The sequence below is a fragment of the Rhodococcus baikonurensis genome (assembly GCF_040489275.1).
In the GTDB taxonomy this organism is placed as follows: Bacteria; Actinomycetota; Actinomycetes; order Mycobacteriales; family Mycobacteriaceae; genus Rhodococcus_F; species Rhodococcus_F baikonurensis.
This window is the reverse complement of sequence record NZ_JBEUOQ010000002.1, coordinates 1-115,343: the sequence shown is the minus strand read 5'-3', so window position 1 is coordinate 115,343 and position 115,343 is coordinate 1. Positions and strand designations below refer to the sequence as shown.

Below are 115,343 nucleotides of genomic sequence, written 5' to 3'. Positions count from 1 at the left end.
CGCGCGTCCATTGCGCGTAGCCGGCAGCACAGCCAGAAGAACCCGACCACGGCAGGCGCGGTGGTCGGGTTCTCTCGTATCAGGTCGGATCAGCGGCCGAGGCTACCGAGTCCGGGGAGATTGCCGAGCGAACCGGTACCCGTTCCCGGGTTGCCCGGATCTACGGGGCCGACCGGACCCTCGGAGACCACGATGGTCACGCTCGACGCGCGCGAGAGCACGCTCTTCGCAGTGATCTCGACGGTGACGCTGCCGACAGCGGTGGGGGTTCCCGAGATGGTGCCGTCCTGTGCAAGTGACAGTCCACCGGGCAGAGTGCCGTTGGTGAGTGCAAAGGTTGCGCGGGAGACAGCGGAAGCAAGCTTCTGCGAATACGCCTTGCCGACCTGACCAGCAGGCAGTTCGACGGTCGCGGGCAGCGGGTACGCAGCAACTACCGTCACCTTGCCCCCGTTGGTCGTCGACGCGATGGCGCCGGTCGAGGTATCGAGTGCGAGGTTTTTGACCTTCTCCAGTGCGGGAACCTTGGTATCGGTCAGAGCGGTGGTGGCGCGGGTCGTCAGGTCGACCGACCACAAGTGTCCGTTCATGATGTCCGCGACATATGCAATGCCTGCAGCCGAGTCGACGCTCACGCCGTTGGGAATCGCAGTCGGAGACAGCGTGGTCTTCGACAGGACTGCGCCGGCTGGCGTGATCGTCCACAGGTTGGTCGCCCTGGTGTCGGTCATGTAGACGTTTCCGGTGTTCGTGTCGACATCGACGTCGACCGGGTAGAGGTTGTCGGCACGCACGATCGACTTGAGCGCTCCACCCTTGCGTACGTCCGCCTGCCACAGCGTGCGTCCGTAGTTCTCGTCGAAGAAGTTGGTGTCTGCGATGTAGAGGAAGCCGCGGTCGCCGTCGAAGGCGAGCTTGGTCGGCGTTGCCGACTTGTCGACGAGAATGCTCGACACGGCGTCGGCGGCGTTGGGGTCGACGACTCGGATGTTGCCGGACTTGTAGTCAGAGAAGTACGCGCGGTGCGTTGTGGGGTCGACGACGACATCGTTGATCTGCGGCCGCGAGCCGTCAGGGTTCTTCTCGCTCAGCGTGACCGTCTTTTCGACCTTGCCGGTCTTGGTGTCGACAATCGAGATCGCGCCGCCGTAGGAGGAGGACACGTATGCGCGTCCGAGGCCCGAGTCCACGGCAAGTGCCGACGGGTAACCGACGACACCGTCGATGTTGCCGACGGACTCGCCGGTGTTCGTGTCGACGACGGACAACGAGCTGGTCGGTCCGCCGTACTGCGTGATGTATCCGCGGTGGGTTGCCGAGTCGACGACGATGTCGCCAGGCTGCGTTGCGGAATAGCTTCCGACAACGCCGTGTGTCGGATCCTCGGGTGAGGCGTGTGCAGCGGGAGCAGTGACGGACAGGCCGACAGCAGCAGCGGCGACGGCGAGGGACGCGGTGACCGCGCGCCGACGGTAGTGCAGATTCATGAGGGGTGCCTTAATGCTTTGGAAGACTCTGAGGATTCTGCCCTTCGGGCAGATGAGGCAAACCTAACCTAAGTTTCAATTTCGATGTTGAGACGCAGGCCACATCTTCGGCCGGAATCGACGCGCCTCTCAATCACCCGCCATTCCATTTCCATATAACGTGTGACCTTGCTCACATTACGGATGGATAACGGAACGGACACAACCGGACATTCACTCAGGCACCCCCACCTACCTGGGAAGAGTCTCCTGCGCTTTGTGTGACGCGTTGTACGTCCTTCGCCACGCCGCGTTATCAAATGGTGACACGAGAGACTCGAGCCGTTACCGTCGTTTTCGGCCGGGAAACTCGGCCACCTCCGGCCCGCCGCGCCAAGCCTTGTCCCGCGGGTACCGGACTTCCGACAGAGCATTCCAGGGACGAGGACGGGGGACCCAAAGTCCTCTGTGAGAACAGAAAAGTTCTCCAGTGGACACCGGTTCGATCGCAAGACCGAATCTTGGGGTGAAGCCAGACCCTTTCCAGCCAGGAAAGGCGAGGCCGGGCGACCTCTCAGCCCGAACCCGACAGCTGACCTCGCAGGCGCGTGTGGAGAGGATTTCGACCATCATGAGCGGACGCCATCGCAAGCCCACCACCACCGGCCGCACTGTCGCCAAGGTCGCCGTCACCGGCGCCATCATGGGCGTAGCAGGAATTGCAGCCACCGGAACCGCAAACGCTGCCCCCGACTCCGACTGGGATCGTCTCGCCCAGTGTGAGGCCGGCGGAAACTGGGCCATCAACACCGGCAACGGTTACCAGGGCGGACTGCAGTTCTCCCCCAGCACGTGGAACGCACACGGCGGCGGACAGTATGCAGCCACCGCAAACCAGGCCACTCGCGAGCAGCAGATCGTTGTTGCCGAGCGTGTTCTCGCAAACCAGGGTTGGGGCGCATGGCCGTCCTGCTCCTCCAGCCTCGGACTGAGCAGCGGCGCCACCGAGCGTTCCGCTCCGGCCACCACGGCTCCTCAGGCAGCTCCGGCTCCGGCTCAGCAGGTCGCTCAGACCGTTGCACACCCGGTCGCTGACGCCATCGATCAGGCAATCGCGTTCGCCAAGGCCAACGGCATTCCGGTCGACCCGCAGATCCTCGCAGTCGCCGACACCGCGAAGACGTTCCTCAAGTAACACCGGTAAGACTGTCCGCTCGGACGCTCGAACATCAAGAAGGCCCGCACCGATTCGGTGCGGGCCTTCTTCGTGTCGAGTTGTTATCGGTTGATGACGGTGTGCGGGTGTACGTAGGGAAGTGACTCCACCGGAACCGGAAAGGTGGTGTCCTCGCCGAAGGGTGAAAGTCCACCTGCGCGGGTCGATGACAATTCGGTCACTGCGTGATCTCCGTCTGCAGTTTCCGGCCATCCTGGATCTACATAGTGTTGCTTCGAATTGTTGGCCACGAAGTCATTTTGACAGGACGCCGTTACGCCGTACAGACCAGGTCTCTAATCTGATACCTGATGACCGAAACACGTGGCACCCCGGCGGGCAGTTCCGCAGCCGAAAGTCTGACCGATTGGCTCTCGGCGCGCAGTGACGCCGAGTTGACGGAGTTGCTGCGTCTGCGCCCCGATCTGGCCGTACCGCCGCCGAGCACGATGGTGGTTCTCAGCGGTCGGGCACAGCAACGCGCGTCGGTCAGCCGAGCTGCGGACGAACTCGACACCCTCGATTTCGGTCTTCTCGAATTGTTGGCACTGGCTGGCGCCGAGGAAACCCCGATGACGCGGGCGGAGCTCAACAGTGCGATCGCCGAACGCGCCCTGACCGGCAAGGGCAAGGTCACCAAGAAGGCCGTCGACAAGTCACTGTCGAAGATGCGCGAGTCCGCCCTCATCTGGGGTGTCGATCCCATCAGCGTCGTCCCGGCGGTCATCGGGATGATTCCGTGGCGTGTGGGGCGAGCCCTCGAGCCTGCCGAGGCGATGACCGAGACCGAGATCTCGGCAGCCCTCGACGCTCTGGACACCCGCGAGCGGGATCTCCTCGAGACTCTCGCCAACTCGAGCCCGATCGGCCGCACCCGCGACGCCGCCCCCGGAACGCCGCCGGAGCGCCCGGTTCAACGACTGCTGGCGGCCGGCCTGCTGCGGTGGCTCGACGAGCAGACCGTCGAACTCCCGGCGACGGTTCGTCAGGTCATCCGCGGCGAGCCGGTTTTCGATCCGACGACGCTGACCGCACCCGTCATCGGGGGCGACAAACTCAAGCCTGCGGACGTGAACGCCGCAGCAGCGGGCGAAGCGCTCGAGTTGGTACGCCAATGCGAGAACGTGATCGCCGTTCTGGGCGCAGCACCGGCCCCCGCACTGCGAGCCGGTGGTCTCGGTGTTCGAGAACTACGACGCGTGGCCAAGACGGCCGATCTCGACGAAGCGCGCGTGAGCCTGCTCGTCGAATTGCTCTCGGCAGCCGGCCTCATCGCCAGTGGAACGCCCGACCCGGCGCCGGTCTCGGACAACGCGGACGAATACTGGACGCCCACACTCGCCGTCGACGGCTGGCTCAACGCGTCCACAGCGCGTCGGTGGGAGGTCCTGGCATCCGCCTGGGTTGACGTACCGCGAGTTCCGTGGATGATTGGGCTGCGCGATTCCACCGACAAGCCGATCGCCGCATTGTCCGAGGAGGGCCGAGCCCCGGCGGCGCCTCGCGATCGCCAGGCCATTCTGGGGCTGCTCGCCGAACTCGACAGTGGCCAGACTGCTTCGGCCGTCGAGGTGAGTCGGCTGCTCGCGTGGCGACGCCCGCGATGGAGCGGGCGCCTGCGGACGTTCGCGATCGAGCGGACTCTGGACGAGGCCGCCGCGCTCGGACTGGTGGCCCGCGGTGCTTTGTCGTCGCCTGGACGAGCATTGCTGCACGGTGGGGACGCCGAAGCCGAAATGCAGTCCGCGCTACCCGAGCCCATCGACTACATCCTGGTCCAGGCAGATCTGACGTTGGTTGCTCCCGGCCCGCTGGTACCGGACCTGCTCGAGCAGGTGAGCCTGGTCGCGGACATCGAGTCGGCAGGATCGGCGTCGATGTACCGCATCAGTGAGGACAGCGTGCGTCGTGCGCTCGACGCCGGTCTGACGGCCACCGAACTGCATGCGATGTTCGCTTCGAAATCGAAGACGCCTGTTCCCCAATCACTTTCGTATCTGATCGACGATGTCGCCCGTCGACACGGGCGACTGCGTGCCGGGGTTGCGGCGTCGTTCATTCGGTGCGAGGACGCATCGCTTTTGGCGGAGGTACTTGCATCCGCGGTGGCCGAGCCGTTGGCTCTGCGCGCATTGGCTCCTACGGTCGCGATTTCGCAGGCCCCGCTCCGCGAAGTCCTGGCCGAGCTGCGAGCCGCCGGATTCGCACCGGCAGGTGAGGACTCCTCGGGCACGTTGGTCGATCTCCGCCCACGTGGGGCACGTGTACCTAACCGTCGCAGCCGACCGGCGTCGAGAATGCCGGCGAGCCCCTCGGCGGATCAGCTGGCGTCGTTGGTACGCACGATGCGGGCAGGTGACCGCGCTTCCGCCCCGGGCCGTGGTGGTGTCCGGACGGACGGTTCGAGGGAGAACAACGCCGCCACCATCGCCTTGCTGGCCACGGCGGCCCGAGACAATTCCAGCGTCAACATCGGCTACGTCGACGCTCAGGGGGTGGCGACGCATCGCATCGTCGACCCCGTCAGCGTGGGCGGCGGACAGTTGGACGCCTTCGACCCGGCTAGTGGTGCCGTACGCCGTTTCACGTTGCACCGCATTACTTCCGTCAGCCCCGTCGACTCCGGAAAAAAGTAGCAGAAAACAAGCAACTGGCTTTTTTCTGTAAATGAAGTATGGTCGAGGTCAGTTTGTGATTGCCACTTCGAAAAATGAGGAGCGACAATGGCTGACAAGGCGCCGGGTAAGAACATGAAGAAACCCGCCCAGTCGATCAAGGAACGCCGCGCGGAAAAGCGGGCGAAAACTGCGGAGTCTTCCGAGTTCATTCGTAAGCGGAAGCGGAGCTGACAGCACAGTCCAGAGGAAGACGAGCTGACTGCGAAGCTGACCCATGCCTGCCTCCACCGACACCCTCGTGCACCTGCACGAGACATTCAACCTGTTCAAGTCACGTAGTCGAGGAACTGACGCGCGCTCGCGCGGCTACGCAGCGGGCATGACCCTCGCTTCACTCTGCGTCCTCGACGAACACGCTCGGCAATCCGGAATACTACTTTCGGATTTACCGCAGAAAGAGAATCAACCATCGTGAAAAGAACAATCCACACCCTGGACCGTATTCAAACCAGACTTGAATCGGAGCTTGATTCCACTCCGGGTGATTCCGAAAAGAATATCGGTTATCGATCCGGGATTTCCGAAGCTATTACTCATGTAATGGAAATGCGGAAGTCAGTGGTCGCGCAGAAATAGGAGGCGTATCGATTAGGTACTCACCCCAATAACTGCCGCACTCCACCGATAAGAAAGACGACCTGGTCCTCGTAGAAGTCGGCGAGCCGCTCCGGCGCGAGCGGCTTGCCACTTCCGCTCCAATCGTCCGCCCGGCTCAACGCGTGGAGGAAGCCCATCAAGGCGATAGCCCAGCGAGTCTCCATTCTGTCCGGATCGGTAGCGGGAAAGGTACGACGGACCTGGTCGAGCAGGTGATCGCGGAGGTGCAGCTCTGTCGCCTCGAGGGCTGGATGGCCGGCTCGCGACATCCGCGGCTGCGAGATCTGCGTGACGATTCTGATCCAACGCATCCCCCGCGTGCGATGGCGAACGAGCAATGCCTTGTAGGGCGCGGTGACGGCCCGTACCAGCGCCTCGACCGTCGGCGGTGTCTTGTCGGCGGCGAGGGCGTCCACGTTCGCGCTGATCTGATCTCGCACCGACGTCCCCATGTCCAGCAGCACCGCGGCGACCAGATCGTCCTTGGTGCCGAAGTGGTAGTGGACGGACGACGGCCCGAGGCCGGCTGCGGCGTTCACCGCGCGCAGGGACACGGCGTCCAATCCCTCTGTCGCAAAAAGGCGCTCGGCAGTTTTGAGCAAGCGTATGCGCGTCGCGTCGCCCTGACGGTTCTGCCTGGAGTCGGTCATACGAACGAGCTTCGCACGGGCTCGACAAACGTCTCCACAGTGGCGAACGCGGAGTCAGAGTGATTCACAGCCTGCTCTTTCCTGATTCACATGATCGACTTGAAGAAACACTATCCTGCAACATCGACGCATAAGTTGTTGTATTGCAGATGATTACAAACCTCCCACTGTGCGGGAGATTCAACTTATTGGATCACTTGATCCATGTTAGACATCTCGATCAGAGCGAGTGAGCCAAATCACTTCCCTGTCGACAGGAGATGTCATCGTGTGGTCCGCATCGTCCATCCGCTTCGGAGCATTCCTCGCCCCGTACCATCCGCTCGACGCCGATCCCGCCCTGCAACTCAGACGCGATATCGACCTCATGACGCACTTGGACCACCTCGGATTCGAGGAAGCCTGGATGGGTGAGCATCATTCGACCGGCGCCGAGATCGTGCCTGCCCCGGACATCTTCATCGCCGCAGCCGCCGAGCGGACCGAGCGCATCCAGTTCGGCACGGGTGTGACGTCCCTGCCCTATCACCACCCGCTGATCACCGCCGACCGCATCACTCAGCTCGATCTCCAGACCCGCGGACGACTCATCTTCGGCACCGGTCCGGGCAAGATCCCCCTCGATGCACACATGATGGGCATCAACCCGTCGGACCAGCGTCGGCGCCAGGGTGAAGCACTCGAAGCCATTCTCGCGTTGCTCCGCGGCGAGGTCGTCACTATGGAAACCGACTGGTTCACGTTGCGTGACGCGCGTGCACAGCTGCCCACCTACCGAGCGGACGGCATCGAAACCGTGACAGCGTCGACCATTTCCCCCAACGGTTCGGTACTCGCAGGCAAGAACGGCCTCTCCCTGCTCTCGTTGGCGGCGAGTTCACCCAGCGGCTTCGACGCACTGGATCGCAACTGGGATGTGTACGAGAAGGTCTCGACCGAACACGGCCACCGCGCCGACCGAGCGACGTGGCGTGTGGTCAATCCGATGTTCCTCGCCGAGACCCGAGCCGAGGCTGAGCGCGCCGTGAGCCGACGGATCGGATCGATGGCCACCTACGTGAATCGACAGACTGGCCAGAACCCGGCCTGGGCAGATACCCCTGCCGGAATCATCGATCAGTGGCGCAACGACACGCTCGGCGAGTTCGGTCAGGCGATCATCGGTACTCCCGAAGATGCGATCGCGCAGATCGAGCGTCTGATCGAGAAGACGGGAGGGTTCGGCACGTTCCTGATCCTTCACGTCGACATGGCGAGCTGGGAGGACACCAAACACAGCTACGAATTGTTCGCCTCCGAGGTGGTCCCGCACTTCCGGAAGCGCAATGTCGGGCGTCAGGCGAGCATGCAGTTCGCCGAGGACAACCGCGAATACCTGATCGGCGGGCTGGTCGGAGCGATCACCAAAGCCCATACCGACTACTACGGCCGGCCGGCCGAGACGGGAGCCGTGCGCGCATGAGGGCCGTCCGATTCCAGCAGGGAGAATTCGCTGTTGCCGAGGTGGCCGACGCGCCGCCGTTGGCGCCCCATCAGATCCGCATCGACGTCGTCGCCTGCGGGATCTGCGGCAGTGACCTGAGCATGTCGAAGGACCCGTGCCGGTTCGTTCAGGTCGCGCACGACGGGGGCTACCCGCTCGCCACCTTCGATCCAGACGCGCCAGTGGTCCTGGGGCACGAATACGCGGGTATCGTCTCCGAGACCGGTTCTGCAGTAGAAGATTTCACGATCGGCGATCGGGTGGCCGGCATCGGGTTGGCCACCGACACGGCTACCGGGATCCCGACGATCATCGGCTACTCGAACGACTATCACGGCGCGTTCGGCGATCACATCGTCGTCGATGCGTTCTGGGTCCGCAAAGTTCCCGATCACCTGTCACTCGAGCACGCCACACTTGCCGAACCGCTCCACGTGGGCGAGATGCACCTGCAACAGTCCGGCCTCACCTCGGCCGATTCGGCGCTCGTCATCGGCTGCGGAACGATCGGACTGGGCGCCATCGTCGCCGCCAAAGCGCGCGGAGCGCAGATCGTCATCGCTTCGGAGCCCTCCCCGAAAAGACGTGAGCTCGCCGAGAAGATGGGTGCGGACATCGTCGTCGATCCGGCCGAGCAGGATCCGATCGAACTGTGGAATCGGATGATCGCCGAAGGCAACCAGCTTGTCGGTCAGGCCGCGAACGGAGTTCTGATCGCCTACGAATGCAGCGGCCGGGCGGGAGTCATCGGAGAACTGATGCACACGCTGCCGTTCAACTCGCGGATTCAGGTTCTGGCTGCGCCGTTCGGCGACGAGACGATCATTCCCGTCGTCGGGCAGTTCCGGAGGATCTCGATCAACTTCGGTCACGGTCCTTACGAGAATGCCTACGACATCACCCTGCAGAGGCTCGCCGACGGCGAGATCGACGCCGAAGCGATCATCACCGGCCGGGTCGGTCTGGATGGAGTCTCGGACGCTTTCGCAGCTCTGCGCGCACCCGACGAACACGTGAAGATCCTCGTTCTACCCGCCGGCCTCCCGGAATAGCGGTCGATCCTGCCCTGTTGACGTAGGGGTGCCCGCACTCGGGCACCTCTACTTCGGGGTGTGCAAGCGTCGCCTGTTGGCGTATGCGCTCCGATACCAGGACAATGGCAGGGTTGGCGTCAGCCGACAGCGCGGTGCAACGCTTTGTGGCTGCCGCGTTTGTTTCACTAGGAGGCTTCCGTGACCGACGGACCGTTGATCGTCCAATCCGACAAGACGCTGCTGTTGGAGGTCGACCACGAGCGCGCCGGCGATGCCAGACAGGCAATCGCCCCTTTCGCGGAACTCGAACGGGCCCCGGAACACGTCCACACGTATCGCATCACTCCCCTGGCCTTGTGGAATGCCCGCGCCGCCGGACACGACGCCGAGCAGGTTGTCGACGCGCTCGTGTCGTACTCGCGGTTCGCGGTCCCCCAGCCACTGCTGGTCGACATCGTCGACACGATGGCCAGGTACGGACGTTTGCAGTTGGTCAAGAGCCCGGTGCACGGCCTCATCCTGGTCAGCCTCGACCGCGCAGTCCTCACCGAGGTGATGCGACACAAGAAGATCTCGCCGATGCTCGGTGAGAAGGTCGACGACGACACCGTGATCGTCCACCCGAGCGAACGCGGCCGCCTCAAGCAGATGCTGCTCAAGGTCGGCTGGCCCGCCGAGGACCTCGCCGGCTACGTCGACGGCGAAGCGCATCCCATCGACCTCGCATTCGAAGAGGGCCACTGGGAACTGCGTGACTACCAGCAGATGGCAGCGGATTCGTTCTGGGCCGGTGGCTCGGGCGTCGTCGTGCTGCCGTGTGGCGCCGGGAAGACGATGGTGGGCGCAGCCGCCATGGCGAAGGCAAAGGCCACCACCCTCATTCTGGTGACCAACACCGTCGCCGGTCGTCAGTGGAAGCGTGAGCTCATCGCCCGCACGTCGTTGACCGAGGAAGAGATCGGCGAATACTCCGGCGAGCGCAAGGAGATTCGGCCGGTCACGATCGCCACGTACCAGGTCATCACGCGTCGTACGAAGGGCGAATACAAGCATCTCGAGCTGTTCGATTCCCGCGACTGGGGACTGGTGATCTACGACGAGGTGCACCTGCTGCCCGCGCCCGTCTTCCGGATGACGGCAGACCTGCAGTCTCGCCGCCGTCTCGGCCTCACTGCGACACTGGTGCGCGAAGACGGCCGCGAAGGCGACGTCTTCTCGCTCATCGGCCCCAAGCGCTACGACGCTCCGTGGAAGGACATCGAAGCGCAGGGCTGGATCGCGCCGGCCGACTGCGTCGAGGTGCGAGTGACGATGACGGACGCCGAACGCATGTCCTATGCCGTCGCCGAACCCGAGGAGCGCTACAAGCTGTGTTCGACGGCGCACACCAAAATTGCTGTCGTGAAATCGATTCTGGCCAAGCATCCCGATTCCCCGACCTTGGTGATCGGTGCGTATCTCGATCAACTCGACGAACTCGGCGAGGCTCTGAACGCTCCGGTGATCAAGGGATCCACCAAGAACAAGGAACGCGAGATCCTGTTCGATCAGTTCCGTAACGGCGAGATCCAGACGCTTGTGGTGAGCAAGGTCGCGAACTTCTCGATCGACCTTCCGGAGGCGTCTGTCGCCGTGCAGGTTTCGGGAACGTTCGGGTCGAGGCAGGAAGAGGCTCAGCGACTCGGGCGCCTCCTGCGGCCCAAGCACGACGGCGGTCAGGCTCACTTCTATTCGGTGGTTTCCCGCGACACTCTCGATGCGGAGTACGCGGCCCATCGTCAGCGATTCCTCGCCGAACAGGGCTACGCCTACCGGATCACCGACGCCGACGACCTGCTCGGACCTGCAATCGGCTGACCATTTCTGCAACACGTTGCAGAAACAAATGGACATACGTCCAGTTATCTGTAGAGTGTCCCCTGTCACAGTCGTGTCCATCGGCCGGGGGTCACCAGCACCATGCGCTCAGTTCCACGTCTACGGGGTCGGCTCGCCGGAACCATCTCGCTGCTGACTGCCGCCGTCGTCGTCGCCACGACCGGCGTCAGTGCTGCGGCACCGAGTCCAGCTCCTGGCGCGCAGAACTCGGTGTACGCACTTGCGAACGGCTGCTACGCACTTCGCACGGAGTCCGGTGATTTCGTGCGCCGTGACGGAACCGCGTACCTCACCGATTCCACGAAAGCCGCCGACGCCGAACCGTTCCGCCTACACGCGGCCCAGTTGGGCCGTTTCATGCTGTACGGCCCGGACGGATCGATGCTCTCGCACGACGGCGCAGACTCCGTTCTCGCCACCTCCGAAGCAGCTCCGTCCACCGACTGGACCGTGATGTCCACCGGCGAGTCCTTCGTTCTGACCGCGACCTCGAACGGTCGCCAACTGATCTCGCGAGACTTGATGCTCACGATGTCCGATCCCGGTGACGTTCCCGAATCGGCGTTCACTCTGATCCCCCGCGACGGCTGCGCCGATTTCCCCGAAGCAGAAGTGGGTGCAAGCGGTGTTCCGGGAGAAATCGGGCCGAACGGTGAAGTCACCGGATTCATCGACACACACGTGCACATGAATGCTTCCGAGTTCATGGGCGGAAACCTGCACTGCGGCCGACCTTTCGATCCACAGGGCGTCACCGCAGCGCTCGTCGACTGCCCGGACCATCAACCCGACGGGATACCGGCCCTCCTCGAAAACGTTCTGTCGTACGGAAATCCCTTCGAAACTCACGACACCACCGGCTGGCCCAGCTTCGCCGACTGGCCGGCGCACGATTCCCTGACACACGAGCAGACGTACTACAAATGGGTCGAACGGGCCTGGCGCGGCGGACTACGCATCTTCACCAATCTCTTTGTCGCCAATCGGGTCCTGTGCGAGCTGTATCCGAGCAAGCGGAATCCCTGCGACGAGATGGAGACCGTCCGAATCCAGGCCCAGCAGACACGCGAACTCCAGGACTACATCGACGCCCAGTACGGCGGACCCGGCCGCGGATGGTTCCGCATCGTGAGCTCCCCCGAACAAGCCAGGCAGGTGGCCGCCGACGGAAAGCTCGCCGTCACCCTCGGAGTGGAGGTATCCGAACCCTTCGGTTGCTCTGTGCGTAACGGGATTCCGCAGTGCACCGAGGACGACATCGACCGCGGCCTGGACGAGTTGTACGACCTGGGTGTCCGGCAGATGATCGTCACGCACAAGTTCGACAACGCTCTGGGCGGTGCCCGTTTCGACGGCGGCGTCACCGGCGTCGCCGTCAACATCGGCAACTACCTGGGTACCGGCGAGTTCTGGCAATCGGAATCATGCACCGGCGTCGCCGAGGACAACGTGCTGCCCACCAAGGTCGACGGCGCACAGAACCTTCTCGCAGTACTCCCACCCGGGGTGACGCTTCCGGTGTACCCCGCTGGTCCGCAATGTAATTCGCACGGCCTGACCGACCTCGGCGCGTACATGATCCGAGGTTTGATGGACCTAGGGATGATCGTGGACATCGACCACATGAGCGTCAAGACCGCCGAAGCAGCCCTCGATATTCTCGAAGCCGCGAATTACTCCGGTGTCGTCTCGAGTCACAGCTGGAGCGACCCGAGCCTGTACAAGCGGATCTACGCGCTCGGCGGTTTCGTCGCCCTGTACGCCGGGCAACTGGACGCGTCGGACGAGAAGCCCGAAGAGCGTGGATTCATCGACCAATGGCGCGATGCGCGGGCGATGCGAAGCGAGAACTACTACTTCGGTTTCGGCTACGGCGCCGACACCAACGGCTTCGGGCCGCAGGCCGCACCGCGCGGTGACGCCGCCGAAAATCCGCTGCAGTATCCGTACACCGCCTTCGACGGCACGGTCATGGACCAGCAGCGCGCCGGCACCCGGATTTTCGACGTGAACACCGACGGTGTGGCGCAGTACGGGATGATTCCCGACTGGATCGCGGACATGCGCATCGCTGCGGGAGCCGACGGCGACACCATCATCGAGGACATGAGCCGAGGCGCCGAGGCTTACCTGCAGATGTGGGAGCGCGCGCGAAACTAGCTACGCTGGTGGACGGTCCCCGTGCGATCGGGGGCCGGTCCTAGATCGTCCGGCACCACCCGAAGGAACTTTTCGTGGCTGACTTCCAGTTCACCGTCGACAAGGCTCACGCCAAGTCGGTCAACGACACACTGGCCGACGTACGCCGCCTGCAGATTTCTGCGGTGATCTTCGCGATCGTCCTCGCCGCCGTCGGGGCCTGGCTGATCAGCATGGGCGAGGTGTGGTCCATCATCATCGGCGCGGTCCTCGCCATCGGTGCGGCCAGTTCACTGTGGGTGGCGGTGTGGGCGCCCCGCAAGGTGGGAAGCGTCGAATCTCTGTATGCGAACAACCCACTGGTCCCTGCGATCGTCACCGAGGTCCACCCGCGTGCGGCGACGCTGACCGCGCTGATCGACATCGCGAAGCCGGCCGCCGGGGCGCCGAAGTACGCGCTCGTCAGCCGCAACGTTCGACTCAATCCGAAGTGGCGAGTCGGCGACCGCATTCCGTCGGTGGCGCTGCGTTCGGATCGTTCCACCCGAAGCAAGGCAGACACCTGGCAGATGGTCAGTCCCATGCCGATCGAATGGGGAACCAAGGACTCGGCCGTCCTGGCACGAGCGATCGCCGCTGTCAGCGCGAGCGAGTGGAACTTCCTGCAGAGCCGGATTCCCGACTCCGAAGAAGTTCGCACTCACCCCGATCGCCGGGTTCTGATCAAACCGGCCGATCTTCCCGACTCCCTGCGCTAGCCCCAACGGTTACGCGAGCGCGGGAAGCACTTCCTTCTCGAACATCTCGATTCCCGACGTGTCGTACGCGGCCTCGGGGAAGTAGAAGATTCCGTACTCGAGTCCCTGCGCCTTGAGCGCCGACAGGTTCTCGATGATCTGCTCGGGTGTACCCACGGCAGGCATTCCGCGGAAGGCGTCGAGCGACGCATCGGCGGCAGCTTCGCCGACCAGCGGCGTCAGTCTGGCTTTCAGTGTCTCCAACCGCTGAGCCACCTCGGCTTCCGTCGCGCCGATGGCCACGTTGTAGTTGGCCGAACGCACGATGGCGTCGAAGTCGGTACCGACGGTGTCGCAGTGCTTCTTCAGGATCTCCGACTTGTGCACGAAGCCCTCCGGGGTGCCGTCGAAGTTGGTGTACTGCGCGTACTTGGCCGCGATCTTGAGTGTGACCTTCTCGCCGCCGCCGGCAACCCAGATGGGAATTCCGCCCTCTTGCAACGGAAGTGGGCGGCACAGCGCTCCGTCGACCTGGTAGTACTTGCCGTCGAGCGTGGCGCTGCCGGTCGACCACGCCTGCTGCATGATCTGGATTCCTTCGTCGAGTCGGCCCAGACGCTCACCGGCAGAGGGGAAGCCGTAGCCGTATGCGCGCCACTCCTGCTCGTACCATCCACCGCCGATTCCCATCTCGACGCGTCCACCCGTGATGAGGTCGGTGGTTGCAGCGACCTTGGCGAGGTACGCCGGGTTGCGGTAGCTCATGGCGGTACACATCTGGCCGAGTCGGATACGCGACGTCGACGCACCGAGTGCGGCCATCAATGTCCACGCCTCGTGAGTCGCTTCTTCCGTCGGCTGGGGAACGGTGTGGAAGTGGTCGTAGACCCACACCGATTCCCACGGCCCTGCCTCCGCGCGCAGCGTGAAGTCTCGCATCACCTCCCACTGCTTCGCGGGGTCGATGCCGACCAGGTCCAGACGCCAGCCTTGAGGTACGAACAGTCCGAATCGCATGTAGCGAGCGTACCTACCGTTTCCCGACGCGCGAGCGGGGTGACACCCGCGGCGAGTAGATCGGAATGAAGCGGAACATCATTGCTGCGCCGGCGAACGAAGTCGCGCCCAGTGCGGCGAACGCCCACCCGAGCGGGAACACCGCGGCGAGAAGACCGATCGCGAGCGGCCCACCGAACATGCCCGTGTCGTGGGTCAATCGCCATGCAGCGAGGAACTCGGCGCGCTCTTCGGGCGGAGCGATATCGGCACCGAGAGTCATGATCACGCCGTTGCCCAATCCGTTGCCGATCCCCATCACGACGGCGACCACGGTCAGTCCCAGCGCACCCGTCGAGAACGGCAGCATCAGGTACGACACACCGATCACCGTCAGAGAAGGCACCGCGACCAGCCTGCGGCCGTACCGGTCCATGATGTGTCCGGCCGGGTACGAGCACAGCAGGTCCACGGCCGCACCGATACCGAAGATCACACTCACCTGGGCTGCATCCAACCCGAGGTGCAGTGCCCACAGCGGCAGAACCGCCTCCCGCGAAGCACGGGCCGCGCCCATCAGAAGGGAGCCTGTCCCGAGCGTCGACAGGGCGGCACGATGACGGCGAAGGATGTCCGGGAGGGTGACGTGCCCGTGATCGCCGATGCTCGCCTGCGCCTTTCGCGGCGGGTCGGGAACGCGAGCCATCAGTGCCCCGGCGAGTACGACGCCCACCAACTGGACCAGGAATCCTCCGCGCGCTCCCACCAGGAGAATCACGCCGGCACCGATGAGCGGTCCCAGGAAGAAACCCAACCGCCACATCGCCGCGAACGACGACATCGCTCGGGCCCGTAGCCCGAGTGGCACGGTCTCGGCGAGGTAGCTCTGCCTCGCGAGGCCCCACACCGCATTCGCCAGTCCGGTCAGCAGTGCTCCGACTCCCAGCATCCACGGAGTCTGCGCAAGCAGGCAGATCACCACTCCTGTTGCACCCAAGGAACTTCCGCCGATGATCGATCTTCGCTCACCGAAACGCGACACTATCCGTCCGGCCGGGAGGTCACCGAGTACGGCGCCCAAACCACCGAGGGCAACGATCAGGCCGGCGACGGCGACCGACGCACCCAGATCCCGGGCTGTCACGGCCATGATGGGGGCAGCCGCACCCTGACCGATCCCGAAGATGGCCGCCGGCACGAAAACCGTTGTCACCAGCGGCTTGAGCCCGGCAATCGCCGGCTGTTCCTTGGGTACAGTTTCCGTCACGCGCTCACTTCTGCCGCGTCAGCGGCCCGCGAAAACCGGTTCGCCGGACGATCGAGGCCGTAGTGGCCCCGCAGGGTGGATTCGGTGTACTCGGTTCGGAAGAGCCCACGCGCCTGCAGAATCGGCACGACCCGATCGACAAAGACCTCGAGCCCACCCGGCAGGTACGGCGGCATGATGTTGAAGCCGTCCGCGGCGCCCTTGTCGAACCATTCGGTCAACTCGTCGGCCACCTGCTCCGGTGTCCCGGCGAACGTCCGATGTCCTCGGCCACCACCGAGTTTGCCGATCAACTCTCGAACGGTCAGCTTTTCGCTCTCTGCAAGGTCTTTGACGAGTTGGTATCGACTCTTGTTTCCCTGAATCCGATCGATGTCCGGCAGTGGCGGCAGCGGGGCGTCCAGGGAATGTTCGGTGAGATCGACGCCCACCATGTTCGAGAGTTGGCGCAGTGAATACTCCGGAGAGATCAGGTCCGTGAACGACTGCTCCAGGGCCTTGGCTTCTTCTTCCGTATCCGCGATGAAGGGAACGATGCCCGGCAGCACCTTGATCTCGTCGGGACTACGCCCGTACTTGATCAGCCGAGCTTTGAGATCGTTGTAGAAATCCTGCCCCTGCTCGAGAGTCCGTTGAGCGGTGAACACGGCTTCGGCATATCTCGCCGCGAAATCCTTACCGCTTTCGGAGGAACCGGCCTGCACCAGCAGCGGACGTCCCTGCGGAGACCTCGGCGAATTAAGCGGACCGGCGACCGTGAATCGTTCACCGTCGTGGTCGATCCGATGGACACGATCAGGATCGGCGAAAATTCCGGTCTCTTCGTCCAGGACAACGGCTCCCTCTTCCCAACTGTCCCAGAGTCCGAGCGTCACGTCCAGAAACTCCTCGGCACGCTCGTAACGACCGCTGTGCGCCGGTACTGCATCGAGGCCGAAGTTGGCCGCCTCGTCGGCGCCGGCCGACGTGACGATATTCCATCCGCCGCGTCCCCCGCTGATGTGGTCGAGGGAAGCGAACTTTCTTGCGAGAGTGTACGGATCGCTGTAACTGGTCGACGCCGTCGCAATCAGACCCACCTTGTCGGTGGCTGCAGCGATCGCCGAGAGCAGGGTCACGGGTTCGAAGATCGCCTGCGTGTTGTGCTTGACCCGCGGGCCGACTGCCAGTCCGTCGGCGAAGAACACCGAGTCCAGCTTTCCTCGTTCGGCGATCCTTCCCAACTCCTGGAAGTGCTTGACGTCCAGAAGGTTGGCCGCATTTGTGTGTGGGTGGCGCCACGCCGCCTCGTGATGGCCGACGCCCATCAGGAAGGCGTTCAGATGAAATTGTCGTTCGGACATGAGTTCGCAGAATCTTTCCGTGAAAGTGGGGTCAGGTCGTGACGCGCCAGCGCGAGAGCCGACGTTCGATCAGGACCAGAATCGCGTTGATCGTCAGACCCAGCAACGAGATCGCGACGATACCCGCGTACATGTTCGGGATCTGGAAGTTGAGTTGTGAGGCGGTGATCAAATACCCGAGACCGGCTTTGGCCCCGACCATTTCGGCGGCGATCAGTACGAGAATCGACGATGCGGCGGCCATGCGAATTCCGGTGAAGATCGTGGGCACCGCAGCGGGTAGAACCACCTTCTGGAACAGCCGAATCGAGGAGAACCCCAGCGAGGCAGCGGACTTGATCAGCAGCGGATCGACCGTGCGGACACCGGAAATGGTGTTGAGCAGAATCGGGAAGGTGCAGGCGTAGATCACCAGGGCGATCTTCGATTCCTCACCGATTCCCAGAATCAGCACGAAAACGGGAAGCAGCGCCAAGGCTGCAGTGTTACGGAACAATTCGAGAATCGGGTTGAGGAAGTCGGAGACCGGGCGGTACCAGGCGATCGCAATTCCCAACGGAATCGCGATCGCGATGGCCACGAAGAATCCGGTCAGCGCACGCGTCAGGCTGGCTGAGACATGTTCTTGCAGTTGTCCGTTCTCGGCGAGGGTGAAGAATGCGGACACGACTTCGGTGAAGGGTGGGAGGAAAACCTTGTCCACCAGCCCGAGCCGAGGTGCCGCTTCCCAGATCCCGAGGAAAATCGCGATCGCAATCGACGGCTTGGCGATCCGCCACGCGGCGGAACCGACGTAACGCGCCGCCTTACCGCCGGCCTGGCTCCGCTGCGCAATGTCAGGTGTTTTGTCGGGCAACGGTTTCGGGTCGACGACCACGTCCGGCGTTGCCAATGCGCTAGACATGTGCAACCTCCTTGGCGGGATCGAGTTCGCCGGCGCGGGCGCGCTCGACTTCACCGTGCAGCAGTGTCCAGATCCGGTGCCGGAACACTCGGAACTCCTCACCGGATCGCACGTCGTCGCCGGACCTGTCGATGTCGATGTCGACGATCGTCTTGACGCGCCCCGGCCTCGAGGTCAGCACGGCAACACGTTGTCCGAGGTAGATGGCCTCGTCGATTCCGTGGGTGATGAACAGGATCGTTTTGCCGGTGGCCTTCCAGATGCGCAGAAGCTCATCCTGCAGCGACTCCCGTGTCTGTGCGTCCAGGGCTGCAAACGGTTCGTCCATCAGCAACACCTCGGGATCGAAGGCCAAGCTGCGAGCAATCGCAACTCGCTGCTTCATTCCGCCGGACAACTCGTGCGGATAGCGATCCGCGAAGCCTTGCAGACCGACCAGTTCGAGGTAGTGCTCGGCGAGTTCGCGTCGCTCGCTCTTCTTGACGCCCTTCGCCTCGAGTCCGAACTCGATGTTGTGACGTGCAGTGCGCCACGGAAGCAGTGCGTACTGCTGGAAGACGATCCCCCTGTCCAAGCCGGGGCCGGTGATCTGCTTGCCGTCCAGAAGGATTCGACCGGAAGTGGGCGAACTGAGTCCACCGAGAAGGTCAAGGAGAGTCGACTTGCCGCAACCACTCGGCCCTACGAGTACCAGGAACTCCCCCGGCGCCACGTCGATGTTGATGTCCTCGACTGCGGTGAAAACCTCGTCGGTCCCACGAATGTCGAACTGTTTGGTGACGTGCTCGAGCCGTAGTTTCGGTTCTGTGCTCATTTTGCTGCCTCCAGTGCCTGTCCGTCAGCGCCGCTGTCGGGTGAATACGTTCCGTTGGCGTATGGATTGAACTCGTTGGTGTAGATGTCCGACGGCTTCAACTTCCCCTCTTCGAGTTCGCCGTTTCGGGTGAGCCAGTCGATCCACGTGCTGATCTCGGTATCGGTGATCGTTCCGCCGGGGCCGGCGACTCCCGGACTCTTCCAGTAGCTGATGAGCTTGGTGTCCTCGTTGCGTCCTCGGTTGTTGATGATCGAGGTCAGCTTCGCGATCACTTCCTCACGTGGGTGCGTCTGAGTCCAGCGGATGGCTCGCGCTGTTCCCTGAACGAAATCGGCGACCGCCTCCTTGTTCTGCGCGATGTAGTCGTCACGGAACACCAACGTGCCGTAGGTGAACGAGCCGAACAGCGATTCGTCCGTGAACAGCTCACGAAGACCACCACGTTCGAGCGCGGAGTCACGGAAGACCGAGCCGAGAGTGGCGACGTCGATCTGTCCCTGCCGCAGCGCTTGTTCCGTGTTGACCGGCGGCACCACGATCAATTCCACCTGCTTGATCTCGTCCGGCGTAAGCCCCTGTCGCGCAAGCCATTCACGCACGACGAACTCGTGATGCGCGCCGAGGGTATTCATCCCGACCTTCTTGCCGATCAAGTCCTTCGCAGACTTGATCGGACTGTCGTCGAGCACGTAGTACCCGTTGAAGCTCTCCTTGTCCGAGCCGTAGTACCCGATGACCGAGGTGATCGGCGAACCTGCGGAAGCCAACTTCACCACGGCACCGTTGAACGCTCCACCGAACTCGGTTTGACCGGTCGCCGCGTTCTGAATGCTCTGAGGGCCGCTGGTCGTGTCACCGATCCAGTTGAGCTCCACGTCGTTGAAGTAGCCGAGGTCGGCGGCCAACTCGGGGTAGATGACCTGTCCGGTGCTGCCTTCGTACCGCAGGACGGTCTTGCCGTCGGCGGTCTTGACCACTTCGTCGGAGGAGCCCGAGCAGGCAACGGCGAGGCTGGACAGAGTGACAAGAGCGACGACCGCGGCTACCGAGCGCGCGAAACGAGGGCGAATCATGAAGTGGCTTCCTGTAGAAGATGATTGGTTCAGTTCTCGGCTACACCTGTCCGGAGCGCCGTGTGCGGCGCTCGGCACAGGCAGGTGTGGGGAATGTCAGTTCAACGACAACAGTTGAGCGACATGAGCGGGAAAGACCGAAACACGTGAGACTCCAATGAATGTGACGACGGAATCGAGCCGTAAGCAGTGCCGAAACCATACGTCGGCACCCACTACCTGGGTCAACGGTTACATTCATGCCGGATTTAAAGTGTCAGGTCCGTATCATGATGGCATGCTTTCGCCGACGACTGCGCAAGACTTCGAGCAACACCGTGGCCATCTGACGTCGGTGGCCTACCGGCTCACCGGCAGTTTCAGTGACGCCCAGGACGCGGTGCAGGAAACTTGGATACGCTTGCAAGTCGCGCAATCACGCGAAGGTGCCGACCTCGAGATCCGCGAACTGCGCGGATGGCTCACCACCGTTGTCGGGCGGATCTGTCTCGATCATCTCAAGTCGGCCGCGGTGCGCAGAGAAAGCTATGTAGGACAGTGGCTTCCGGAGCCGATCGTCACGGCCGTCGCCACCACCGCGAGCACACCCTCAGCGACACCCGATCCGCTCGCGTACGTGGTGGCTCAGGAACAGAATCGCTTTGCTGCCCTCGTCGTCCTGGACACCCTCACGCCCGCTCAACGAGTCGCCTTCGTCCTGCACGACGGCTTCGACGTACCGTTCGCCGAGGTGGCCCGTATCCTCGACATCGAAGTCGCCGCCGCCCGACAGTTGGCTTCACGGGCTCGGAAAGCCGCAGCATCGGCGCCGGTACCGGTCAGCAGCGAGGAGCATTCCGCCGCAGTCGAACGATTGGTGACGGCTATCGCGAGTGGAGATCTGAACGCCGTGATCGATGCACTCGATCCCGATGCCGTACTGATCGGTGACGCAGGCGGAACGACCCGCACGGCGGTCAACATCGTCCGTGGCAGTGATCGCGTGGCGCGGTTCTACCTGGGGTTGGCGCGCAAGTACGGACCCGCTGCGGTGTTCTCGATGTCACCGGTTCTCGTCAATGGACAGCTCGGCGGTGTATTCGCCGGCTCACCCGGGGACGACCAGTACCCACAGTTCGCCGCGCGAGTCGCCGGCTTCACCGTTCGCGACGGAGTTGTGTGCGCGGCCTACGACATCGCGAATCCAGCCAAGTTCAGCGCTGTGCCGATGCTCGATCACACCGAACCCGAGCGCAAGTAGCGAGACTCCCATTCTTCGAGGTGCGACCTGGACACCTGCGTTCCGAACCACAGCCGGTGCAGCACATCCGATCCCAGGTGATGTAGTGCGGTGTGCGTTCCCCACCGCTGCGACGCCCATTCGGGTTCGTTGTGGGCGGCGTCGATCCCGGCCATCGTGCTGCCTCGCAGTTCGAAGTCCAGGTCGCGACGAAGCTCGGAAAGCTCGGACCAATTCGCCTGTGGTGCATAGTGCCTTGCGCGGATTTCGGTCAGCAGCTTGAACAGGACACTGCCGGCGCGTTCGTCCACCCAGACCAAAGTCCGTCGATGTGCCCCGCGTCCGACCGTCCACAGGACGATCAACGCCACCACGACTCCGATTGCCGTCTCGAGCATGCGGCTGAGAATCAGATGCTGGACGGTCCCGTGCGCACCACCGGCAGCGCCGAGGAGAATGGCCAGGGCGGTGATGAAGATGACGGCGATCCCGTAGTTCCGCACCAGGAACAGCTCGATCCCCGCCATCAGGACGGCAAGCACCGCCACCATCCACAGACCGGTCGGACCCCATACATAGATGACGCCCAACAGAATCAACCCGAGAACGGTTCCGCCGATGCGATGGATTCCGCGATAGGTGCCCAGTATCCGATCCGGCCCCTGGTGAAGGACCATCGCAGCGGCGATCACCGCCCAGTCCGGGCGATCGATGCCGAGCAGAACAGTGAGGGTTCCCGCCGCCATACAGGCCACTGACAGCCGAAGGGCCGTGATCGACGCTCGGCTGGACGGATTGCAGGCGCGGAGGAACCGATACCGGATCGTCGGATCCGGCAGAGGTGGATGAGCACCGACCTCGTCGACGTCGAATGCGGGGTCCGCCATGAGTTCGGGATCGTGGTCGTCGGAGATCGCCCTTGCCATCGAGATCTGCGCTCGTTGGAGTTCGCGGGTCAACGGGTGGTCCTTCCCGACGATTGCGCCGCGGTACAGGCACTGCCACGCGTCGTGCAGGCGAAGCGCGGCAGCGTGGCGCTTGTCTCGCGCCAACTCCGGCGGGGCGTACGTCGCCTGTGCTTCCGTGTACTCCGCAACGGCCGAAACGGCTGCCTGTACCGCGCTGCGCTCTATCGCTCTCGGTGCCCACAGGATGCCCGTCATCGAGACGACCACCGCGCTGATCCCGCCGACAGCCGTCCACGTCGCGACCTCGACCGGCGGCTGGCCGGGAGTGGCGATCACGGAGCTGATCTCGGTGGTGAGCAGTAGGAAGAACGCGCCCGGTGGGCCCAATCGAAGTGCGTCGACGGTAAAGGCGCACGTCGAGACCACGACCGCCATGATCAGTACGACGAAGACCAGGAGAAACGTCGGCGCGCCCGCGGCGATGGCTCGGTGGACCGGCTCCCCGACCGACGCCCCGATGAAGGACAGGATCGTCAGCACCGTCGCGGCGATACCGACTGCCTTCCATCTGCTCCGGTACGGGCGCCCCTCACCGTAGATCGACGCGAATGCGCCGAGGCCGACCAGGAGTGAAGTAGGTCCGAATCCGAGCAGCGTGGCGATGGACGCCGGAATCGCCAGGGCGAGTGCGACTCGAACAGCTCCTGGATACCGGTTTCCCACCGGCGGCAATCCGAACAGGACGCTGCGCGCCGGCCGCGGTGCCGGGAGGCTGGACTCGTGACCCGCTGATGTTTCTTCGGGGTCCACTGCCCATCCTTCGCGCCGGCCTGTTCGTGTCTGTGTCGTCCTATTCTTGCGGGCGGGCGACGTGGCATTCGAGGCGGGTCTGGAGGTCGATTCGACCAGCCCCTTATTGACACACCGTCAACAGTGTGGATGATAGGTGAGGTCAGATCCGCTCGCGGGTCGCACTTCATCGATCGGGAGAAATCACGATGACGCAAGGATCAACCGCAGTCGCTGCAACCCGGACCACAGAACGACGGTCCCCGTGGATGGACGACGAATTGGAGTCCGTTGGCGACCTGGCGAGGAACTTCTTCGCCAAACACGTGACACCGCACCAGAAACGCTTCGCGGACCAGGGTTTTCCCGACAAGTCTGCATATCGGGAACTCGGGACACTCGGGCTCGCCGGCATGTCGATCCCCACCGAGTACGGCGGCGGAGGAGGAACTTTCGCACACGACGCCGTCCTGTTTCACGAGCAGGTGATGGCAGGTGATCATTCACTCCAACTCGGTGTGCACTCGGGAATCGTGCCGCACTACCTCAATGCCTACGCCGATCACGAGCACAAACTGCGCTGGTTACCGAAGTTGGTGAGCGGCGAATGGGTGGGCGCAATCGCCATGACCGAGCCCGGCACCGGGTCCGACCTACAGAACATCACCACCCGCGCCGTCCGTGACGGTGACGACTATCTGATCAGCGGCGCAAAGACATTCATCTCCAACGGCCGCAATTGTGATCTGGTGATCATTGCCGCCAAAACCGATCCCAGCCTCGGAGCGCGAGGAGTGTCGCTCATCGTGGCCGAGGTCGACGACAACACACCGGGTTTCGAGCGCGGGCGAATACTCGAGAAGGTCGGACAGAAGGGCCAGGACACCACCGAGTTGTTCTTCGACGGCTTGCGCGTGCCGGTGACAAACCTGCTCGGGGACCGCGAAGGCACAGGATTTGCCCAGCTGATGCAACAGCTACTGCCCGAACGATTGATCTGTGGGGTTGCTGCCACTGCGGCAATGGAGCGTGCAGTCGCCATCACCGTCGAGTACAGCAAATCGCGAAACATGTTCGGGCAAACGCTCTTCGATCTGCAGAACACCCGCTTCGAACTTGCCGAGTGCGCGTCCATCGCTCGTATCTCACGAACGTTCATCGACGACTGCATCGTCAAATACCTTGCCGGGCAGCTCGATGCGACTACCGCCGCGATGGCCAAGTACTGGCTCACCGATCAGCAGTGCGCCGTGATCGACCGGTGCGTACAACTGCACGGCGGGTACGGCTACGTCCTCGAATATCCCATCGCCCAGATGTACGCCGACGCTCGCATTCAGCGCATCTACGCCGGATCGAACGAGGTCATGAAAGACCTCGTCGCGAGATCTCTCTGAGCCATCAGGAGTCCGCCTCGCAGGCCGGCAGCACTTCACGCACGATTGCCAGCAAGCTGCGTACCAGCAGAAGGTGCACCTGTTCGCGGTCCAGCGACCCGGTCACCAACCACTGCTTACTGGCGGCCTTCGCCAATCCTCCGTACGCCACGATCACCGAATGAACAGCGGCCTTGCTGCCTTCAGTCGGTTGAATCTCGAGCGCATCCATCATGCGTCGCGCGGCAACGTCGTCCGCGTCCTGCAGGATCCGATCCATCTCGGGATCACGGCGAAGGTCGTCGGACATGACTGTCGAGATCCACATGTCTCGATGACGCCAGGCGACGTCGAGCCACCGATCGATCACGGCGGCGATCCGCTTCTCCTGGCTCGCCGATCGCGGAATGCGGTCCACCGCCACTTCGGGGATGAAGACGAATCGCCGTACGACGTCGAGATACAACTCGCGCTTGGAGCCGAAGTAATGATTGAGCAGCGGACGACCGACCCCAGCGGCCTTGGCCAACTCGGTCATCGAGACGTCGGCATAGGGCTTCTCCTCGAAAACCTTTGCCGCGCTGACAATGATCTGTTCACGGCGGTCTTCGGGTCCGAGACGCTTTCCACTGGCGACCGGCACCGAGTTCATTCTTTTCTCGCCGGCGTGCTGTTGACGGTCGCCTGGGCCTCGACCATGAGCGAAATGTGTTCCACCAACCGCTTTCGAGAGATCTTGGAGGACGGGGTGTGCGCCTGATAGATGAACGCGAGGGCGCCGAACAGCCCCACCGAGTTGAGTTCGGAGTTGGCGGAGTCGGCCGTCTCGCCGCCGTACATCAGCTCCAGCGACGCGGAAATCGGATTGGTGAACTCCGCCATCAGTTCTCGCCCCCGGTCCCACAGGGCAGGTTCCGCCTGGGATTCGACGAACATGATGCGTCCACGGCGCGGATCTTTGAATACGTAGTTGGTGAAGGCCTTCACCACGTGACGGATCAGGGCCGACGGTTCGGAAGGCGCGGCTCCGAGAGCGTCCAGAATGGTGTCACGAGCGCCGAGGACGACTTCGTCGAGCACGGCGACCAACAGTTCGTCACGGTTGGTGAAGCTCTCGTAGAAGTACCGTTCGGTCAGCGCGGCCTCGCGGCAGGTCGCACGCATGGTCGCGGCAGCCGCGCCCTCGGTGCCCATGATCTGCAATCCGGCTTCGATCAGCTGCGCCCGGCGCGCGGCGCGGCGGTCTTCCGGTTCCTGCCCACGCCACCTGCGCGGGCCGGTGCGCCGAGCCTCGATATCCGTCATGCCCCCATGTTCTCACTGACCGGCAGTGCTCTCGACCTCAGGTGATCGTGGTGACGCTCGAGAGCGAATTGACAGCGATTGATGTCAGTCGAACAAATTCTGACATCAACCGCTGTTGACATCACATGATGTCAGACTTACTCTTCGTTCAGTTGTTCACGCACCAATCAGGAGGCGTCACACATGGTCGACATCGACCCACCCTCGGGGCCATCGGCCAGTGAAGAGGAAACTCCAACTCGCCGAACACGAGTCGTCGTCATCGGAGCCGGTTTCGGCGGCATCGGATCTGCCGTCCGCTTGAAGCAATCCGGAATCGACGACTTCGTCGTTCTCGAACGCGCTGCGGAACCCGGGGGGACCTGGCAGGTCAATACCTACCCCGGCGCACAGTGCGACATCCCCTCGATCCTGTATTCGTTCTCGTTCGCGCCCAATCCGAACTGGACGCGGCTGTATCCGCTGCAGCCGGAGATCTACGACTATCTCCGCGACTGTGTCCACCGCTTCGGACTCACCGGTCATTTCCACTGCAACCAGGACGTGACAGAGGCATCGTGGGACGAGCATGCCCAGATCTGGCGGGTACACACCTCGGAAACCGTGTGGGAAGCACAGTTCCTCGTTGCGGCCACCGGCCCGTTCAGCGCCCCGGCCACTCCTGACCTCCCCGGACTCGAATCGTTCCGTGGTCAGATGTTCCACACCGCCGCCTGGAACCACGATCACGACCTTCGCGGCGAACGGATCGCAGTCGTCGGCACCGGCGCCTCAGCGGTGCAGATCATCCCCAGACTGCAACCACTCGCAGACACGTTGACCGTGTTCCAGCGGACACCGACGTGGATTCTGCCGCACCCGGATCAGCCGATGACCGGCTGGCCGAGCACCCTCTTCGAGCGGGTACCGCTCGTCCAACGACTCGCACGCAAGGGGCTCGACCTCCTTCAAGAAGCCCTGGTACCCGGATTCGTGTACAAGCCGTCACTGCTCGAAGGCTTGGCCGCGCTCGGCCGAGCTCACCTTCGCCGGCAGGTACGCGACCGCGAACTTCGCGCAAAGCTGCTCCCCCACTACGCATTCGGATGCAAGCGTCCGACGTTCTCGAACACCTACTATCCTGCGCTGGCGTCATCCAATGTGGAGGTCGTGACGGACGGAATCGTCGAGGTACAGGAGCGGGGAGTACTCACCGCGGACGGCACTTTCCGCGAAGTCGACACCATAGTCATGGGTACCGGCTTTCGCATGGGAGACAACCCGTCGTTCGACATCATCCGAGGCAAGGACGGCCGCAGCCTCGCGCAAACGTGGAACGGCAGCGCCGAGGCCTTCCTCGGTACCACCATCAGCGGGTTTCCGAACTTCTTCATGATTCTCGGCCCCAATTCGGTGGTCTACACCTCACAGGTCGTCACGATCGAAGCGCAGGTCGAGTACATCGTGAGTTGCATTCTCCAAATGGACCAACGCGGTATCGGCAGCATCGACGTCCGCGCCGAGGTGCAGCGCGAGTTCGTGCGCGCGACCGATCGCCGACTCACCACCAGTGTGTGGAACGCAGGCGGGTGCAGTAGTTACTACCTCGTCGACGGTGGCCGCAACTACACCTTCTATCCCGGATTCAACCGATCCTTCCGTGCCAGGACCAAGCGGGCCGACCTCGCTCACTATTCGCACGTAGAACCCGTCTCGCCCACAGCACTCGCCACTGCTCGAGAAACCGTGAGGAGCCGATAATGCTCGGCATCAACGCCTTCCGAGGCACACCCGTCGTCGCACCGTCCGGCGCCCGCCGCTACACCGACGAGGCACACGCGATCGCTGCCCGCGACGTCGAATTCGACTGGGACGGTGTACCACTGCACTACGTGCCGAACGAACCGATGGTCACCCACGTCATCAACTTCATGCATCTCGTGTTACCGGAGGGAGAGCGGGCCATGTCCGCGACACTCGCCGAAGCACTCCCTCTCATCGAGGACACCCGCCTGCACGAGGAGGTGGTGGGGTTCGTCGGCCAAGAAGCAACACATGCGTCGTCTCACAAGGGTGCACGCGAACATCTTGCGGACCTCGGCATGGACATGAAACCGATGTCACGCCGGATGGACTGGCTCGTGGACAAGATACTAGGCGACAAAGGATTGACCGGAAAAGCCAAGCACGCCTGGCTCTGTGAACGTCTCGGCCTGTTTGCTGCCATGGAGCACTACACAGCAGTGGTCGGGGAATGGCTGCTCACCGATCCCGCGCTCGAAGATGCCGGTATGCACCCGATGATGCTCGACATGGTCAAGTGGCACGGCGCCGAGGAAGTCGAACACCGCAACGTGGCTTTCGACGCCTACATGTACGTGGACGGTAGCTATGCCAGACGCGTTCGCACGGCGCTGCTGGCCAGCTTCACGCTCTTCGTGTTGTTCATCGCCTCGATGAATTACCTTTTCCGACAGGACCCGTCGAAGGCGAAGGGACGCCTGTGGCCTCTGCAGCTGATCAGCGCCACTCGTCGCGGCCTGGTTCCGAACATGAAATTCCTGGTCACCGAGATCCCCCCGTATCTGCGGCCGAGCTTCCATCCGTCCCAGATCGGGGACATGGACGTCGCCATGCGTTACCTCGCTCGCTCACCTGCCGCCAATCGTTCTTCCGGAGAGGGTGAAGGATGAACAAGACGACTGCCGACCGTCCTCACGACGCACCCGACTTCACACCGACTCGGTCGTTGAGGTTTGCCGCGCAGGCTACGGGCGCATACCGTCGGATCTTTGCGTCGAGCCTTGCAGCGCAAATACTTTCGCGCCCCAGACCGGTCCGCTACAGCGGGTTCGACATGACTCTGGACGTGAAGTCCGTCCGGTTCGAATGCGACGACGTCCTGAGTGTCACCTTGACCCCGAGGGAAGGCATCACCCTGCCGTCGTGGATTCCCGGCGCTCACCTCGACGTCTTTCTCCCCTCGGGAAGGCAACGACAGTATTCGCTGTGCGGCGACCCCGACGACTTGACCTCGTATCGGATCGCCGTCCGCAGGATCGACGAGGGTGGGGGCGGCTCGCGCGAGATACACGAGTCGCTGAAACCCGGCATGGTGGTGGACGTCCGAGGGCCACGCAATGCATTTCCGTTTGTCGCTGCTCCGTCGTACCTCTTCGTTGCGGGCGGAATCGGGATCACTCCGCTACTTCCCATGGTGCAATGTTGTCACCGCCGCGGAATCCCCTGGCGTTTGGATTATCTCGGACGAACTCGCACAGCGATGCCCTTTCTGCACGAGATCGAAGAGTATTCCAGTGGTCGGGTAACCATCCGACCGGACGACGAATCCGGCCCGCCGGATGTCGAAACACTGGTCTCCGCTGCAAAGCCCGGCGCAGCGGTCTACACCTGCGGACCTGCCCCGCTGATGAACATGGTGCGTGCTGCAGCTTTCGCGGGCAACCCGACCGGATCGGTGCACAGTGAGCGTTTCTCGCCGCTTCCGGTGATCGACGGCAACCAGTTCACGGTGCATCTGGCGCGCACCGGTCTCACCGTCGATGTAGGCGAATCCGAAAGCACTTTGGCTGCAATACGGCGCGCACTGCCTGGAGTCGCGTATTCCTGCCAACAGGGCTTCTGCGGTACGTGCAGGGTCCGGGTGCTCTCCGGGTCCGTCGATCATCGCGACACCCTCCTCACCGAATCCGAACGTGCCGATTCGATGTTGACCTGTCGATCACGTTCCACCGGTGGATCCCTGGTGGTGGACCTGTGATGGGAAGATTCTCCCTCGTTGCGGCCGACGAAGACTTCATCCGATCCGCGCCGGTGCGGATCACTCACCGGATCGAATCCGAAGCGACGTGCGAAAGCGTGTGGCAGACGTTGACCTCGGATGGAGCGCTCGCGTCCTGGGCGCGCGGGATCACCGGCGCCGACTGGACCTCGGCCAGACCATTCGGCATCGGGACTACCCGAACCGTGCGCGCCGGCGCTTTTGCTTCACTGAACGAGAGATTCTTCCGCTGGGACGAGGGGCACCGAATGACGTTCTACGTGGAGTCGGCGTCACTGCCGGGGTTCAAACGCTTCGCCGAAGATCTGGTGCTGGAACCGACTTCGGCTGGAAGCCGCCTCACCTGGACGTTCGCGGTGCAAGCGCAGCCGTGGTTCGCCCCGATTCTGGCTCTGTCCCGACCGATCCTCGAACGCGTCACTCGCAGCTGGGCCGACGGCGCCGTCCACCACACACTTCAAGGAACTCCACAATGACGGCGACCGAGATCGACACGACCACACAGGCGAACGACGACACCGTGACGCAGGCAGTGCGCGACGCGCGTGCTGCTTCCGCGTGGTGGGCAGAACTGACATTCGAGCAACGCGCTCGTCGCCTGGATCGGTGGCGAGGAATCATCGCGCGTCGAGCATCCGAACTCGCCGACGTCGTGCATCGGGACATGGGCAAGCCGCACCCCGACGCGATGCTCGAAATAGCCATGGCACTCGAACATCTCGCGTGGGCGTCGAAGAATGCCCGAAAGGTACTGGGCAGGCGCAGCGTCGGTTCCAGTCTGTTGACGATCAATCAGGCCGCCTCGGTGGAGTATCGGCCTCTCGGGGTGATCGGTGTGATCGGTCCGTGGAACTATCCGGTCTTCACTCCGCTCGGTTCGCTCTCGTTCGCCCTCGCTGCCGGCAACGCCGTGGTCTACAAGCCGAGTGAGTTCGCGCCGGCAGTCGGGCAATGGTTGGTCCGAGCGTTTGCCGAGGTCGTCCCTGAACATCCTGTGCTGCAAGTCGTCACGGGTGACGGTTCCGTCGGCGCGGCACTGTGCCTGGCCGGCGTCGACAAGATCGGGTTCACCGGATCCACCGCCACCGGCAAGAAAGTCATGGCGGCCTGCGCCGAGACCCTCACCCCGGTGTTGATGGAATGCGGCGGCAAGGACGCGCTCATCCTTGATGCCGACGGAAATGTTGGTGCCGCCGCGGACGCTGCAGTGTGGGGTGCGTTGTCCAACTCCGGTCAGACCTGTCTGGGCGTCGAGCGTGTATACGTGCACGAACACGTCTTCGACGAGTTTCTGCACAAGACAACCACTTTGGCTGCCCGAGTTCATGCGGGGCCCGACATCGAGGACAAGATCGGCCCGATCACCATGCCCTCGCAGGTCGACGTCATCCGGCGCCACATCGAAGACGCGGTATCGCGGGGTGGGCATGTCCTTCTCGGAGGGCTCGGCTCGATCTCCGGTCAGTACGTGCAACCGACCATCATGGTCGACGTACCCGAAGACAGCCTCGCCGTCACGGAGGAAACTTTCGGCCCGACCATGACGATCACCAAGGTCGCCTCGATGGACGAGGCGGTGAAATTGGTCAATGCGTCACCATACGCGTTGGGAGCAAGCGTGTTCGGCAAGGACGGAGCGGCTGTTGCCGATCGGCTCCGATCCGGAGGAGCGTCGGTGAACTCTTACGTGATGTATGCCGCGGTTCCCAACCTGCCACTGGGTGGGGTCGGAGCATCCGGTTTCGGGCGCGTTCACGGCCCAGATGGCCTGAAGGAGTTCACCTACGCTCGTTCGACGACTCGGCAACGATTCCGTTCGCCACTACCACTGACGACGTTTCGACGGACCGCCCGAATCGACTGGCTGGTCAAAGTTCTCATCCGCGCTCTACACGGAAGGCACTGAAGCAATGACGGGACGCTTGTCCGCAATTGCGGGAACAGTCCGCGATCTGGGCATTCCACTGCCCGGACGCCGAATCGACTACGACGTCGCCGGCAAGGTCGTTCTGATCACCGGTGGAGGGGACGGTATCGGTGCGGCGCTGGCGCGCACTCTTCACCGACGTGGGGCGACGGTGGCGCTGGTCGACGTCAACCGGAATTCGCTGGCAGCAGCGGAGCGCGCATTCGAGTCACGGCGAGTCGTGACGGTGACGGCCGATGTCCGCGATCGGGACGGCATGACCGCAGCCGTGCAAACGATCATCGAGCAGCTGGGCAGAATCGACGTCGTGGTGGCCAACGCCGGAATCACCCCTCCCCCGGCAACATTGCGCCAGATCGATCCCGACGCCTTCGATCGTGTGCTCGACGTCAATCTCACCGGCGTCTTCAACACCGTGCATCCGACCATCGACGAGGTGATCCGCAACAGTGGGCACATCGTCGTCGTGTCATCGGCGGCGTCGTTCGCCCCCGGTTTGGGCGGCGCTTCGTACATGATCAGCAAGGCGGGGGTCGAAGCGCTCGGCCGGGCGCTGCGTCTCGAGGTTGCCGGCTACGGCGCCACTGCCGGCATCGCGTACTTCGGGATGGTGGATACACAACTTGCGCGGGCAACACTCGACGACGACGAGATCGGGCGCAAACTCGACGCTCGACTACCCGGTCCCCTCCGTCATCGAATCTCCCCGGACCGTGCCGCCACGGTGATCGCCGACGCGATCGCGCGCCGCGCCGGCCGGACCCTTGCACCGGCAGCCTGGGAACCCTGGGCGTGGGGACGCGGATTCGTCAACGTCCTGGCCGACGGCTACCTGGCCGGGGACAAGCAAGCACATGAACTGATCCGCGAACTCGAAGCCAGAACCACCGCAGCAGTACCGACAAACACAGCGGCCCCGATGAATGCAGCCAGGAGAACATCATGACCACGTTGTGTGCAGCCTTCCAACGAGTGTCGGCTGTAGCGCCCGACGCGGTGGCCTTACGTGACATCGGCGACGCGCGAACACTGACGTGGCGCGAGTACGCCGAACAGGTACGCGAGGTTGCCGCGGGATTGGCCGGAATCGGCGTGGGACATGGCGATACGGTTGCCTTGATGATGAGCAACCGGATCGAGTTCTACCCGATCGACGTCGGCGCCCAACACCTCGGCGCGACGTCCTTCTCCGTCTACAACACGTCGGCACCCGAAGCCATCCACTACATCCTTGCCAATTCCGGTGCGCGAGTTCTCGTCTGCGAGGCCCAGTACGTGGATACCGTTCGCCGATCCGGAGCCACACTCGACACGATCGTGGTAGTCGACGCGCAATCGCATGTCCACCAGCCCGGCACCGTGACCTTGGAGCAGATGAAGGATTCTGCCGCATCAGATTTCGATTTCGACGGCACCTGGCGTGCGGTGAAACCGAACGACGTCGCCACGTTGATCTACACCTCCGGCACGACGGGCAACCCCAAGGGCGTCGAGACGACTCATGCGTGTCTGTTGTTCGAAACCAACGCCGTCAGCGCAGTCCTCCCCGTCGAATTCGGTGACCGCATCACCTCGTACATGCCGTCGGCGCACATCGCGGATCGACTCACCTGCCTGTACATGCAGATGGTGTTCGGCACCCAGATCACCGTCGTACCGGATCCCGGCCAGGTGGCTGCCGCGCTCCCCGATTGTCGCCCCACGATCTGGGGCAGCGTCCCCCGCGTGTGGGAAAAGCTGAAAGTTGCCGTCGAATCGGCCGTCGCCAACGAACCGGACGACGCGCGTCGGGCCGCGTTGAAGTGGGCACTCGACGTCGGCCGCACTCGTCTCGCACACCTGCGGGCCGGTGAATCCGTCCCCGCCGAACTGGAAGCGGAGTACTCCCGAGCCGATGCGATGGTTCTCTCCGCGCTGCGTGCGAAACTCGGCTTTGCCGACCTGAAGTGGGCCATTTCCGGTGCAGCGCCGATTCCGCCGGAGACCTTGGCATTCTTTTCAGCCTTGGGAGTTCCGATCTCGGAGATCTGGGGAATGTCCGAGCTGACATGCATCGCGAGCACCGCGCCGGCCGAGCCGACCAAACTCGGAACGGTCGGAAAGCTGCTCCCAGGCATGGAAATGCGCATCGAGGCGGACGGCGAGCTGCTGGTTCGAGGCCCGCTGGTCATGAAGGGGTACCGCGGCGAACCGACGAAGACGGCCGAAGCGATAAGCGCAGACGGTTGGCTCTCGACCGGAGACATCGTCACGGCCGACGCGGGCGGCTACCTCACCGTGATCGATCGGAAGAAGGAGCTGATCATCAATGCGTCGGGAAAGAACATGTCACCCGCCGCCATCGAGACAGCGGTGAAGACGTCGTCGTCGTTGATCGGTGAGGTCGTGACGATCGGCGACGGACGGAAGTTCAACACCGCATTGATCACGCTCAGCGCCGATGCCGCGGTCGAGGCGGCGCGCGCACTGGGACTTGCGGTCGACGCCGCAGTACTCGCCGAGGACGCTCGGGTCGTCGACATCGTCGCAACTGCTGTCGCCGAGGGAAACTCGCGTCTGTCGAGGGCCGAGCAGATCAAGCGATTTCGCGTACTCACCACGTTCTGGGTACCTGGTGGCGACGAGCTGACACCGACGATGAAGCTCAGGCGCAAGCCGATAGCCGAGAAGTACGCGCCCGAAATCGCGTCACTCTATGCGGATTCGATTGCAGAGGACGTTTACGAGCCGGCGCCCTGCGCATAGATCAGTGTCTCGGTGGCCTTGACCACAAAAGTAGCGGCCGATCCCGGAACCAGATCGAGCTCGGCCGCTGCGCTCGCCGTGATGTCGGCAGACAAGCCCGGCTGGCCCGCGTCGTCCTCGGCTCGGACTCTGACGACATCGCCTCGGTTTTCGATCTCCGCGATCGTTACTGCAAATGCGTTTCGGGGACTGCCGTGCGGCGGATCCAGGTAGACCGAAACTGCTCGCGGTTCGAAGACCGCCACGGCGGCACTGCCCGCCGGTAGGTCGGTCTCCGTCCGGCCCACAATATCCACCCCGGTCGGACTTCTGAGCACTCCGTCTCCGGTCATCGTGCCGCTACGCAAATTGATCCCCGCGATGCGTGCGGCGAAGGCACTACGCGGGCGGGTCAGAACCGTTCGTACGTCACCACGTTCGACGACCCGGCCACCGTCCACGACGACGACCGTGTCGGCCAGCGCCAGTGCGTCCAGAGCGTCGTGCGTGACGAGCACGGCCGTACGATCCCCGGTCCGGAGCACTCGGCGCAGCAACGACCGCAGCGCGGGAGCAGAGGCGACATCGAGCGCGGACATCGGTTCGTCGAGTAGAAGCAGTTCGGGTTCAGCAGCCAATGCCCTCGCCACTGCGACCCGTTGCGCTTGGCCGCCGGACAGCTGTGAAGGCCTGCGGTCAGCCAAATCGCCGGCGTCGACTGCGTCCAGCCAATGGCGGGCAGACTCGGCGGAATCGCGACGCGACCGCCCTGCACTGCGCGGCGCGAACGCCACGTTCGCAGCCGCACTGAGATGGGGAAAAAGAAGTGCCTCTTGCGCGAGTAGAGCAGTGCCGCGCCGATGCGGCGCCAACGCGACTCCCCTACCGGTATCGGTGAGAACACGGGAATTGAGTTCGATCAACCCACGCCGCGGATGATGTAGTCCGGCAACCGCCGCCAGTACCGTCGACTTGCCTGCGCCGTTCGGTCCGAGGATGGCGGTCACCTCACCGGCCGCGACGTCGAACGCCGCGACGACATCGCGCTCCGGAATCTCGATGTCGACGTGGAGGCCACTCATAACGAACCCGCCGATCCGCGTCCACGCACCGCAACCACGATCACCACCGCGACCACGACCAGCACCAGCGAAAGCGCCACCGCTGCATCAGGATCGGTCTCACGCTGGAGATAGATTTCCAGGGGCAGAGTACGCGTGACCCCTTGCAGACTTCCCGCGAACGTCAGCGTTGCACCGAACTCCCCCAAAGCACGCGCGAAAGCCAGCACTGCCCCTGACACCAGACCGGGAAGCACCAGCGGCAGAGTCACCCGACGAAGCACCGTGGTGGGGCGGGCTCCGAGCGTCGACGCTACGGCCTCGTATCGCGTGCCCGCAGTACGTAACGCACCTTCGAGGCTGACGACGAGGAACGGCAGCGCCACAAACGTCTGCGCCAGAACCACCGCGGTTGTCGAGAATGCTATCTGGATGCCGAGCACTTCCAACTGCTCACCGATCAACCCTTTGCGGCCGAACGTGTACAGCAAAGCGATACCGCCCACCACGGGCGGCAGAACCAGCGGGAGCAGAATCAACGATCGAAGAACTGACAGTCCCCGAAAGCGGCTGCGTGCCAACACCGCCGCCATCGGTACCCCGAACAGAATGCACAACAGCGTGCTCATCGCCGCTGTCTTCAAACTCAGTTTCAGCGCGGCAACCGACGATTCGGAAGTCACGAGTTCCCAGAACTGCGACCACTGCACGGTGGCAAGCATCGCGGCCAAGGGAGCGATGACAAACGCCCCGCCGATCAGCGCGGGGAGGTAAATCCATACCGGCAGCCCGAGCGGGGCGCGGACTGCCGGTCGTAGGCGTGTCACGGAGCAGCGAATCCCGCGTCACTCAGAACTGCCAGGCCCTTGGGCCCCTTCACAAGGTCGACGAACTTCGTTGCCGTTTCCGAATTCTTCGAATCCTTCAGCACCGCGATCTGGTACAGGTTGACCACCGTGGTGGCTTCCGGGAACGCTACGGTCTGCACCTTGTCGCCGGCGGACTTCGCGTCGGTGACGTAGACGATGCCGGCATCGGCCTGCCCGGACGTCACCTTGTTGAGAACGTCCGTCACCGAGGATTCCTCACTGACGGGCGAGAGGGTCTCACCGGTGGCCGTCTCGACCTTCTTCGTAGCCGCACCACAAGGGACCTGCGGAGCGCAGATCACCAGTTGCGTCCCGTCCTTCGTCAGGTCGGCGAAGGACGCGATGCCCTTCGGGTTGCCGGGCGGCACAACGATCGTCAAGGTATTGCTCGCGAAGTCCGACGGCGACCCCGCGACGACGCCGGCATCGGTGGCCTTGGTCATGTTGGCGGCATCGGCCGAGGCGAACACGTCAGCCGGTGCACCCTGCGTGATCTGGGCGACGAGATCCGATGACCCGGCAAAGCTGAAAGTGACCTTGGAACCGGGGTTCTCGGACTCGAACTCAGTACCGAGTTCGGTGAAGCTGTTCTTCAGTGACGCCGCCGCGAAGACGGTGATGCTTCCCGTGGCACTCTCGCTCGAGTTTGTTGTGGTCGGAGCGGCCGACGACGTCTCCGACGACGAATTGTCGGAGGAACTACAACCAGTCACCAGGGCAAGCGAAAAAGCGCCTGCTGCAACAAGTCCGACTACACGCTTCACGGATTTCCTCCAGTATGTTCAGTACTACGGTGTTTGCAGAGTTGCCAGGTTTTCAGAGTTACGGCGTTTCAGGGTTACGGCGTTTCCACGATGACCGTGGTGGCCTTCACGATTGCGACGCCGATACTCCCGACCTCGAGTCCGAGCTCCCGAACCGCGTCGGTACTCATCAACGAGACGACGGTGAAGGGCCCACACTGCATTTCGACCTGTGCCATCACCTTGTCGGTGACGACCTTGGTGACGAGACCGGCAAACCGGTTGCGGGCCGAACTCGCGCCCGTCAGCGGATCGGCCGGAGCGGGTCCGGCGTTGGACCGGGCGAAGCCCGCCAACTCGGCGCCGTCGATGACCTTGCGGCCGGAGTCGTCCGTCGTCGCGGTGAGAAGCCCACCGTCGACCCACCGTCGAACGGTGTCGTCACTGACACCGAGCAGACCGGCAGCTTCGCGGATTCGAATGTTGGGCACCAGGTGATCGTAGGTCGCAAGTGCGGACCTAACAAGCCGAAATGCTCCGCAGATGCGTGAACTAGTCAATCCTGATCACGTATCTGCGGAGCATTGTCGATAGTTGCCGTAGACGAGTCAGCGCATCATTCTTCGGCCCAGGGCACGCGGCAGGAGTCGGTGCTGAACCCTTGCTCGGTGATCCCCAATGCCGAATACATCCGGGCGCGCATGTTTTCGAGCCCGATCTGATAGGTCAGTTCCACGACGCCCGCCCGCCCGAACCTGCGCTCGAGATCCGCGACCTGCTCGTCCGTCACTCCGTTCTCCCCGTGGGGGTCGCCGGTCATGGCATCGGCGTAGGCGATCGCGGCCCGCTCGTCCTCGCTGTACTTCGGTGAATCCCGGTAGTTCGCGATCCCTTTCAGCTTGTCGATGTCCAAACCGTCCAGGCGCGAGAGCATCGTCCCGAAGTCGACACACCACGAGCAGCCGACGGTCCAGGCGACGCGATAGACGGCCAGTTCACGAATGTTCGACGGCAACACCTTCGACGCCTTCTGCACGGCCATCTCGTGACGGGCAGCGGCGACGAACAGTTTGCGGTGATTGGCCAGGACGGCGAAGGGCTCGGGGACTTCGTCGTACTGCCTGGCGGCAAATTTGTATGCCACTTTGATCAACGGACTGGCTTCTGACGGTGTCACTGCGGGAATGCGAGTCATGGCAAGCCTCCGTTTGTTCTGGGGCACCGGATTCGATGCTCTCTACAGAGTTGGACGACGGCGGCGATTCAAACGTGACAAGCACCGCGCCCGAGCGGATGTGAGGATGCGGTCTCAGCCGACTAAGCTGCAAAGATGCCTTCGACGCCCCGCAACCGCACCGTCTCGCGTCTGCAGCCGTTCGCATCCACGATCTTCGCCGAGATGACAGCGTTGGCCACCCTTCACGACGCGGTCAACCTCGGTCAGGGCTTTCCGGATACCGACGGTCCTGCGGCCATGCTCGAAGTAGCGCGGCGAGCCATCGTCGAGGGCGTCAACCAATACCCACCCGGCCCGGGCATGCCCGTGCTGCGGCAGGCCATTGCCGAGGATCGGCGCGTCCGCTACGGACTCGACAGTGACCCCGACTCCGAAGTTCTGGTCACCGTCGGCGCCACCGAGGCGATCAGTGCTGCGATTCTCGGACTGGTCGAACCCGGCGAAGAAGTAGTGCTGATCGAGCCGTACTACGACTCCTATGCAGCATCTGTCGCATTGGCAGGCGCTGTGCGTCGCACAGTTCCGTTGGTAGCCGCGGGAGACGGATTCGCGGTCGATCTCGATGCATTGCGCGGCGCGATCACCGCCAAGACGAAGATGCTGATCGTCAACAGTCCTCACAACCCCACCGGCACCGTTTTCACCGATCACGAACTTCGAGCGATCGCCGAACTCGCGTGCGAACGCGACCTGATCGTGTTGAGTGACGAGGTCTACGAGCACTTGGTCTTCGACGGCCTCACCCACACACCGATGGCGTCGCTCCCGGGCATGCGTGAGCGCACCGTCACGGTGTCCAGTGCCGCAAAGACTTTCAATGTCACCGGCTGGAAAACCGGCTGGGCGATCGGCCCCCGCGAACTCATCGACGGTGTTCGCGCAGCCAAGCAGTTCATGTCGTTTGTCGCCGGTGCACCATTTCAACCTGCCGTTGCGTATGCGCTGACCAACGAACAACCCTGGGTGGTCGAGCTTCGGCAGAGCCTGCAAGGCAAACGGGACGTACTCGGCAAAGCACTGACCGAAGCCGGTTTCACCGTGCATTCCGGCGGCGGCACGTACTTCCTTCTCGCAGACATCAGGCCGTTGGGTGAGACCGACGCGGGAGATTTCTGCCGCGCGCTTCCCGAGCGTATCGGCGTCGCAGCCGTACCGGTCGACGTGTTCGCGGACAACCGCGACGATTGGAAGCACCTGGTGCGCTTCGCCTTCTGCAAACAGGATCACATTCTGTCCGAAGCAGCGCGCCGTCTCCACCTGCTCCAAGGAGCAGCACACCCATGACAGCGCGGACAATCCCGACCGCATTCGTCCACCGCTACCTCGCGTTCTCGCCGGACAATCACGTCGATTTGTCGGGTGCACTGCGAACTGCCGGGATCGACCTCGAGACTTTGTCCGACCCTCGCGCCCGACTCACCCCGACACAGGTCACCACCTTCATCCAATCCACTTGGCAGATCACCGACGACGAATTGTTCGGCCTCGGATCAGCTCCGGTCCCCCGCGGCACTTTCCGATTGATCTGCCTGACGCTGATCCACTGCCCAGATCTCGGATCGGCCTTCGGTCGAATGTCCGACGTGATCCGCGCACTGCCGGCGCTCGCCCCACTGTCGATCGAGAAGGGCGAGGAAAGCACGCGGGTGAGTTTTGCCGTCCGAGCTCGCGAAGGTATCGCCGAACCTGATGTAGCAGAACGTGTTACCACCGATTTCGTCCTGATCTTGCTGCACCGCTTTTCCGCGTGGCTGATCGGGAAACGCGTCCGCCTGCGGGCCGTCGAATTTCCTTACTCGGCACCGGATGCGCGGTTGGCGCAGGACTACGACTACATCTTCGGAGCACCCGTCACCTTCGGCGCGCAGCGAGCGGCACTGGAGTTCGACAACTCGGCAATGCGTGCACCGATCATCCAAACCGAAGAGACATTGGAGGAGTACCTCCGAGAATCTCCGATTCAGCTCATGTCCGAACGCGATTACGACAGCACTGCGTCGGCGCAGGTGCGACGGGTCCTGGAACTCGGGGTGAAGGGTCGAACCTCCACCGCCGAGGAGATCGCCGAGATGCTCTCGATCAGTATTCCCCACCTGCGTCGACTACTGCGGCGCGACGGAACATCACTGAATCAGCTGCGCGAGGAAGTACTCCGCGACGTAGCCATCGCCGGTCTGCGACGCGGAGAATCCGTCGAAGTACTCTCGGCGCGATTGGGATTCTCCGAACCCAGCGCCTTCCGTCGGGCCTTCAAACGATGGACCGGCGACACCCCGAGTTCGTACCGCTAGCTGACACAGAACTCGTTTCCCTCGGGATCGGTCATCGTGATCCACACACTCGGCCCCTGTGCTCCTCGATGCAGGATCGTCGCTCCGACCTTCTCGAGTTGCGCTGCGACATCCTCGCGCTTGTCCCCCACGCGTATGTCGAAATGGAGTCGGTTCTTCACCGTCTTCGATTCCGGAACCAGTTGGAAGAGAACGCGGGGACGTTCAGGATGCTCCGGATCGCTGATGGCCGCACCTTCGCGCCAGACGAGAACTCCCTCGAAGGTCGTGGTGTCGGATTCCTTGGCGTGACCAGCGGCAACGAGGCCCCTGATGAAGTCTTCGTCGCTAGGCTCCGCTGCCCACCCGAGTGCTGCGGCCCACCACTTCGCTTGTTCGTGCGGGTGCGCCGAATCTACTGTGACTTGAAATTCGTATCCCATGTTCCGACGTTAACGCCGACCACCGACACGTGGCGCAGGTTCGGGTGAGCCCGGGCGTCAGTCGACGCTCTTGATGGTCTTCATGGTGATCAGCGACGTCACCCTCGAGACAGCCGGAAGCCCGCTGAGCTTGGTGACCATGAAGTTCTCGTACGTCGCGAGATCTTTCACCGCGACGCGGATGAAATAGTCGGGAATTCCGAACAGTCGCCGACATTCGATCACTTCGTCGAACGCCGCGACCTGGGATTCGAAGTCTTCGATGGTGGCCTGGTCATTGACTCCGATCTCGGCGGTGACGATCACCTGAAATCCTCGACCGAGCGCTTCCTGACTGACGATCGCCCGGTATCCGGTGATGATTCCGTCGGCTTCGAGCTTTTTCACGCGGCGCAGGCAAGGCGAGGGCGTCAGACCCACCAGATCGGCCAATTCGGTGTTGGTCAAACTAGAGTCCTGACGAAGGTGAAACAAAATTGCGTCATCCATGGCATCCATCGCACTATTATTGCGCAATGTTCACTATGTGGGCATTATGAGCAATCGATCACCTCGATCTTTGTTATAGATTTGCGTCGTGATCGAACCAGCATCGTCGACGGCCGCAACTGCCGTCGAACTCCCGCCGCGAACCCCGGCGTGGCGGCATGCCTTCCAGCTGTCGCTGCCGGTCGGATTCGGCCTGCTCCCACTCGGGATCGCACTCGGTGTTCTTGTGGTCCAGCAGGGCCTCAGTCCTTGGTGGGCAGTCGCTTTCACCTCGCTGATCTACGCAGGATCGCTGGAGTTTCTCGCCGTCGGAATGGTCGCGGCCATGACACCACTGCCGTACGTCGCACTGACCGCACTGCTGGTCAACTTTCGACATGTCTTCTACGCCTTGAGTTTTCCGCTGGAAAAGATTCGAAATCCCTTCGCTCGCTTCTACAGCATGTTCGCACTGACCGACGAGGCCTACGCGATGTCGGTGACTGCCGATCCCCGGACGCTCACCGGTCGCACCATCGTCTACTCGCAGCTGTACCTGCACGCCTACTGGATCGGTGGTGCGATCCTGGGCGCGACTGCAGGGCAGTGGATTCCGGACTCGATCGTCGGTCTCGACTTCGCCCTGACCGCGCTGTTCGTCGTCCTCTCGATCGAAGCGATTCGTGCACAGAACGGATTCGCGGTGCCGGTCGCCGCGGTCACCTGCGCTCTGGTCGCCCGGCTAGCAGCGCCGGAGCACATGCTGCCAATTGCGATGGGCGCCTTCGTGCTCTTCCTGATCGGCCGCTTCGTCTACGACTCACGAAAGGCGAAGATCGATGCCTGACACCTCGTACATCTTTGCCGCCGTCGCCGTCATGGCCGTGGTCACCTTCGCGCTGCGGGCGATACCGTTTGCCGCGCTCATGCCACTGCGCTCCTCCGCCTTGGTCGGCTACCTCGGCATCTACATGCCGGCAGGCATCATGTTGATCCTCGTCATGTATTCGCTCAAAGGGGTGTCGATCACCGCCCCTTCTCACGGCCTACCCGAACTGATTGCAGTGTGCGCCACTATCGCCGCGCACCTGTGGCGAAAGAATGCCGTCCTGAGCATCGTCGTCGGAACGACGATCTACGTCGCGCTGGTCAACACCGTGTTCGCCTGAGCATTTCCCATCGACGAGCAAAATATCTTTACTCCCGAATGGGCAATTTGTAACCTCCAGGCGCTTATCTGAACAGTTGAACACTTATACGATTTCAGTAGTGTGGCCGCCGGCCGCGACTGAAAGATCGGTGAGGTTCGATGTCCACGACAATGACCACGACGGGCACTCGAATCGCCGGTGCCTGGCACAGTCTGGATCGAGGCCAGCGTCGAAGCATCATCGGGATGACCGTCACCGTCGTTGCACTCAACGTCGTCGGGTGGGCAGTTCTTCTCGGTCTGGTCGTGCCCGGCCACTACACGATCGAAGGCAGTGTCTTCGGCATCGGACTCGGTGTCACGGCGTACACGCTCGGCATGCGCCATGCGTTCGACGCCGATCACATCGCCGCTATCGACAACACCACTCGGAAGTTGGTGGCGGACGGCAAGAAACCGATGTCCGTCGGGTTCTGGTTTTCGCTCGGACATTCGACCATCGTCTTCGTTCTCGTCGCCCTGTTGGCTTTGGGTGTGCGGCAACTGGCCACCAGCCTTTCCGACGACAACTCCGATCTGGAGAAGTGGACAGGCTTGTTCGGCACCACCATTTCCGGCACGTTCCTGATCTTGATCGGAATCCTGAACCTCGTCTCTCTCATCGGGATTCATCGGGTGTACACCAAGTACAAGGCCGGAACCTTTGACGAGGAACAACTCGAAAAGGAACTCGACAACCGCGGTGCCCTGAACAAGATCCTCGGCCCGGTCATGAAGATGGTCCGCAAGCCCTGGCACATGTACCCGGTCGGCCTACTGTTCGGATTGGGATTCGACACCGTCACCGAAGTCGGACTTCTGGTGATCGCCGGCGGCGCGGCGGCGACGGGGCTCCCGTGGTATTCGATCCTCGTCCTACCGATACTCTTCTGCGCCGGGATGTCGCTTTTCGACTCCATCGACGGATCGTTCATGAACTTCGCCTACGGTTGGGCGTTTGCCCAACCGGTGCGAAAGATCTACTACAACATGGTGATCACGGGGCTCTCGGTGGCAGTAGCCCTGTTGATCGGGACCCAGGAAATCATCTCGATCTTCACCGACAAACTCGACATCCACGACGGCGTTCTCGGCGCAATCGGAAACCTGGATCTCGGCGCAATGGGCTTCATCATCGTCGGACTCTTTGTCGCCACCTGGGTGATTGCTCTACTCGTGTGGCGGTACGGCCGCATCGAGGAACGGTGGCAGGCGCAGTCCATTGCCGCCGCCTCACCCCGATCGCCCGCTGAATAGTTTCTCGATTTGAATCTCCTGGTGGGCACGTTCAGCGGCTTTCACTTACTTAGGGGAAGGCGCATCCTGCGGAGTTGGTGAGATGCAATAGTGGAGCTCGTAGAGCAACAGCCCCGGCGAGGAGCAAACAGTGCAGGTACGTCACCCGGTAGCGGGTTTGGCGATCACGGGACTTGTTCTCGCAGTGGCAGGCTGCGGTAGCAGCGACGACAAAGCTGTCGAAGGACCAGGCCTCGCCGTGGCGGCGGAAACCACACCGGCTCCCGACCGGGTGACCGTGCACCGACCTGGCTTCATCGACACCAGCATTTCCCCGTTCGACGTTCCCGCATGGCCGGGTCCGCACCCCACCGAATTCCTGCGGCCCAACCCGCCGTCGGGCGAGAGCGGTGAAATCGTCGGCAACCAAGCTGCGGCAACGTACTCAGCCTCGCTCGACAACCCCGACGCACTGTGGAATGTCGGTGGCACGGTGGAGTGGCTGGTTGTCGATCCGCTTCGGTGAATACGCGAGCAGGGCCGTAGAGCACCGTGGCTCGGCGTCATTGCTGGGCGTCACGCACAAGCAGCGCGGCTTGCACGCGGTTTGTGGTCTGCAACGCGGCCAAGATGCGACTGACGTGAGCTTTGACCGTGCTCTCCCGCATACCGAGCTCCTGCGCAATCTCTGCGTTGGTATCCCCGCGAGCGAGGAGGTCGAGGACGTCCCGTTCGCGGGGCGTCAAAGACTCGATGCGTTGGCGGGCATTTGTTGCCGCCTTCGTATCGGCCCGGTGGTAGCGGTCGATAAGTCGCCTGGCAGCATTGGGGTGCAAGATGGCCGATCCCGCAGCCACGGTGTGGACCGCGCGCACTATTTCGCCGGGAGCAGCGTCTTTGAGCAGGAACCCATCGGCGCCCGCAGCCACTGCTTCGTAGACGTATTCGTCGAGATCGAAGGTGGTCAGAGTGATAATTTTCGGCGGATGCGGCAGAGCGCGGAGACTTGAGATCGCCGCGATGCCGTCCATTCTCGGCATACGGATATCGACCAACGCAACGTCGATCCGGTGAGCGGTAGCCTTCTCGATTGCTTCGATGCCATCGGATGCTTGCGCAGCGACCTCAATGTCGGGGTCGTCGACAAGTAAGTCCGTGAGGCCGAGTCGAACAAGTGCGTCGTCGTCGACGATCATTACGCGGATCATTTTTCCTGCCAATCTTGTTCGACCGGATGGGGGTGTGGAATTCGAGCTGAGACTCGCCACCCGCCTTCGTCGATGGGGCCCGCTTCGAATTCACCTCCCAGCGCGAGCACTCGCTCACGGAGTCCGACCAATCCGTAGCCGGAGGGGGCTGCATCCGAGGATGCCGACCCGAGCGTGTTGTCGACCGACACGGTAGTCACAGGTGGTCCGTAGGCGAGGCGGACGGTTACCGAACCTCCTACCGCATGTTTACGCGCATTGGTCAGCGACTCCAAGACGATGCGCTGTACAGCGAGCTGAAGGGCGACAGGGGCGTCAGCTGAGGTGCCATCGACTACGAGCGTGACATCTTGCCCGGCCGCGCGTGCTTGTTCGGTCAGGTCGTCGACATCTACGAGAACCGGTCGAGTCGGCAGATCTTCAGGGGATTCGTGAAGGGCCCCGAGAAGGTCTCGCAGATCGGACAATGCTTGCGTGGATGCGTTGCGTAACAGAGTAAGTCGATCACCGATCGGAGCGGGGAGGGTCGCCGATTTGGCCTCGAGAACACCGGAGTGCAGAGCGATGATGCTCAGACGATGCGCGAGAACGTCGTGCATCTCCGCTGCGATCCGGGCCCGTTCCTTGGCGCGCGCCCGGTCCTCCCCCAGACTCCGTTCGTGCTTGAGACGCGCGACTTCGTCGTTGAGCACTGCGATCCTTTTCCGGCGGTGTCCGACCCACATTCCCGCCAGCATCGGCAACGCGAGAATGATGATCATCGCGGATATCTCGATTGCCTGTGGAGTGGCCTGAGCAGGCGCGAATGCTGTCACCGCGATCGCGATTGCACTGAAGAGCAGGGCGATGTTCGTGCGCCGCTGGACTGTTAGATCGAACAGGACCAACGCCAGCAGCGGCAGAAGAACCCAGCCGAAAATGCCGGTTGCAGCCGTAATCACCACTGGGGCGACGTACCAGGGGACTCTCTGCCAAGCGATCAATGCCCCGGCAACTGCCGCGACGACGATCCCGGGAACCCGATATCCGCTGTCGAGAGATGACGCACAGTTCTGGATAGCGGTCGCGGTGAACACCGCGACGATGACGAGACGCCCCGTTGCACGGACGGTCGAGTTCTCAGCCCAGGTCATGCCAATGACAGTAGTTGTCACAGCTCCCGATTGACCCCGACGATGGGAGCCCACGACCCCCGACTTTCGTCGGGGTATACCGTCGTCGATCGGCCGATTCTCCTGCTCACCGATATTCGTAGCGTCGAATCCGTGAATGACAAACCCCGCTCCACTCGATCTGTCCGCCCCGCAGTCAATTCTTCCGCCATGTTCCTACGCGAGGCGTTCGACGGTTTCCGCGACGTCGGCGCCGTCGCTCCGAGCAGCATCTCACTTGCCCGGGCGATGACTGCACCGGTTACCCGATTCGACGGTCCGCGCACTGTCCTCGAGGTCGGAGCAGGGACGGGCCCCATCACAACGGCGCTGCTCGACCGGCTCTCTCCGACCGACAGACTCGATGTCGTCGAGACGAATCCGCGCTTCGCAGCTCGATTGCGCGAGCTCACTCGCGACGCCCATAGATTCGGCGGGCCGCGCACGCATGTCCACGAATCACGAATTGAATTGATAAAAAATGACATTCGCTACGACGCGATCGTTTCCGGACTACCGTTCACCAATTTTGCGCCAGGCACGGTGAGGGACATTCTCACGCGCTACGACGAACTTCTCACAGGTGGAGGGTGTTTGACGTACTTCACCTACCGGGGCACTCGTCGACTGCGTTCGGTGACCGCTTCGCGGGAATCAGTGCGTCGCCACCGCCAGGTCGAGGAGCTTCTCACCGAATACCGACAACGATTCACCGTGGACTGCAAGACAATCTGGGCGAACCTTCCGCCCGCCCTGGTGTGGGAACTGTCTCGTGAAGTCCTACCGAACCCCGCCCCGTCTGATCCTCAGGTGAACGCGTGATCGATCTGGTTGGGCTGCTGGGACATGTACCCGCTTATGGTGCCTACGCACTGGTCGGCACTGCGGTCCTGGCCGAGTCCGTTCTTCTTGTCGGCGCTCTTGTCCCCACGTTCACACTTCTGGTGACAGGTGGCGCAATGGCCCGGTACGGGCACGTCAATCTGGCGGTTCTCATCGCAATCGCCGCCATAGCAGTCGTGGTCGGTGACTTCCTCGCCCACCGCACCGGGCGCTCGCTTCACCGGCGTCCCTTCAGCGAGAGGCTCTTTCGCCGCGTCCCCACTCGGTTACTGCGACGAGCCGAGGCACTGATCCTTCGACACGGCGGCCCTGCTGTGTTGGCAAGTCGATTCATCCCGGTCGTGCGAACACTGACTCCCCACCTCGTCGGGATGTCTGATCTGTCGTACCGCAAGATGGCTCCGTACAGCACGGTCGGTGCCCTCGTGTGGGCGACAGCCGAGACAACCCTCGGGTACATGACCGCCGCATCCCTCCATCAGATCACGACGTTCGGGGCCCCATTTCTTGTCGCAATTGCCGCACTGACGGCCGCTGCGGTGGTCGGAGCAAGATGGGTGATCCTTCGCAGCAGATCGAGAGCGCGGGTGTTACCTGGTTGGTCCCGTGCGCACTCTTGCGGAAGCACCTTCTGCGAGCGCTCGGCGCAGGCTGGGCGCCACCGAATGCAGGAGGACATCGATCATTCGGATCGCAGACGACGTGATGTGAGTTCAGTTCCGCGACAACGCTGCACAGAACTCTCCGGGTTGGTCGACATGCAACCGCAACCCATCGATCAGAGTGGAGCCAGATCCCTTCGACAGCCGTTTCGGGAGCGTGACCGAGACGGGTCGGTCGAAGCCGACGTCCACGACAGTGCCGTCGGGCCCCGGTAGAACCAGGCAGTCGTCGACAATCGCATTTGCCGTCTCACCGAATCTTCGGACCATGCTCACCCGCGAAATCCGGGATCGGTCCACCTCGACGCGTATACCTGCGCCTGATCGAAACACCGCTGTTCGAGGTGACACGAGATGCGGGCGCACGACGCGTCCGGCAAGCCACCCACCGATCGCGATCAGCGACAACACCGTTGCGATGAGCAGCACGACGCGGAGCCAAGGCCATGGAACCAGGAAATGAATCGCTACGGCCTCGATCACACTCGCCGCTGCAAATGCCACCGGTATCGACATGGTCCCCCTCGAGTAGCCGAAAGTCGCTGTATCGCTGGAACCTCCGTCCACCCGACCTCTCGCGAGTAACCACAATGTTCGGATCATGAACTTCCTCCAGACATGAGACGTGCTGCGACGCGCGCGACCACTTCCCGTTGCGCCGGATCAGGCACCAGATCTGCGATCCCGACCGAGACGCCCACACCTGCAGATTCTCCGTCCGTGGGCACGTCGCCGAGGACTTCGGCCAGCGATTCCTCCAACTCGCACGACAAGTTCGCGATCTCGTATGCGGCCTCGGTAACCTCGCGCCCAGCCAGTGCGGCGAAACGGCGGTACAGATCGACGATGCGCTTCCGGTCACTCTCGTCGGACAGCAATCGCGCAGCCGTGGAGAACAGTTCATGCGGCGCAGTTCCCGAGATCGCCACCAATTCCCACATGTCGCGTTCACGCTCGAAGACATGCCGAACCGAATCCGTCGGGGACGACGCGATCAACTCGTCGAACGCAGACAGCAACTCCACCGGAAGCGGCGAGACCACCCGGCCGGCACCTCGCGCCGAGAGCATTTCCTCGAGGCGCACTCGCTGGTCTGCGAGGACGCGCTGCTTCCGGTCTATCTCCGCGATCAGGGAAGAAAGATCTTCGGCGAAGTCGTCCGGTTCTCGTGCATCGATCGGTTCCGGCTCGATCATTGCGGCAATGGAGCCGAGTGGAATGCCGGCGGCAGAGAGCCAACGAATGCGCATCAGCCTGACCAGATCGGGTAGTTCGTACGTTCGGTATCCGTTGGACAGCCGTCTCGGCTCAGCCAGCAGGCCCAGACGGTGATAGTGCCGAACGGTCCGTGGGGTGGTGCCTGCCGCCCTGGCCACGTCGCTGATTCGCATACGAACAGCATCAACTATGACGCTACGTCATAGTCAATATTCGGCACGCCGGGCCACAGGCCCAAGGTCCTGTTCTAGCGGCCAGGAGTTTCGCGGACGAATTTCGCGGGTATTGATCCCTTGCGGCGGCGATTTCCAGAGCGAGGGGTCAGCCGCGCAAGGTCTGCCCCCGGCTGTCACTCGCCGGGCGGCGGGCCGCCAAAACCAGCGGGGCCGGCGAAACAATCTGTGCCAGGCGATGATTTCGATGCAAACGACACGAATCGACACCATCCTGATTCTGATCGTCGGGACGGCCATCGGACTGATCGTATGGTTGGCCACCCGGCAACCGATCGCTTCGATCGGGCTCGGCCTGGCTACCGTCGTCATCTGCTGGATCTCGTGTTCGATGATCCACGGCTTCCCTCAACGATCGTCCAAGCACTTGCATCCGAACGACGACCCGGAACGCGATTCTCCGAAGCGGAGATGACTCCGGCCCCCCGCACCGAGCAGTGAGTGGTTCACCTGTCGCAGGTGAACCACTCACTCCGGTCAGGTGATCAGACCTCGTCGGGTCGCCACGTCGCGACGGCCCAGATCACAGCGACGTCGAGAGCGATGATCACGATCGACCACAGCGGGTAATACGGCAACCACAAGAAATTGGCCACGATCGAGAGGGCCGCGATCACGAATGCCATCCCGCGAGCCCAGGTCATCCCCACGAACAACCCCAGGGAGACCGCGATGCCGATGATTCCGAGCACGATGTGGATCCAACCCCACGTCGTGACGTCGAATTCGAAGGTGTAGTTGACTCCGACGACGAGGAGATCGTTGTCTGCGAGAGCCGCGATGCCTTGCAGTAATGCGACTACGCCGGCAACGAAGAGCAGGCATGCGGCCGCCACCGTCGTCCCGATGGCAAAGCCTTGTCGGACAGGATGGTTCGCATGTGATTGGCGCGGAGCAGTCATGGCGTCCCCTTCATCGGCGAAATAGCGTGAGAACAGTATTCAAAGGTTCACGCCGACGGACATCACCCAGCAAGGATGAACAGCCGTCCAGCACCGCAATTGAAATTTATGGGAACATATGTTCGATTACGGTGTACTGTGGTGTCCATGACCGCCACGATGCAACCGTCTCTGTTCGACAACGGTGACCTCGGCGTTTCTTTGGCCGAACTCGACGGCACCGTGCAGCGACGCATTCTCACCGCCGGCGCCTGGGTCGACCATCGCCCTGCCTGGTTGACCGGGTCCGCGGCCGTGTTCGACAACCTGGAGGCCACGGTCCCGTGGCGCTCCGAACGGCGTCAGATGTACGACCGCGTTGTCGACGTACCTCGGCTGGTGTGCTTCTATGCAGAAAACGAACCGCTGCCGGACGCACTTCTCGCCGAAGCCAAGGATGCGCTGAGCAGGCACTACTTCAACGAACTCGGCGAGCCCTTCGCCACGTCGGGGCTGTGTTTCTATCGTGACGGTTCCGACAGCGTTGCCTGGCACGGGGACGACACGGGACGAAGCCGCACCGAAGACACAATGGTTGCCATCCTGTCTCTCGGGGCCGCTCGCCCGCTCCTTCTGCGCCCCCGCGGGGGTGGCGAATCGATCCGGTTCAATCTCGGTCACGGCGATCTACTCGTGATGGGCGGATCTTGCCAACGAACCTGGGAACACTGCGTCCCCAAGAGTGCGAGAGCCCTCGGGCCGAGAATCAGCGTTCAATTCCGCACTCGCGGAGTCAGATAGCGTCGCGAAGCTCGTCTCGAAGCGCCTTCCGATTGAGCTTGCCGACGGCGGTCTTCGGAACCGATTCGGCGAAAACTACCCGACGCGGTTTCTTGTACGACGCCAGTCGCTCGCCGACGTGCGCCACCAATGAGGCTTGGAGTGAGTCGTTTTCGACGGTCCCGTCCTCGAGGACGACCACCGCCGTGACGGCCTCCACCCACTTGGCGTCTGCGGTGCCCACCACGGCAACCTCACGAACAGCAGGATGCGTCAGGAGTGCGTCCTCGACTTCACGGGGATAGACGTTGTATCCGCCGCTGATGATCATGTCCGACGCTCGGTCCTTCAAGAACAGGAATCCCTCGGCATCGAACTGGCCGATGTCACGTGTGTGGACCCAACCGTCTTCGGTGAAGGTGTCAGCATTCAGTTCCGGTGCATTGAAGTATCCGGCGATCGCAGATGGCGAGCGAATCACGATTTCGCCCGGTTCTCCCTGCGGCACTTCGTTTCCCTCACCGTCGAGCAGCCTGATCTCGACTTCGATGGCCGGCTGACCACAGGACAGCAGGCGATCTTCCGTGTGATCTTCGGGCCGTAGAACGGCGATACACAGCGGTGCCTCGGTCTGCCCGTAGTACTGCAGAAAACGGTGTTGCCCCCAAGCCTGCATTGCACGTTCGATGGTGGCCAGCGGCATCGGCGACGCACCGTAGATCACGGATTTCAGACTCGAGATGTCTGCGGTCGCGAAATCAGGGCGTTCGAGAAGCATCTGAATCATCGTCGGCACCAGATTGATTGCGGTGGCACGATGCTCGGTTATCGAGCTCAAGAACGTCGAGGGATCGAATCCAGGAAGAATGACGGTCTTACCGCCGCGGAGCCAGAACGGAAGCACGAAAACACCGCTGGCATGGATCAGCGACGCCGCGTGCAGCATCGTGTCGTCTCGAGTTGCAGGAAGCAGATTGAGCAGTACGTTGCGGCAGATACCGGCGTAACTACGTTGAGTGTGCTGCGCAGCCTTCAGCGTTCCGGTAGTCCCCGAGGTGAACAAAGTCAGGATCACGTCGTCAGGAGCCACCTCGACGTCCGGGGTGTCCGAAGGCATGCTCTGCGCCTGGTCGAGCAAGGAGCTCTGTCCCGCCGCATCCGTTTCCAGACCGATGAATGTCCGATCGGGGAACCGGGCGGACAGTTCCGCGGCCCGGTCTGCGAGGTCACGACCGAAGACGACGTGCGAGCTGTCGGTGTCCTCGAGCATCCGCGCATGCTCGTCGAGCGACAGTCGCGAATTGAGTGGAACCCGGTTGACGCCGGCTTTCACACAGGCAAAATCGACAGGCACGCTGGCTAGAGAGTTGTTGACCAGCAACGCAACCCGCGCGCCGCGCCCGATACCGAGCGCAATGAATGCGTGTGCCAATCGGCTGCTGAGTTCGTCCACTTCCGTGAACGTCATCGATCGATCGCCGAAGACGACGGCCGTTCGCGGGCCGTGCTGTCGCGCGCCACGGACGATCAGGTCTCTGGTTATGGGCATCATGGTTCAGTTTCCTCGTTCGAATTCCGGTTGTTCTCGAATCGGCCGTGCCGGCCGGCGCCCGCGGCGAACGCAGCAGCGCCGCGCACACCTTCAGCGATGACAATGGGATTTCCTGCAACGCCCTCGGCGCGCAGTGCTTCGGCAAGTGGTAGATCAAAAGATCGATAGGCCGACGCGCGATCCGCGAGCATGCAGAGTTGAGGGAAAGCGGTCAGCTGGTGTGCAAGCTCCTTGGCAGCCTGAAGTGATTGCCCCACTGGAACAACACGATTGGCAAGTCCGAAGGACAGCGCCTCCGGAGCGTCGACCGGGCGACCGGTCAAGATCATGTCGAGCGCTCGCCCCTGCCCGACGATTCGCGGCAGACGCACGGTCCCACCGTCGATGAGGGGAACTCCCCAGCGTCGGCAGAAGACTCCGAAAACGGAATCTTCCTCGCAAATTCTCAGATCCGCGAGCAAGGAAAGCTCGAGCCCTCCGGCCACCGCGTATCCGCTGACCGCAGCGATCAACGGTTTGGACAACACCAACCGACTCGGCCCCATCGGCCCGGTGCCGCCACCTTCGGGATGCAACTCGTGCACTCGGGCGGGGTCGGAGACTGCGGTCAAATCCGCACCGGCACAAAATGTGCCGCCCGCACCCCACAGAATCGCGACCTTCTGACTCTCGTCCGACTCGAAATCCGAGAACGCATATCGCAACTGCGCCGCCATCGGTCCGTCCACCGCATTCTTGCGATCGGGGCGATTCATCACGATGACGGTGACGCCGCCGTCACGCTCCACATAGACATCGCCACCTGGTCGATCGGAGTCGGTCACGATAATTCCTCACTGCTCGCGGATATGGTTTCCCGGTACCCACCATGCCACTTGTAACAGAATTTGTCAGGAGTTGTTCAAAAGTTGTTACAAAATGATCGAGGAATGTCCGCAACCCGAGTCGTACTGGACCTCGCGACGGCCAGTCCGGACACCGAGTTCAGCACCGCCGTGCTGACCCGGGCCGGCGAGATCGTCGGCGTCAGCGCCTCGAGCATTCGCGTGGCAGCAGGCCGTCTGTGCCGCGAGGACAAACTGCGTCGAACCGCTCGCGGAACGTATGTCCTCAACCCGGACGGCATCCCCACCTACGGCGAGGTCGAGGGGTGGCGAACACGCACCGATCGCATACGCCCCTGGGACGGCACCTGGATCGCCGTCGAACACTCAGGTCTCAAGCGAAGCGACCGCACTGCCGCTCGCCGGCACGATCAGGCGTTGCGCCTGGCGGGCTACGAGGACTGGAAGCCCACACTCGCAGTCCGACCGAACAATCTCGCCGGCGGCACCGACAGCGCCCGCCACACTCTCCGCCGACTCGGCGCCGCCCCCGAATCTACAGTCATGGAGATCGATCACCTTGCCCCCGAGGATGATTCGATAATTCGCACACTCTGGAACTCGGAAGCACTGTTGGCCGACATCGCCGGGGCCCGTGAAGCACTCACACAGGCGCAAACACGCCTGGCGACAATCAGTCGCGAGGAGGCGGCCCGCGAATCACTTGCTTTGGGCAGCGCGGTGATCTCGGTCATCGTGCGCAATCCACTTCTTCCGGAAGAACTCGAACCGACGCAGCCACTGCGAGACCTGATCTCGCACATGCTCGAGTACCAAGATGCATCTCGTGAACTGTGGCAGTCACTGCTCCAATTCTGATCAACTTCTCCCAGAGGATAATTCAGTACGTGGCGCGGCCACCACTGGCGTCGTACACAGCACCGGTCGAGTAACTCACCGCAGACGACGTCAGCCAGGAGATCAGTTCGGCAATTTCGTCCGCCTTCCCCATTCGCGCCATCGGCGTCAAAGACTGCGAACGGGCGAGGATGGCCGGATCAGTGCCGGCATTCATCGGACTTTCCACCGCCGCGGGAGCTATCGCGTTGACCAACACACCGGTGGTGGCGACCTCTTTTCCGAGCGATTTCGTCAGCGCGACGACGGCCGCCTTGGACGCCGAATACGCACTCTGATTCGGGTTTCCGTCCTTGGCAGCAATACTCGCAAGGTTTACGACTCGCCCCCACCCCGACGCGACCATCCCCGGCACGAATGCCCGGCACATGAGAAACGTTCCCTCGACGTTGATGCGGAACGTACGCTGCCAGCCCGCAAGATCGACGTCGACGAGTGGCGCCGACGGCCCGACGATTCCCGCACTGTTGATCAAGATGTCGACTCTGCCGATTCGAGCACGAAGCGCGTCGACTGCGATCGGATCACTCACGTCGAGTTGTTCATCCGCACCCTCGGCAAGGTCGGCAGTAATGATCCGAACGCCATTCTCCGTCAACAGCTTTGCACTGGCGGCACCGATTCCGCTCGCACCACCGGTGATGAGCGCGGTAACACCCTCGGGATAACTCTGCATCGTCTTCACTCCTGAGTTTCTGTGCGATACGCACTCAATTTATGTTGCAAATAGGCATAATTGCCGTCACACTGTGTAGAAATTCTGAATATATGGCGTTTGTCGTCAACGTCAAATACCTGGAGGCCTTGCCGATGGAAACCCGCTGGTTGCACGCGTTTGTCGCGGTTGCGGAAGAACTTCACTTCGGGCGGGCCGCATCACGGCTCCAGATGGCCCAGTCTCCGCTCAGCCAGATGATCCGAAAGCTCGAAAAGGACATCGGCGTCAAGCTGTTCGAGCGAAGCACTCGCAGCGTCGCACTCACATCCGGCGGACACGCATTTCTCCCCCACGCCTATCGCGTCATCGAGAACATGGAGACGGCACGACACGCTACGCGCGCGTCGTCGGGGGGCGTCTACGGACGGGTCACGATCGGTTTCACCGGAGTGCTCAATTATCAGGCACTTCCGCCATTGACCCGCGCGTTGCGTCAGCGCTATCCGGAAGTCGAACTGACACTCCTCGGCCGGATCATGACTCGCGACGCGGTCATTCAACTCGAGAGCGGCGCCCTCGATCTGGCCTTCGTGGGACTACCAGTGGAATCCGCGTCACTGTCTACCCGGCTGATTCGACGGGAGGCATTCGGCGCCGTGCTTCCGATCGACCATCCCCTCGCCGAGAGGGACGCGATCGACCTCCGTGAATTGGCCGACGACGGATTCGTGACCACCCCGCTCTCGGCCGGCTCTGCCCTCCAGGAAACCGCGATGCGCGCCTGCATGAACGCAGACTTCAGACCTCGCGTCGTCCAGGAGATCACCGATCCGTACATGATCCTCATGCTCGTTGCCGCGGGCGTCGGCGTAGCGCTGATGACGTCCGGGATGGCTGCGATCACCCCACCTGGCAGTGTGTTCGTCCCGCTCACCGGCGAGCCGACGTTCATGAATCACGGAATTGCCTGGTCACCCCGGCACATGACCGATGCGCTCGCCGTCGCGCTGGAGACGTCCGAGGAGATTCTGCCCACGCCCGATATTGAGACCAAAAACGTCATTATCTGAGACTCATTTAGTGTTGGACGCGCCATAGTCCTTCGTGGCACTGTCGTCTCAGCCGCCGAAAGGTGAGGGACGTCACCGATGCGTGGTGCATCACCAAACGTGCCGCCACGGCCGGCCCATCGGGACGAAAGGACTTCACATGGCACCACCGATCACCTCCACCGGTTCCACGCACTCCACCGAAGAACATCCGAATTCGAACGCGCGCCGCGCCGCCGTTTCAGGCTTCCTCGGCAGCACCCTCGAGTACTACGACTTCTTCATCTACGGCTCCGCGGCCGCGCTCGTATTCCCCAAGATCTTCTTTCCTGGCGGTGGCTCGACGGCAACGCTGCTCTCGATCAGTACCCTGGGCGTGGCCTACGTCGCCCGCCCACTCGGCGCAGTGCTGTGGGGACACCTCGGCGATCGGTACGGACGCAAAAACGCACTTCTCGCCTGCCTGCTCCTCATGGGTGTTGCGACAGTCATCGTCGGTTGCCTGCCGACCTACGACCAGATCGGCATCGCCGCGCCGATCATTCTCGTCTTGCTTCGCCTACTTCAGGGGCTCTCCGCCGGCGGTGAATCACCCGGCTCTTCGGCACTGACACTCGAACACGCACCGGATCACCGTCGCTCGTTCTTCACCTCGTTCACCATGAGCGGGATCATGTTCGGTATCGTCGTCTCCAGCCTGGTCTTCATCCCAGTGGCGAGCCTGCCCGACGAAGACCTCTACTCGTGGGGCTGGCGAGTTCCCTTCTGGCTCAGCATCATCGTGACCGTCGTTGCCCTGTGGCTACGTCGCGCCCTGGATGAGCCCGAGGTGTTCGAAGAACTCAAGGAACAGGACGAGACGGCCGGAATTCCCGTCGTCGAGATGTTCCGCTCGCACTGGCGCACCGTGATCCGTATCAGCATGAGCTCGACGTTCGCGATGATCAACACCATCGTCAACGTCTTCGCCCTGGCGTACGCCGTCGAATCGGGATTCGAACGCTCAACCATGCTGTGGGCAATCGCGACCGCCAATTTTGTTGCCGTACTGACTCAGCCGCTGTTCGGCATTCTCTCGGATCGCTACGGACGTAAGCCCATCTTCGTCGTCGGCGCGATCGGAGCCGGCCTGATGATCTTCGTGTTCTTCCATTCGATCGGAACCCAAAGCGTCCCCATGGTCTTCGCTTCCGGAATCGTCATGATCGGAATCTTCTACGCGATGCCCAACGGCACGTACCCGGCGTACTTCCCCGAGCAGTTCCCCGCGAAGGTCCGGTACACCGGAATGGCCGTCAGCCTCATGCTCGGACTCCTTGTTGCCGGCTTCACACCGGCTATCGCCCAGGCCATTTCGGCCGGAGACAAGAGCAACTGGACACCAGTTGCATGGATGTGCCTGGGCTTCGCCGTCGTCTCCGCCATCGCGGCAATGACCGGACCGGAAACGTACCGCACGCCCACAGCAGAACTGGGCATACCGAAGCCGAGCCTGCCGAGCAAGCAGGACTCAGAGCTCACCAGCAACAACGCTTGACCGGACCGGCCCCTCGCGCTGAATCTCCGCGAGGGGCCGTCCCCACTTATGCAGGAGAATGTCATGACTACCGAATACACACGTCACCGTATCGGCCTTGTCGGGTCGGGTATCGCCACCTCACTCTCGCCCGCGTTGCACGCACACGAAGCAGCAGCACTCGGACTCGACGATTACAGCTACGAACTGATCGATCTCGAGAACCTGAACATCCCGGTCGAGAAAACCGGTGAGGTGGTGCGTGGCGCCGTCGGGGGCGATTTCACCGGACTGAACATCACCCACCCGTGCAAGCAGGTTGTCGTGGACGGGCTCGACGAGCTGTCCGACAACGCGCGGTTGCTCGGTGCCGTCAACACGGTTGTCGTCGACAACGGCCGTTTGATCGGCCACAACACAGACCACAGCGGATTCCTCACCGCACTGCAACGCAGTTTGCCCGACGCCGCCTTGGACCGAGTGGTGCTCGCAGGGGCAGGAGGGGCGGGTTCCGCTGTGGCCTACGCCCTCGCCGCCGCCGGCACCACGGATCTTCGCATCGCAGATATTGATCCCGATCGCGCTGCCGATGTGTGTTCTCGCGTCGCCTCGGCCTTCCCTGCCACGCGCACAACGGCTTTGGCGATCGGTGAGATCGCCGTCAACCTGACTACGTGCGACGGCGTCGTCAATGCGTCTCCGATCGGGATGGTCGGCCATCCCGGAACTCCCTTCGATCCCGCTGCGCTCCATTCGGACTTGTGGGTTGCCGACATCGTCTACCGACCGATTCGCACCGAATTACTCGATGCTGCACTTGCTCTCGGATGCTCGGTCCTCGACGGTGGGCAGATGCTGGTGGCTCAAGCCTCTGACACCTTCACACTCCTGACCGGTATCGAAGCCGATCCGGATCGCATGCGCAGCCATCTGAGCGAAATGCTCTCCGAGACGGCACGCGCATGAGCACAACCGAACGTCTACTTTCTCGAGAAGTACCGGGAGCACTGATGAACGTGACTGCACCGTTCGCCGAACCGCTCGACATGGGCACCGTCCGCCTTCGGAACCGGTTCGTGTCCGCTCCGATGGAACGCAACTACTGCGAAGTCGACGGCACCATGACGGACGAGTACATCGCCTACCTCGCCCGCCGCGCCGAAGGTGGTGCGGCACTGATCTTCACCGAAGCGAGCTACGTGCGCGCCGACGGCAAGGGTCGCATCCGGCAGATGGGTGTCGACGTCGACGAGCGGATTCCCGGCATCAAGAAGATGGTCGAGGCGATCCACGCACACGGCGCCCTCGTCGGAGTCGAACTCAACCACGGTGGACGCACGGCGCAGGGGTCGGTCAGCGGATTTGTTCCCGTTGCGCCGACACCGATTCCGTGCATGGTCGTCGGCGGCGAGATGCCCGAACAACTCGACGGCGACGACATCGAACACATCATCGAGTGTTTCGGTGAAGCCGCGGCGCGCTGCCAGAAGGCCGGCGTCGACGTCATCTCCCTACACGGCGGCCACGGGTACTTGATCCACCAGTTCCTCTCCCCTGCTTACAATCACCGAGACGACGAATGGGCGGAGCCGACCCTCTTCGTCAACAGAGTCATCGCTGCAGTACACGAGCATGCTCCGGGAATTACTCTGGGACTTCGGTTCTCAGCTTTCGAAGGTGTCGACGGCGGACTCGACGCCGAGACAACCCGCGCCCGCATCGACGCCATCGACACCGACCGACTCGATTTTCTCGACGTCTCGGCAGGCAACTACGAAGCGGGACAATGGATCATCCAGCCCGGTGAATGGTCGCGCGGTCTCCTCGCGCCGTACGCCGAGCAGTACCAGCGCGATTTCGACATCCCGGTGGGTGTGGCCGGACGCATCACGTCGCCGGAGACCGCCGCGCGGATCATCGAATCCGGGCAAGCCAACTTCGTCAGCATGGCTCGTACGTTGCACGCTGATCCGGACTTCCCGAATCACGCCATCGACGGTGGGCGGTACCGCCCCTGCATCGCCTGCAACTACTGCATCGACAGCCTGGCCGCCGGCCCCATTCCCTGCTCCGTCAACCCGTGGGTCGGACGTGAACTGGATCAGCCCACACAGCCGGCTGATGCCACCGTGCGGGTCGCCGTCATCGGTGCCGGTCCGTCCGGAATGGCCGCTGCCCGCGACCTCGCACTTGCCGGCCATCGCGTCGACCTGTACGACGAACGCCCTAGCCTCGGTGGCGATTTCGCTCTGGCATCGACGCTGCACGAGTATCCCGAATACGGGCGGATAGTGGACTGGTACCTCGCGGAACTGGCCGAACTCGGGGTGCAGTGCCACACCTCGACCAGAGCAGATGCCGCTTTGCTCTCTGGTAGCGATTTCGACGCGATAGTTCTTGCCGCCGGCGGCGTCGGCCCCGTGGTCGATCTCCCCGGAGCAGCAACCCGTACCGTTCGCGACGTCCGCGAATTCCTCGTCTCCGGCGATCCTGCCCCCGAAGCAATCACCATCTTCGGCGCCGACCGCGAGGCTGCTGCCGTCGCAGACGATCTGCTCCAGAAGGGCACACAGGTCGTCATGATCGGCCCGCAGGAAACCATCGCACACGACGTCGGCCGACGCGGCAAGATCGTGCTGCTGCCGCGCCTGGCCGCAAGTGAGAACCTCACGACCTACCTGAGCTCGATCGTCACGAAGGTCGACGCCGAGTCGGTCACGATCTCGACAGGCGGTGTACTGAGCGAAGTCGACGCCCCCGGCGAGCTGCTGATCTCGCAAGGCGTCGAGCCGCGCTCGGAGCTTCTGACCGAACTCCGTTCACTGGCACCACGACTCGGCGTCCATACCGTCGGCGACGCGAGCGGTGACGGCGGGTCCATCCATGCCGCACTCGTGACCGCAGCCGACGTTGCCGTCGCTATCACCGCCGCTGCTGCGGCCCGTCAGGAGGTTCACGCATGAGCGCACAGACAGCCGCACCGGTGGCAACTGCGTTGCCACCCATCGGACTCGGAACCTGGCCACTGGTCGGTGCCGACGCCACGAACTCGGTGCTCTCCGGAATCGAGGCCGGGTACCGCCTCATCGACACCGCCGCGATCTACGGCAACGAGGACGCCGTCGGCGTAGCGCTGGCGACATCGGGTCTACCGCGAGAAGAACTCTTCGTCACCACCAAACTTCGTGGAAACGACCAGGTTTCCGGTGACATCCGCGGAGCGCTCGAGCAGAGCCTGGAACGACTGGGACTGGATCAACTCGATCTGTTCCTGATCCACTGGCCGCTCCCGCGGATCGATCGTTACGTCTCGTCATTCGAGGCGATGCTGGCCTGCCGCGACGCCGGGCTGGTTCGGTACGTTGGAGTGTCGAACTTCCTCGAGCACCACCTGCGCCGCGTCGTCGCTGAAACCGGCGAGGCTCCGGCAGTCAACCAGATTCAGATGGACCCGTCGCTCGCTCGAATCCCGGTTCGCCGCGCAAACGACGAACTTGGCATCTTCACTCAGTCATGGAGTCCGCTCGGCCGGGGCGACGTGCTCGGCAATGCCGTTGTGAGCCAGATCGCCGATCGAATGGGTTGCACCCCTGCGCAGGTGGTCCTTGCTTGGCATGTCGCGCAGGGCGTGGTTCCGATCGCGCGGTCCGCGAATCCGACGCGCCAGGCCGAGAATCTGGCAGCACTCGACGTGACCCTCACCGGCGAGGACATCGAAGCACTGAACAGTCTCGACCGCGGCGAGTCTGCGGCACGGGACGTCGAAGCAGAGGAACATTTCTGATGACGCTGAAAGTCGGAATCGTCGGCTGCGGCAAGATCGCCGGCAACCATGCCCGCGCCCTGCAACAAGTACCCGGAGTCGAGGTAATCGGCTGCTGCGACCCCGATCTCGGACGCGCCCAGGAATTCGCGGCACTCCACGGCATTCCCGCAGCCGTGAGTTCCGTGGAACAACTTCTGGCCCTCGGACTCGACGCCTGTACCGTCTGCACGCCCCATCCGGTACACGAAGAGGTGATCGTTGCGGCTGCCGAGGCTGGCGTACATGTGTTGTGCGAGAAACCCATCGCAGTCGATGTTGCTGCCGCCGACCGCATGATCGAGGCCGCCGACCGCGCCGGGATCACGTTCGGGGTGCTCTTCCAACGCCGATTCTGGCCTGCAGCGCGTCGGATCCGGGACGCCATCGACGACGGCCGGATCGGACTGCCCACGCTCGGCGAGGCGTCGGTCATCCTGCACCGCCCGTCGAGTTACTACTCGGCCGACGCGTGGCGCGGACGCTGGGATACCGATGGCGGCGGCGTGCTCATGACGCAGGCGGTGCACCAGAGCGACATGCTGGCCTGGTTCATGGGCGAGGCCGTCTCGGTCAGCGGCTTCATCCGCACCCATACACACGGTGAGCACATCGAGACCGAGGACAGCGCGTCAGCTGTGATCTCCTTTGCCTCGGGCGGCACCGCCACCGTCACCGCGACTACCGGTGCCAATCACAATCTGGGCAACCGTGTGACAGTGATCGGGCGCACCGGTGCCATGGCCAGCGTCCTCGAGTTTCCCGAAGGGCACGAGGGTGTCAACGAAATCTGGACCGTGCCGGGCGAAGTGGAGTTCCAGTCGCCGTACTCCGCCGACGTCGACGCCAATCTCGATGTGGGAGCCGTCAATGCGGCACTGACCGACTTCCATACCCTGCAGGTACAGGACTTCGCCGATGCCGTCCTGACCGGGCGCGAACCCGCCGTCACCGGCCGCGACGCCCGCGCGTCACTTGCCATCATCGCCGCAATCTACGAATCGTCACGAACCGGGAAGGTTGTCGAACTGTCGTCGACACCGACCCTCGCAACAACTGCCAAGGAGCAGAAATGAGTAGCAGTACCCCCCTCACCTACGACGTGGTTGTCGTGGGCTCCGGCGCAGGCGGGCTTTCCACAGCAATTGCCGCAGCACATGGCGGCGCGTCGGTACTCGTTGTCGAGAAGGCCGACACCTGCGGCGGTGCAACGGCATGGTCTGGTGGGTGGATGTGGACCCCGCGCAACATGTTTGCCATCGCCGACGGTGTTGTCGAGGACCGTTCGGCGCCGCGGACATATCTGGAAAACCGACTCGGCGACAATTTCGACGCCGCCAAGGTCGATGCACTCCTCGACGGCGCACCCGAGATGGTCGAGTTCTTCGAACGCAAGACCGCGCTGAAGTTCGTTCCCGGAGCCAAGATCGCCGACATACACGGCGACACACCGGGAGCCGGCACGGGCCACCGTTCCGTCGGACCGACACCGGTGAGCTTGCGAAAGCTCGGCCCCGATGTCGCGGCGCTGCTTCGTCGACAACTGTACGAGACGTCGTTCCTCGGCATGGGCATCATGGCCGGCCCTGATCTGCAGGCTTTCCTGCACTCGACACGCTCGCCGAAAGCATTTGTACACTGCGGAGTTCGAGTCACCAAGCACATGTTCGACCTCGCCACCAAGCGCCGTGGTCAGCAACTCGTCAACGGCACCGCGTTGGTCGGCATGATGCTGCGCTCGGCACTCGATCTGGGGGTTGATATTCGGGTGAAGACGTCGGCAACGTCGCTCCAGACCGATGACGACGGCCGCGTTGTCGGCGTCCGCCTGGAAGGCCCGGACGGTGCCTACTCGGTAAGTGCCCGACGCGGTGTCGTACTGGCCACCGGCGGATTTGCGCAGGACATCGACCGACGACGCGAATTGTTCCCCCGGACCCCCACCGGAAACGAGCACTGGTCGCTCACCCCGAAGACAACCACCGGCGACGGCATCACCCTCGGTGAATCCGTAGGTGGCCGCCTGGACCGCACACTCGCATCCCCTGTCGCGTACTGCCCCGTCTCGATCGTTCGCTACCGCAACGGCAAGGAAGGGGTATTTCCGCACATCCTCGACCGTGGAAAGCCCGGTGTCATCGGAGTTCTCGCGAACGGCAAGCGTTTTGTCAACGAGGCACTCGGCTACCACGACTACACACTCGCGATGGTCGAGCAGGTTCCCGAGGGAGAAGAAGTGTGTTCGTGGTTGATCGCAGATCAACAGTATGTGCGATACCTCCCGCTGGGCATGGCCAAGCCCCTGCCGATCCCGATCCAGCCGTACCTGCGCTCCGGATACCTCACGCGTGGGCGCACTCTTCGGGACTTGGCCGAGAAGATCGGCGTCGACCCCGTGCAGTTGGAGAAAACCGTCGCAGCCTTCAACATCGGGGCTGTCGCCGGTGACGACCCCGAGTTCGGTCGCGGTACAACACCATTCAACCGAGGGTCCGGAGATGCAGCCAACCCCTGGCCGAACCCGTCGCTCGCACCCTTGCAGAAAGGTCCGTACTACGCGGTAAAAGTGGTGCCAGGGAGTTTCGGCACCTTCGCCGGCCTGGTGACGGACTCGTCGTCGCATGTGCTCGACGACAACGACCGCCCCATCGAGGGATTGCTCGCCGTCGGCGTCGATCAGGCGAGCGTGATGGGCGGGCATTACCCGTCGGGCGGCATCAACCTCGGCCCGGCTATGACGTTCGGTTATCTGGCAGGTCGGGAACTGGCCGCCGCCACGACAGTTGGAGCGCACGCATGACACCCTCACTGGGGCTTGCCGCCCTCACGGTGCTGGACACGGCTCCGATGCAACACGTCGACCTGGCCGAAAAACACGGCTTCGACACCATCGGCATTCGTCTGATGCCCGCGGCACCAGGCACGACGGCCTATCCTCTGCACGAGGACAAGCAGGGGTTGAACGAACTGGTTCGTCGACTGGACGATTCACCGGTCGAGGTATTCGACCTCGAAATCATCCGTCTTGCAGCCGACTTCGACCCCGCCGACTGCGTTCCGCTGCTCGAAGCCGGAGCACAGCTCGGAGCCAAAGCCGTTCTGGTTGGCGGTGACGACCGCGACCGCGCTCGGCTCACGGACTCCTATGCCCGCCTCGCGGAACTGTGCGCGAACTACGGCATCGTCGCTTCCCTCGAGTTCATGCCGTGGACCGCGGTACCCGATGCGCGTGCCGCCATCGAGATCGTCTCGGCGGCAGACGGTCCGGCTCGGAGCGTTCTCGTCGACGCACTCCACACCGACCGCTCGGCGACCACGCTGGAGGATCTTGCGTCCATCCCGCGCGAGTGGCTGCACTACGCCCAGATGTGTGACGGTTCGATCCCTGCTCCCACGGAGGACGCAGAGCTGATCCGTCAGGCCCGCGAGGAGCGTCTGGTGCCCGGCACCGGCGGCATCGCCCTGGCCGACATCTGGTCGAGTTTGCCTGCCGGGTTGCCGGTCAGCATCGAATTGCCCAACGAGCCACTTCGTCAGGCCGTCGGCACGGACGCCTGGCTGGAGCGCCTGGTCGAGGCCACGCGAGAAGTATTGGCCTAGCGGCCCTGTGCGCGTTTAGCGAGTCCAGGCACTCCCTAAACGCGCACGGGGGCGTCAGCCCCTCCGAGCCGCAACGGCCTGCGCCAAACGGTCCAATTGTGCTGCCGTGGTGGACCAGTCGATGCATGCGTCGGTGATCGACTGACCGTAGGTGAGCTCGTCCGCCTTGCCCAAGGTCAGGTCCTGACGGCCGGCCTCGATGAAACTCTCCAACATGACGCCGGCGATTCCCTGCTCACCCTCGGTCAGACGTCGGGCGATGTCGTCCAGCACGATGACCTGACGCTCGTGATCCTTGCTGCTGTTACCGTGGCTCGCGTCGATGACCACGCGCTCGGGCAGGTTCGACTTACGCAGTCGGGCAAGGGTGTCCGCGACGGTCTCGGCGTCGTAGTTCGGTCCGTCGCTGCCGCCACGGAGAATGACATGGCAGTCGGGGTTGCCCGCGGTACGAATCAAGGCAGCCTGGCCGTCGAGATCCGTTCCGGGGAACACGTGGCTCGCTGCCGCCGCGCGGGTACCGTCGACGGCTACCTGCACATCACCTTCGGTGGAATTCTTGATGCCGACGGGCATGGACAGCGCGCTGCACAGCTGACGGTGAACCTGACTGGCGGCGGTCCGCGCGCCGATCGCACCGTAGCTGACCAGATCGGCGATGTACTGAGGCATTATCGGGTCGAGGAACTCGCAGCCGACCGGCAGGCCCAGACTCGACACGTCGAGCAGCAACTTTCGGCCGATTCCGAGCCCGGTGTTGATGTCGAACGTGCCGTCGAGGTGGGGGTCGTTGAGCAGGCCCTTCCACCCGAGAGTGGTGCGCGGCTTCTCGAAGTAGACGCGCATGACGATGTGCAGATCGTCCCGCAACTCCTCTGCCTTGGCAGCCAACCGGCGGGCGTAGTCCATCGCCGCTTCCGGATCGTGCACGGAGCACGGACCGACGACGACGATCAAACGGTCGTCGTCACCGTTGAGGATGTTGATGGTGTCAGCACGCCCGGTGCGCACGGTTGCGGCCGCGACCTCGTCCGGAGCGTGCTGGGCCCGAACAGTCGCCGGTGACACGAGCGGACTGATACTCACAGTCCGCTGATCGTCGAGGCTGTCCGAAGCTGCGGTGGTGTCGATGGTGACAGTCATGGGGTTTTCGGTTTCCTGTTCTCAGGCCGACCCCAGAGATGAAGAGAAACTCCAGCGAGCCGGTCTGTAGTCCGGCTCTTGGGTGGAGGTTGTCAGCGCGTGGTTACGCCGGCAGGCCCACCCGGGGCCGGCCTGCTAAACCAGAAATAGACGCGCTGCATGTCGGTCACGATACCTCGAGTTCGGATCGGATGGGCGCGCCCCTCCACAACGAGCCGAATCCGAGGAGGGAGCTCTGCGACACCCGCCAACGCGGACTGGCTAAATCTGGTGAGCGGTTGGCGTTTTCGAGCAAGGCGTCGGCGGTCACGGTCGAATAGGTTGAAAAGGCACCCTCAAATGCCCAGAACACCAGATGGAGCTGTGCCTTCTCATGCCTGTGATCGAATCGACCGAAACCCCCTTGCAGTCGACAAAAGATGTGGACGGCGAATTCACCCGTCTGATCGATTCCTTGACACGACGCGGGTTCCTGACCGGTGCAGCGGCGCTCGGTGCACTGGGCGCACTGTCTGCATGTTCGAGCGAATCCAGCGGCACCGAAACCTCGGACGAATGGGTCGACATCGTCGTCGCGGACCAGGCCTACCGCCTCCCGCGGGACCCCAAGCGTGTGGTGGTGCTCGAAGCCCGAGGAGCCCTCGATTTTGCACTATTGGCCGAGTACCCGATCGTCGCGACCAATTGGGATCCGAAGTCGCAACTCATGCAGCAGGTACCCGCCGGCGCAGCTCGCCTCGGTGGGACGAACAACGAACCGAATGCGGAATCGATACTGAGCTTCGACCCCGATCTGTTGGTCGTCGGGAAAGGCTGGTGGGGCTACTACCAGGACAAAGGCCTGCTCGGCACTGACATCGCTCCGGTGCTCGTCGTCGACGAGGGCACGACGGGCTCGTCCTGGAAGCAGGCCATGACCGCGCAACTCACGGCTCTCGATCGCCGCGAAGTCGCCGAACGCGTCATCGCCCGCTACAACGCCGAACTTGCACAAGCGCGGGCCAAGATCGGTGGACTGCTAGAAGGAAAGTCGATCGCGATAGCCGGCGCAGACAGCGGCCAGATCTGGCTTCAGAACAACACGTTCGCCGTGTCGGTTGCACAGGACCTCGGCCTGAACGTCTTGACCGACGCCGCCCATGCCGCGCCCGATCGGAAGGACTCGACGTTCTACAGCCTCGAGGAGCTCGCCATCTTCGACCAGGCCGACTTCGTACTACTACAGAACCCCGACGCCGTCGAAGCCGAGTCGCCGACGTGGAAACGAGTCCGCGCTGTCCAGGACGGCCATGTCGGGCAACTGCGATACGACCTCAACAACGGCCTCGCTCTGACTGCGATGGCCCTGGCTGCCGACATCGCCGAACAGGTACAGGTCATGCGCTGACGTCAGTGCGGGCATTTGATCAGCGCGTGAGTGACGGGTGGGGTCACTCACGCGTCCAAGCGGAACTCGCCTCGTACCTGACGTACGCCGTTGATCTGCACTTCGACGGCATGGTCGCCCGCGTAGTACTTCCGGGTACTGATCGGTTTGAAGGAATGCCTCTTCGCGATGCGGGCCGGCACTCCGGGTTCCAGTGTTCGTGTTGTCAGTTTGAAGACCTTGGGTGTCGTCGTCCCGTTGGCCTTCACGTGGTGGACGATGTAATCGATCACGACGGTGACGGACTCTCTGCTGTTGTTCGTGACAGCGAAATCGAAGGTGAGTTCTCCACCCGCATCGACTACTTCTCGGTCGATGACGAAACCTTCGACCACGACGTCGGTGGGCGGCGCGAAACCCAAGAGAGACAGAGCATCGGGGTCGCCGGCCTTGATCAACGTCCGCAATGCATGTTTGACGATTTTCAGTGTGTTGGAATCCGGTGTCTGCAACCAACGCTTCGCAGTCGACACGGCGAGCGCTGAGTCAGCACGACTGAGATCGTTGAGATGGTTTGCGACTGAACGTCGTACATATTCCGAATCATCCCGATACAGCTGGTCGAGAATGACGATTGTCGACTCGGGACGCGCCGTCAATTCTTTCACCCGTCGTCCCCAGGGCAAACGAGTACGAGTGCCTTCGGTCGCCAAGCGCCGGACGTGTTCGTCTTCGTGGCCGGTCCAGGTGAGTGCGATCGCCAGCGAACGGTCGAGGTTCGTTTCGAGAAATGTGCGAATCGCGAATTCGGCGGTCAGACGCGACGTCAGCTCAGCAAGGAGAGCCATTCCCTCGTCGAAATCCGACTCGGAGCCACTTCGTGTCGCCGTGACGGCGACGGCTTCGGTGACCGGCCAGATCATCCAACCAGTGAAGGTCACCTCTGAAAGCGCACGGCGGATGACCTCGGCGAAGACCGGAAGATCCTGAGGCAGTTCGGCAGTCATCGCGTCCCGTACGACGCGGGTGCGTTCCCCGAGACTCATTCCGTCGAATTCGGATGCACTGCCCCGAACGAGGGCGAGGCGTGTGTGACCGGAGGCTCGCTCGAGGCAGCCCGCCAGATCGGCGACGACGGATTTACCGAGCAGTTCGTCGGCGGTGGGCATCAGGGACACACCGTGAGAGCGGAAATCCGATCACCGTCGAGAGTGAAGTGATGGTGCAACCGGATGGGACTTCCGGGAAAATCCCCCTCGACGTTCACCGACACGACAACAGCTGAGCCAGGGGTGTGCACCGACTCGATTTTCTGGGTGAAGGTGAACGCGGTCGACACCGCGGATTTCCATGCCACGATTTCTCCGATGCCGACGTACGTCCGGCCGTCGTCGCGCACCACGGCGTCTTCGGTGAACACGTCGCGGGCGTCGCCGCCGTCGAAGTACGCGCGCGCTGCGCCTGGCACCTTCGCTGAGTCGATCATTCGCGAAGAGTACTGCTGGGGTCCGACAGGTTCGGCGAACCCACTGCCCGAGCGGACGCCGCCAACTGAATCTCCATCAACAGCCTGGCCGACGGCTCGGACAGGTCGGTATCCGTGATCTCCTCGGCCCTCTTGATCCGATACCTGAGTGTGTTCGGGTGAATCCGAAGCTGCTCGGATGCGCGTCGGACATCGCCCGAATGTGCGAGGTAAACGGAGATGCTTTCGCGCATGTTCGACCCGTTGCGTCTGTCGTAGACGTCCAGGGCGTCGACTCTCGGATCGTGCAGTTGCTCGTCGGCCGCAATCGTGTCCATGATTTCACCCAGCAGCACCGGCGTGCGCGAGTCCGCGAGAGTGGTTACTCGAATATCCCCCGACGTTCCGTCCAAGACCCGATCCACTTCGGCCCGAGCCTGGGCCACCTCCGCAAGCGTCGAAACCGGCGAAGAGACCGCGGCCCGCAAACCTGAAGGCGACACCTTGTCCAAACGCGCGACAACTTCACGGGTCCACGAGACTGTGGATTTCGCGGATTGGGTTCGCGGAAACAGCACGTAGATCCGAGTGCCGACGGCACTCACCAGCGATTCACGCTGAAAGGCGCTGGCGTGCAGTCGCAAAGACGACACGAGTTCGCCCGAAGACGGCAGCCCACCGTCGCCGATACTCGCCACGCCGACCACCATCGCCGGTCCGGACATCGGGATGGTCAACGAGGCCGCGAGCGAAGGCACATCGACTCCGCCGCCGCGAACCCCGAGCAACCGCTGAATCTGTATCGCCTCATTACTCGGCGCGTCTCGGATGCGCGAAATCAGCCGAGCAGCAACGGCCGCGGCACCGCGAAGCACACTGTCGGCATCGGCGGCGATGGGTACCGGGCCTTCCTGAACCCAGATAGTGCCGAGAAGATCGAAACTGAAACCGCTCTCCCCCCTGCTGTTCTCGGAGATCCTGCGTATCGGGACCACCAACCGTCGCCTGATCGCGAGGTCTTCGTGAGCAGGCACCTCGACTACGTCGTCGCTTCGCCGCAGGCTTTCGAAGACGCCCCACTCCTGCAGCTTTCGGAGGTATTCGCGAGGGCCTTCGCGACCGAGGATGGATTGCCGGCGTAGTTCGTCCGCAGCATCTCCCGATGCCGAATAGGCCAAGACGTGGGAACGCTCGTCCTCGATGCTGACCATCCCCCGCGTGATTGCGGCGACGTTCTGCGCCAGCTCGAACAAGTCTGTGTCACTACCGAATACGATGTCGTCCGAATCCTGTCGGGACACCGAATGATCGAGCACGCCCCGGATCGTTGTGAACAATCGATCCCAACGAGCATCCGGGTGGACAGCTATCAAGGCGATTCCGGCGCGCTGTGCCGCGACCTGCACCGACGTGCCCGCGACCTCCTTCGACATGACAGCCCGTGGCGCTGATCCCTTCTGATCGAGACGGTTCAGCCACGCCGCCAGTTCGGCTGCGTCGATACCGACAGCGAGCCAGAGCTCAGAGGATTCGACGCCCTCGGTTCCGGGGCGCGTGAGGTCCCCGGCCTCTGCGAACACCACGGAGTCGACGAAGACGTCAGCGTCCGACGGCGCGAGGACGAGCTCGACAAAAGCTCCGCCCAGCGCCCGAAGGACCGCGTCGAGCCTGACCCCACGGATAGACACGTACCACCCACTCTCCGGACCGTCGCAACACCTCAATTTCGAGAATAGTGCATTTTCCTGCGAAAACGGTTCAGCCGATCGGACAAACACGGACACCGATGTTTGGCCGCTCAGCGGATTACTCGCCGACGTTTTTCGACTTGACTGATTCACGACACGACAACTGCCCACTCCTGAGTCTGCCGAAGGATCGTCATGGACGCCGTTACCAATGTCCCCCACCCCGCCAACGAACCGGTGAACAATTACGCACCGGGAAGCCCGGAACGATCACGCCTACGTACGAAACTGACCGAACTGGCCGAAACACCGACCGACATCAGGCAGGTCATCGGGGGTGTCCACCGAACTGCGGAAGGCAAGCGGGAGAACGTCGTTCAACCACACCGTCACAGTTCAGTCATCGGATCGTATGCGGGCGCAACGCACTCGGACGTTCGTGATGCCATCGACGCCGCAACCCTCGCCGCCCCCGCCTGGCGCGACCTCTCGTTCGACGACCGCGCTGCGGTCTTCCTCCGCGCCGCCGATCTTCTCTCCGGCCCGTGGCGCGAAACCATCGCCGCTGCAACAATGCTCGGCCAGTCGAAGACCGCATATCAGGCCGAGATCGACGCCCCCTGCGAACTCGTCGACTTCTGGCGTTTCAACGTAGCGTTCGCTCGCCAGATACTCGCCGACCAACCCGTTTCCGCTCCGGGAGTGTGGAATCGCGTCGAATATCGACCACTCGAAGGCTTCGTCTACGCGATCACGCCCTTCAATTTCACCGCCATCGCTGGAAATCTACCCACCGCACCGGCCCTGATGGGCAACACCGTGATCTGGAAGCCGTCACCGACGCAGGCCGTCGCGGCGTACCTGACGATGCAACTACTCGAAGCCGCCGGTCTTCCGCCCGGGGTGATCAATCTTGTTCTCGGCGACGGCCCCACGGTGTCCGAGGTCGCGCTGGCCGACCCCCGCCTGGCGGGCATCCACTTCACCGGATCGACCGCAACGTTCCAGCGCTTGTGGCGTGAAGTCGGAGCCAACATCTCGAACTATCGGACGTACCCACGTCTTGTCGGCGAAACCGGCGGCAAAGACTTCGTACTCGCACACAGTTCCGCAGACCCGGACGTACTCACGACGGCATTGATTCGCGGGGCCTTCGACTACCAGGGCCAGAAGTGTTCGGCCGCATCACGCGCGTTCATCCCGAAGTCGGTGTGGGCCAAGATGGGCGACACGTTCATCGACACTGTGTCGTCGCTGAAGTACGGAGACGTCACCGACCTGCAGAACTTCGGCGGCGCCGTCATCGATCAGCGTTCGTTCGACCGAAACGCCGCCGCGATCGTCCGCGCCAAGTCGACCAGCAGCCTCACCATCGCAGCAGGCGGCGACTACGACGACCGCGAAGGATTCTTCATCTCGCCGACGGTCCTGCTCGGTGACGACCCCAGTGACGAGGCCTTCAGCACCGAGTACTTCGGCCCCATACTCTCCCTGCACGTCTACGACGACTCTGCACCGAATGCCTACGCCGACATCCTCGCTCGCGTCGACAGCGGATCCGCTTACGCCCTGACCGGTGCCGTGATCGCCACCGACCGTGCGGCCGTCGATCAAGCTCACCACGGTCTGCGGTTCGCCGCCGGAAACTTCTACGTCAACGACAAACCGACGGGCGCGGTTGTCGGGCAACAGCCCTTCGGGGGCGCGCGGGCTTCGGGCACCAACGACAAGGCCGGTTCACCGCAGAACCTGCTCCGTTGGACGTCGACGCGTACCGTCAAGGAGACCTTCGTTCCTCCCACCGATCATCGTTACCCACACCAGGACGTCGATCCAGCCGAGAGCGAGAACCGTTGATGAGTACCGTCTCTCTGAGCAACCCGTTGCGGCCGGTACTGCTGGCGGCGGCACGCTCGTCGCGGCTGGAGAAGACAGTCTCCGGGATGTCCTTGACCCGCAAGCTGGTAGACAGGTTCGTCGCCGGGGACGCGGAACCCGCAGCGGTCTCGGCCGTACGCGACATCCTCACCAGTGGCCGGTTCGCGACGGTCGACTACCTCGGCGAGGACACTACCGATCCAGCTCAGGCAACAGCTACCGTCGATGCCTATCTCTCCCTTCTCCGCTCGTACGCAACGCTTTCCGAAGCGGCGGGGACGCACCGCTCCCTCGAGGTTTCGCTCAAGCTCTCGGCGCTAGGGCAGGCACTTCCCGGTGACGGCGAGAAGATCGCCCTGGCGAATGCACACCGAATCGTCACAGCGGCAAACGAAGTGGGCGCATGGGTCACCGTCGACGCGGAGGATCACACCACCACCGACTCGACACTGTCCATCGTCGAGGAGTTGCGCCGTGACTTCCCGACGCTCGGTACGGTCCTGCAGGCGTATCTGCACCGCACCGAGGCCGACTGCCGGCACTTCTCCGGATCAGGTTCACGAATTCGGCTGTGCAAGGGTGCATACAAGGAACCGGCCGGCGTCGCGTTCCAAAAGCCCGGCGAAGTCGACGCGTCGTACATGCGTTGCCTGAAGGTCTTGATGGAAGGTGACGGGTACCCGATGGTCGCCTCCCACGATCCCACCATGATCGACGCCGCCCTCGAACTCGCCACATTGACCGAACGGACAGCCGAGGATTTCGAGTTTCAGATGCTCTACGGCATCCGCGACGGCGAACAACGCAGATTGGTAGCCGAAGGCAATCACCTGCGGGTCTACGTTCCTTACGGCAGCCAGTGGTACGGCTACTTCATGCGTCGCCTCGCGGAACGACCGGCCAACCTCATGTTCTTCATGCGCTCACTCGCCTCCAACAACTAGGCGCCGGAAACTGGTGGCAGCGGAGGCAATTCGAGGTTCTCACGGAAGGTACCTCCGACGTAGTCGGATCCCACGATTGCGCGCTTGCGCAGTTCCGGCAGCAGTCCGCTCGTGACGAAATCGCGTGTACGCGGATCCGCAAGGTCACCGAGCGTGATGACGTCGAGGACACCTGCGTCGTATCGTTCCTCGATTGCGTCCGCGAGCTGTTCCGGGGTGCCTGCCGCTGCCCAGTGGCCCGTATCCTTGGACGCGATGATCAACTCACGCAATGTCTTTCCCTGTGACGCGAGCTTGCCGAAGATCTCGACCCGGCCCCGTCGTCGATTCACCGACGACGGGTCCGGTAACAACGACTCCGGGATCGGCCGGTCGAGCGGCAATTCCGAGAAATCCACGTCACCGCCGAACATGTCGGCAAGCCTGGTGCGTCCGGCGTCGAAGTCCGTCGATTCCTCGGCCTCTCTGACCAATCGTTCGACTTCGGCTTCGGTGGCGCCGTACGTTGCGTGGAACGAGCTGAATATCAGCGGTAGTTCGTCTCCGCGCCCCAACTCTGCCGCCCGGGCGCGGATCGTCTTCGTGTAGGTGACCGCGTCCTCGAAGGTTGCGAGAGAGGTGAATACGACCTCCGCGAAGCGAGCGCCCAGTTCGATACCTCCAGCAGACTGACCTGCCTGGAATTGGACCGGGCGACGCTGCGGCAGGGAGGGTATGTTCAACGGTCCCTGCACGGTGAAGTACTTACCTCGGTGCTCGATGGGGACCACCCTCGACGGATCGAGCACCGCAGAGCCCTCTCCTTGAATCAAGGCGCCGGTCTTCCAGCTGTCGAAGAGCGCGTTGACGACTTCGAGCGATTCGGCCGCTCGGGCGTAGCGCTCCTCCGGGCTCGGCAGGTCCAGGTCGCTGTAGTTCTCTTCTCCGAGTGAGGAAGTGACGGCATTCCATGCGGCTCGACCATTGCTGACGTGGTCCAGGGTGCCGAACAACCGTGCGAGGTTGAACGGGTGATGAAACGTCGTCGTGACGGTCGCGATGAGCCCCACATGCGTGGTGACCGCACTCAGCGCGGCAAGGAAGATCAACGGCTCCTGTGCGCCGATCGCACCCTGCGCACCGAAGCTCAGGAGATCGGCGGCAAACAGTCCGTCGATCTTGTTCGCCTCGGCCGTCTTTGCGACTTCGATCGCGGACGCGACCGTCGAAGTCGACGGATCGATCGCGGCGTCGTAGATGCTCACCGCCCCGCTGACACCGGTCACCGTCTTGAGCGGACGCCTACGATCGGCCACCGACCGTCCTCCTAGCTTCGCGAAATCTGTTCCGAATTCACAACGCTAGACCGATCCTGGCTCCCGACAAGGTATCCGCTCAGCCTGGTTCTATCCCTGCGAACACCGCTTGGTCACGCCCCGGATTTACGGGCACGATAGGCGGCGACGTGCGCCCTGTTCCCACAGTTTCCGGTGTCGCAGTATCGCTTCGACCGATTGCGCGACAAGTCCACGAAGACCGCTTCGCAGTCGGGAGCCTCGCACCATCGCAACCTCGAGAATTCGTCGGTTCGGATCAGATCGAGCACACCCATCGCCGCTTCTGCAGCCATCCGGTCCACGAGGGGCGAATCGTCAGCGGTGACGTGCAGATGCCAGCCGAGATCATCGTGCCTGGTGAGCCGCGGCCTCGCGCCCGATTCGAGAAGCAGTGAGTTCACCACCTCGACGGCGTCGTCCACTCCCGTGGCTTCCCAGAACTTTCGCAGTCGTGGACGCAGTGCACGAACCGCCGCCAATTCCTCCAGAGTGCCGTCCCGCCGGCCGGTCCAACGATCGGCGTCGAGGAACCTGGTCAGTTCCTCTGAATCCGGCAACAGTTCCTCGCCACCGCGAGCCGTGTTGACCAACGACGCGGCGAAGACGAGCGCCGATTCCGTGTCACCAGCAAAATGCACTTTGACTCCTGAGCCTTGTCAACCTAATGTCAGCATCATAATCGCTTTTACTCCTGACAGGTGCCCACGTGAACTCTCGCAACGGTTTGATCTTCGCTCTGCTGTCCGCGGCAACGTTCGGCGTCTCGGGCCCGTTCGCGAAATCTCTCATCGAATCAGGGTGGTCCCCCGGCGGCGCGGTGTTCGCGCGCGTGGCCGGCGGCGCACTGGTGATGATGGTGATCGCGGTAGCCACCCAATGGCCTCGCCTACGACAGGTCGGCGCCCACACGCGAACCGTACTGCTGTACGGAGTGTTCGCAATTTCCGGCGTTCAACTGTGCTTCTTCAATGCTGTGCAACATCTTTCGGTCGGAGTCGCATTACTCCTCGAATACCTTGCACCGATCATCGTCATCGGATGGGTGTGGATCACCAAAGGCGCGCGGCCGAGCGTGCAGACACTTCTCGGTGCGGCGGTTGCCTTGATCGGCGCCGCAGTGGTGATCGACGTCTTCGGATCGGCAGAGATCAGTGCCGTCGGAGTTGCGTGGGGACTGGCCGCAGCGGCATGCCTTGCAGTCTATTTCGTCATTTCCGAACGTGCGGACGGCGATCTCCAGCCTGTTGTGCTCGCGGCTTCGGGGCTGACCGTCAGCGCACTGGTCATCGGCGCACTCGGGCTCGTCGGCATCCTCCCCCTCGAGTTCTCGGCCTCGAACGCAGTCGTGGCAGAACACTCGGTGAGCGTGTGGCTGCCCGTGGCGGTCCTGGTCCTGGTCAGCACTGTCATCGCCTACCTCACCGGCATCGCCGCGATCACGCTGCTGGGACCGACCATAGGATCTCTGGTAGCACTGACCGAAGTGCTGTGCGCGGTCGTCGCCGCGTGGATCCTGGTCGGGGAATCCGTCACCGCACTCCAAGCCGTGGGTGGCGCAGCAATCATCGCGGGGTTGGTCCTCGCCCGGCTCGGCCAGAGTGCACCGAAACAGATACCGGCCGACCCGATGACAAATGTCATGGCAGAAGAATGACGGACGGACGAGGGCTCACGTCCTCGAAGCGAGCAGATTCTATGTATGACCTCAACACAGGCACGGCATTCACCACAGGCACTGCACACACTCCCTGAAGGATCGGCACACGACGCCGTCCGGTTGACCGGACTTCGCAAGAGTTTCGGAACCGTCGATGCCGTCAAGGGCATCGACCTGAGCATCCGCCCCGGCGAGATCGTCGCGTTCCTCGGCCCGAACGGCGCAGGCAAGACGACAACCATCGACATGATCCTCGGACTGTCCCGACCGACGTCGGGCGACGTGAGCGTCTTCGGAATGTCACCCCGATCGGCGATCGCCCGCGGACTCGTGTCTGCAGTCATGCAGACCGGCGGGCTGCTCAAAGAACTGACGGTGGCCGAGACCGTGCAGCTGACCGCCAGCCTGTACGCCCAATCCCGTCCGGTCGACGAAGTGCTGGGGCGAGCCGGAATCCTCGACATCTCCGATCGCCTCGTCAGCAAATGCTCAGGCGGACAACAACAGCGCCTGCGGTTTGCGATGGCGTTGCTGTCGAACCCCCAATTGCTCATTCTCGACGAGCCGACCACCGGTATGGACGTCGAAGGGCGTCGGGACTTTTGGTCCGCCATCCGCGCCGACGCAGATCACGGTCGCACTGTGCTTTTTGCGACGCACTACCTCGAAGAGGCCGATGTCTACGCCGACCGCATCATCCTGGTCCGGCAGGGCACAGTCGTCGCCGACGGGACTACCGCCGAGGTCAAGGCGATGGCGTCCGGGCGCACCCTGCGCGCACGAGTCCCCGGTATCACCGACGAACTGCTCCGAGCCATACCGAACTCGGACGCCGTCGAGGTGCGTGGTGAGTCATTGCTCGTGCACTCGGGCGACACCGATGCCGTTGCACGGTTTCTGCTGACCAACACGCAGGCTCGCGATCTCGAAATCGTCTCGCGTGGCCTCGAAGACGCATTCATCGCACTCACGTCGAACAACTCCGAAGGACAGAAGTGATGACCACTGCAATCGAAGCGAACACCTACGGAGCCGAGCGAACCGTCGTACCACTGGGCGGATTCAACACGACCCTGTTGCGACTGGAATTTCGTCGTCTGACCCGCAATCGGCGCACGATGATCTTCACACTCGTCATGCCGGTCGTCTTCTTCCTCGTCTTCGGGCTCGGTCAAGGCGACGACGACCACGGGATCGGGCACGGCAATGTCGCCGCGTACATCATGATCAGCATGGCCCTGTACGGCGCGATGCTGGCCACTACGAGTGGCGGAGCGATGGTCTCGATCGAACGAGCGTCGGGATGGAGCCGGCAACTGCGCCTGACTCCACTGACGCCGGTCGCCTACATCGCCGTCAAACTGATCATGGCGATGCTGCTCGGTCTCGTCTCGATCCTTGTCGTCTACGTCGTCGGCGCGTTCACGTCTGCGCAGATGGACGGATCGCTCTGGTTCACAACAGCATTGATCGCCTGGCTGGGATCGTCGATCTTCGCGGCCTTCGGCCTGTTCATGGGGTATCTGCTCCCCAGTGAGAACGTCATGCAGTTGCTCGGCCCCGGACTGGCCCTGCTCGCCTTCGGCGGCGGACTCTTCGTACCTCTCACCGACGGTTCCGTGTGGGCGACCATCGCACAGTTCACGCCGATGTTCGGCATCAATGCCCTCGCCCACGCACCGTTGACCGGCAATAGCATTCACTGGACCTGGATCGTCAATATCCTGGTGTGGTTCGCCATCTTCGCCGGCGGAGCGATCTGGCGGTTCCAACGAGATACGGAGCGTGTGTAGTTGTCGCAAACGACTGACCGAAACGATTCCGTCGCGCTACCGCGGCGGAATCGTTTCGGTGTTCTCTTCGCGGCGGTCTGGATGGTATTTCTCGGCGGACCGCTGATCGAGGGATGGAATCTGCGCGACGAAGTGCGCGGCTGGACAGGGATTCTCGCGACGATCACCTTCAGTGCGCTCTACCTGTACACGTTCGCCACAACTCAACAGCGGCGCCGAATGACAATGACTCGGCCGAAAATTCGCGAAGCTGCACTGGCTCTGGCCGCTCTGACCGTGTTGGCCGCCGTGATGATCGTCAGCGTCGGGCCGACGGGTTTGGCAGCCGCACCGTATCTCGCGGTGACAGCGGTGACGCTGCTGCCGACCGTCGCGGGCGGCATTCTCGCCTTGGTGTTTGCAGCCTCCGTGGAGATAGTCAGCCTCTCGTCCGGGTGGGGTAATTACTCCGGGCTCTCCCTCGGAGTCTGCGCGGCCGCATTCGCGACCTGGGGCATCATGTCCCTGATCAGCCGCAACTTCGCCATGCTCCATGAACGCGAAGAGCAGGAGCAGCGGGCAATCATGGAAGAGCGAACGAGGATGGCGCGCGATCTGCACGACATCCTCGGGCACTCGCTGACCGTCATCACGATCAAAGCTGAACTGGCCAACCGCCTACTGGACGTCGACATAGAACGTGCGCGCAGCGAACTCGACGATCTCGAAAGACTCTCTCGAGACGCGCTTGCGGACGTGCGATCGGCCGTCGAAGGATTTCGTGGAATTTCACTTCCCGTCGAGATAGCCCGTGCACGAGAGGCATTGCGTGCGGCAGGTATCGAGGACGACGTGCCGAGCAGTACCGACATGGTCCCCACTCGCCTCCGAGAACTCTTCGCATGGACGATCCGTGAGGGTGTCACCAACGTGGTTCGGCACAGCGGAGCAACACACTGTCGGATCACGGTCGACGAAAGAAGCGCATCTGTCGTCGACGACGGACGAGGGGCCGGGTCGACGTCTTCCGGCAACGGTCTGATCGGATTGCGTGAGCGGGCCGGCGCGTCGGGCGCACGAGTGATCATCACTCATCCCGAACCGCAAGGGTTTGCACTTCAGGTCGTCGAACAGGAGAAAGTGTGAGCAACCAGGGCGATCGAGCAACCATACGGCTGCTCTTGGCGGACGACCAGGCGCTCGTGCGAGGAGCTTTGGCCGCGCTACTCGATCTGGAATCCGATCTGTCCGTGGTGGCCGAGGTCGTCCGCGGTGACGAGGTGGTGGCTGCCGTACTCGAGCACCGTCCGGACGTCGCGCTTCTCGACGTCGAGATGCCCGGCATGGACGGTATCGCCGCGACAGCGGCCCTTCGCGAAGCAGCACCCGAGACCCGGGTTCTGATCGTCACCACGTTCGGGCGCCCAGGATTTCTCCGTAAAGCCCTTCACGCGGGGGCCGGCGGGTTCGTCGTCAAGGACACACCTGCCAGGCAGCTTGCCGACGCGGTCAGGCGTGTTCATGCCGGACTGCGCGTCGTCGATCCCACCCTTGCGGCTGACAGCCTCGTCAGCGGTGAGTCGCCCCTGACGGAGCGTGAGACCCAAGTACTGCGCGCTGCTCACGACGGCGCACCCGTGGCGGCCATCGCGGGGGCGCTGTTCTTGTCCGCAGGGACAGTTCGAAATCACCTGTCGTCCGCAATGGGTAAGACGGGTGCCACGACCCGCGCCGAAGCCGTGAGAATCGCCGAGTCGAACGGCTGGCTCTGATCCGCGATGCCGGAATCCGCTTCGCCGGCAAATAGTCCGCCGTTCGATTCTTGATGACGATTTGTCCAGATCACTCAAAGTAGGGACCTTCTACCCTAGGGATTTTCCCTGCAAAGGACCCCCTTCGTGAGAATCCAAAACAGCTAATCGTTCGATAACTGGCTATGATGCAGTTAATTGAATCGACGGAGCCTGTGCGTAACGGGGGAAGGGACGTCTCATGTCGAACCAGTTCAACGATCGCTTGAACTCGCTGTTCGAGACTGCCGACTTTCACGTCACCAACGCGATGGTCGTTCGCGGCATGACCGAGTTCGGATGCCGCATCTCGACGCCGTACCTGTCGCAACTACGCACCGGCGTCCGAACCAACCCGTCACCCGAAGTGGTCGCTGCCCTCGCCCACTTCTTCAACGTCCATCCGGACTACTTCTACGCCCCGTCCGACCACACTCCACCGACCGTCTCCGGTGGCGAAGCAGACCTCTCACTTCTCGAACAGCTGCACAACGTGCGCCTGCGAAACCTCACTGCTCGGGTCGTCGATCTCTCACCGTCTTCGCAGGATCTGCTTGTGGAAATGGCGGAGAATCTACGTTCCTCCGAGAATCTTCCGCGCGTACCACCGGACTCGAATTCCTACATGTCACGCGCGTAGCGCCCTTCGCCGACTCTCCTTGACTGCGCAGGGAGGGTTGGCCTTATGCTGATCGATGCAGCTGGTTCGCCCGGCACGGTCATGAGGAGCCCCGAAGACCGTTCCCGGCGTCGAAGCCCCGTCAGCGCAAGCTGACGGAGTGAGAGGGAACCCGGTGAAAATCCGGGACTGTCCCGCAGCGGTAAGCAGGAACGACCGCCGTTTATGTGCACTGGGCATCCGCCTGGGAAGCGACGGCCAGTAGGTTCGATCCAACTCGATCGAGTGCCCGCGAGTCCGAAGACCTGCCGACTGTGTCGGGCACGCCGTGCCCGACGGTCCACCGCCTCGTGGAATGGGCGTGTAGATCTCCATCGGACCTCGTGCGTGGTTCGGGCAGTGCTGCCCGCCGAAGCTCGGGGTCTCGTGAGGTGTACCCGTCTGCCGGCAGTGGCCATCAGTGCATTGGCAATCTGGAGAAACTCCGTGACAACGACATTCACTTCGACCGTGCTGGGCTCACCGCGCATCGGTCCTCATCGAGAACTCAAGCGGGCAACCGAAAGCTACTGGGCGGGGCGCATCGACGCCGACGCCTTGCAGAGCGTCGCCCGTGACCTCCGTCGGCAGGGCTTGGCCGACCTCCGTGACCTGGGCCTCGACTCGATCCCGGTCAACACCTTCTCCTTCTACGATCAAATGCTCGACACCGCAGTTCTTCTCGGCGCACTTCCCGATCGCGTCGCATCGGTCGCCGATCCGTTGGACCGCTACTTTGCAGCTGCCCGTGGGACGGACACCATCGCGCCGCTCGAAATGACGAAGTGGTTCGACACCAATTACCACTACCTGGTGCCGGAGATCTCGCCGTCCACCACGTTCGCACTCGACCCGTCCAAGGTCTTGTCCGAACTCGCAGAAGCACTTTCCGACGGCATCGCAGCCCGCCCGGTCGTCATCGGACCGGTCACCTTCCTGTTGCTTTCGAAGCCTGTCGGCACTGACGAGCCTCTGCTCTCGCGGCTCGACGAACTGCTCCCCCTCTACGCGGATCTACTCGGTCGGCTCGCGAAGGCCGGCGCGGAGTGGGTTCAGCTCGACGAACCGGCTCTCGTAGGTGATCGCACCGACGAGGAAATCGAAGCGGCACGCGCTGCGTACGAACAGCTTTCGGCACTGACCGAGCGGCCGTCGATCCTGTTGGCGTCGTACTTCGGTTCGCTGCGTGACGCGCTGCCCGCACTCGCGTCCACCGGTGTCGAAGGATTTGCCGTCGATCTGGTGGCCGGTCAGGATTCGATCGGCTCCGTCCCCGAACTCGCTCGCAAACTGGTCGTCGCCGGTGTGGTCGACGGACGAAACATCTGGCGGTCGGATCTGGATTCGGCACTGAGCACGTTGGGTGCTCTGTTGGGCAGCGTGGATACTCTTGCCGTCTCCACGTCGTGCTCCCTGCTGCACGTTCCGTACACTCTCGACGCAGAAGCCGATGTCGACAAGGCCCTACGCTCGTGGCTCGCGTTCGGCACCGAGAAGGTCAAGGAAGTGGTCACTCTCGCAACCGCTCTCACGCAGGGGCGAGAGTCGGTGGAGGACGAGTTCGCGCTGGCACGAGCTGCAGCGTCGACCCGCAAGGACGATCGCAGACTCAATGACGCGAGCGTTCGAGGCCGGCTGGACGCCGTTCTGAGCTCGGCGACCGGTCGCGCGCCCGCCGCCGAGCGCCGCGCTGCCCAGGACGAGTTGCTGTCTCTGCCACCGCTGCCCACGACCACTATCGGCTCGTACCCACAAACGTCGAAGATCCGTATCGCTCGCGCGGCGCTGCGCAAGGGCGAGATCGACGAAGCCGAGTACGTCGACCGCATGCGCGCCGAGATCGCCGAAGTTGTTGCACTCCAGGAAAAATTGGAACTCGACGTACTCGTTCACGGCGAACCGGAACGCAACGACATGGTGCAGTACTTCGCGGAGCAGTTGGACGGGTTCTTCGCCACAGCCAACGGATGGGTCCAGTCGTACGGTACCCGCTGCGTGCGTCCGCCGATTCTGTACGGCGACGTCTCACGTCCGAAGCAGATGACCGTCGACTGGATCACGTACGCACAGTCGCTGACAGACAAGCCGGTCAAGGGCATGCTCACCGGGCCCGTCACCATTCTGGCCTGGTCGTTCGTCCGCGACGACCAACCGCTCGCCGACTCGGCAAATCAAGTCGCACTGGCCATTCGAGACGAGACGGTCGATCTGCAGGCCGCCGGTATCGGAATCATCCAGGTCGACGAACCGGCACTGCGTGAGCTACTTCCACTGCGTGCTGCGGACCAGCCCGCCTACCTGGACTGGTCGGTCGGTGCCTTCCGGCTGGCCACCTCGGGCGTCGCGGATTCCACCGCCATCCACACCCACCTGTGCTACTCCGAGTTCGGAGCGGTGATCGGTGCCATCGCCGGTCTCGACGCGGACGTCACGTCCATCGAGGCTGCGCGATCACACATGGAGGTGCTCGACGATCTCAGTTCGGTCGGGTTCGACCTCGGCGTCGGTCCGGGTGTCTACGACATCCACTCGCCACGCGTGCCGAGCGTCGACGAGATCGCGGAGTCGCTACGCGAAGCACTCAAAGCTGTTCCGGTCGAACGATTGTGGGTCAATCCGGACTGCGGATTGAAGACACGGGGGCCGATCGAGGTCGAAGCGTCGCTGCGTAACCTCGTCGAAGCCGCGAAGGTGGTACGAGCGGAGCTTTAGGGGCAAGCCCCTGTGCGCCTTTCTGGTGGTGGCACTATCGGAAAGGCACACAGGGGGTCATGCCGTATGGCCGATCGGTCTCGAAGCATAGAAACGTAGGCTTCCGGATCTCTCCCTTTCCTGCTACCTTGCCTTACTAGACAGTGACCTAAGGAGAGGCCTTACAACCGCGAAAGCGACGACCCAGGCCCGGGTTCACGTCGAAGGAGTTCACCCACGTGGACACGGTTTCGACCGATGTCCGCCATTCCACGGTCGAGTACGCCCCTGGCTTACACCTCGACATAGTCCGACCGAAGGACCCGCCGCAGCCGTTGCCTGCGATCGTGTGGATCCACGGCGGTGGATGGCGGCTACAAGACCGCACGGCCTGCCCAGACCTCGCGAAGCATTTCGCTGCCGAGGGATACGTGATGGTCAGCATCGACTACCGGTTGGCACCGGACATCGTTCACCCCGGTCAATTGCTCGACGTTCGGCGCGCAGTGCGCTGGCTGCGAAGCAATGCCGCCGAACATCGCGTGGATCCGGATCGAATTGGACTCTGGGGATCGTCGGCAGGAGGGCACCTCGCAGCGCTTGCCGGCATCCATTCCTCGACCCTTCGGCTGGACCACGAAGAAGCCTCATCCGTCAGCTCAGCAGTCCAGGCCGTCGTCGACGGTTACGGCCCAGCAGATCTTCCTGCCCTGGTGAATCTTTCGTCGCCGATCTCCGAAGCCGAACAAGTATCGCCCGAGGCATCACTGTTGGGTGGACCGATTCGAGACAACCTCGCCGCCGCACGCGACGCGAGTCCGGCACTCGTAGCCAAGGGCGGAACGCCCCCGTTCCTGGTCATGCACGGGATCGAGGACACGATGGTTCCACACCACCAAAGCGTCAGCCTGTACGACTCGCTCGCCGCCTATGGAAACGACGTGATCCTTTATCTCGTGGACGGTTTCGGCCACGGCTTCTTCAACCCGGGCAACGTGCTGGAGCTGGGTCCTGGGCTCAGTCTCGATCAGGGGCACCTCGAGCGTGATCCGTCCGCGTCCGCAACAGTCCGAGCCTCCACCGACCGCGGGAGACGGTTCGTCGAACGCCGCCCATGCGCGTCGTTCGCGACTATCGAAGCCTTTTTCTCTCGAACGCTGAAAGCAGGTGCGTCCCTCTCATGACCACATTCGACATTCCGAGTTTGGACGAGGTCCACTCCACCGTTCCCGAATCGGATTCTCTACCAGGGCGTTGCGTGCCTTACCACCTGTCCGCCGGTGAAGGCGAGCGATACCAACTAGGCGGTCAACTCCTCACAGTCATCGCCCGCCCGCAAGATACCGGTGGACAGTTCGGCGCCGCCTACGTCTACGGCGGCGCAGGTGTCGAGACGCCGTTCGTCGAGCACTCCGACGAATTCCGTTTCCTGTACGTCACCGACGGTCGACTCCAAGTCTGGCTTCCGGGCGAAACCAACATCCTCGTAGCGGGAGACGCCGTGTCGATCCCACCCGGCACGCCGTACGCGTACCGCATGCTCGCGCATCGCACGCGATTCCTGAGTTGGCTCACTGTCGGTGACGGACACAGTTGGGGCGCAGAATCGGGCACCGCCACGCAGTCGCACGTCTTCGACATCAGCGCTGACCAGAATGTTTCAGACGCGCGTCAGTCCGAACTTGCAGCGCAGTACGGAATTCGAGTTCTCGACCTGGAGAAGAAGGATCTTCCCTCGTCGTCGGGATCGATTTTGCCTCAGTCCAATTCGGCCTACGTCCTGCGAGCCGGCGAAGGTGACCGATGGGCGAGCATGGACCAACTCAACACTTATCTCGCACGCTCCCGAAACACGGATTCGACGTACTTCGCGATGCACACCAGCGGCGGCAAGAGTCCATACATTCCGTTGCATTTCCACCGTCAGCACACCGAGAACTTCTTCTGCCTCGAGGGCCGGATTCTGTTGCACGCGAACGGTAAGGAAATCCTTCTGACCAAAGGCGACTTCCTTCACGCACCTGCAGGCACCGTGCACAGTTTCTCGTTCGCCGGCCACAGCACCCAGATGCTCGGACTCCTGACCACCGGTGTGTTCGAGAAGTTCTTCGAATACATGAACCGCCCGACCGAGGCTCACGTCCACGTCGAAGGAGGCGACATGACCTTCCCTGGTGAAGGATTCGGGCGCGCTCGTGCCGAACTGGACCTGGAGGTCGTCGGGCCGCCCCCAACTCCCGGCGGATAAAGCGATCTGCGCTCACCTCCGATGACCATTCCCTGAACTAAGAGAGCGTGCCCGCCGAACGAGAGCTGAGAAAGTCGCCGACGGTGGTCACCGGCGCTCTGAGCATCCCCGCGCAAGCATCGATGAGGAAGTAGGCCAACCCGGTCCAGTTGGGCTCGATGGTGTCCTGCTCGAGGCGTGCCTCGTATTCGGCGCAGACGTCGGTGACCATTCGTCCCATGATCCAAGATCGACCGACGAGCACGGGCGCAGGAATATCCGAGAGGAGACCCATCGCCCGCTGAAACACTTCGTCGACCAGCGGATCCGACAGCATGGCAATGAGTTCGATGCCCGACGGCGCCGCCTTCAGTTGTTGTACGAGCCGTGCACGCCAGCTCGGACGAGGCAAGGACGCCAGTTGGTCGGTCCACGGGAGTATGAGGCAGCCCAACAGATCTCGGAGATCCGGGTCTTCGCCGAGTAGATCGGCGAGTTCACGGCGTCGGCGACGGGTGTCGTCGGTATGACGCTCGATCAACGCCCGAATGAGCTCGTCACGTCCGCCGAAGTGATAGGTCACAGCGGAGTGATTGGCACTACCAGTGCGCTCGGCGATGTGCCGGTTGGAGACCGCATCAACCCCTTCCCTGGCAAAGAGCTCCTCAGCTGCGTCCAGCAAGGCTTTCTTCACCCGGTCACCATGTTGTCCCATGCCTACTCCTCGTCGACTTCGTCTGCCGGGGTCGTTCGATACGCCTTCTCACCGATAGGGCAGACATCACTACCCTGCCTGTTTGAATTTTAAGACATGCGGCGTAACTTTATTTAAGACAGGACGCGTAATTCTGTTGGACGACGGTGGGCGTGTCCCATCGGCCCAACCGTGGATCCGCCCTGCCTGTCGCGACCGGATCGAGCAACACCTGCCCAGAGTTCGAGGAGTTCCACAATGCCCACCACTGCTTCTCCCGATGCCGAAAGTCCGCCAGAGGGGAACGCCGTGGCCGAAGCCGCCGCTCGCGCCCGAAAGGAGCAGATCGGCCGGTACGTGGCGATGATCTTGCTGCCCTTCTTGATGGTCGGAATGATGATCACCGGCTACTTGGTTGCGATGCACGCACCTGCCCCGAACAACATGCCTGTCGCAGTTGCCGGACAGACACAGCAGGCCGAACAATTTGCGGCAGCACTCGAAGCGTCCGATCCGTCGGCCGTGGACGTCCGGATCGTCGCCACTGACGAGGAGGCACGCCAACTCCTCCTCGACCGCGAGGTGTCCGGCGTCGTATCGCTGCACGCTACGGACCCCAACGCGACGGTTTACACCGCAAGTGCGGCCGGAGCTGCTCAGGTTTCCACGGTCACCGGACTGCTCGCTCCCCAGGTCCTTGCGCAAGGCGGCGATCTGACCGTCGAAGATCTCGCACCACTGCCGGCCCACGACCCTGCGGGCTTGGCCGCGATGTTCATGGCCACCGCTCTGATGCTTGCCGGTTACATGCCCCTGAGTATTACGCTGTCCAACTCGCCCGAGCTGTTGCGATTCCGCCGAGTCGTACCACTTCTCGCCGGATGGTCAGCGCTGATCGCAGCACTGGTGTGGTTGGTCGCGGGTCCGATCCTCGGCGCGGTCGAGGGGCATACAGCAGCAATCCTCGGGATCTCGTGGCTCGCCGTATTCGCTGTCGGTTCCGTGCAGTTGCTCCTCACCCGGATATTCGGCCCGTTGGCAGTGCTGGTCGGCATGTTGTTCGTGATGGTGCTCGGCGTCCCGGCATCCAACATGGGCATGTCGGTGTTCACGATGCCGTCGATCTACGCAACGTTGCACAGCTTCCTGCCTACCGCAGCCGCCGGCGAGGCCCTGCGCTCGGTGCTCTACTTCGGCGGCGACGGACTCGGCTCCCATCTGCTGGTCCTGGCCCTCGGCGCAGCGATTGCACTACTCGCAACACTGGGCGTCGACGCGCTGAAACGACGCCGCAACCCCGAGGCTGGTACTCCCGAGATCTCGATGGCATCGCTGACCGCACGGCCGCGACCAGCCAGCAACAAGGTTCGCTACGCCACCTTGGCGTTCTTCCCCTTCGCCATGGTCACGCTCATGCTTTCGGTCATGCTCGGTTCGATGTACCAGCCTGCTCCCCGGGACATGCCGGTCTCGGTGGTCGCGGCCACCACGGAACAGGCAGAACAAGCTGTCGCCGGCCTCGAACAGAACTTGGGCGGACTGTTCGATCTGCAGGCAGTCGGATCAGTGGACGAAGCCCGCAGCCTCGTTCAGGACCGCACAGTCACCGCCGCCTACGTCCTACCTTCGGCAGAGTCGCCCACCGCGACACTGATCACCAGTCAAGCCGCCGGAACGAGCCAACAGCAAGCAGTGCAATCGGTCTTCAAACAGGTTTCTGCCGGCCAGCACGTACAACTGACGACAGAAGATCTCGCACCGCTCGCCGACTCGGATTCCAGCGGCACGGTCAGCATGTACTTGGCGATGGGCTGGATCATGTCCGGCTTCATGATCATCGTCGTCGGCAGCAGCGCAGCGCCGGCAGTGATGAAATTGCGGACGCTTGTTCCCGTTCTCGCAGGATGGTCGGTGTTCATGTCGGCCGTGATCTGGCTGATCGCCGGTCCCCTCGTCGGCACGATCGACGGTCACTTCTGGCAGCTTTTCGGCACCGGCATCATCGCGATCTTCAGTACCGCGTTGTTCACCACCGTGCTGGTTCGACTACTCGGACTCCTCGCAGTCATCCCGGCCGTCGGAGTTCTCATGTTTCTCGGAATACCGGCTTCGGGTGCCGCGATGTCGATCTACATGGAACCCGGGATCTTCCGCGTCCTACACGACGTACTGCCGATGCCCGCAGCTGTGGAGTCCGTCCGATCGATCCTGTACTTCGGTGCGGACACGGTCGGTAGTCAGCTGATGACCTTCGGAATCTGGGGAGCCATCTCCCTGCTGTGCGTGTTGCTCATCGACAAAGCTCGCGCCGACAAGGCTCGCCCCGCAGAGGCAACGGAACGTCCGTCGGATTCCGAATTCGCCACGGCGTGAGAGCCGGAACTCCCTGAAGGACAGGGATTCACGCCTGATAGCGCGAGCAAGAACGCTGCGACTGTCGGGGATCTGGACTGCGCGCTCCGACCAGGTCCTCGACAGGCGTGAGAAACAAAAGATCGGACCACCAGCGAATGCCGCGGAACAAATGCTGCAACGATCGCAGGCAGCCGAGCCGTCGAAGTGGCCTTCGGTGACTTCGCCTGGATGTGAGGGCGGGTAATGGGTGTTACCGGAATATCTACTCCTCGACAACTGCTGGGACCCTTGTGGTTTCGATCTCTGCAGGAGCAAGTTCGAGGGCGCGGACGAGAAGCGACAACACAGTTGGCGCTGATTACGGTGCTCTACCTGGGCTATCGCGCCGGACGGATCTTTGCCGCCGGCCAGGAATCACGAGCATTCTCCAACGCCCACGCTCTCGTGGACTTCGAGCGCGGAATGCATTTACCGAACGAAGCGTCACTGAATGCCTTCCTCACGCATTCCGATACCCTCGCGAGATTTGCGAACGGATACTACGCGAGCGTGCACTTCCCTTTTGCAATTGCCACACTGCTGTGGTTGTGGGTATATCGCGCGCAGTACTACACATGGGTCCGAAATGTCATGGCTGCCTTGACCGCAACGGCGGTTGTGATCCACGTGCTGGTCCCGCTTGCACCCCCGCGAATGCTGCCCGATCTCGGTTTCGTCGACCTCGCCACCCGATACGGGCAATCGGTCTACGGACCTCCAGACACAGATACCCTCTCGAACCAGTTCGCCGCGATGCCGTCGCTGCACATTGGATGGGCGCTGTTGCTGTCCATCGCACTGTTCCTGGCAATACGGTCTCGATGGCGTTGGCCCGTTCTCGCCCACCCGGTTGTGACCACATTTGTGGTGATCGCCACCGCAAATCACTATTGGTTGGACGGATTGGTCGCGACCCTCATCATGGTCATAGCGATGGCTTTCCTGACTTCCACCTTTCCTCGTCGCAACAGAGTCGATACCACGGGAGGGAGATGACGCCACTGAATTTGCTGTCACACAGTGCTGTTCACAGCGACAGCAGAAGGGGAACAGTGGTCAGCTCAACCACGTATTGCCGAAGAGCAGAATCCCGTCCGCACTCGGGGTCACTCCGTGGACGTTCTCGCGCCACGGGATGAAGACCTTGCCGGAGTTGACCACGGCCATCGGCGCCGTCTCGTTGACCACTGTCTGAATATCGTCGATGACGGCTCGCCGTTCATCCTCGCCCGACGCTGTTTGCAGCTTGCCGAGCAACTCGTCCATCCGAGCGTTCTTGTAGCCGAGGATGTTCGACGGAGATTCGCTGAACAGATTGCCGTACATGCGCACGAAGGGTGACTCTTCCAGCACGTTGAACGCGAAGTAGGACACGTCGTAGTCGTGTTTTGCATACAGCATGGAAATCAAATCGTTGATGCTGGTCGCGTAGGTGATGTCGACCGTGAAACCCACTGCCTGCAAGAGCGACTGAAACGTCAGCGCGCTGCGTTGCGTCGCCGGATCGTTCATTCCGACGTATGTCAGTTTTCCGTCGTAGCCGTCGGCCTTCGCCTCGGCCAGATACTTCTTCGCGGCCTCGGGATCGAAGCCGTTTCCGGCCACCGAACCGTGCCACTGCGACCACGACGCGAACATGTCGGTGCCGGGTTCACCGAAGCCGCCTTGAACTCGCTCGTTGAACGTAGTCGGGTCCACCGCAGCGACAATCGCCTTACGCACACGCTCGTCTTTCGCTGCCCGATCGTCGCGCTGATTGATTGCCAGCACTCCGGCCATGCTGGCCGAGTACACGAATCCGGGATCGCCGGCTTCGAAAGCCTCGTGAATGAAATCGGGTGACTTCAAATAGGCAACCTGAATTCCGTCGGTGTGCAAGCCCTCGAGTTTGCTCTTTTCGTTGACGATTGCGGGAAAGCGCAACTTCTCGAGGTACGGCGCACCGTCCCAGTACGTCGGACGGGCCGTGAGCACCAATTCGTCCTGGGAAGCGAACTTCTCGACTGTGAACGGACCCGCTCCGACCGGGGTGAACGTACCGGTAGCCATCGACGAGGGTGCGACGATCATGCCGGGACCGGTGGTGAACATGATCGGGAACTCGTCCCACGGCTGAGCCAATGTGAAGACAACCGTACTCGGATCCGATGAATTCATCTCACGCACAGCGGTCTTCCACACCAGCGCGTGAGTACCCTTCTTCTGCAGATAGTGATCGATGCTCCACACGACTGCAGCGCTGTCCATCGGCGTGCCGTCACTGAAGGTGACACCGTCACGCAACTTCAATGTCCACACCGTGTTGTCGTCATTGGCCGACAAGGACTGTGCCAAGTGCGGAACATATTCGCCCGCCGCGGTATCGAATCGCATCAGAAGGTCGTAGATGGCTGCCATTTCGCTACCACCGGTAGCGCCGCCGTCCTGACGGTCAGCCGGATCGAGACTGCTGATCCCGTTGTACGTGGCAAACGACACCGTGCCACCCGAGCGTGGCTCTCCCCCGTCGTTCTGGTCACCGACAACTCCGACCGTCACGTCCGATGCATCCGTCGTCGTACCTTGGCTGCTACCCGCGCACCCGGTCACCACCAGTGTCGCCGACGCCAGGACAACCATCCAGATTCGAGCGCGAGCTCGGCACGAGCGCTTCATTGTGACTCACTTTCACAGTTCACGGACGCGTCGATCCTTGAAACCGACACCCGACAGATTTGTAAGCGAATTCTAGGTAAGGACCAATCCTGCGTCCTTGTTTTCGTAAAGCTGAAGCGATAATTCGAATCTGGGGCGACAGAAACAAGACACGAATTCCAGAACCTTCTGAATCGGATCCGCCGACATCTCGACATGCGCCGCACCCAGAGGAAACTCGTCGCCACTTGCGCCAGACGGCTCAGGGCTGTCGCCGAATTGCCGGGTTTCCGAGTTTCGCGAGAACATCCACAATCTAGTACACACATTTATCAACCGTGAGCCACGCTAGGGTTAGGCCATGAATGAGCGAACAACCGATGACCAACCAACCGTCGGCGAGCTCAACTTCTGGTCGTTCATCGAACTGGCCAACAAACGACTGGCCACCGAACACGGCTTTCGCGACCAGCTGGCCACCGAGGTGCTCTTGACGCTCAATCGGGCCTCGAACGTGGTCACCTACGATCTCGAGTCGTCGATCCACCGCCCTCGCGGCTGGTCATGGTCGTCGTTCCGACTGTTGTTCGTCACCTGGCTGGCCGGTCCGATCGAGCCGAAGGCTGCCGCCGAACTCACCGGGATGAGCCGGGCCGCCGTCTCCAATCTGTCCAAGTCGCTACTGGCAGATGGGCTGATCGATCGCCGTCCCACCGAGAACGACGGACGCTCAGTCCAGCTGTACCTGACCGACAAAGGCCGAGAAGCCATGGTCGAAGCGTTTCGCGAGCAGAACGAACGCGAACACGCCTGGGTCAGCGTCCTGAGCGAGGCCGAACAGCGCATCCTTGTCATGCTCCTGGACAAACTGATCACCAACCGCAGCCAGTTCGACGTACGCGGACGTAACTGACATAGACCCGAACCCCCTTGGAGGGTTGCGCCCATCACATCATTTTAGTTAATGTATTTACTATCTGGTGGAGGTGAGCCAGGCAGAACAGCACAGAAGGAGCCCCGTCATGGCGTTCTATCGACAACTCGGCAACATCCCACCGAAGCGTCACACCCAACACCGTGACGAGTCCGGCAACCTCTACTACGAAGAGCTGATGGGCGAGGAAGGTTTCTCCTCGGATTCTTCGTTGCTCTACCACCGCGAGATCCCGTCGGCCATCGTCGACGCAACAGTCTGGGAACTGCGCGATCAGAGCACAACCCCCAACCATCCCCTCAAACCGCGCCATTTGAAACTCCACACACTGTTTCCCGAAAGCACCTGGAACGAGACCGACGTGGTAACGGGCCGTCGTCTCGTCCTCGGCAATGCCGACGTGCGCCTGTCCTACGTCGTTGCGGCAGCGCCATCTCCCCTGTACCGCAACGCAATCGGCGACGAGATGGTCTACATCGAATCTGGCGAGGCGACCGTCGAGACTGTCTTCGGCACACTCGAGGCCCGTGAAGGTGATTACGTCCTGATCCCGATGTCCACAACGCATCGATGGATCCCCAAGGGTGACAAACCACTTCGTGCCTACACCATCGAAGCGAACAGTCACATCGTCCCGCCCAAGCGCTATCTTTCCCGCTTCGGCCAGCTACTCGAGAACGCACCGTTCTGTGAACGAGACCTGCACGGACCGACCGCGCCCATGATCGCCGAAGGCACCGACGTCGAGGTTCTGGTCAAGCACCGTACGTCGGCGGGCATCGTCGGCACCCGAATGGTTTATCCCACGCACCCTTTCGATGTCGTCGGTTGGGACGGATGCCTGTACCCGTACACCTTCAACATCTCGGACTACGAGCCGATCACGGGCCGTGTTCACCAGCCGCCGCCGGCGCACCAGGCCTTCGAGGGGAACAACTTCGTGATCTGCAACTTCGTGCCTCGCAAGGTCGACTACCACCCCCTGTCGATCCCGGTGCCGTACTACCACTCCAACGTCGACTCCGACGAGATCATGTTCTACTGCGGCGGTGATTACGAGGCCCGTAAGGGTTCCGGCATCGGGCAGGGTTCGATTTCGATTCATCCCGGTGGCCACGCCCACGGCCCACAACCCGGAGCGTACGAGCGAAGCATCGGCGCCGAGTTCTTCGACGAGTTGGCCGTGATGGTCGATACGTTCCGGCCGCTCGAATTGGGTGAGGGAGCCTTGGCGTGCGAAGACGGAGCCTACGCCTGGAGTTGGGCGGGACGGGGGCCGCAGCAATGACAATCGTCTCTCCCCTCCTGAGCGGCCTGTGCGACGACGCAGCACTCTTCCCGCCCGGCAATGCCCCTCTGGCCGAAGCAGTTCCGGCCCACGCCGCCTACCTGAAGGCAGATTACGACGCACTGGTGGGGCCCTTCGTCTTCCCCGCGCCTCGACTGAGCGAACTGGCTGCGTACGTCTCAGCGGACAGCCCAGCGACGCTGAGCCTGACCGTGCCGGCCGGTCCAGCCGATACCGCGGCCGCGCTGTCGAACGCGCTCGCCATCCCCGGCGTTCGCGTCGCCGCCGTCGAAGTGGGAATTCCTGACGGACTGGAGGCCGATGCCGCCTTCGCGGAGCTCGCCCGTGTCCATGCCGCTCATCCCGACATCGCTATTTTTGTCGAGGTGCCCCGAGGCGGCCGGCGCGCCGACTATCTCACGGCTCTCGAAACCGCAGGGTACTCCGCGAAGTTTCGCACCGGAGGCATTGTCGCCGAGGCGTACCCGAACGAGGACGAACTCGCCGATGCGCTGATTTCCGTCGTCCGAGCGAATATCCCGTTCAAGGCGACTGCGGGACTGCACCACGGTGTGCGCAACACCGATCCCGAGACGGGCTTCGAACAGCACGGCTTCCTCAACATCATGGTGGCCGTCGACGCTGCGAGGCGGGGCGCCGATCGTTCTGAAGTTGTTGCTGCACTGGCGCAGCGCGATGGCGAGTCGATCGCACGGGCACTGGCCGACCTGACCGAAGACGAGGCAGGCGAGGTGCGTCGCCGATTCCTCTCGTTCGGTACCTGCAGCATCTCGGACCCTCTGACCGAGCTGGAAGGCCTCGGATTGATCGTCCGCTCCGACAAAACCGAAGGAACTCTCGTATGACCGTCACGACCATCGACATTCCCGCCGACTCACTGTTCGGTCTCGACAATCTGCCGTACGGGGTCTTCTCCCCCGCAGGCGGGTCACCACGCGTCGGCGTGCGGGTCGCCGACTCGGTCGTCGATCTCGCAGCGACACTGGGTGATTCCGTCTTCGCCGAACCGACCCTGAATGCATTCATGGCTCAGGGCCGAGATCAGTGGGTTTCGGTGCGGAACCGGATCACGGAGCTCGTGACCGGCGAAATAGACTCGGATGCCGTGTTTTCCGTCGACTCGGTGACCCTGCACTTGCCGATCGCGGTGGCCGACTACGTCGACTTCTACGCCTCGGAGAATCACGCAACCAACCTCGGACGGTTGTTCCGCCCGGACGCCGCCCCCTTGATGCCGAATTGGAAGCACCTTCCCGTCGGATACCACGGGCGGTCGAGCACCATCGTCGTCTCCGGCACCGGTATCGTTCGCCCCTGCGGACAGCGGAAGGCACCCGATCAGGAAAGCCCGGACTTCGGACCGTCTCGTCGCCTCGACATCGAAGCCGAGATGGGATTCATCGTCGGAACTCCCTCGAAGATGGGCGATTCCATCACCCCGGACGAATTTGCCGAGCACGTCTTCGGCGCCGTCGTCGTGAACGACTGGTCTGCCCGAGACATCCAGGCGTGGGAGTACGTGCCCCTCGGTCCGAATCTGGGGAAGAGTTTCGCGACGTCCATCTCTCCGTGGGTTGTTCCGTTGCTTGCGCTCGAAGCAGCCCGAATCGACACTCCGGTGCAGGATCCCGAACCGCTTTCCTACCTGCGCGGTGAAGAGAAGTGGGGCCTGGACATAGATCTGGCCGTGGAGTGGAACGGTCACGTCGTTTCGCGACCTCCGTACGCCCAGATGTACTGGTCGCCCGCGCAGATGCTCGCGCACACCACCATCAACGGCGCAGCGGCGAGCACGGGCGATCTCTTTGCGTCCGGAACCATTTCCGGGCCGGACAAGGATCAGCGCGGCGCCTTCATCGAACTGACCTGGGGCGGAAAAGAACCCGTTGCAGTTGGCTCCGAGACTCGCACGTTCCTCGAGGACGGCGACACCATCTCCATCTCGGCCACCGCTCCCGGGGTCGGCGGTTCACGCATCGGCTTCGGCGATGTTCACGCGCGGATCCTGCCTGCAACGCAAACTGGAAGATAACGATTGACAACTGTTTGATTCACGCTGATCTGATGTCCGGAATTCCTTGCCTCACGATTCTCCAAAGATAAGCTGGACTAACCATCCAGAGCGATCGAGAGTCCTGGCTCCCTGACGTCGCAGCAACCCCCTCTACTGAGGTGCGGGTGCTTTCCGCCAGGTCCGATGGAGGACTCGTGCCAGGCGATCGACCCCGTACCTCGGTGGGGACACCTGCTGTCATCGTGATCGTGGGCGGTGGTCCCCGTGGTACCGGTGTACTCGAACGGATCCTCGCTCACGAATCGGTGAACACTGACCCCGCACCGATCGACATTCACGTCGTCGACCCATATCCGGCAGGCGCCGGCCGCATTTGGCGAGGCAGCCAGGCGCCGCTCCTGTGGATGAATTCGACAACCGCTGACGTCACGATGTTCACCGACGACACCACCGCGGTCACCGGTCCGGTAGTACCCGGCCCGACGCTCGCGGAATGGGTCGCCGAGAACGCGGCTGAGCTTGCCGAATTGCCCGAGATCGCGGCAGAAGTTCCGACTGTCACGCCGTCGTCGTTCGCATCGAGGTCATTGCAGAGCCGATACCTGAACTGGGTGTTCGAGACTGCAGTCGACTCTGCGCCGGCGCACGTCGACGTTCAGGTTCATCGACGATCCGTGGTCGACATCGTGAACGTCGGCAAGATGCAGAAGGTTCATCTGGACGACGGAGTTGTCATCGACGCGACGGCCGTCCTCCTCGCACAGGGGCACCCCGATGCGTTGGCTGCTCCGCGTGAAACCGCGCTGAGCAGCTTTGCGTCCGACCACGGGTTGACCTACGTAGGACCTGGATACACCGCCGACATCGACGCCGATGTCATTCCCGAACGCGAACCGGTTCTGATCGCCGGACTCGGGCTGGCTTTCATCGACTGGATGGTTCTCCTCGCCGAGAGCCGTGGCGGCAGCTTCGAACGCGGCGAAGACGGCGTCCTGACTTACGCTCCCTCGGGTCGAGAACCCCTGTTGTATGCCGGATCTCGTCGCGGCGTGCCGTATCACTCCAAGATTTCGTACTCGATCGCTGACGCGCGGCCACCGCTACCACGGTTCTTCACTGCTGATCTTGTGCCCGGCGACGGACCGTTGGATTTCCGAAACGACATCTGGCCCTTGGCGTCGAAAGAACTGGCAGGCGCCCACTATCACGAACTGTTCGCGTCGCACCCGGATCGAACGGTGGGCACTTGGGAGGAGTTCGACGCCGAATTCGCCTCGCTGGCTTGGGGATCGCCTCGATTGCAGGAACTGGTCGAGAACGCAGTTCCGAAACCGGAAGACCGTATAGATCTCGAGCGACTGAACCGCCCGCTCGGCGGTGAGCGCTACGACGGACTCGCCGACGTCCAACTCAGGATCACCGACTACATCTCGGCAGACGTCGCACGCCGGTCGGACCCGTATTTCAGCGCCGACGCAGCTGTCTTCTCAGCGTTGCTGTCGACGTACATGACCGTCGGAGAATTGTTGCGGCGCGGCAGAATCCCGGCCGAATCCGTCGCCAAGGACGTCGAGGGTTGGCTGCATTCGTTCTTCAGCTTCATTGCCAGTGGTCCGCCACCCGAGCGTCTGGAACAGTTGACCGCCCTCAACGAGGCCGGCATCGTGCAATTCCTGGGGCCGGATTCAGTGTTCTCCACCGAGATCGATCCGGCAACGGGAGTCGGGATCTTTGTCGCCCGCAGTGCGTCGCACACCGATATCGTGGCCGCGAACACCCTCGTCGAGGCACGATTGCCGGTCGCTTCCATCAGTGCGAGCGGCGACGCGCTCCTGCGGACACTTCACGGCCGGGGCGAGGCAGTCGAACTACGTGCCACCGCCGACAGTTCTGCGAAGCTCGCGGTCGACGGCACATCGCGAATTCTGCATCAGGACAACAGTGCGCATCCCCGCCGCTTCGCCGCCGGGCCGTGGGTTGCCGGGCACAACTGGTCGGCGGCATTCCCTCGCCCGCGCACCAATGCGGGGTTTTTCCGGCACAACGACGCCTTGGCTGCGGAGATTTTGGGCGCTGCGCGCCTGTGAGCGGTTAAGGAGTCCAGGGACTCCCTAACCGCTCACAGGGGCTGCGCCCCTCTTAGCTGAACACCAACTCACCCTCGTCAACCGCGACGGTGATGCTGCCGCCCTCTTCGAGGAGATCGTCGAGCAGCATGTCGGCGATCTTGTCGTCGACCACACGCTGGATCGAACGACGCAACGGGCGAGCCCCGAACTCGGGTTGATGCCCGTGCTCGGCGATCCAGTCCACGGCGTCAGCAGTGAACTCGATGTCGATGCCCTTGGACTGCAACCGCTTCCGACTGTCGTCGAGCAGCAGATCAGTGATCCGGTGCAGTTGCTCGGTGTCGAGCTTGCGGAAGATCACGATCTCGTCGATGCGGTTGAGGAACTCCGGCCGCATCGATTCGCGCAACCTGGCCATCACGCGGTCGCGCAGCGGCTTCTCCGCCGACTCTGCATCACCTGTGGTGAAGCCGAGTCCACCGGACTTGCTCGAGATTATGTCGGAGCCGAGGTTGCTGGTCATGATCACGACGGTGTTCTTGAAGTCCACCGTGCGCCCCTGGCCGTCGGTCAGACGCCCGTCGTCGAGCACCTGGAGCAAGGTGTTGAACACGTCCGGGTGTGCCTTTTCGATCTCGTCGAGAAGGATCACCGAGTACGGGTTACGACGCACCTGCTCCGTGAGCTGTCCCGCCTCGCCGTAGCCGACGTATCCGGGAGGGGCACCGACCAATCGGCTGACCGTGTGGCGTTCCCCGAACTCACTCATGTCGAAACGCAACATCTTGTTCTCGTCACCGAAGAGTGTGGCAGCCAGAGCTTTTGCGAGCTCCGTCTTGCCGACACCGGTAGGCCCGAGGAACAGGAAGCTGCCGACGGGACGATCCGGATCACTCATTCCGGTCCGACTACGACGCACGGCGCGCGCGATGGCACGGACGGCGTCGTCCTGTCCGATGACACGACCGTGCAGTTCCTCTTCCAGACGGCGCAGACGATCTTTCTCTGCCTGAGTCATCTGGCTGGCCGGAATACCCGTTGCACGAGCGACAACGTCGGCGATCTGTTCAGCGGTCACGTCCGGAGTTTCCTCGGAAGGAACAGAGGATCCTGCCTTCTCGAGACGCTTTGCGACGCCGTTGATCTCGTCACGCAAGGTCGACGCCTTCTCGTACAACTCGTCGGCGACGGCTTTTTCCTTGTCGCTCTCGAGCTGCTCGAGACGCTGCTGCAGGGCAGCGGTGTCTACCGTGGCCGTCTTCAGACGGAGCCTGGCACCGGCCTGGTCGATCAGGTCGATTGCCTTGTCCGGCAGGAACCTGTCGCCGATGTAACGTGCCGACAGCTCCACCGCAGCGGTGATCGCCTCGTCGGTGTAGTGGACCTTGTGGTGATCCTCGTAGCGACTGCGCAATCCACTCAAGATGGCGATCGCATCCTCGATCGACGGCTCACCGACCTGTACCGGCTGGAAGCGCCGTTCGAGCGCGGGATCCTTCTCGATGTTCTTGCGGTATTCGTCGAGCGTGGTGGCACCGACGATGTGCAGTTCACCGCGAGCGAGCTTGGGCTTGAGGATGTTTCCGGCATCCATCGCGCCTTCGGCTCCGCCGCCGGCACCTGCGATGGTGTGCATCTCGTCGATGAAGACGATCAGCTCGTCCTTGTGTGCGGTGATCTCGTCGATCACCTTGGTGAGCCGTTCCTCGAAGTCGCCGCGGTAGCGGGTACCCGAGACCATGCTCGAGAGTTCGAGCTGGACGATCTTCTTACCCACCAACGATTCCGGCACGTCCCCGTCGACGATGCGCTGCGCCAGTCCTTCGACGATGGCAGTTTTGCCGACGCCGGCCTCACCCACCAGAACCGGGTTGTTCTTGGTGCGGCGGGAGAGGATCTCGATGGTCTGTTCGATCTCGTCGGCACGGCCGATCACCGGATCGACGCCGCCGTTGCGGGCACGATCGGTCAGATCGACGCCGTACTTGTCGAGCGTCGGGGTGCTGGACTCGTCTTCGACTGGACCGGACGCGGGATTCTGAACCGCGGCCTGCAGCTTCTCCGGCGTGATACCGGCCGAAGCGAGCAGACGACCCGGAACATGATCGGGGTCACCGGCTAGTGCGATGAAGAGATGTTCGGGGTCGATGTACGTCGATCCCAGGGCTCGGGCCAGTTGATGCGCCTCGAGGAGAGCAGTTTTGACGGCGCTGCTGAGCGCGGGAGCGGAGTATGCGCCCTGCTCACGGCCCTGTGGTAGCCGCAGGTCGACGGCGTCGACCACGGACTTCGGGTCGGCTCCGGCGCGCTGCATGAGCGTGCGGACCGGATCCTGCTCCGCCATGACGCGGAGAACGTGCAGTGCATCGAGATCCGAATCACCGCGAGCAGCCGCTACGCGTGCAGCGTCAGCCATGAGTTGCTGGGTGGCCCTGCTCATGAGCCGGGAAATATCGATGCGACCGGGACCCTCGGGCCCGAAGAATGCTGGCATTCCGAAGCCTCCTTGCAGAAAGTTGAGCGTTACTGACTCAATTAACGTGCATGGGGCCCGATCAATTCCCGAGGGCTCAGATTTGTTTCAACGCCTTCAGACGGACGATCGTTCTCAACTACCGAAAGATCCGGTAGAACGACCTACCGGGTACGCCTCGATGTGCATGATCACCGATCCCGCGCAGGGACCACTCTTGATGTCGGTCCGCCACGAACCTTTCAGACTGCCATCGGGCTGCGGTGTGTAGTACGCGTCCGAGTGCGCCGGCGCCCACACCTTCGGCATTCCCTCACCCTGATAGCAATCCCACTCCCAGTCATACGGATGCACCCAACTGGTTCCGTCCCAGGTGTATCGAGCCGGCTGCGGCAAAGTCGGATTGGCGGGAGCCGGCCCGCCGACCACGGTGGCAACACAAACTCCGCCCGAGCAGTCCGTCTCGAACGTGTATGTATCGGAGAAATCCGGCTCCCACTGGCTGGCGGCCAGACTTGTACCCGTCTTGGTCGCGGCGAAGCGCTTGAGCGAGTAATCACCGGACCAATTCGCATCCGCAGCCCCCGCGGGCATCGCCCCGGCGACAAACCACGTAGCAACGAGAGCAACCACCAGCAACGACTTTCGCATGCGTGAAGTGAATCACAAGCTATGTCCGAATTGTCGGATACTGACCACAAGAACACCGACGACGATCAGCACCAGCGCCACCAACGGCAATGCTCCCGCATCTCTGTCCGCCAAGATCAGCCCACCCACGAGGCCGCCCGCCGCGATCGCCGAATTGAAGATCGTCACGAATACCGATTGCGCAGTGTCCACAGCGTCGCCCGTCGTATCCGCGAGCGCAGTCTGAAGGAGAGTGGGAGCACCTCCGAATGCCACGCCCCACACCGCGACGCTGAGTGCGATCACTGCGAAGCTGTCACCGCCGACGCCCAAGCCGGTCAAAGCTGCTGCAAAGACCACCAAGCTCAGGACGGTGAGCCTTCGAAGCGCCCGGTCGACGAACACCCCGACCACACCGATGCCCGCGAAGGCGAAAAGTCCGAACACGAACAACACGGTCCCCAACCGATCGCCGAAACCGATGCGATCCAGAAACGCCGCCAGATACGTGTACACGATGTTGTGCGCGAGGATCCACAAGAACGCGACCAACAGAATCGGTCGTACGCCTGGCAGGACCAGGACTTTCCGCACCGACAGCTGTCGATCCGCATGTTGCCCGGGAAAGTCCGGCATCACCGTGAGTATCCACACGACCAGAAGTAGCGCAGCAACCGACATCACGGCGAAGACGACGCGCCAATCGGCCAAGGTCCCGAGCCATGCCCCCATCGGAACGCCGATAGCCAGCGCGATCGGCTGTCCGACGGAGGCAACCGCAACGGCCCGCCCCTGCAGACGAGGGGGCGCCATCCTGCGTGCGTACCCGGCAAGCAACCCCCACACCACACCTGCTGCCATGCCCGCCAGAAACCGAACACCCAAGGTGAGAACAAGATTCGACGACAGCGCTGTCACCAGATTGAAGACACCGAATCCAACAGTCGCCGACACCAGGACAGCACGTCGTCGCAATCCTCGGGTCAATGCGATCAGTGGTACCGCCCCGACGACGGAGCCCAACGCGTATGCAGTGACCAATTGCCCGGCGCCGGAGACAGATACGGACAGTCCTGACCCGATCTGCACCAGTAGTCCGGCCGGCATGGTTTCGGTTGTGATCGCGATGAAACCTGCCATCGCGAGTGCCGACAACCCGGCCAACGGTAGCGCTCGGACGGAATCGGTCTCCGCCAGTGCCGAAGTCGCAGTCCCGTCCGAGTTTGCGCTCACCTCGTCGGTGTTTCGGGACTGCCTTCACCCGACTGGCCGGAACGGACCAGTTCTGCAATCGACGCCCAGTCCATCTCGCCCTGACCGTTCGCCAGAGCCTGAGCAAGCACGCCCCGAAGTACGCCACCGAACGGCAAGTCCAGATCGACGCTGTCAGCGGCGTCGAGCGCAAGCCTCAAATCCTTGAGACCCAGAGCGGTGGTGAATCCTGCCGGCTCGTACTGACGCGTCGCGACGAGGTTTCCGTAGCTGGAGTAGACCGGCCCGGGGAAGATCGTCGAGGTCAGCAGTTCTACGAGTTGGCTTCCGTCCACACCTGACCTCTCCCCCAATGTGATTGCCTCACCCAAGGATTGAATCGCGGAGAGGATGAGGTAGTTACCGATGATCTTGACGATGTTGGCCTGCTCCGGACGCTCACCTTGTGGCCACGTGCGAGCCCCGATGACGTCGAGGAAGGGCTGCACTCGCTCGAGGAGGGAACTGTCGCCGCCGGCGATGATGTTCAACTGGCCAGCCTGAGCAACAGAAACGCGTCCGAATACCGGCGCCGCGATGTACCCGATGCCGTACTCGGCGTGCAGTGCGGCGGCGCGCTTGGCAAGGCCGACGCTGACGGTGGCCATGTTGACGTGCACGGTTCCACTCGGAACGGATGTGAGTACGGCGGGATCCAGAATGGCCGCAGACACGGCCGAATCATCCGCCAACATCGACAGTACAACGCCGGACTGGAATGCCTCGGCAACGGTTTTCGCGCCGGTCGCCCCTTCCGCGACCAGTTCGGCTACCGCTTCAGGGCTGCGATTCCACACCGTCACGTCGAAGCCTGCACCCATCAGATTTCGAGCGATGGGACGACCCATCGCACCCAGACCGACCACGGAAACAGAAGTCATGGATTTCCCTCTCGAAAATGTTGAACCACCTAAGACGGTTCAACACTCTCACACGGGTACAGTTGCTGTCGAACCGGTTGAGATGGTTCGCCACAAAGGAGGACGAAAGTGAACGAAGCAGGAGCTGATCAATCCGCTCGGGACGTGTTTCGACTCGACAACGACACGCTCGCCTTCCGCTTCACCGCCACCCTCACCAACCGGAACGGCTCGAGGTTCGAACGACTCACGAGCCCGCAGCGACTCGAATTATGGTTACGCGCCAACGATCTGATGGACACCCCAGCAACCGCGACAGAAGACGACCTCCGCGGCGCACGGGATTTACGCGAGGCCATTCATCGCATCGGAACCGCCGTGTGCGAGGACCGCCGCGCCTCACGCGCAGATGTCGGGATCGTCAACACCGCATCCGAACTCGGTGATGCCCACCTCGTCCTCGAGAGTGGCCGAGCCCTCTGGAAATCAGCCGGAGACAATCCGATCCGCGACGGTTTGTCGATAGTGGCCGCCGACGCAATCGCGGTACTCGGTGGACCCGACCGCGACCGCGTCAAAGCCTGCCAGGGCGACGGGTGCACCGGCCTCTACGTCGACACCAGTCGTGGCAACAACCGACGCTGGTGCTCGATGAACATCTGCGGAAACAAAGCCAAGAAATCCGCGATGACCGCTCGCGCCGACTAGCTCATCTCACCTTCACGGCCACTCCATTTCGCCGCCGCCCGATCCCACAGCTTCTCGATGGGCGTCGACAGCAGGAGAAGAAGCAGCGGGAAGTACGACGTCACCGGAACGAGCACACTGACGAGCAGTGCCACCACCATGATCAGGAAAGTGACGATTTCAGCGGTGAAATGCGGCTTCGCATTCTCTTCACTCAACGACGGGTTGCGAACCAGACCCCACGCGACCACCGCGAGGCACGCAGCACTGGCTGCCATTGTCCCGATGTAGAGAGCCCTGGTTCCGAGATCTTGTGACGGCGCTGCAACCAGCGCCGTAGGGAAGGGCAAGAACACGATGGTCATCACCCACAACCCCAGTCCGCGCACGACCACCTTGTCTCCGTCGATCACAAAACGAAGCAGTCGATGCTGCGACCACCAAAGACGGAAGATCACCAGAAAGCTCAGAGCGAACGAGTAGAACTGCGCAGCGTGATCGCCCAGCAGTTCCGACGTGGTGCCGTGGTGGTCGCTGGTCAACTCGACCAGCGGAAGCACGAGCAGCGTGATCGCGATGGCGACAATCGCGTCGACGAAAGTGACGTAGCGCTCGAAGTAGCGGGTTCGTTCCGCAATCTCAGCCATTGCGGAAGCATAAGCCTCACAACAGGAAACAGACCGGCGACGCCACTTTGCGGGAGCGGGTATCCGGAAACATACAATTAACGAATCAAATTCGTTAGATCCCTTGACCCTGACGGAACCCATCCCCATACTTAACGAATCACATTCATTAAGTGACTCGCATCACGCCACCAGGGGTCGGTACTGCCACCCCCTTCAGGACATGGGGTTGCCCTAGTGCCGATCAACGCTTCGACGAATACGCAGTCCGACCGGGTTCCGCTCACCGCCAACCGCGGTGTTGCTGTCTTCAGCATCGGCGTCATGGGGTTCATCACCGCGAACCTCATCCCCCTGATGATCGTGGCAATGGTCGAGGACCTCGGTGTCACCGAATCCGCCGCCGGCGCCGTCCTGACCGCATCGCTGCTGGTCTGCGCATTCACCTGCCTCGCCACCACTCGTATCGCATCGGGTCGGCATCGTCATCTCCTCGGCCGCGTCAGCCTGATCGCGATGGCGGCCGCATTCGGCATTGCGGCCATCGCGCCGTCCACGGTCATCGCGTGCGCCGCGATCATCATCGGCGGCATCGGCGCTGGTGGATCCGCGTCCGTTGGCGGAGCGGCACTGGCCGCGCTCACGAACCCAGACCGGGCATCGAGCATCAGCGGGCTCGTGAACCGTCTCGTCGTCACAGCCGTCCTCGCCCTCATCCCCATCCTCGGCACACACATGACCAACGCATTCGGCATCGTCGCAGTCCTGGCACTGGCAACCGCCGCAACGGTCACCTGGTTGCCGTCGTCCCCGGTGAGAGAGTCGCCGGAGACGGCGAAGTCCGCCAAGACGACCACAACTCTCCCCGCCGGGGTCAGCGCAAAACGACTCACTTTTGCCGGAACCGCATTTCTCGCAATGCTTGCAGTCTGGGCGATCAGTGAGGACTCGCTGTGGGCAGTACTCGGCATCATGGGTTCCGAGCACGCCGGGCTCTCGGATCAACAAATGAGTCTCGCACTGAGCGCATCGACGGCGGGTGGTGTGCTCGCGGCTGTTGCCTTGACCGCGTTGGGTTCTCGGGTCAGTCGGACAATATCGATCTCCGTGCTGCTGATACTCGGGGCAATTCTGAAGCTGTCTGCCAGCCTCACCACCGATCCCACGATCTACCTCGCACTGGTCATCGCATGGAACACTATCTACGCAGCCACGTTCATCGTCTTGGTTGCCATCTCGGCCGCTCTCGACGCGGCCGGCCGATGGTCGGCCCCACTACTGGGCACCTACCTCATCGGCTCCGCGTTCGCGCCGCTGTTCGGAACTTCGGTGACGGCGAGCCTCGGGTATCCGACCTTCGGAGTCATCATCTCGGGGATCAGCTTCGTTCTCTTGGTCCCGTTCGCCTTGGTTTCCCGACTCTCCGCACGCACCGAGGGTGCGTATCGTCACCACAGCGCCGCCATCACTACTACCGTCATCGCGTAAGGATCACGTAGAAGTCATGAATGACAGCATCACTCACTACCGCAACGGAAAGATCTTCACGGCTGCCGACGACGGATGGGCCGAATCGATAGTCGTCGAGGACCACAAACTCAGATTCGTGGGCGAAACCGTCTATGCCGAAATCCTGGCTCCCGACGCCGAGGTGATCGACCTCGAAGGTGCCGTCGTGCTACCCGGTTTCGTCGACGCACATACACATTTGGTCATGATGGGATTCGCCCTGCAGAAGTTGGATTTGCGTGACGCCACAGATCTCGCCGACATTCAGTCCAGCATCAAGCAATTCGCGGAATCGAACCCGGACGCACCACGCCTGTTGGGTCGCAGTTGGTTGTTCTCCGCACTGGATGGAGGACACCCAACGCGAGAGGTGATCGACGCCGTAGTGCCCGATCGTCCGGTGTACCTCGACGCCAACGACGTACATTCGGTCTGGGTGAACACTGCAGCACTGCGTGAACTCGGCATCGACGCGGACACTCCCGACCCGATCGGAGGTCGTATCGGCCGGGATCCGGTCACCGGAGAAGCCACCGGAATGCTGTACGAGACCGCCATGATGCTCTATGTCTGGCCGAAACTGGCGGAGCTCGCGTCCGACGAGGACCGGGACGCCGCCCTCGCGCTCGCGTTCCGCCACTATCTCGAGGACGGCGTGACCGGTGCGGTCGACATGGCTCTCGGCGCGGACGAATTAGCCTCGCTGGAAAGAGCATTGGACGCCGGAGGCGGCACATTGCCACTGCGCGTCGCGGCTCACTGGCTGATGACCCGCGAGGACAACGAGGCCGACAACGTCCGACAAGTTCACGACGTGATCGAGCTTCACGAGCGCGTCCAAGGTCCGTGGCTCCGTATCGCCGGAATCAAGATCATCATCGACGGTGTGATCGACAGCTGCACGGCCGCAATGAAAGAGCCGTACTCGGACGGCACCAACGCCGAGCCCATCTGGGATCTCGAGTCGTTGATCCCCGTCGTGACGGCCGCAGACGCCGCAGGCCTGCAGATCGCGATGCACGCGATCGGCGACGAGGCGTCGGAGATCGGATTGACGGCACTCGAGTACGCGATCGCTGCCAACGGAGACATTCCCCGCAGGCACCGAATGGAACACTTGGAGTCGATCACCCGGGACAACGTCGAAAGGCTTGCCCGCCTTGGCATCATCGCGTCGATGCAACCGGTTCACGCTGACCCTGCGATCCAAGAGAACTGGCAGGCAATGCTCGGCGACTACCGGGTGAATCGCGCGTACCCGTGGCCTGAATTCACCGAAGCCGGAGCGGTTCTGGCGTTGGGTTCGGACGCTCCGACGGCGCCCCATCCGCCGCTGCCGAACATGTTCATCGCCACCACCCGTCGATCCGCAATCGATCCGTCGCTGGCACCCAACCTGCCGGGGTACGCTCTCCCCCTCGCGGACGCGCTGGCTCACGCAACCCGCGACGCTGCATACTCGTGCAGGTGGGAAGATGTGACCGGCCAACTGGTTCGGGGAAAAGCAGCCGATTTCGTCGTATTGAAACAAGATCCGTTCACCGAAGGGGTCGATTCTCTTCTGACCACGGAAATCGCGATGACCGTGGTTGCCGGATCCGTGCGATACGACGCCACCCGGGCAGAGAAGACCGAAGCACAGCACACCGAAACCCGATAGCTGATCGTTACCAGTTGTTCGATAACGCGCGCATGCGGCCCGGCGACAGAACGAAGGAGGGACGTGAACTCGTGAACCCATACACTCTGGAGGACGCATGCGCAGGAAAGCTCCGATTTCGGCCGCCGTCACTGTCTCTGCCCTGGCAACCACCGCTGCCCTGATCGTCGCCGGTTGCGGGTCGACCGAAGGAACACCTGAAGCGGCGGCGAGTTCCACGGCAGCCAGTTCAACGGAGTCGGCGACCTCGACGGCAAACGAGCCCGAGACGACGGTAACGAGCTCTCCCCCGCCACAATCGAACACCCGCACAAGCTCGTCAGCGACGACTGCAATCCCGGCCTCGGGTCCCTGTCTCGACGTCGACTCCTCGCTCGTCACCGACGCGATCGGCACGCTGGGCACCGACATCAACGGAGGCAAGTGGATACCGCGATCCGCGAGCGAAGAACAGATCGGGAATTGTCCTGATCTGCTCTGGGTTTCGGTGGACGGCGACGGGGTCGGCGATGCGACGTATCAGTCACACGTCCTGTTCTTCCACGACGGAACATACCTGGGCACCGCTACCAGCGAGCCGTACTCGTACACACACGTCATCGACAGCAACAAGGATTCGGTATCCGTCCAATACCGTTGGCTGCTGGACGACGATGCATTCTGCTGCCCCCAAGGCGGACCGAACCTAGTGAACTTCACGTGGAACGGCAGCGCCGTGGTTGCCGACGGCCAGTTCCCGCCCTCCTGAACCTGCCCGGGTCGGAGTGGGCCCTGAATACAACTGTGCCCCAGTGACAAGGTCACTGGGGCACAGTCTTCTTCGATCTACTCGTCGGCGATCCTACTCACCGACACCGAGTTCGCGCAGGCGAGTCTTGTACAGCTCGATGTTGCCGAGCTTGATGTCCTCGTAGCCGCGAACCACGTCCGGCAGTGCCGCGATCTCGACGGCGCGATCGTATCCGTCGGTTGCGAGCGTACGAGAGAGATCAGCGATCATGGCCTCGTACTCGGCGAGCAGTTCACGCTCGACCTTGCGAACGTGCATGTAACCGAAGGGATCGAGCTTGGTACCGCGAAGCTTCTTTCCCTTGGCCAAAACCTTCAGTGCAACATGCGACTTGGGCCCGAGACCGATCTTCTTCTTGCGGCCCATCACTCGGAGGATCGGGGGGTGGAGCTTGTAGGTCAGGTTCTCCCCGGCCGGCACCTGCGACTTGACGTCTTCGATGAAGGCAGGATCGACCAGCATGCGAGCAACCTCGTACTCGTCCTTGTACGCGGTGAACTTGAACAGGCCGCGGGCAACAGCCTCGCTGAAGTCGGTCCGCTCGGTTGCGGCACGTTCGGCGGTCCAGACTGCCTGAACCTGATCGATGTAACGCTGGGCGATCTTGACGGACTGGAACTCGATGAGCTGCGCCGCACGCAGTTCCACCAGTCGCAGGGTTTCACCGGTGAAGGTGGTTCCGGCGAACATGTGAGCCGGTGCGACTACGGGTTCGCGGACGGACTTGGCCGGCGTGGTGACGGCCGAGAACGCTGCGGTGTCGGCAATTGCTGCACGACCCCAACGGAATGCCGCGATGTTCGCGTCCACGGCAACGCCGTTGATGCCGATCGCTTCTTCGATGGCCTCGGCCGGCAGACGGAGTCCGCCGCTCTGGTAGGCCGCACCGATCAGCAGGAAGTTGGCGGCTGCGGTGTTACCGAACAACTCCTGTGCCGCGGCGAGTGCGTCGAACGAACGCAGGGTGCGCGACACCTTGTCGAGACGGGCGAGGAGTGACGTCTCCTCGGGGTAGCGAACAGCCTTGTCGTAGACCATGTCGCCGGTCGGCGTCTGCGACGTCGAGGCGATGGAGACCGTCTTCTCGGCATTGCCGTAGTCGAGGTTCTTGTTGTCCGTCGCGGTCAGCAGGTCGAAGGCGACGATGCAATCGGCACTGCCCGGGGTGAGGCGGTTGGACGGCTCGAGCGCGCTGGAGCTGAAACGCAGGTGCGAGACAACAGGTCCGGCCTTCTGGCTCAGTCCGATCTGGTCAAGGCTCTCCACCTCGAGGCCGGCGCGCAGTGCCGCCGTTGCGAGCACCTGGTTGACGGTCACGATGCCGGTGCCACCGATGCCCGCGAGGAAAACGTTCTGCGTGCTGGTGAGCGGTCCGAAATCAGGATCTGCGACGACGGGCGGGACGGGACGTGCGGCCTTGGGAGCCTTCTTGCCCGGCACCAGTTCGACGGTCACGAACGACGGGCAATCGCCGTCCATGCAGGTGTAGTCGGTGTTGCAGGACGTCTGGTCGATTTTCGTCTTGCGGCCGTACTCGGTGTCCACGGGCTGGACCGAGAGGCAGTTCGACTTCACACCGCAGTCACCGCAGCCTTCGCACACTGCCTCGTTGATGACGACGCGAGTGTTGCGAGTGGGCAGCGTGCCACGCTTGCGCTGGCGACGTGCGTCGGCCGCACAGTGCTGGTCGTAGATCAACACTGTGACGCCCTTGATCTCGCGAAGCTCCTTCTGGGCCTCGTCGAGGCGATCGCGGTGCCAGAGCTTGGTGCCCTTGGCCAGAGCGCGCTTGTTGTGACGCGAAGGCTCGTCAGCGCAGATGATGATCTGCTTGACGCCCTCGGTGGTCAGCTTGTGGCTGAGTTGAGCAACGGAGAGGGCACCTTCCGCGTCCTGTGCACCGGTCATCGCCACTACCTCGTTGTAGAGCAACTTGTAGGTGATGTTCACGCCTGCGGCGATGCATGCCTGGACAGCCAACTGACCGGAGTGGAAGAAGGTGCCGTCGCCGATGTTCTGGAACAGGTGAGGCACGTCGGTGAACGGTGCCTGCCCGATCCACTGGCTGCCCTCGCCACCCATCTGCGTCAGGCCCGTGACAGCGCTGTCCTCACGGCCGGACATGGTGACGAGTGTGTGGCAACCGATTCCGCCGCCACCGATGGAACCCTCGGGGATAGCGGTGGAACGGTTGTGGGGGCACCCGCTGCAGAAGTACGCGGTTCGCTTGGCGGAGAGCACGTTCAGCGACAGCGGGGCCGGGAGGGTGCGCTTGAGCTCGACGTGGGGCTTCAGTACGCGCCGCAACGGGGCGAGCAGCCGGCCTGCGGTCAGTTCACCGCTGGCAGGCATGAGCAGACGGCCCTGGCCGTCACGCTTGCCGATGATGCGAGGGGCATCGTCGGTGCCGTACAGGACTTCCCGGATCTGCGCTTCGATGAACGCGGTCTTGTCCTCGACCACGACGATCTGCTCGAGGCCTTCGGCGAACTCCTTGATCTTCTCGCCCACGACGGGGTAGCACATTCCGATGCGAAGGAGACGGATCCCGGCGCGGTGCAGCGCGGCGTCGTCGACACCGAGGTCTGCCAGAGCTTGTCGGACGGAGTCGAAAGTTGTACCGGTGGCGGCGATACCGATCTTCGCACCGGAGGGGTTTACCTCGATCACATCGAGGTTGTTGGCAGTTCCGTACGCGTGCACGAGATCCCATCGCGGGCCGTACAGATCGGCCTCGGCGATGACACTGTCCGGCGGCGCGGCCATCTGACGCTGCTTGTAGACGAAGGGCTTGCCCTCGAACTGCACTTCCGGAACCACGATGTCGAAGTCCGCGATGCTGCCGTCGATCGTCCAGGCGCCGTCGGCGACGTCGGCGACGATCTTGAGCGCTACGACACAACCGGAGACACGCGAGAGCGCAACAGCGTGCATACCCATCGTGATGATCTCTTCGGCATTGCGCGGGAACAGAACCGGCACACCCATCGCGGCAAGCGAGCGCTCACTGACGGCCGGAACCGTGGAGGACTTCGACGCCGGGTCGTCGCCCACCAGCAGGACTACGCCGCCCTTGGGGTTCACGCCGTACATGTTGGCGTGGCGAATGGTGTCGGTAGCGCGGTCGACGCCGGGGCCCTTGCCATACCAGACGCCGGTCACGCCGTCGTGGGTCGCGGTTCCTGCGGGGAGGTCCGTCTGGCTTCCCCACACCGCGGTGGCAGCAAGTTCCTCGTTGAAGCCCGGAATGAAGGTGATGTCGTGTTCTGCGAGCACCTTGGGCATGCCGTGAAGCATCTTGTCGACGCCGCCCAGCGGGCTGCCCTGGTAACCGGAGACGAAAGTGGCAATACGCTTACCTGCCCGGATGTCGCGAACATGCTGCTCGACGAAGCCGCGTGCAATTGCCTGAACACCGGTCAGCAACACCGGTCCCGATCCCGACCGGTACCGATCATCGAGGTCATAGGGCTTGGCCTGGGCTACGCCCGACACCAGTTCAGTCATCGTGGACCACCGTTCCGTCTGCAGTGCATTTCAACTACCGTGCATTTTCAACAACCGCGTAACTCGATCTGTTCAGATGATCGTGGTCGAGGTATGTGAAAGCGTCAACAGAGGCTTGTTCAACTATTCAAATTGACAGTTTGTGAGCCAAATCACGTGACCTAGGTCATCGAATCAATCAGTTGGAGACCCGTTCGTGGCGATACGGCGAAACGGACATAAAACGTTCCTGACAATACAAACCGAGAACAGCCTTGACATTGACGCAACGTCAACTTGCATGCTGAATGAGCGAAACCGATCCGAGAGTAGGAACTTCACGTGAGCGAATGGTCCATCCAAGAACTCGCCAAATCCGCCGGTACCACCAGCAGAACGCTGCGTCATTACGGCGATCTCGGACTCCTGGAACCGAGCCGCATCGGCGCCAACGGCTACCGCTTCTACGACGAAGACGCCCTGGTGCGACTGCAACGCATCCTGCTGCTTCGGGAACTCGGACTCGGATTGCCGGCCATTGCCGAAGTCCTCACCGGTGAACGCGACACGGCCGCCGCGCTGCGTACCCACCTCGAACTCCTCGAGCAGGAGCGCACGCGGATCTCGAGACAGATCGAATCGGTCAACAGGACCTTGAACAAGACGAAGAAAGGTGAATCACTCATGCCGGAAGAAGTTTTCGACGGGTTCGACCACACCCGATACAAGGAAGAGGTCATCGAGCGTTGGGGTAAGGACGCCTACAGCAGCGGCGACACTTGGTGGCGGTCGATGTCGGAGCAGGACCGGACAGCGCACCTGCAAGCTCAAGCCGACATCGCAGCGGCATTCGGAAATGCCCTGACAGCGGGCCTGTCCGCGGAAAGCGACGACGTCCAGACGATTACCCGCAGACAGTTCGAGTGGATAAAGATCGGTTGGCAGGGAAGAACTCCCAGCGCCGACGCCTTCACCGGACTCGGCCAGATGTACGTCGACGATCCCCGCTTCACCGCAAACTACGACAAGTACGGAGAGGGCACCGCTTCGCTGGTCCGTGACGCGATGAAGGTCTACGCCGAGCGCAACCTGCACTGACGTCGCTCAGTCCTGCCCACTGCCGAGGAGGTTGTGTCGGTGCGCTGCCGCGACGGCCTCTTCCCGGGAGTGCGCACCGAGTTTGCGATACAAGGCTCGGAGGTGACTCTTCAACGTGTTGTTGGATACGAACAACTTTCGTGCGATCTCACCGATCGGAATACCGAGGTCCAGTTCCACGAGAACGTCCATCTCCCGTTTTGTCAGTTGGACCCGAACGATGGCCGCCGGATAAAACTGCGGCGCTTCGGATTCGAGAAAAGCTGTGACGGCACCGCTCGGGCCGTCGGCCCGCTCCTCGAGTTGCCTGATCAGATCACGCGGAACAGTCGCCAACGCCGACAGGACACCCGAGGTTTCAAGTATTCCGCAAGCCTCCTCCCACTGGCTCGCAGCCGCGGCGATGCTGCCCAGTTCACGGAGCGCCGCGCATTCGATCAGCAGGGATTCGAGGCGATACCGTGCGAGATACTGCCCACTCCAGTCGATTCCGCGACACATTTCCAAGGCCTGCGACGAGGATCCCGTCAAGAGATGCGCGCGAGCGGACGAGACCGTGACGACAGCGAACGTGTGCGCGGCGGCAACTGATTCTTCCAGCGCCTTCGTCCCCTCTCCCGAAGCCAACAGGAGATCGATCCGCGCTGCGGTGAGAAGGGCGTCACCGAACGATCTGTCGCATGGATTCACGTGGCCGTCAGTTGCCACCGCGCGCTGCAGAGAGATCAAGCCCGAGAACGGATCGGATTGCAGCAGAGAAAATCTGGTGTATGCGTAGGCCGCGAATGCCCACAGGTCACCTGGCGGGGTGATCTCGGCGAGCGCGTCCATCGCCGCAGCGCCCGCGTCTCGGTCCAGGCTGTCGTACGCCACCAACGCACGTGCGATCGCTCCGCCCATGTGCGAAGGCGGTCCCAACCATCCCGAAACATCTGGATGTGTACGTTCGAGGCGAAGCCACTCGGTCGTGTGCGCGACGTCCCCGATCAACGCGGAGTTGAGTGCTGCGTTGCCTGCTGCGTGCCGCAGGACGAACGCCGGGCCATGCTCCACGGCACCTTGATACGCGAGACGTAGTTCCACTGCGGCGTCACCGAGGTCGCCGGTCAATTGATGTGAGACTCCCCAGATGAGCCGCAGTGCTGGAAGCTGAGACCCCAACGTGCCCAACGACTCGTCGCCGAGTCCGTACACGACGTGTGCCAACCTGCGTGTGATCTCGGTAGAGCGTTGGTACTTACCGGATGTTCTCAGCACGACGGATTGGACGGTCCCGACGTTCAACAAGCTGTGCGCATGCGGACTACCACCTATCGCACGCAATTCCGCCGGTTCCGTCGGCAACGAATCGCCGTTGATCAACTGCGGCCTCAGACGTGATTCGAGCAGGTCACGCCCCACCAGAATCGAAGAGTTCGAACTCAGTACGTCGCCGGGTATCGATTGCAACGCAGTCCGGACCAACCCGGTGTGATCGACCAGAAGATCGGCCCAGTGACGCTCGAGTATGTCGAGCACCCTGGTCCACTTGCGTCCGTCCAAGGCGTAGTGAACGGCACCGGCTATATCCGAAGTCCCGAGAGCGTGATCGACGAGAACCTGGAAGGGATCTTCGAATCCATCCCCTTGTTCGGTCCGTATCTGCATGAATGCCAGGCGAACTGACGGCGCAAAGTACCAGGACGGTTCCCCTTCGAGACTATTCCGGAAGATCAGACCAAAAGACTCGAGCAAGTCCAATTTGCCTGCCACGTCCAGATCGTCGGACAGGACACGAGCGATCTCCGGCGTCACCGTGCGGGCAGCGGCGATCGTAGTCGCGAAGTCGAACAACTCGAGCGACTTGCCCGATCGAGGAGCGGTCCGACTGACGTACGCGTGGATCGCCTGGTCCACTCGCTGCTGAACGCGTTCACGTCCACGGCTCGGTTCACTCAGCCCCGCAACCGCACTCAGAGCAACCTTCATCAGCACGGGAACGCCGGCAACGCGTTCACAGATCGAATGGACGACGCCCGAAGGAAGGTGGATCCCGGCCTCCGCGAACAGAACTGTGGACTCGTCGAGCGTGTACCTGAGGTCGTTCGCGCACAGGTACTCGTCCACGCGGACGTCCTCGAGCAAGTCCGTCGCAGATCGATCCTGCAGTGTGACAATCACTTTCAACCCGGTAAGCCGTACGATCAGATCCACGATTCGGCGTCCCACCTCGTCACCCTCGACCAGGTCGATGCGGTTGAACACCAACACGAATGGAGCGGGCGACGAATCGAGTAGTGATTCGATTGCCCCCACCGGATCCTCGTGCATTCGTGGCGGGGCCTCGAGTGATTCCAGCGAATCCCGAATCACCGCGAGCGCGGTGTTCCAGTACTCGAGGGGAGTCATCCGAGTCGACGGCGCCGGCACCCAGACAACCGGCCTGTTCGGCACCTGCCCGAGAGTCGTGAGCCACAGCGCGGCGAGTTCCGTCTTGCCGAACCCACGAGGCGAATCGATGACCGTCAATCCCGCCGAGCGTTCCATCAATCCGAGCAGGCGAGGACGAATCGCCGTGGCTCCGCGCCCAGCGAGCCGCCTTTGCAGCGTGCCCCGCCCTCGAGGATTTCGCTTTGCTCGAGATAGCTGCGATCGATTCGAAGGGGACGTCATGACGGCCGACAAACGAGCAGTCGATCCCCGCCGAACTCGAGATTTCGTTCGAGCATCGAACTCCCAACCCGTCCACCCATAACGAACAACATAGACAGAATCGCCGCGACGCGCGAGCACTGGCCGTCTCACAAATACGCCCGATTTGTCTCATTATGTGGGCTCAACGATGCCGAGTTGTAGATTGTGCGAACTCGACCCCTCCCCGAACTGCCCCTCGCCCGTAGTGCCCGACTGGCCTCGTGACCTGCGCGTGAGCA

The 115,343-nt window shown here is 62.6% G+C and carries 101 protein-coding genes and 3 riboswitches; of the genes, 60 read left to right on the top strand and 41 right to left on the bottom strand.

The features are described from left to right. Window positions 1–89: 89 nt before the first annotated feature. Entirely contained in the window at window positions 90–1,487 is a 1,398-nt protein-coding gene (locus ABWI03_RS04690; RefSeq protein ID WP_298777324.1) for a YncE family protein, read from the bottom strand. 392 nt (window positions 1,488–1,879) lie between these two features. Next, window positions 1,880–2,089, top strand: a riboswitch (cyclic di-AMP (ydaO/yuaA leader). Window positions 2,090–2,097: 8 nt separating this feature from the next. Here ABWI03_RS04690 and ABWI03_RS04685 point away from each other — a divergent pair. Further along, complete coding sequence (locus ABWI03_RS04685) at window positions 2,098–2,661, top strand: transglycosylase family protein (RefSeq protein ID WP_095968827.1); 564 nt, start codon at window positions 2,098–2,100, stop codon at window positions 2,659–2,661. 83 nt (window positions 2,662–2,744) lie between these two features. Here ABWI03_RS04685 and ABWI03_RS04680 read toward each other — a convergent pair whose 3' ends face one another. Next, the gene (locus tag ABWI03_RS04680) at window positions 2,745–2,933 is read right to left on the bottom strand and encodes a hypothetical protein (protein WP_019744939.1); all 189 of its coding nucleotides are present in this window, start codon (window positions 2,931–2,933) and stop codon (window positions 2,745–2,747) included. 60 nt (window positions 2,934–2,993) lie between these two features. On the opposite strand from ABWI03_RS04680, the gene ABWI03_RS04675 reads away from it, so the two are divergent. Together ABWI03_RS04675 and ABWI03_RS04670 are read left to right on the top strand one after the other, a co-directional pair. Continuing rightward, window positions 2,994–5,318, top strand: coding sequence for a helicase-associated domain-containing protein (locus ABWI03_RS04675; RefSeq protein ID WP_124567575.1), 2,325 nt, complete (start codon window positions 2,994–2,996; stop codon window positions 5,316–5,318). An 87-nt stretch (window positions 5,319–5,405) separates the two neighbouring features. Beyond that, window positions 5,406–5,531, top strand: coding sequence for a hypothetical protein (locus ABWI03_RS04670; RefSeq protein ID WP_007733507.1), 126 nt, complete (start codon window positions 5,406–5,408; stop codon window positions 5,529–5,531). Between the two features lie 425 nt (window positions 5,532–5,956). Here ABWI03_RS04670 and ABWI03_RS04665 read toward each other — a convergent pair whose 3' ends face one another. Then, window positions 5,957–6,607 (bottom strand): TetR/AcrR family transcriptional regulator, encoded by a 651-nt coding sequence (locus ABWI03_RS04665; protein WP_200316406.1) that lies wholly within the window; start codon window positions 6,605–6,607, stop codon window positions 5,957–5,959. A 268-nt stretch (window positions 6,608–6,875) separates the two neighbouring features. Between ABWI03_RS04665 and ABWI03_RS04660 the strand changes: the two genes are divergently transcribed. From ABWI03_RS04660 to ABWI03_RS04640, 5 genes are all read left to right on the top strand, one after another. Next, entirely contained in the window at window positions 6,876–8,069 is a 1,194-nt protein-coding gene (locus tag ABWI03_RS04660) for an LLM class flavin-dependent oxidoreductase (protein WP_298777323.1), read from the top strand. Beyond that, entirely contained in the window at window positions 8,066–9,142 is a 1,077-nt protein-coding gene (locus ABWI03_RS04655; RefSeq protein WP_200316407.1) for an alcohol dehydrogenase catalytic domain-containing protein, read from the top strand. The genes ABWI03_RS04660 and ABWI03_RS04655 overlap by 4 nt, the downstream gene beginning before the upstream one ends. A 180-nt stretch (window positions 9,143–9,322) precedes the next feature. Further along, window positions 9,323–10,981, top strand: coding sequence for a DNA repair helicase XPB (locus ABWI03_RS04650; protein ID WP_003940219.1), 1,659 nt, complete (start codon window positions 9,323–9,325; stop codon window positions 10,979–10,981). Between the two features lie 102 nt (window positions 10,982–11,083). Next, window positions 11,084–13,162 carry an amidohydrolase family protein gene (locus tag ABWI03_RS04645; protein WP_298777322.1) on the top strand — a complete coding sequence of 693 codons (2,079 nt, stop codon included), beginning with the start codon at window positions 11,084–11,086 and terminating at the stop codon, window positions 13,160–13,162. Window positions 13,163–13,236: 74 nt separating this feature from the next. Continuing rightward, entirely contained in the window at window positions 13,237–13,899 is a 663-nt protein-coding gene (locus tag ABWI03_RS04640) for a DUF3239 domain-containing protein (protein WP_095968822.1), read from the top strand. A 9-nt stretch (window positions 13,900–13,908) separates the two neighbouring features. Here the strand turns inward: ABWI03_RS04640 and ABWI03_RS04635 are convergent, their stop codons facing one another. From ABWI03_RS04635 to ABWI03_RS04610, 6 genes are read right to left on the bottom strand one after another with little or no spacing between them, the layout of a single operon-like run. Further along, the gene (locus tag ABWI03_RS04635; protein WP_095968821.1) at window positions 13,909–14,895 is read right to left on the bottom strand and encodes an LLM class F420-dependent oxidoreductase; all 987 of its coding nucleotides are present in this window, start codon (window positions 14,893–14,895) and stop codon (window positions 13,909–13,911) included. A gap of 13 nt (window positions 14,896–14,908) precedes the next feature. Beyond that, window positions 14,909–16,141 (bottom strand): MFS transporter, encoded by a 1,233-nt coding sequence (locus ABWI03_RS04630; RefSeq protein WP_298777321.1) that lies wholly within the window; start codon window positions 16,139–16,141, stop codon window positions 14,909–14,911. Continuing rightward, on the bottom strand, window positions 16,138–17,484 hold the full coding sequence (locus tag ABWI03_RS04625; protein WP_200316411.1) for an LLM class flavin-dependent oxidoreductase: 1,347 nt from the start codon (window positions 17,482–17,484) through the stop codon (window positions 16,138–16,140). Before ABWI03_RS04625 ends, ABWI03_RS04630 begins: the two co-directional genes overlap by 4 nt. Before the next feature lie 31 nt (window positions 17,485–17,515). After that, complete coding sequence (locus ABWI03_RS04620) at window positions 17,516–18,388, bottom strand: ABC transporter permease (protein ID WP_095968818.1); 873 nt, start codon at window positions 18,386–18,388, stop codon at window positions 17,516–17,518. Next, window positions 18,381–19,202: an ABC transporter ATP-binding protein gene (locus ABWI03_RS04615; protein WP_003940477.1), complete on the bottom strand. Its 822-nt coding sequence runs from the start codon at window positions 19,200–19,202 to the stop codon at window positions 18,381–18,383. The genes ABWI03_RS04620 and ABWI03_RS04615 overlap by 8 nt, the downstream gene beginning before the upstream one ends. Next, a complete protein-coding gene (locus ABWI03_RS04610; protein ID WP_200316414.1) occupies window positions 19,199–20,278 on the bottom strand; it encodes an ABC transporter substrate-binding protein in 1,080 nt (359 codons plus the stop codon). The genes ABWI03_RS04615 and ABWI03_RS04610 overlap by 4 nt, the downstream gene beginning before the upstream one ends. Before the next feature lie 277 nt (window positions 20,279–20,555). On the opposite strand from ABWI03_RS04610, the gene ABWI03_RS04605 reads away from it, so the two are divergent. After that, window positions 20,556–21,518 (top strand): sigma-70 family RNA polymerase sigma factor, encoded by a 963-nt coding sequence (locus tag ABWI03_RS04605; RefSeq protein WP_298777320.1) that lies wholly within the window; start codon window positions 20,556–20,558, stop codon window positions 21,516–21,518. Here the strand turns inward: ABWI03_RS04605 and ABWI03_RS04600 are convergent. Beyond that, complete coding sequence (locus ABWI03_RS04600; protein WP_298777319.1) at window positions 21,494–23,215, bottom strand: FUSC family protein; 1,722 nt, start codon at window positions 23,213–23,215, stop codon at window positions 21,494–21,496. The genes ABWI03_RS04605 and ABWI03_RS04600 overlap by 25 nt on opposite strands. A gap of 188 nt (window positions 23,216–23,403) precedes the next feature. Here ABWI03_RS04600 and ABWI03_RS04595 point away from each other — a divergent pair, with 188 nt between their 5' ends. Continuing rightward, a complete protein-coding gene (locus ABWI03_RS04595) occupies window positions 23,404–24,591 on the top strand; it encodes an acyl-CoA dehydrogenase family protein (protein WP_435054141.1) in 1,188 nt (395 codons plus the stop codon). Window positions 24,592–24,595: 4 nt separating this feature from the next. Here the strand turns inward: ABWI03_RS04595 and ABWI03_RS04590 are convergent, their stop codons facing one another. Then, a complete protein-coding gene (locus ABWI03_RS04590) occupies window positions 24,596–25,213 on the bottom strand; it encodes a TetR/AcrR family transcriptional regulator (RefSeq protein ID WP_234036857.1) in 618 nt (205 codons plus the stop codon). 5 nt (window positions 25,214–25,218) lie between these two features. After that, the gene (locus ABWI03_RS04585; protein WP_124567585.1) at window positions 25,219–25,875 is read right to left on the bottom strand and encodes a TetR/AcrR family transcriptional regulator; all 657 of its coding nucleotides are present in this window, start codon (window positions 25,873–25,875) and stop codon (window positions 25,219–25,221) included. A 183-nt stretch (window positions 25,876–26,058) separates the two neighbouring features. Between ABWI03_RS04585 and ABWI03_RS04580 the strand changes: the two genes are divergently transcribed. The 7 genes from ABWI03_RS04580 to fadD11 are packed head-to-tail and all read left to right on the top strand — an operon-like array spanning window position 26,059 to window position 34,328. Next, window positions 26,059–27,615 (top strand): flavin-containing monooxygenase, encoded by a 1,557-nt coding sequence (locus ABWI03_RS04580; RefSeq protein ID WP_298777318.1) that lies wholly within the window; start codon window positions 26,059–26,061, stop codon window positions 27,613–27,615. Continuing rightward, window positions 27,615–28,547 carry a metal-dependent hydrolase gene (locus ABWI03_RS04575; RefSeq protein WP_298777317.1) on the top strand — a complete coding sequence of 311 codons (933 nt, stop codon included), beginning with the start codon at window positions 27,615–27,617 and terminating at the stop codon, window positions 28,545–28,547. Before ABWI03_RS04580 ends, ABWI03_RS04575 begins: the two co-directional genes overlap by 1 nt. After that, window positions 28,544–29,635, top strand: a complete 1,092-nt coding sequence (locus ABWI03_RS04570; protein ID WP_298777316.1) for a PDR/VanB family oxidoreductase — start codon at window positions 28,544–28,546, stop codon at window positions 29,633–29,635. The genes ABWI03_RS04575 and ABWI03_RS04570 overlap by 4 nt, the downstream gene beginning before the upstream one ends. After that, window positions 29,632–30,132 carry an SRPBCC family protein gene (locus ABWI03_RS04565; RefSeq protein ID WP_353798865.1) on the top strand — a complete coding sequence of 167 codons (501 nt, stop codon included), beginning with the start codon at window positions 29,632–29,634 and terminating at the stop codon, window positions 30,130–30,132. The genes ABWI03_RS04570 and ABWI03_RS04565 overlap by 4 nt, the downstream gene beginning before the upstream one ends. Then, window positions 30,129–31,562 (top strand): aldehyde dehydrogenase family protein, encoded by a 1,434-nt coding sequence (locus ABWI03_RS04560; RefSeq protein WP_298777314.1) that lies wholly within the window; start codon window positions 30,129–30,131, stop codon window positions 31,560–31,562. Before ABWI03_RS04565 ends, ABWI03_RS04560 begins: the two co-directional genes overlap by 4 nt. Before the next feature lie 4 nt (window positions 31,563–31,566). Beyond that, window positions 31,567–32,529, top strand: coding sequence for an SDR family oxidoreductase (locus ABWI03_RS04555; RefSeq protein WP_298777313.1), 963 nt, complete (start codon window positions 31,567–31,569; stop codon window positions 32,527–32,529). Next, entirely contained in the window at window positions 32,526–34,328 is a 1,803-nt protein-coding gene (gene fadD11, locus ABWI03_RS04550) for a fatty acid--CoA ligase FadD11 (RefSeq protein ID WP_298777312.1), read from the top strand. The genes ABWI03_RS04555 and fadD11 overlap by 4 nt, the downstream gene beginning before the upstream one ends. Here fadD11 and ABWI03_RS04545 read toward each other — a convergent pair. The 5 genes from ABWI03_RS04545 to ABWI03_RS04525 all read right to left on the bottom strand — a co-directional run bounded on the left by ABWI03_RS04545 (window position 34,304) and on the right by ABWI03_RS04525 (window position 38,175). Then, window positions 34,304–35,389: an ATP-binding cassette domain-containing protein gene (locus ABWI03_RS04545; protein ID WP_298777311.1), complete on the bottom strand. Its 1,086-nt coding sequence runs from the start codon at window positions 35,387–35,389 to the stop codon at window positions 34,304–34,306. The two genes, fadD11 and ABWI03_RS04545, sit on opposite strands and share 25 nt — an antisense overlap. Further along, a complete protein-coding gene (locus ABWI03_RS04540; protein WP_095968803.1) occupies window positions 35,386–36,195 on the bottom strand; it encodes an ABC transporter permease in 810 nt (269 codons plus the stop codon). Before ABWI03_RS04540 ends, ABWI03_RS04545 begins: the two co-directional genes overlap by 4 nt. Then, window positions 36,192–37,001 (bottom strand): molybdate ABC transporter substrate-binding protein, encoded by an 810-nt coding sequence (gene modA / locus ABWI03_RS04535; RefSeq protein WP_124567594.1) that lies wholly within the window; start codon window positions 36,999–37,001, stop codon window positions 36,192–36,194. Before modA ends, ABWI03_RS04540 begins: the two co-directional genes overlap by 4 nt. 74 nt (window positions 37,002–37,075) lie before the next feature. Continuing rightward, window positions 37,076–37,471, bottom strand: coding sequence for a TOBE domain-containing protein (locus tag ABWI03_RS04530; RefSeq protein WP_003940157.1), 396 nt, complete (start codon window positions 37,469–37,471; stop codon window positions 37,076–37,078). 125 nt (window positions 37,472–37,596) lie between these two features. Further along, entirely contained in the window at window positions 37,597–38,175 is a 579-nt protein-coding gene (locus ABWI03_RS04525; RefSeq protein ID WP_020908828.1) for a carboxymuconolactone decarboxylase family protein, read from the bottom strand. Between the two features lie 135 nt (window positions 38,176–38,310). On the opposite strand from ABWI03_RS04525, the gene ABWI03_RS04520 reads away from it, so the two are divergent. Both ABWI03_RS04520 and ABWI03_RS04515 read left to right on the top strand, forming a co-directional pair. Further along, window positions 38,311–39,501: a pyridoxal phosphate-dependent aminotransferase gene (locus tag ABWI03_RS04520; RefSeq protein WP_298777310.1), complete on the top strand. Its 1,191-nt coding sequence runs from the start codon at window positions 38,311–38,313 to the stop codon at window positions 39,499–39,501. Next, entirely contained in the window at window positions 39,498–40,508 is a 1,011-nt protein-coding gene (locus ABWI03_RS04515; RefSeq protein WP_353798866.1) for an AraC family transcriptional regulator, read from the top strand. Before ABWI03_RS04520 ends, ABWI03_RS04515 begins: the two co-directional genes overlap by 4 nt. On the opposite strand, the gene ABWI03_RS04510 is transcribed toward ABWI03_RS04515, so the two are convergent. Together ABWI03_RS04510 and ABWI03_RS04505 are read right to left on the bottom strand one after the other, a co-directional pair. Beyond that, window positions 40,505–40,930 carry a VOC family protein gene (locus ABWI03_RS04510; RefSeq protein ID WP_095968800.1) on the bottom strand — a complete coding sequence of 142 codons (426 nt, stop codon included), beginning with the start codon at window positions 40,928–40,930 and terminating at the stop codon, window positions 40,505–40,507. The two genes, ABWI03_RS04515 and ABWI03_RS04510, sit on opposite strands and share 4 nt — an antisense overlap. 57 nt (window positions 40,931–40,987) lie before the next feature. Next, window positions 40,988–41,428, bottom strand: coding sequence for an Lrp/AsnC family transcriptional regulator (locus ABWI03_RS04505; RefSeq protein ID WP_020970517.1), 441 nt, complete (start codon window positions 41,426–41,428; stop codon window positions 40,988–40,990). Between the two features lie 79 nt (window positions 41,429–41,507). On the opposite strand from ABWI03_RS04505, the gene ABWI03_RS04500 reads away from it, so the two are divergent. The 4 genes from ABWI03_RS04500 to ABWI03_RS04485 all read left to right on the top strand — a co-directional run bounded on the left by ABWI03_RS04500 (window position 41,508) and on the right by ABWI03_RS04485 (window position 44,349). Next, a complete protein-coding gene (locus ABWI03_RS04500) occupies window positions 41,508–42,245 on the top strand; it encodes an AzlC family ABC transporter permease (protein ID WP_095968799.1) in 738 nt (245 codons plus the stop codon). Next, window positions 42,238–42,567 carry a branched-chain amino acid transporter permease gene (locus tag ABWI03_RS04495; RefSeq protein WP_095968798.1) on the top strand — a complete coding sequence of 110 codons (330 nt, stop codon included), beginning with the start codon at window positions 42,238–42,240 and terminating at the stop codon, window positions 42,565–42,567. Before ABWI03_RS04500 ends, ABWI03_RS04495 begins: the two co-directional genes overlap by 8 nt. A gap of 140 nt (window positions 42,568–42,707) precedes the next feature. Continuing rightward, window positions 42,708–43,844, top strand: a complete 1,137-nt coding sequence (gene nicT / locus ABWI03_RS04490; protein WP_298777308.1) for a Nickel transporter NicT — start codon at window positions 42,708–42,710, stop codon at window positions 43,842–43,844. Window positions 43,845–43,974: 130 nt separating this feature from the next. Next, entirely contained in the window at window positions 43,975–44,349 is a 375-nt protein-coding gene (locus tag ABWI03_RS04485; RefSeq protein ID WP_298777307.1) for a hypothetical protein, read from the top strand. A gap of 37 nt (window positions 44,350–44,386) precedes the next feature. On the opposite strand, the gene ABWI03_RS04480 is transcribed toward ABWI03_RS04485, so the two are convergent. Together ABWI03_RS04480 and ABWI03_RS04475 are read right to left on the bottom strand one after the other, a co-directional pair. Then, on the bottom strand, window positions 44,387–45,031 hold the full coding sequence (locus tag ABWI03_RS04480; protein ID WP_298777306.1) for a response regulator: 645 nt from the start codon (window positions 45,029–45,031) through the stop codon (window positions 44,387–44,389). Beyond that, on the bottom strand, window positions 45,028–46,164 hold the full coding sequence (locus ABWI03_RS04475; protein ID WP_298777305.1) for a sensor histidine kinase: 1,137 nt from the start codon (window positions 46,162–46,164) through the stop codon (window positions 45,028–45,030). Before ABWI03_RS04475 ends, ABWI03_RS04480 begins: the two co-directional genes overlap by 4 nt. Before the next feature lie 132 nt (window positions 46,165–46,296). Here ABWI03_RS04475 and ABWI03_RS04470 point away from each other — a divergent pair, with 132 nt between their 5' ends. Continuing rightward, window positions 46,297–47,004, top strand: a complete 708-nt coding sequence (locus tag ABWI03_RS04470; protein WP_298777304.1) for a class I SAM-dependent methyltransferase — start codon at window positions 46,297–46,299, stop codon at window positions 47,002–47,004. Further along, window positions 47,001–47,903, top strand: a complete 903-nt coding sequence (locus tag ABWI03_RS04465) for a DedA family protein (protein ID WP_298777303.1) — start codon at window positions 47,001–47,003, stop codon at window positions 47,901–47,903. The genes ABWI03_RS04470 and ABWI03_RS04465 overlap by 4 nt, the downstream gene beginning before the upstream one ends. Window positions 47,904–48,286: 383 nt before the next feature. Here the strand turns inward: ABWI03_RS04465 and ABWI03_RS04460 are convergent, their stop codons facing one another. Continuing rightward, window positions 48,287–49,078 (bottom strand): MerR family transcriptional regulator, encoded by a 792-nt coding sequence (locus ABWI03_RS04460; RefSeq protein ID WP_298777302.1) that lies wholly within the window; start codon window positions 49,076–49,078, stop codon window positions 48,287–48,289. 247 nt (window positions 49,079–49,325) lie between these two features. Here ABWI03_RS04460 and ABWI03_RS04455 point away from each other — a divergent pair, with 247 nt between their 5' ends. Then, window positions 49,326–49,553 (top strand): hypothetical protein, encoded by a 228-nt coding sequence (locus tag ABWI03_RS04455; RefSeq protein ID WP_240951823.1) that lies wholly within the window; start codon window positions 49,326–49,328, stop codon window positions 49,551–49,553. A 70-nt stretch (window positions 49,554–49,623) separates the two neighbouring features. Here the strand turns inward: ABWI03_RS04455 and ABWI03_RS04450 are convergent, their stop codons facing one another. Continuing rightward, window positions 49,624–50,040, bottom strand: a complete 417-nt coding sequence (locus ABWI03_RS04450; RefSeq protein ID WP_095968791.1) for a DUF7144 family membrane protein — start codon at window positions 50,038–50,040, stop codon at window positions 49,624–49,626. Window positions 50,041–50,187: 147 nt separating this feature from the next. On the opposite strand from ABWI03_RS04450, the gene ABWI03_RS04445 reads away from it, so the two are divergent. Then, on the top strand, window positions 50,188–50,820 hold the full coding sequence (locus ABWI03_RS04445) for an alpha-ketoglutarate-dependent dioxygenase AlkB (RefSeq protein ID WP_095968790.1): 633 nt from the start codon (window positions 50,188–50,190) through the stop codon (window positions 50,818–50,820). On the opposite strand, the gene ABWI03_RS04440 is transcribed toward ABWI03_RS04445, so the two are convergent. Next, window positions 50,813–52,351, bottom strand: coding sequence for an AMP-binding protein (locus ABWI03_RS04440; RefSeq protein ID WP_353798867.1), 1,539 nt, complete (start codon window positions 52,349–52,351; stop codon window positions 50,813–50,815). The genes ABWI03_RS04445 and ABWI03_RS04440 overlap by 8 nt on opposite strands. Beyond that, window positions 52,348–53,175, bottom strand: coding sequence for a crotonase/enoyl-CoA hydratase family protein (locus ABWI03_RS04435; protein WP_268836963.1), 828 nt, complete (start codon window positions 53,173–53,175; stop codon window positions 52,348–52,350). Before ABWI03_RS04435 ends, ABWI03_RS04440 begins: the two co-directional genes overlap by 4 nt. A 105-nt stretch (window positions 53,176–53,280) precedes the next feature. Between ABWI03_RS04435 and ABWI03_RS04430 the strand changes: the two genes are divergently transcribed. After that, entirely contained in the window at window positions 53,281–54,054 is a 774-nt protein-coding gene (locus tag ABWI03_RS04430; protein ID WP_095968787.1) for a hypothetical protein, read from the top strand. A 22-nt stretch (window positions 54,055–54,076) separates the two neighbouring features. Here the strand turns inward: ABWI03_RS04430 and ABWI03_RS04425 are convergent, their stop codons facing one another. Then, window positions 54,077–54,769: an SDR family NAD(P)-dependent oxidoreductase gene (locus ABWI03_RS04425; protein WP_095968884.1), complete on the bottom strand. Its 693-nt coding sequence runs from the start codon at window positions 54,767–54,769 to the stop codon at window positions 54,077–54,079. 134 nt (window positions 54,770–54,903) lie between these two features. Between ABWI03_RS04425 and ABWI03_RS04420 the strand changes: the two genes are divergently transcribed. The 8 genes from ABWI03_RS04420 to ABWI03_RS04385 all read left to right on the top strand — a co-directional run bounded on the left by ABWI03_RS04420 (window position 54,904) and on the right by ABWI03_RS04385 (window position 64,718). Next, window positions 54,904–55,821: a LysR family transcriptional regulator gene (locus ABWI03_RS04420; protein ID WP_054831264.1), complete on the top strand. Its 918-nt coding sequence runs from the start codon at window positions 54,904–54,906 to the stop codon at window positions 55,819–55,821. A 139-nt stretch (window positions 55,822–55,960) separates the two neighbouring features. Beyond that, the gene (locus ABWI03_RS04415; RefSeq protein WP_095968786.1) at window positions 55,961–57,337 is read left to right on the top strand and encodes an MFS transporter; all 1,377 of its coding nucleotides are present in this window, start codon (window positions 55,961–55,963) and stop codon (window positions 57,335–57,337) included. A gap of 63 nt (window positions 57,338–57,400) precedes the next feature. Further along, entirely contained in the window at window positions 57,401–58,282 is an 882-nt protein-coding gene (locus ABWI03_RS04410) for a shikimate dehydrogenase (protein ID WP_298777300.1), read from the top strand. Between the two features lie 44 nt (window positions 58,283–58,326). Next, a complete protein-coding gene (locus ABWI03_RS04405) occupies window positions 58,327–60,279 on the top strand; it encodes an oxidoreductase (protein WP_298777804.1) in 1,953 nt (650 codons plus the stop codon). Further along, a complete protein-coding gene (locus ABWI03_RS04400) occupies window positions 60,276–61,100 on the top strand; it encodes an aldo/keto reductase (protein ID WP_298777299.1) in 825 nt (274 codons plus the stop codon). The genes ABWI03_RS04405 and ABWI03_RS04400 overlap by 4 nt, the downstream gene beginning before the upstream one ends. After that, a complete protein-coding gene (locus tag ABWI03_RS04395; protein WP_298777298.1) occupies window positions 61,100–62,194 on the top strand; it encodes a Gfo/Idh/MocA family protein in 1,095 nt (364 codons plus the stop codon). The genes ABWI03_RS04400 and ABWI03_RS04395 overlap by 1 nt, the downstream gene beginning before the upstream one ends. Continuing rightward, on the top strand, window positions 62,191–63,918 hold the full coding sequence (locus ABWI03_RS04390) for an FAD-dependent oxidoreductase (RefSeq protein WP_298777297.1): 1,728 nt from the start codon (window positions 62,191–62,193) through the stop codon (window positions 63,916–63,918). Before ABWI03_RS04395 ends, ABWI03_RS04390 begins: the two co-directional genes overlap by 4 nt. Then, a complete protein-coding gene (locus tag ABWI03_RS04385; protein WP_298777296.1) occupies window positions 63,915–64,718 on the top strand; it encodes a sugar phosphate isomerase/epimerase family protein in 804 nt (267 codons plus the stop codon). Before ABWI03_RS04390 ends, ABWI03_RS04385 begins: the two co-directional genes overlap by 4 nt. A 54-nt stretch (window positions 64,719–64,772) precedes the next feature. Here ABWI03_RS04385 and ABWI03_RS04380 read toward each other — a convergent pair whose 3' ends face one another. Further along, window positions 64,773–65,861, bottom strand: a complete 1,089-nt coding sequence (locus ABWI03_RS04380; protein WP_003940571.1) for a 3-deoxy-7-phosphoheptulonate synthase — start codon at window positions 65,859–65,861, stop codon at window positions 64,773–64,775. A 373-nt stretch (window positions 65,862–66,234) separates the two neighbouring features. Between ABWI03_RS04380 and ABWI03_RS04375 the strand changes: the two genes are divergently transcribed. Then, the gene (locus ABWI03_RS04375) at window positions 66,235–67,248 is read left to right on the top strand and encodes an ABC transporter substrate-binding protein (protein ID WP_298777295.1); all 1,014 of its coding nucleotides are present in this window, start codon (window positions 66,235–66,237) and stop codon (window positions 67,246–67,248) included. A 47-nt stretch (window positions 67,249–67,295) separates the two neighbouring features. Here the strand turns inward: ABWI03_RS04375 and ABWI03_RS04370 are convergent, their stop codons facing one another. From ABWI03_RS04370 to ABWI03_RS04360, 3 genes are read right to left on the bottom strand one after another with little or no spacing between them, the layout of a single operon-like run. Then, a complete protein-coding gene (locus ABWI03_RS04370; protein ID WP_298777294.1) occupies window positions 67,296–68,396 on the bottom strand; it encodes a DNA alkylation repair protein in 1,101 nt (366 codons plus the stop codon). Beyond that, on the bottom strand, window positions 68,396–68,713 hold the full coding sequence (locus tag ABWI03_RS04365; protein ID WP_095968776.1) for a nuclear transport factor 2 family protein: 318 nt from the start codon (window positions 68,711–68,713) through the stop codon (window positions 68,396–68,398). The genes ABWI03_RS04370 and ABWI03_RS04365 overlap by 1 nt, the downstream gene beginning before the upstream one ends. After that, window positions 68,710–70,380, bottom strand: coding sequence for a PucR family transcriptional regulator (locus ABWI03_RS04360; protein ID WP_298777293.1), 1,671 nt, complete (start codon window positions 70,378–70,380; stop codon window positions 68,710–68,712). The genes ABWI03_RS04365 and ABWI03_RS04360 overlap by 4 nt, the downstream gene beginning before the upstream one ends. Before the next feature lie 195 nt (window positions 70,381–70,575). Here ABWI03_RS04360 and pruA point away from each other — a divergent pair, with 195 nt between their 5' ends. Together pruA and ABWI03_RS04350 are read left to right on the top strand one after the other, a co-directional pair. Further along, on the top strand, window positions 70,576–72,237 hold the full coding sequence (pruA, locus tag ABWI03_RS04355; protein ID WP_298777292.1) for an L-glutamate gamma-semialdehyde dehydrogenase: 1,662 nt from the start codon (window positions 70,576–70,578) through the stop codon (window positions 72,235–72,237). Continuing rightward, window positions 72,237–73,202, top strand: coding sequence for a proline dehydrogenase family protein (locus ABWI03_RS04350; RefSeq protein ID WP_235170154.1), 966 nt, complete (start codon window positions 72,237–72,239; stop codon window positions 73,200–73,202). Before pruA ends, ABWI03_RS04350 begins: the two co-directional genes overlap by 1 nt. On the opposite strand, the gene ABWI03_RS04345 is transcribed toward ABWI03_RS04350, so the two are convergent. Continuing rightward, on the bottom strand, window positions 73,199–74,497 hold the full coding sequence (locus ABWI03_RS04345; RefSeq protein ID WP_298777291.1) for an NtaA/DmoA family FMN-dependent monooxygenase: 1,299 nt from the start codon (window positions 74,495–74,497) through the stop codon (window positions 73,199–73,201). The two genes, ABWI03_RS04350 and ABWI03_RS04345, sit on opposite strands and share 4 nt — an antisense overlap. A gap of 113 nt (window positions 74,498–74,610) precedes the next feature. Beyond that, window positions 74,611–75,156, bottom strand: coding sequence for a CGNR zinc finger domain-containing protein (locus ABWI03_RS04340; RefSeq protein WP_214883706.1), 546 nt, complete (start codon window positions 75,154–75,156; stop codon window positions 74,611–74,613). A gap of 68 nt (window positions 75,157–75,224) precedes the next feature. Here ABWI03_RS04340 and ABWI03_RS04335 point away from each other — a divergent pair, with 68 nt between their 5' ends. From ABWI03_RS04335 to ABWI03_RS04295, 9 genes are all read left to right on the top strand, one after another. Beyond that, window positions 75,225–76,172 (top strand): EamA family transporter, encoded by a 948-nt coding sequence (locus ABWI03_RS04335; RefSeq protein ID WP_200316451.1) that lies wholly within the window; start codon window positions 75,225–75,227, stop codon window positions 76,170–76,172. Between the two features lie 45 nt (window positions 76,173–76,217). Further along, complete coding sequence (locus tag ABWI03_RS04330; RefSeq protein WP_298777290.1) at window positions 76,218–77,174, top strand: ABC transporter ATP-binding protein; 957 nt, start codon at window positions 76,218–76,220, stop codon at window positions 77,172–77,174. Next, entirely contained in the window at window positions 77,174–77,968 is a 795-nt protein-coding gene (locus ABWI03_RS04325) for an ABC transporter permease (RefSeq protein ID WP_166809295.1), read from the top strand. Before ABWI03_RS04330 ends, ABWI03_RS04325 begins: the two co-directional genes overlap by 1 nt. Then, window positions 77,969–79,093: a sensor histidine kinase gene (locus ABWI03_RS04320; RefSeq protein ID WP_124567622.1), complete on the top strand. Its 1,125-nt coding sequence runs from the start codon at window positions 77,969–77,971 to the stop codon at window positions 79,091–79,093. Further along, a complete protein-coding gene (locus tag ABWI03_RS04315) occupies window positions 79,090–79,719 on the top strand; it encodes a response regulator transcription factor (protein WP_298777289.1) in 630 nt (209 codons plus the stop codon). Before ABWI03_RS04320 ends, ABWI03_RS04315 begins: the two co-directional genes overlap by 4 nt. Window positions 79,720–79,939: 220 nt before the next feature. Next, entirely contained in the window at window positions 79,940–80,377 is a 438-nt protein-coding gene (locus tag ABWI03_RS04310) for a helix-turn-helix domain-containing protein (protein WP_166809294.1), read from the top strand. Between the two features lie 97 nt (window positions 80,378–80,474). Continuing rightward, window positions 80,475–80,683: riboswitch (cobalamin riboswitch) on the top strand. A gap of 159 nt (window positions 80,684–80,842) precedes the next feature. Then, on the top strand, window positions 80,843–83,107 hold the full coding sequence (gene metE, locus ABWI03_RS04305; protein ID WP_298777288.1) for a 5-methyltetrahydropteroyltriglutamate--homocysteine S-methyltransferase: 2,265 nt from the start codon (window positions 80,843–80,845) through the stop codon (window positions 83,105–83,107). Between the two features lie 218 nt (window positions 83,108–83,325). Continuing rightward, window positions 83,326–84,270, top strand: coding sequence for an alpha/beta hydrolase (locus ABWI03_RS04300; protein ID WP_235170160.1), 945 nt, complete (start codon window positions 83,326–83,328; stop codon window positions 84,268–84,270). Then, window positions 84,267–85,334, top strand: a complete 1,068-nt coding sequence (locus tag ABWI03_RS04295) for a quercetin 2,3-dioxygenase (RefSeq protein ID WP_095968763.1) — start codon at window positions 84,267–84,269, stop codon at window positions 85,332–85,334. The genes ABWI03_RS04300 and ABWI03_RS04295 overlap by 4 nt, the downstream gene beginning before the upstream one ends. Before the next feature lie 37 nt (window positions 85,335–85,371). Here the strand turns inward: ABWI03_RS04295 and ABWI03_RS04290 are convergent, their stop codons facing one another. Then, window positions 85,372–86,028, bottom strand: a complete 657-nt coding sequence (locus ABWI03_RS04290) for a TetR/AcrR family transcriptional regulator (RefSeq protein ID WP_095968762.1) — start codon at window positions 86,026–86,028, stop codon at window positions 85,372–85,374. Between the two features lie 237 nt (window positions 86,029–86,265). On the opposite strand from ABWI03_RS04290, the gene ABWI03_RS04285 reads away from it, so the two are divergent. Together ABWI03_RS04285 and ABWI03_RS04280 are read left to right on the top strand one after the other, a co-directional pair. Beyond that, entirely contained in the window at window positions 86,266–88,380 is a 2,115-nt protein-coding gene (locus ABWI03_RS04285) for an ABC transporter permease (RefSeq protein WP_172436475.1), read from the top strand. A gap of 330 nt (window positions 88,381–88,710) precedes the next feature. After that, window positions 88,711–89,397, top strand: a complete 687-nt coding sequence (locus tag ABWI03_RS04280; RefSeq protein ID WP_298777287.1) for a phosphatase PAP2 family protein — start codon at window positions 88,711–88,713, stop codon at window positions 89,395–89,397. A 60-nt stretch (window positions 89,398–89,457) separates the two neighbouring features. Here the strand turns inward: ABWI03_RS04280 and ABWI03_RS04275 are convergent, their stop codons facing one another. Next, window positions 89,458–91,056: an ABC transporter substrate-binding protein gene (locus ABWI03_RS04275; RefSeq protein ID WP_124567628.1), complete on the bottom strand. Its 1,599-nt coding sequence runs from the start codon at window positions 91,054–91,056 to the stop codon at window positions 89,458–89,460. Window positions 91,057–91,396: 340 nt separating this feature from the next. On the opposite strand from ABWI03_RS04275, the gene ABWI03_RS04270 reads away from it, so the two are divergent. The 5 genes from ABWI03_RS04270 (at window position 91,397) to ABWI03_RS04250 (ending at window position 97,379) form a co-directional block, all read left to right on the top strand. Next, complete coding sequence (locus ABWI03_RS04270) at window positions 91,397–91,948, top strand: MarR family winged helix-turn-helix transcriptional regulator (protein WP_124567629.1); 552 nt, start codon at window positions 91,397–91,399, stop codon at window positions 91,946–91,948. A 109-nt stretch (window positions 91,949–92,057) separates the two neighbouring features. Then, entirely contained in the window at window positions 92,058–93,257 is a 1,200-nt protein-coding gene (locus tag ABWI03_RS04265) for a homogentisate 1,2-dioxygenase (protein WP_298777286.1), read from the top strand. Then, entirely contained in the window at window positions 93,254–94,123 is an 870-nt protein-coding gene (locus ABWI03_RS04260) for a hypothetical protein (RefSeq protein WP_298777285.1), read from the top strand. Before ABWI03_RS04265 ends, ABWI03_RS04260 begins: the two co-directional genes overlap by 4 nt. Further along, complete coding sequence (gene fahA, locus ABWI03_RS04255) at window positions 94,120–95,310, top strand: fumarylacetoacetase (protein ID WP_298777284.1); 1,191 nt, start codon at window positions 94,120–94,122, stop codon at window positions 95,308–95,310. The genes ABWI03_RS04260 and fahA overlap by 4 nt, the downstream gene beginning before the upstream one ends. Window positions 95,311–95,388: 78 nt before the next feature. Beyond that, a riboswitch (SAM riboswitch) is annotated at window positions 95,389–95,482 on the top strand. Window positions 95,483–95,486: 4 nt separating this feature from the next. Continuing rightward, a complete protein-coding gene (locus tag ABWI03_RS04250; RefSeq protein ID WP_298777283.1) occupies window positions 95,487–97,379 on the top strand; it encodes an FAD/NAD(P)-binding protein in 1,893 nt (630 codons plus the stop codon). A gap of 52 nt (window positions 97,380–97,431) precedes the next feature. On the opposite strand, the gene ABWI03_RS04245 is transcribed toward ABWI03_RS04250, so the two are convergent. The 4 genes from ABWI03_RS04245 to ABWI03_RS04230 form a co-directional block, all read right to left on the bottom strand. Continuing rightward, a complete protein-coding gene (locus ABWI03_RS04245; protein WP_124567633.1) occupies window positions 97,432–99,855 on the bottom strand; it encodes an ATP-dependent Clp protease ATP-binding subunit in 2,424 nt (807 codons plus the stop codon). A gap of 114 nt (window positions 99,856–99,969) precedes the next feature. Continuing rightward, entirely contained in the window at window positions 99,970–100,485 is a 516-nt protein-coding gene (locus ABWI03_RS04240) for an Rv2253 family sensor-like surface protein (protein WP_296552249.1), read from the bottom strand. 12 nt (window positions 100,486–100,497) lie between these two features. Then, complete coding sequence (locus tag ABWI03_RS04235) at window positions 100,498–101,697, bottom strand: MFS transporter (protein ID WP_296552248.1); 1,200 nt, start codon at window positions 101,695–101,697, stop codon at window positions 100,498–100,500. Continuing rightward, a complete protein-coding gene (locus ABWI03_RS04230; RefSeq protein ID WP_095968752.1) occupies window positions 101,694–102,596 on the bottom strand; it encodes an NAD(P)-dependent oxidoreductase in 903 nt (300 codons plus the stop codon). Before ABWI03_RS04230 ends, ABWI03_RS04235 begins: the two co-directional genes overlap by 4 nt. A gap of 108 nt (window positions 102,597–102,704) precedes the next feature. On the opposite strand from ABWI03_RS04230, the gene ABWI03_RS04225 reads away from it, so the two are divergent. After that, complete coding sequence (locus ABWI03_RS04225) at window positions 102,705–103,283, top strand: CGNR zinc finger domain-containing protein (protein WP_095968751.1); 579 nt, start codon at window positions 102,705–102,707, stop codon at window positions 103,281–103,283. On the opposite strand, the gene ABWI03_RS04220 is transcribed toward ABWI03_RS04225, so the two are convergent. Next, window positions 103,280–103,909 (bottom strand): TMEM175 family protein, encoded by a 630-nt coding sequence (locus ABWI03_RS04220; RefSeq protein ID WP_124567634.1) that lies wholly within the window; start codon window positions 103,907–103,909, stop codon window positions 103,280–103,282. The genes ABWI03_RS04225 and ABWI03_RS04220 overlap by 4 nt on opposite strands. 216 nt (window positions 103,910–104,125) lie before the next feature. On the opposite strand from ABWI03_RS04220, the gene ABWI03_RS04215 reads away from it, so the two are divergent. From ABWI03_RS04215 to ABWI03_RS04205, 3 genes are all read left to right on the top strand, one after another. Beyond that, window positions 104,126–105,376 (top strand): MFS transporter, encoded by a 1,251-nt coding sequence (locus tag ABWI03_RS04215; RefSeq protein WP_298777282.1) that lies wholly within the window; start codon window positions 104,126–104,128, stop codon window positions 105,374–105,376. A 16-nt stretch (window positions 105,377–105,392) separates the two neighbouring features. Further along, window positions 105,393–107,057: an amidohydrolase gene (locus tag ABWI03_RS04210; RefSeq protein ID WP_298777281.1), complete on the top strand. Its 1,665-nt coding sequence runs from the start codon at window positions 105,393–105,395 to the stop codon at window positions 107,055–107,057. A 97-nt stretch (window positions 107,058–107,154) separates the two neighbouring features. Next, entirely contained in the window at window positions 107,155–107,805 is a 651-nt protein-coding gene (locus ABWI03_RS04205) for an LppP/LprE family lipoprotein (RefSeq protein ID WP_298777280.1), read from the top strand. A 93-nt stretch (window positions 107,806–107,898) separates the two neighbouring features. Here ABWI03_RS04205 and ABWI03_RS04200 read toward each other — a convergent pair whose 3' ends face one another. Further along, the gene (locus ABWI03_RS04200; RefSeq protein WP_042921773.1) at window positions 107,899–111,354 is read right to left on the bottom strand and encodes an indolepyruvate ferredoxin oxidoreductase family protein; all 3,456 of its coding nucleotides are present in this window, start codon (window positions 111,352–111,354) and stop codon (window positions 107,899–107,901) included. Window positions 111,355–111,675: 321 nt separating this feature from the next. Here ABWI03_RS04200 and ABWI03_RS04195 point away from each other — a divergent pair, with 321 nt between their 5' ends. Beyond that, window positions 111,676–112,431: a MerR family transcriptional regulator gene (locus tag ABWI03_RS04195; protein ID WP_095968745.1), complete on the top strand. Its 756-nt coding sequence runs from the start codon at window positions 111,676–111,678 to the stop codon at window positions 112,429–112,431. A gap of 6 nt (window positions 112,432–112,437) precedes the next feature. Here ABWI03_RS04195 and ABWI03_RS04190 read toward each other — a convergent pair whose 3' ends face one another. Then, entirely contained in the window at window positions 112,438–114,957 is a 2,520-nt protein-coding gene (locus tag ABWI03_RS04190) for a helix-turn-helix transcriptional regulator (protein ID WP_298777279.1), read from the bottom strand. Window positions 114,958–115,343: the final 386 nt, after the last annotated feature.

Coding starts and splice junctions, on each gene's coding strand:
- ABWI03_RS04690 (WP_298777324.1), bottom strand. CDS start 1,487: ATGAATCTGCACTACCGTCGGCGCGCGGTCACCGCGTCCCTCGCCGTC.
- ABWI03_RS04685 (WP_095968827.1), top strand. CDS start 2,098: ATGAGCGGACGCCATCGCAAGCCCACCACCACCGGCCGCACTGTCGCC.
- ABWI03_RS04675 (WP_124567575.1), top strand. CDS start 2,994: ATGACCGAAACACGTGGCACCCCGGCGGGCAGTTCCGCAGCCGAAAGT.
- ABWI03_RS04670 (WP_007733507.1), top strand. CDS start 5,406: ATGGCTGACAAGGCGCCGGGTAAGAACATGAAGAAACCCGCCCAGTCG.
- ABWI03_RS04665 (WP_200316406.1), bottom strand. CDS start 6,607: ATGACCGACTCCAGGCAGAACCGTCAGGGCGACGCGACGCGCATACGC.
- ABWI03_RS04655 (WP_200316407.1), top strand. CDS start 8,066: ATGAGGGCCGTCCGATTCCAGCAGGGAGAATTCGCTGTTGCCGAGGTG.
- ABWI03_RS04645 (WP_298777322.1), top strand. CDS start 11,084: ATGCGCTCAGTTCCACGTCTACGGGGTCGGCTCGCCGGAACCATCTCG.
- ABWI03_RS04635 (WP_095968821.1), bottom strand. CDS start 14,895: ATGCGATTCGGACTGTTCGTACCTCAAGGCTGGCGTCTGGACCTGGTC.
- ABWI03_RS04625 (WP_200316411.1), bottom strand. CDS start 17,484: ATGTCCGAACGACAATTTCATCTGAACGCCTTCCTGATGGGCGTCGGC.
- ABWI03_RS04620 (WP_095968818.1), bottom strand. CDS start 18,388: ATGTCTAGCGCATTGGCAACGCCGGACGTGGTCGTCGACCCGAAACCG.
- ABWI03_RS04615 (WP_003940477.1), bottom strand. CDS start 19,202: ATGAGCACAGAACCGAAACTACGGCTCGAGCACGTCACCAAACAGTTC.
- ABWI03_RS04610 (WP_200316414.1), bottom strand. CDS start 20,278: ATGATTCGCCCTCGTTTCGCGCGCTCGGTAGCCGCGGTCGTCGCTCTT.
- ABWI03_RS04605 (WP_298777320.1), top strand. CDS start 20,556: ATGCTTTCGCCGACGACTGCGCAAGACTTCGAGCAACACCGTGGCCAT.
- ABWI03_RS04595 (WP_435054141.1), top strand. CDS start 23,404: ATGACGCAAGGATCAACCGCAGTCGCTGCAACCCGGACCACAGAACGA.
- ABWI03_RS04585 (WP_124567585.1), bottom strand. CDS start 25,875: ATGACGGATATCGAGGCTCGGCGCACCGGCCCGCGCAGGTGGCGTGGG.
- ABWI03_RS04580 (WP_298777318.1), top strand. CDS start 26,059: ATGGTCGACATCGACCCACCCTCGGGGCCATCGGCCAGTGAAGAGGAA.
- ABWI03_RS04575 (WP_298777317.1), top strand. CDS start 27,615: ATGCTCGGCATCAACGCCTTCCGAGGCACACCCGTCGTCGCACCGTCC.
- ABWI03_RS04570 (WP_298777316.1), top strand. CDS start 28,544: ATGAACAAGACGACTGCCGACCGTCCTCACGACGCACCCGACTTCACA.
- ABWI03_RS04560 (WP_298777314.1), top strand. CDS start 30,129: ATGACGGCGACCGAGATCGACACGACCACACAGGCGAACGACGACACC.
- ABWI03_RS04555 (WP_298777313.1), top strand. CDS start 31,567: ATGACGGGACGCTTGTCCGCAATTGCGGGAACAGTCCGCGATCTGGGC.
- fadD11 (WP_298777312.1), top strand. CDS start 32,526: ATGACCACGTTGTGTGCAGCCTTCCAACGAGTGTCGGCTGTAGCGCCC.
- ABWI03_RS04545 (WP_298777311.1), bottom strand. CDS start 35,389: ATGAGTGGCCTCCACGTCGACATCGAGATTCCGGAGCGCGATGTCGTC.
- ABWI03_RS04525 (WP_020908828.1), bottom strand. CDS start 38,175: ATGACTCGCATTCCCGCAGTGACACCGTCAGAAGCCAGTCCGTTGATC.
- ABWI03_RS04520 (WP_298777310.1), top strand. CDS start 38,311: ATGCCTTCGACGCCCCGCAACCGCACCGTCTCGCGTCTGCAGCCGTTC.
- ABWI03_RS04515 (WP_353798866.1), top strand. CDS start 39,498: ATGACAGCGCGGACAATCCCGACCGCATTCGTCCACCGCTACCTCGCG.
- ABWI03_RS04510 (WP_095968800.1), bottom strand. CDS start 40,930: ATGGGATACGAATTTCAAGTCACAGTAGATTCGGCGCACCCGCACGAA.
- ABWI03_RS04505 (WP_020970517.1), bottom strand. CDS start 41,428: ATGGATGCCATGGATGACGCAATTTTGTTTCACCTTCGTCAGGACTCT.
- ABWI03_RS04495 (WP_095968798.1), top strand. CDS start 42,238: ATGCCTGACACCTCGTACATCTTTGCCGCCGTCGCCGTCATGGCCGTG.
- nicT (WP_298777308.1), top strand. CDS start 42,708: ATGTCCACGACAATGACCACGACGGGCACTCGAATCGCCGGTGCCTGG.
- ABWI03_RS04480 (WP_298777306.1), bottom strand. CDS start 45,031: ATGATCCGCGTAATGATCGTCGACGACGACGCACTTGTTCGACTCGGC.
- ABWI03_RS04475 (WP_298777305.1), bottom strand. CDS start 46,164: ATGACCTGGGCTGAGAACTCGACCGTCCGTGCAACGGGGCGTCTCGTC.
- ABWI03_RS04460 (WP_298777302.1), bottom strand. CDS start 49,078: ATGCGAATCAGCGACGTGGCCAGGGCGGCAGGCACCACCCCACGGACC.
- ABWI03_RS04455 (WP_240951823.1), top strand. CDS start 49,326: ATGCAAACGACACGAATCGACACCATCCTGATTCTGATCGTCGGGACG.
- ABWI03_RS04450 (WP_095968791.1), bottom strand. CDS start 50,040: ATGACTGCTCCGCGCCAATCACATGCGAACCATCCTGTCCGACAAGGC.
- ABWI03_RS04445 (WP_095968790.1), top strand. CDS start 50,188: ATGACCGCCACGATGCAACCGTCTCTGTTCGACAACGGTGACCTCGGC.
- ABWI03_RS04440 (WP_353798867.1), bottom strand. CDS start 52,351: ATGATGCCCATAACCAGAGACCTGATCGTCCGTGGCGCGCGACAGCAC.
- ABWI03_RS04430 (WP_095968787.1), top strand. CDS start 53,281: ATGTCCGCAACCCGAGTCGTACTGGACCTCGCGACGGCCAGTCCGGAC.
- ABWI03_RS04425 (WP_095968884.1), bottom strand. CDS start 54,769: ATGCAGAGTTATCCCGAGGGTGTTACCGCGCTCATCACCGGTGGTGCG.
- ABWI03_RS04420 (WP_054831264.1), top strand. CDS start 54,904: ATGGAAACCCGCTGGTTGCACGCGTTTGTCGCGGTTGCGGAAGAACTT.
- ABWI03_RS04415 (WP_095968786.1), top strand. CDS start 55,961: ATGGCACCACCGATCACCTCCACCGGTTCCACGCACTCCACCGAAGAA.
- ABWI03_RS04410 (WP_298777300.1), top strand. CDS start 57,401: ATGACTACCGAATACACACGTCACCGTATCGGCCTTGTCGGGTCGGGT.
- ABWI03_RS04405 (WP_298777804.1), top strand. CDS start 58,327: ATGAACGTGACTGCACCGTTCGCCGAACCGCTCGACATGGGCACCGTC.
- ABWI03_RS04400 (WP_298777299.1), top strand. CDS start 60,276: ATGAGCGCACAGACAGCCGCACCGGTGGCAACTGCGTTGCCACCCATC.
- ABWI03_RS04395 (WP_298777298.1), top strand. CDS start 61,100: ATGACGCTGAAAGTCGGAATCGTCGGCTGCGGCAAGATCGCCGGCAAC.
- ABWI03_RS04390 (WP_298777297.1), top strand. CDS start 62,191: ATGAGTAGCAGTACCCCCCTCACCTACGACGTGGTTGTCGTGGGCTCC.
- ABWI03_RS04385 (WP_298777296.1), top strand. CDS start 63,915: ATGACACCCTCACTGGGGCTTGCCGCCCTCACGGTGCTGGACACGGCT.
- ABWI03_RS04380 (WP_003940571.1), bottom strand. CDS start 65,861: ATGACTGTCACCATCGACACCACCGCAGCTTCGGACAGCCTCGACGAT.
- ABWI03_RS04375 (WP_298777295.1), top strand. CDS start 66,235: ATGCCTGTGATCGAATCGACCGAAACCCCCTTGCAGTCGACAAAAGAT.
- ABWI03_RS04370 (WP_298777294.1), bottom strand. CDS start 68,396: ATGCCCACCGCCGACGAACTGCTCGGTAAATCCGTCGTCGCCGATCTG.
- ABWI03_RS04365 (WP_095968776.1), bottom strand. CDS start 68,713: ATGATCGACTCAGCGAAGGTGCCAGGCGCAGCGCGCGCGTACTTCGAC.
- pruA (WP_298777292.1), top strand. CDS start 70,576: ATGGACGCCGTTACCAATGTCCCCCACCCCGCCAACGAACCGGTGAAC.
- ABWI03_RS04350 (WP_235170154.1), top strand. CDS start 72,237: ATGAGTACCGTCTCTCTGAGCAACCCGTTGCGGCCGGTACTGCTGGCG.
- ABWI03_RS04330 (WP_298777290.1), top strand. CDS start 76,218: ATGACCTCAACACAGGCACGGCATTCACCACAGGCACTGCACACACTC.
- ABWI03_RS04325 (WP_166809295.1), top strand. CDS start 77,174: ATGACCACTGCAATCGAAGCGAACACCTACGGAGCCGAGCGAACCGTC.
- ABWI03_RS04310 (WP_166809294.1), top strand. CDS start 79,940: ATGTCGAACCAGTTCAACGATCGCTTGAACTCGCTGTTCGAGACTGCC.
- ABWI03_RS04295 (WP_095968763.1), top strand. CDS start 84,267: ATGACCACATTCGACATTCCGAGTTTGGACGAGGTCCACTCCACCGTT.
- ABWI03_RS04290 (WP_095968762.1), bottom strand. CDS start 86,028: ATGGGACAACATGGTGACCGGGTGAAGAAAGCCTTGCTGGACGCAGCT.
- ABWI03_RS04285 (WP_172436475.1), top strand. CDS start 86,266: ATGCCCACCACTGCTTCTCCCGATGCCGAAAGTCCGCCAGAGGGGAAC.
- ABWI03_RS04275 (WP_124567628.1), bottom strand. CDS start 91,056: ATGAAGCGCTCGTGCCGAGCTCGCGCTCGAATCTGGATGGTTGTCCTG.
- ABWI03_RS04270 (WP_124567629.1), top strand. CDS start 91,397: ATGAATGAGCGAACAACCGATGACCAACCAACCGTCGGCGAGCTCAAC.
- ABWI03_RS04265 (WP_298777286.1), top strand. CDS start 92,058: ATGGCGTTCTATCGACAACTCGGCAACATCCCACCGAAGCGTCACACC.
- ABWI03_RS04260 (WP_298777285.1), top strand. CDS start 93,254: ATGACAATCGTCTCTCCCCTCCTGAGCGGCCTGTGCGACGACGCAGCA.
- fahA (WP_298777284.1), top strand. CDS start 94,120: ATGACCGTCACGACCATCGACATTCCCGCCGACTCACTGTTCGGTCTC.
- ABWI03_RS04245 (WP_124567633.1), bottom strand. CDS start 99,855: ATGCCAGCATTCTTCGGGCCCGAGGGTCCCGGTCGCATCGATATTTCC.
- ABWI03_RS04240 (WP_296552249.1), bottom strand. CDS start 100,485: ATGCGAAAGTCGTTGCTGGTGGTTGCTCTCGTTGCTACGTGGTTTGTC.
- ABWI03_RS04230 (WP_095968752.1), bottom strand. CDS start 102,596: ATGACTTCTGTTTCCGTGGTCGGTCTGGGTGCGATGGGTCGTCCCATC.
- ABWI03_RS04220 (WP_124567634.1), bottom strand. CDS start 103,909: ATGGCTGAGATTGCGGAACGAACCCGCTACTTCGAGCGCTACGTCACT.
- ABWI03_RS04210 (WP_298777281.1), top strand. CDS start 105,393: ATGAATGACAGCATCACTCACTACCGCAACGGAAAGATCTTCACGGCT.
- ABWI03_RS04205 (WP_298777280.1), top strand. CDS start 107,155: ATGCGCAGGAAAGCTCCGATTTCGGCCGCCGTCACTGTCTCTGCCCTG.
- ABWI03_RS04200 (WP_042921773.1), bottom strand. CDS start 111,354: ATGACTGAACTGGTGTCGGGCGTAGCCCAGGCCAAGCCCTATGACCTC.
- ABWI03_RS04190 (WP_298777279.1), bottom strand. CDS start 114,957: ATGGAACGCTCGGCGGGATTGACGGTCATCGATTCGCCTCGTGGGTTC.